This window comes from Roseivirga sp. BDSF3-8 (assembly GCF_041449215.1).
GTDB lineage: Bacteria > Bacteroidota > Bacteroidia > Cytophagales > Cyclobacteriaceae > JBGNFV01.
The window spans coordinates 5,454,285-5,569,627 of record NZ_JBGNFV010000001.1 but is presented as its reverse complement, the minus strand read 5'-3'; the positions used below and the strand labels follow the sequence as shown (position 1 = coordinate 5,569,627).

General features: G+C 46.7%; 88 protein-coding genes, 2 pseudogenes and 1 CRISPR repeat array (2 of these 91 cut by a window edge). Of the genes and pseudogenes, 45 read left to right on the top strand and 45 right to left on the bottom strand.

The annotated features are described in order from the left end of the window. The 4 genes from sufD to AB9P05_RS22580 all read right to left on the bottom strand — a co-directional run. A protein-coding gene (gene sufD / locus AB9P05_RS22595; RefSeq protein ID WP_371911110.1) for a Fe-S cluster assembly protein SufD crosses the window boundary here: on the bottom strand, positions 1-107 show its 5' portion. 1,195 nt of this gene lie to the left of the window's left edge; the window shows 107 of its 1,302 coding nt (coding positions 1-107); it begins with the start codon at positions 105-107; its stop codon lies beyond the left edge, outside the window. 40 nt (positions 108-147) lie between these two features. Further along, complete coding sequence (gene sufC / locus AB9P05_RS22590; RefSeq protein WP_371911109.1) at positions 148-909, bottom strand: Fe-S cluster assembly ATPase SufC; 762 nt, start codon at positions 907-909, stop codon at positions 148-150. A 162-nt stretch (positions 910-1,071) separates the two neighbouring features. Next, positions 1,072-2,517 carry a Fe-S cluster assembly protein SufB gene (sufB, locus tag AB9P05_RS22585; protein ID WP_371911108.1) on the bottom strand — a complete coding sequence of 482 codons (1,446 nt, stop codon included), beginning with the start codon at positions 2,515-2,517 and terminating at the stop codon, positions 1,072-1,074. Positions 2,518-2,780: 263 nt separating this feature from the next. Further along, on the bottom strand, positions 2,781-3,251 hold the full coding sequence (locus AB9P05_RS22580; RefSeq protein WP_371911107.1) for an Lrp/AsnC ligand binding domain-containing protein: 471 nt from the start codon (positions 3,249-3,251) through the stop codon (positions 2,781-2,783). A 622-nt stretch (positions 3,252-3,873) separates the two neighbouring features. On the opposite strand from AB9P05_RS22580, the gene AB9P05_RS22575 reads away from it, so the two are divergent. Continuing rightward, on the top strand, positions 3,874-5,562 hold the full coding sequence (locus tag AB9P05_RS22575) for an AMP-binding protein (RefSeq protein WP_371911106.1): 1,689 nt from the start codon (positions 3,874-3,876) through the stop codon (positions 5,560-5,562). A 219-nt stretch (positions 5,563-5,781) separates the two neighbouring features. Next, a complete protein-coding gene (locus AB9P05_RS22570; RefSeq protein ID WP_371911105.1) occupies positions 5,782-7,977 on the top strand; it encodes a GAF domain-containing protein in 2,196 nt (731 codons plus the stop codon). Here the strand turns inward: AB9P05_RS22570 and AB9P05_RS22565 are convergent. After that, entirely contained in the window at positions 7,927-8,463 is a 537-nt protein-coding gene (locus tag AB9P05_RS22565; protein WP_371911104.1) for a TspO/MBR family protein, read from the bottom strand. The genes AB9P05_RS22570 and AB9P05_RS22565 overlap by 51 nt on opposite strands. A 96-nt stretch (positions 8,464-8,559) precedes the next feature. Between AB9P05_RS22565 and AB9P05_RS22560 the strand changes: the two genes are divergently transcribed. The 5 genes from AB9P05_RS22560 to AB9P05_RS22540 all read left to right on the top strand — a co-directional run bounded on the left by AB9P05_RS22560 (position 8,560) and on the right by AB9P05_RS22540 (position 12,135). Next, the gene (locus AB9P05_RS22560; protein WP_371911103.1) at positions 8,560-9,051 is read left to right on the top strand and encodes a pyridoxamine 5'-phosphate oxidase family protein; all 492 of its coding nucleotides are present in this window, start codon (positions 8,560-8,562) and stop codon (positions 9,049-9,051) included. An 18-nt stretch (positions 9,052-9,069) separates the two neighbouring features. After that, entirely contained in the window at positions 9,070-9,285 is a 216-nt protein-coding gene (locus AB9P05_RS22555; protein WP_371911102.1) for a DUF2945 domain-containing protein, read from the top strand. A gap of 64 nt (positions 9,286-9,349) precedes the next feature. Continuing rightward, on the top strand, positions 9,350-9,547 hold the full coding sequence (locus AB9P05_RS22550) for a hypothetical protein (protein ID WP_371911101.1): 198 nt from the start codon (positions 9,350-9,352) through the stop codon (positions 9,545-9,547). Between the two features lie 55 nt (positions 9,548-9,602). Further along, positions 9,603-10,577 (top strand): ABC transporter ATP-binding protein, encoded by a 975-nt coding sequence (locus AB9P05_RS22545; RefSeq protein WP_371911100.1) that lies wholly within the window; start codon positions 9,603-9,605, stop codon positions 10,575-10,577. Then, on the top strand, positions 10,546-12,135 hold the full coding sequence (locus AB9P05_RS22540; protein ID WP_371911099.1) for an ABC transporter permease/substrate-binding protein: 1,590 nt from the start codon (positions 10,546-10,548) through the stop codon (positions 12,133-12,135). Before AB9P05_RS22545 ends, AB9P05_RS22540 begins: the two co-directional genes overlap by 32 nt. Before the next feature lie 14 nt (positions 12,136-12,149). On the opposite strand, the gene AB9P05_RS22535 is transcribed toward AB9P05_RS22540, so the two are convergent. Beyond that, positions 12,150-13,073 carry a formate/nitrite transporter family protein gene (locus AB9P05_RS22535; protein ID WP_371911098.1) on the bottom strand — a complete coding sequence of 308 codons (924 nt, stop codon included), beginning with the start codon at positions 13,071-13,073 and terminating at the stop codon, positions 12,150-12,152. Between the two features lie 509 nt (positions 13,074-13,582). Between AB9P05_RS22535 and AB9P05_RS22530 the strand changes: the two genes are divergently transcribed. Continuing rightward, positions 13,583-17,359: a transglutaminase domain-containing protein gene (locus tag AB9P05_RS22530; RefSeq protein WP_371911097.1), complete on the top strand. Its 3,777-nt coding sequence runs from the start codon at positions 13,583-13,585 to the stop codon at positions 17,357-17,359. Positions 17,360-17,593: 234 nt separating this feature from the next. Here AB9P05_RS22530 and AB9P05_RS22525 read toward each other — a convergent pair whose 3' ends face one another. Next, a complete protein-coding gene (locus tag AB9P05_RS22525) occupies positions 17,594-17,854 on the bottom strand; it encodes a hypothetical protein (protein WP_371911096.1) in 261 nt (86 codons plus the stop codon). 443 nt (positions 17,855-18,297) lie between these two features. Between AB9P05_RS22525 and AB9P05_RS22520 the strand changes: the two genes are divergently transcribed. Beyond that, a complete protein-coding gene (locus AB9P05_RS22520) occupies positions 18,298-19,236 on the top strand; it encodes a YihY/virulence factor BrkB family protein (RefSeq protein WP_371911095.1) in 939 nt (312 codons plus the stop codon). On the opposite strand, the gene AB9P05_RS22515 is transcribed toward AB9P05_RS22520, so the two are convergent. The 5 genes from AB9P05_RS22515 to AB9P05_RS22495 all read right to left on the bottom strand — a co-directional run bounded on the left by AB9P05_RS22515 (position 19,233) and on the right by AB9P05_RS22495 (position 28,053). Then, positions 19,233-19,739, bottom strand: a complete 507-nt coding sequence (locus AB9P05_RS22515; protein ID WP_371911094.1) for a hypothetical protein — start codon at positions 19,737-19,739, stop codon at positions 19,233-19,235. The genes AB9P05_RS22520 and AB9P05_RS22515 overlap by 4 nt on opposite strands. A 120-nt stretch (positions 19,740-19,859) precedes the next feature. Further along, positions 19,860-21,863, bottom strand: coding sequence for a lanthionine synthetase LanC family protein (locus AB9P05_RS22510; RefSeq protein ID WP_371911093.1), 2,004 nt, complete (start codon positions 21,861-21,863; stop codon positions 19,860-19,862). A gap of 317 nt (positions 21,864-22,180) precedes the next feature. After that, positions 22,181-23,605, bottom strand: coding sequence for a DUF2252 domain-containing protein (locus AB9P05_RS22505; protein WP_371911092.1), 1,425 nt, complete (start codon positions 23,603-23,605; stop codon positions 22,181-22,183). Positions 23,606-23,873: 268 nt separating this feature from the next. Then, on the bottom strand, positions 23,874-24,689 hold the full coding sequence (locus tag AB9P05_RS22500) for a hypothetical protein (RefSeq protein ID WP_371911091.1): 816 nt from the start codon (positions 24,687-24,689) through the stop codon (positions 23,874-23,876). A gap of 475 nt (positions 24,690-25,164) precedes the next feature. After that, positions 25,165-28,053 carry a S8 family serine peptidase gene (locus AB9P05_RS22495; protein WP_371911090.1) on the bottom strand — a complete coding sequence of 963 codons (2,889 nt, stop codon included), beginning with the start codon at positions 28,051-28,053 and terminating at the stop codon, positions 25,165-25,167. A 653-nt stretch (positions 28,054-28,706) separates the two neighbouring features. On the opposite strand from AB9P05_RS22495, the gene AB9P05_RS22490 reads away from it, so the two are divergent. From AB9P05_RS22490 to AB9P05_RS22465, 6 genes and pseudogenes are all read left to right on the top strand, one after another. Beyond that, entirely contained in the window at positions 28,707-29,510 is an 804-nt protein-coding gene (locus AB9P05_RS22490) for a M57 family metalloprotease (protein ID WP_371911089.1), read from the top strand. A 169-nt stretch (positions 29,511-29,679) separates the two neighbouring features. Beyond that, entirely contained in the window at positions 29,680-30,483 is an 804-nt protein-coding gene (locus AB9P05_RS22485) for a M57 family metalloprotease (RefSeq protein WP_371911088.1), read from the top strand. 88 nt (positions 30,484-30,571) lie between these two features. After that, entirely contained in the window at positions 30,572-31,378 is an 807-nt protein-coding gene (locus AB9P05_RS22480; RefSeq protein ID WP_371911087.1) for a M57 family metalloprotease, read from the top strand. Between the two features lie 152 nt (positions 31,379-31,530). Next, positions 31,531-32,343: pseudogene (locus AB9P05_RS22475) on the top strand (M57 family metalloprotease). Positions 32,344-32,432: 89 nt separating this feature from the next. Continuing rightward, entirely contained in the window at positions 32,433-33,239 is an 807-nt protein-coding gene (locus AB9P05_RS22470; RefSeq protein WP_371911086.1) for a M57 family metalloprotease, read from the top strand. A gap of 62 nt (positions 33,240-33,301) precedes the next feature. Then, positions 33,302-34,105, top strand: coding sequence for a M57 family metalloprotease (locus AB9P05_RS22465; protein ID WP_371911085.1), 804 nt, complete (start codon positions 33,302-33,304; stop codon positions 34,103-34,105). A 222-nt stretch (positions 34,106-34,327) separates the two neighbouring features. Here AB9P05_RS22465 and AB9P05_RS22460 read toward each other — a convergent pair whose 3' ends face one another. Next, positions 34,328-35,494 (bottom strand): lactonase family protein, encoded by a 1,167-nt coding sequence (locus AB9P05_RS22460; RefSeq protein ID WP_371911084.1) that lies wholly within the window; start codon positions 35,492-35,494, stop codon positions 34,328-34,330. 66 nt (positions 35,495-35,560) lie between these two features. On the opposite strand from AB9P05_RS22460, the gene AB9P05_RS22455 reads away from it, so the two are divergent. Then, entirely contained in the window at positions 35,561-37,801 is a 2,241-nt protein-coding gene (locus tag AB9P05_RS22455) for an FUSC family protein (RefSeq protein ID WP_371911083.1), read from the top strand. A gap of 102 nt (positions 37,802-37,903) precedes the next feature. Next, positions 37,904-38,095 carry a hypothetical protein gene (locus AB9P05_RS22450; RefSeq protein ID WP_371911082.1) on the top strand — a complete coding sequence of 64 codons (192 nt, stop codon included), beginning with the start codon at positions 37,904-37,906 and terminating at the stop codon, positions 38,093-38,095. Between the two features lie 338 nt (positions 38,096-38,433). On the opposite strand, the gene AB9P05_RS22445 is transcribed toward AB9P05_RS22450, so the two are convergent. After that, positions 38,434-40,233 (bottom strand): patatin-like phospholipase family protein, encoded by a 1,800-nt coding sequence (locus AB9P05_RS22445; protein WP_371911081.1) that lies wholly within the window; start codon positions 40,231-40,233, stop codon positions 38,434-38,436. A 207-nt stretch (positions 40,234-40,440) separates the two neighbouring features. Between AB9P05_RS22445 and AB9P05_RS22440 the strand changes: the two genes are divergently transcribed. Then, on the top strand, positions 40,441-40,956 hold the full coding sequence (locus AB9P05_RS22440) for a M23 family metallopeptidase (protein WP_371911080.1): 516 nt from the start codon (positions 40,441-40,443) through the stop codon (positions 40,954-40,956). Between the two features lie 501 nt (positions 40,957-41,457). Then, entirely contained in the window at positions 41,458-41,601 is a 144-nt protein-coding gene (locus AB9P05_RS22435; RefSeq protein WP_371911079.1) for a hypothetical protein, read from the top strand. A 79-nt stretch (positions 41,602-41,680) separates the two neighbouring features. Here AB9P05_RS22435 and AB9P05_RS22430 read toward each other — a convergent pair whose 3' ends face one another. The 3 genes from AB9P05_RS22430 to AB9P05_RS22420 all read right to left on the bottom strand — a co-directional run bounded on the left by AB9P05_RS22430 (position 41,681) and on the right by AB9P05_RS22420 (position 45,611). Continuing rightward, the gene (locus AB9P05_RS22430) at positions 41,681-43,195 is read right to left on the bottom strand and encodes a GAF domain-containing protein (protein ID WP_371911078.1); all 1,515 of its coding nucleotides are present in this window, start codon (positions 43,193-43,195) and stop codon (positions 41,681-41,683) included. Positions 43,196-43,486: 291 nt separating this feature from the next. After that, entirely contained in the window at positions 43,487-45,055 is a 1,569-nt protein-coding gene (locus tag AB9P05_RS22425; RefSeq protein WP_371911077.1) for a hypothetical protein, read from the bottom strand. Positions 45,056-45,071: 16 nt separating this feature from the next. Continuing rightward, positions 45,072-45,611, bottom strand: a complete 540-nt coding sequence (locus tag AB9P05_RS22420; protein ID WP_371911076.1) for a tetratricopeptide repeat protein — start codon at positions 45,609-45,611, stop codon at positions 45,072-45,074. A gap of 588 nt (positions 45,612-46,199) precedes the next feature. Between AB9P05_RS22420 and AB9P05_RS22415 the strand changes: the two genes are divergently transcribed. Further along, complete coding sequence (locus tag AB9P05_RS22415) at positions 46,200-48,605, top strand: aminotransferase class I/II-fold pyridoxal phosphate-dependent enzyme (protein ID WP_371911075.1); 2,406 nt, start codon at positions 46,200-46,202, stop codon at positions 48,603-48,605. A gap of 84 nt (positions 48,606-48,689) precedes the next feature. After that, a complete protein-coding gene (locus tag AB9P05_RS22410; protein ID WP_371911074.1) occupies positions 48,690-50,801 on the top strand; it encodes a DUF4157 domain-containing protein in 2,112 nt (703 codons plus the stop codon). A 222-nt stretch (positions 50,802-51,023) separates the two neighbouring features. On the opposite strand, the gene AB9P05_RS22405 is transcribed toward AB9P05_RS22410, so the two are convergent. Together AB9P05_RS22405 and AB9P05_RS22400 are read right to left on the bottom strand one after the other, a co-directional pair. Next, complete coding sequence (locus AB9P05_RS22405) at positions 51,024-52,031, bottom strand: WG repeat-containing protein (protein ID WP_371911073.1); 1,008 nt, start codon at positions 52,029-52,031, stop codon at positions 51,024-51,026. 63 nt (positions 52,032-52,094) lie between these two features. Further along, positions 52,095-54,803 (bottom strand): DUF4157 domain-containing protein, encoded by a 2,709-nt coding sequence (locus tag AB9P05_RS22400; protein WP_371911072.1) that lies wholly within the window; start codon positions 54,801-54,803, stop codon positions 52,095-52,097. 266 nt (positions 54,804-55,069) lie between these two features. Here AB9P05_RS22400 and AB9P05_RS22395 point away from each other — a divergent pair, with 266 nt between their 5' ends. Genes AB9P05_RS22395 through AB9P05_RS22385 form a run of 3 tightly spaced genes read left to right on the top strand, consistent with a single transcriptional unit; the run spans position 55,070 to position 56,872 of the window. Then, the gene (locus tag AB9P05_RS22395) at positions 55,070-55,594 is read left to right on the top strand and encodes a dihydrofolate reductase family protein (protein ID WP_371911071.1); all 525 of its coding nucleotides are present in this window, start codon (positions 55,070-55,072) and stop codon (positions 55,592-55,594) included. Between the two features lie 30 nt (positions 55,595-55,624). Then, entirely contained in the window at positions 55,625-56,065 is a 441-nt protein-coding gene (locus tag AB9P05_RS22390; RefSeq protein ID WP_371911070.1) for an SRPBCC domain-containing protein, read from the top strand. 39 nt (positions 56,066-56,104) lie between these two features. After that, complete coding sequence (locus AB9P05_RS22385; RefSeq protein WP_371911069.1) at positions 56,105-56,872, top strand: DUF6503 family protein; 768 nt, start codon at positions 56,105-56,107, stop codon at positions 56,870-56,872. 4 nt (positions 56,873-56,876) lie between these two features. On the opposite strand, the gene AB9P05_RS22380 is transcribed toward AB9P05_RS22385, so the two are convergent. Beyond that, positions 56,877-58,334, bottom strand: a complete 1,458-nt coding sequence (locus tag AB9P05_RS22380; RefSeq protein WP_371911068.1) for a pentapeptide repeat-containing protein — start codon at positions 58,332-58,334, stop codon at positions 56,877-56,879. Between the two features lie 996 nt (positions 58,335-59,330). Between AB9P05_RS22380 and AB9P05_RS22375 the strand changes: the two genes are divergently transcribed. Continuing rightward, positions 59,331-60,575 (top strand): ammonium transporter, encoded by a 1,245-nt coding sequence (locus tag AB9P05_RS22375; protein WP_371911067.1) that lies wholly within the window; start codon positions 59,331-59,333, stop codon positions 60,573-60,575. A gap of 550 nt (positions 60,576-61,125) precedes the next feature. On the opposite strand, the gene AB9P05_RS22370 is transcribed toward AB9P05_RS22375, so the two are convergent. Continuing rightward, positions 61,126-62,061, bottom strand: a complete 936-nt coding sequence (locus AB9P05_RS22370) for a hypothetical protein (RefSeq protein ID WP_371911066.1) — start codon at positions 62,059-62,061, stop codon at positions 61,126-61,128. A 322-nt stretch (positions 62,062-62,383) separates the two neighbouring features. Here AB9P05_RS22370 and AB9P05_RS22365 point away from each other — a divergent pair, with 322 nt between their 5' ends. Both AB9P05_RS22365 and AB9P05_RS22360 read left to right on the top strand, forming a co-directional pair. Further along, the gene (locus AB9P05_RS22365) at positions 62,384-62,572 is read left to right on the top strand and encodes an SH3 domain-containing protein (RefSeq protein ID WP_371911065.1); all 189 of its coding nucleotides are present in this window, start codon (positions 62,384-62,386) and stop codon (positions 62,570-62,572) included. Positions 62,573-62,574: 2 nt separating this feature from the next. Further along, entirely contained in the window at positions 62,575-63,078 is a 504-nt protein-coding gene (locus AB9P05_RS22360; RefSeq protein ID WP_371911064.1) for a TIGR02594 family protein, read from the top strand. A gap of 101 nt (positions 63,079-63,179) precedes the next feature. Here AB9P05_RS22360 and AB9P05_RS22355 read toward each other — a convergent pair whose 3' ends face one another. Further along, on the bottom strand, positions 63,180-64,355 hold the full coding sequence (locus AB9P05_RS22355; protein WP_371911063.1) for a zinc-dependent alcohol dehydrogenase: 1,176 nt from the start codon (positions 64,353-64,355) through the stop codon (positions 63,180-63,182). Positions 64,356-64,812: 457 nt separating this feature from the next. Here AB9P05_RS22355 and AB9P05_RS22350 point away from each other — a divergent pair, with 457 nt between their 5' ends. From AB9P05_RS22350 to AB9P05_RS22330, 5 genes are all read left to right on the top strand, one after another. After that, on the top strand, positions 64,813-66,066 hold the full coding sequence (locus AB9P05_RS22350; RefSeq protein WP_371911062.1) for a glycosyltransferase: 1,254 nt from the start codon (positions 64,813-64,815) through the stop codon (positions 66,064-66,066). A 356-nt stretch (positions 66,067-66,422) separates the two neighbouring features. Next, the gene (locus AB9P05_RS22345; protein ID WP_371911061.1) at positions 66,423-66,611 is read left to right on the top strand and encodes a pinensin family lanthipeptide; all 189 of its coding nucleotides are present in this window, start codon (positions 66,423-66,425) and stop codon (positions 66,609-66,611) included. Between the two features lie 118 nt (positions 66,612-66,729). After that, complete coding sequence (gene tnpA / locus AB9P05_RS22340; protein WP_371910798.1) at positions 66,730-67,176, top strand: IS200/IS605 family transposase; 447 nt, start codon at positions 66,730-66,732, stop codon at positions 67,174-67,176. A gap of 235 nt (positions 67,177-67,411) precedes the next feature. Further along, positions 67,412-69,841 carry a LodA/GoxA family CTQ-dependent oxidase gene (locus tag AB9P05_RS22335; protein WP_371911060.1) on the top strand — a complete coding sequence of 810 codons (2,430 nt, stop codon included), beginning with the start codon at positions 67,412-67,414 and terminating at the stop codon, positions 69,839-69,841. Positions 69,842-69,925: 84 nt separating this feature from the next. Beyond that, complete coding sequence (locus AB9P05_RS22330) at positions 69,926-71,011, top strand: NAD(P)/FAD-dependent oxidoreductase (protein ID WP_371911059.1); 1,086 nt, start codon at positions 69,926-69,928, stop codon at positions 71,009-71,011. A gap of 143 nt (positions 71,012-71,154) precedes the next feature. Then, positions 71,155-72,589: a CRISPR direct-repeat array (repeat unit 24 nt; unit sequence GTTTCAATCCTTGTTGTAGTGGAT). 423 nt (positions 72,590-73,012) lie between these two features. Here AB9P05_RS22330 and AB9P05_RS22325 read toward each other — a convergent pair. Beyond that, complete coding sequence (locus AB9P05_RS22325; protein ID WP_371911058.1) at positions 73,013-73,147, bottom strand: hypothetical protein; 135 nt, start codon at positions 73,145-73,147, stop codon at positions 73,013-73,015. 241 nt (positions 73,148-73,388) lie between these two features. On the opposite strand from AB9P05_RS22325, the gene AB9P05_RS22320 reads away from it, so the two are divergent. Next, positions 73,389-73,562, top strand: a complete 174-nt coding sequence (locus AB9P05_RS22320) for a hypothetical protein (RefSeq protein WP_371911057.1) — start codon at positions 73,389-73,391, stop codon at positions 73,560-73,562. A gap of 79 nt (positions 73,563-73,641) precedes the next feature. Here the strand turns inward: AB9P05_RS22320 and AB9P05_RS22315 are convergent, their stop codons facing one another. After that, positions 73,642-75,120 (bottom strand): hypothetical protein, encoded by a 1,479-nt coding sequence (locus tag AB9P05_RS22315; protein WP_371911056.1) that lies wholly within the window; start codon positions 75,118-75,120, stop codon positions 73,642-73,644. A gap of 772 nt (positions 75,121-75,892) precedes the next feature. Between AB9P05_RS22315 and AB9P05_RS22310 the strand changes: the two genes are divergently transcribed. Next, a complete protein-coding gene (locus AB9P05_RS22310; RefSeq protein WP_371911055.1) occupies positions 75,893-77,737 on the top strand; it encodes a cystathionine beta-synthase in 1,845 nt (614 codons plus the stop codon). 740 nt (positions 77,738-78,477) lie between these two features. Here AB9P05_RS22310 and AB9P05_RS22305 read toward each other — a convergent pair. After that, on the bottom strand, positions 78,478-78,867 hold the full coding sequence (locus tag AB9P05_RS22305; RefSeq protein ID WP_371911054.1) for an endonuclease domain-containing protein: 390 nt from the start codon (positions 78,865-78,867) through the stop codon (positions 78,478-78,480). A gap of 857 nt (positions 78,868-79,724) precedes the next feature. Between AB9P05_RS22305 and AB9P05_RS22300 the strand changes: the two genes are divergently transcribed. Continuing rightward, the gene (locus AB9P05_RS22300; RefSeq protein ID WP_371911053.1) at positions 79,725-79,952 is read left to right on the top strand and encodes a DUF433 domain-containing protein; all 228 of its coding nucleotides are present in this window, start codon (positions 79,725-79,727) and stop codon (positions 79,950-79,952) included. Then, positions 79,952-80,311, top strand: a pseudogene (locus tag AB9P05_RS22295) (DUF5615 family PIN-like protein). The gene AB9P05_RS22300 and the pseudogene AB9P05_RS22295 overlap by 1 nt, the downstream one beginning before the upstream one ends. A 1,496-nt stretch (positions 80,312-81,807) precedes the next feature. Here AB9P05_RS22295 and AB9P05_RS22290 read toward each other — a convergent pair. Both AB9P05_RS22290 and AB9P05_RS22285 read right to left on the bottom strand, forming a co-directional pair. Then, entirely contained in the window at positions 81,808-82,272 is a 465-nt protein-coding gene (locus AB9P05_RS22290; protein WP_371911052.1) for a hypothetical protein, read from the bottom strand. Between the two features lie 880 nt (positions 82,273-83,152). Continuing rightward, positions 83,153-84,055, bottom strand: coding sequence for a hypothetical protein (locus tag AB9P05_RS22285; protein WP_371911051.1), 903 nt, complete (start codon positions 84,053-84,055; stop codon positions 83,153-83,155). Between the two features lie 331 nt (positions 84,056-84,386). Between AB9P05_RS22285 and AB9P05_RS22280 the strand changes: the two genes are divergently transcribed. Then, positions 84,387-84,806 carry a hypothetical protein gene (locus AB9P05_RS22280; protein WP_371911050.1) on the top strand — a complete coding sequence of 140 codons (420 nt, stop codon included), beginning with the start codon at positions 84,387-84,389 and terminating at the stop codon, positions 84,804-84,806. 360 nt (positions 84,807-85,166) lie between these two features. Here the strand turns inward: AB9P05_RS22280 and AB9P05_RS22275 are convergent, their stop codons facing one another. Both AB9P05_RS22275 and AB9P05_RS22270 read right to left on the bottom strand, forming a co-directional pair. After that, complete coding sequence (locus AB9P05_RS22275; protein WP_371911049.1) at positions 85,167-86,306, bottom strand: NAD(P)/FAD-dependent oxidoreductase; 1,140 nt, start codon at positions 86,304-86,306, stop codon at positions 85,167-85,169. 1,028 nt (positions 86,307-87,334) lie between these two features. Next, positions 87,335-90,433 carry a LodA/GoxA family CTQ-dependent oxidase gene (locus AB9P05_RS22270; RefSeq protein WP_371911048.1) on the bottom strand — a complete coding sequence of 1,033 codons (3,099 nt, stop codon included), beginning with the start codon at positions 90,431-90,433 and terminating at the stop codon, positions 87,335-87,337. Positions 90,434-90,982: 549 nt separating this feature from the next. Here AB9P05_RS22270 and AB9P05_RS22265 point away from each other — a divergent pair. Continuing rightward, complete coding sequence (locus AB9P05_RS22265) at positions 90,983-91,702, top strand: hypothetical protein (RefSeq protein ID WP_371911047.1); 720 nt, start codon at positions 90,983-90,985, stop codon at positions 91,700-91,702. Positions 91,703-91,925: 223 nt separating this feature from the next. On the opposite strand, the gene AB9P05_RS22260 is transcribed toward AB9P05_RS22265, so the two are convergent. The 4 genes from AB9P05_RS22260 to AB9P05_RS22245 are packed head-to-tail and all read right to left on the bottom strand — an operon-like array spanning position 91,926 to position 96,968. After that, a complete protein-coding gene (locus AB9P05_RS22260; protein WP_371911046.1) occupies positions 91,926-92,690 on the bottom strand; it encodes a hypothetical protein in 765 nt (254 codons plus the stop codon). Further along, positions 92,687-95,515, bottom strand: a complete 2,829-nt coding sequence (locus AB9P05_RS22255) for an ATP-dependent DNA helicase (RefSeq protein ID WP_371911045.1) — start codon at positions 95,513-95,515, stop codon at positions 92,687-92,689. The genes AB9P05_RS22260 and AB9P05_RS22255 overlap by 4 nt, the downstream gene beginning before the upstream one ends. Then, entirely contained in the window at positions 95,515-96,753 is a 1,239-nt protein-coding gene (locus AB9P05_RS22250) for a hypothetical protein (RefSeq protein WP_371911044.1), read from the bottom strand. Before AB9P05_RS22250 ends, AB9P05_RS22255 begins: the two co-directional genes overlap by 1 nt. Further along, on the bottom strand, positions 96,750-96,968 hold the full coding sequence (locus tag AB9P05_RS22245) for a helix-turn-helix domain-containing protein (RefSeq protein ID WP_371911043.1): 219 nt from the start codon (positions 96,966-96,968) through the stop codon (positions 96,750-96,752). The genes AB9P05_RS22250 and AB9P05_RS22245 overlap by 4 nt, the downstream gene beginning before the upstream one ends. Before the next feature lie 207 nt (positions 96,969-97,175). On the opposite strand from AB9P05_RS22245, the gene AB9P05_RS22240 reads away from it, so the two are divergent. Then, positions 97,176-97,322, top strand: a complete 147-nt coding sequence (locus AB9P05_RS22240) for a hypothetical protein (protein ID WP_371911042.1) — start codon at positions 97,176-97,178, stop codon at positions 97,320-97,322. Between the two features lie 133 nt (positions 97,323-97,455). Here AB9P05_RS22240 and AB9P05_RS22235 read toward each other — a convergent pair whose 3' ends face one another. The 4 genes from AB9P05_RS22235 to AB9P05_RS22220 all read right to left on the bottom strand — a co-directional run bounded on the left by AB9P05_RS22235 (position 97,456) and on the right by AB9P05_RS22220 (position 99,824). Next, positions 97,456-97,791 carry a hypothetical protein gene (locus tag AB9P05_RS22235; RefSeq protein WP_371911041.1) on the bottom strand — a complete coding sequence of 112 codons (336 nt, stop codon included), beginning with the start codon at positions 97,789-97,791 and terminating at the stop codon, positions 97,456-97,458. Positions 97,792-97,933: 142 nt separating this feature from the next. Continuing rightward, complete coding sequence (locus AB9P05_RS22230) at positions 97,934-98,335, bottom strand: hypothetical protein (protein ID WP_371911040.1); 402 nt, start codon at positions 98,333-98,335, stop codon at positions 97,934-97,936. After that, positions 98,335-98,604 (bottom strand): hypothetical protein, encoded by a 270-nt coding sequence (locus AB9P05_RS22225; protein WP_371911039.1) that lies wholly within the window; start codon positions 98,602-98,604, stop codon positions 98,335-98,337. Before AB9P05_RS22225 ends, AB9P05_RS22230 begins: the two co-directional genes overlap by 1 nt. A gap of 113 nt (positions 98,605-98,717) precedes the next feature. After that, complete coding sequence (locus AB9P05_RS22220; RefSeq protein ID WP_371911038.1) at positions 98,718-99,824, bottom strand: DUF6438 domain-containing protein; 1,107 nt, start codon at positions 99,822-99,824, stop codon at positions 98,718-98,720. A gap of 147 nt (positions 99,825-99,971) precedes the next feature. Here AB9P05_RS22220 and AB9P05_RS22215 point away from each other — a divergent pair, with 147 nt between their 5' ends. Both AB9P05_RS22215 and AB9P05_RS22210 read left to right on the top strand, forming a co-directional pair. Continuing rightward, the gene (locus tag AB9P05_RS22215) at positions 99,972-100,754 is read left to right on the top strand and encodes a multiprotein-bridging factor 1 family protein (protein WP_371911037.1); all 783 of its coding nucleotides are present in this window, start codon (positions 99,972-99,974) and stop codon (positions 100,752-100,754) included. Between the two features lie 270 nt (positions 100,755-101,024). Next, positions 101,025-101,471 (top strand): hypothetical protein, encoded by a 447-nt coding sequence (locus AB9P05_RS22210; RefSeq protein WP_371911036.1) that lies wholly within the window; start codon positions 101,025-101,027, stop codon positions 101,469-101,471. 198 nt (positions 101,472-101,669) lie between these two features. Here AB9P05_RS22210 and AB9P05_RS22205 read toward each other — a convergent pair whose 3' ends face one another. Continuing rightward, a complete protein-coding gene (locus AB9P05_RS22205) occupies positions 101,670-102,185 on the bottom strand; it encodes a helix-turn-helix domain-containing protein (RefSeq protein ID WP_371911035.1) in 516 nt (171 codons plus the stop codon). A 200-nt stretch (positions 102,186-102,385) separates the two neighbouring features. Here AB9P05_RS22205 and AB9P05_RS22200 point away from each other — a divergent pair, with 200 nt between their 5' ends. Both AB9P05_RS22200 and AB9P05_RS22195 read left to right on the top strand, forming a co-directional pair. Next, positions 102,386-102,652, top strand: coding sequence for a hypothetical protein (locus AB9P05_RS22200; protein WP_371911034.1), 267 nt, complete (start codon positions 102,386-102,388; stop codon positions 102,650-102,652). A 1,075-nt stretch (positions 102,653-103,727) separates the two neighbouring features. After that, positions 103,728-104,240 (top strand): hypothetical protein, encoded by a 513-nt coding sequence (locus AB9P05_RS22195; protein ID WP_371911033.1) that lies wholly within the window; start codon positions 103,728-103,730, stop codon positions 104,238-104,240. 1,261 nt (positions 104,241-105,501) lie between these two features. On the opposite strand, the gene AB9P05_RS22190 is transcribed toward AB9P05_RS22195, so the two are convergent. From AB9P05_RS22190 to AB9P05_RS22160, 7 genes are all read right to left on the bottom strand, one after another. Beyond that, positions 105,502-106,908 carry a hypothetical protein gene (locus AB9P05_RS22190; protein WP_371911032.1) on the bottom strand — a complete coding sequence of 469 codons (1,407 nt, stop codon included), beginning with the start codon at positions 106,906-106,908 and terminating at the stop codon, positions 105,502-105,504. A 366-nt stretch (positions 106,909-107,274) separates the two neighbouring features. Next, on the bottom strand, positions 107,275-108,078 hold the full coding sequence (locus tag AB9P05_RS22185; protein WP_371911031.1) for a leishmanolysin-related zinc metalloendopeptidase: 804 nt from the start codon (positions 108,076-108,078) through the stop codon (positions 107,275-107,277). 156 nt (positions 108,079-108,234) lie between these two features. Next, positions 108,235-108,876: a hypothetical protein gene (locus tag AB9P05_RS22180; protein ID WP_371911030.1), complete on the bottom strand. Its 642-nt coding sequence runs from the start codon at positions 108,874-108,876 to the stop codon at positions 108,235-108,237. A 9-nt stretch (positions 108,877-108,885) separates the two neighbouring features. Further along, entirely contained in the window at positions 108,886-109,614 is a 729-nt protein-coding gene (locus AB9P05_RS22175) for a hypothetical protein (RefSeq protein ID WP_371911029.1), read from the bottom strand. An 18-nt stretch (positions 109,615-109,632) separates the two neighbouring features. After that, on the bottom strand, positions 109,633-109,896 hold the full coding sequence (locus tag AB9P05_RS22170) for a hypothetical protein (protein ID WP_371911028.1): 264 nt from the start codon (positions 109,894-109,896) through the stop codon (positions 109,633-109,635). Positions 109,897-110,017: 121 nt separating this feature from the next. Continuing rightward, on the bottom strand, positions 110,018-110,773 hold the full coding sequence (locus AB9P05_RS22165; protein ID WP_371911027.1) for a LytR/AlgR family response regulator transcription factor: 756 nt from the start codon (positions 110,771-110,773) through the stop codon (positions 110,018-110,020). After that, positions 110,770-111,618 (bottom strand): sensor histidine kinase, encoded by an 849-nt coding sequence (locus AB9P05_RS22160; RefSeq protein WP_371911026.1) that lies wholly within the window; start codon positions 111,616-111,618, stop codon positions 110,770-110,772. The genes AB9P05_RS22165 and AB9P05_RS22160 overlap by 4 nt, the downstream gene beginning before the upstream one ends. A gap of 555 nt (positions 111,619-112,173) precedes the next feature. Here AB9P05_RS22160 and AB9P05_RS22155 point away from each other — a divergent pair. Both AB9P05_RS22155 and AB9P05_RS22150 read left to right on the top strand, forming a co-directional pair. Beyond that, positions 112,174-114,639 (top strand): PAS domain S-box protein, encoded by a 2,466-nt coding sequence (locus AB9P05_RS22155; protein ID WP_371911025.1) that lies wholly within the window; start codon positions 112,174-112,176, stop codon positions 114,637-114,639. Positions 114,640-114,845: 206 nt separating this feature from the next. Further along, positions 114,846-115,343: the 5' end (the start) of a flavohemoglobin expression-modulating QEGLA motif protein gene (locus AB9P05_RS22150; RefSeq protein WP_371911024.1), read on the top strand. 1,350 nt of this gene lie beyond the right edge of the window; only the first 498 of its 1,848 coding nucleotides appear in the window; its start codon is at positions 114,846-114,848; the stop codon falls past the right edge of the window.

The following is a 115,343-nucleotide window of genomic DNA, read 5'->3' as shown; positions in this document are numbered from 1 at the left end:
TCAAATGCATTTTTGCGAGCCTGCAGGGAGGCTTTGCTATGATTACCGGTCAAGCTGTCAAATACTTCCTGTAATTTATGTTCTGGTGCAGAGGTTTCTGCCATCATCTTCTAATTTGGAAATCCAAAAACGTTTTTAGAATTAAGATCAGGCCTGGGCGGCATTAGCCTCCTCTTTAATCCAGTCATAGCCCTTTTCTTCAAGTTCCATTGCCAATTCCTTGCTGCCTGATTTTACGATACGGCCGTTATACAGAACGTGAACATAATCAGGAACGATGTAATCAAGCAAGCGCTGATAATGGGTCACTACTACGGTAGCATTGTCTTTACCCTTAAGCTTATTTACGCCATTTGAAACGATACGAAGGGCATCAATATCAAGACCAGAATCAGTTTCGTCAAGGATGGCAAGCTTAGGCTCCAGCATAGCCATCTGAAATATCTCATTCCGCTTCTTTTCACCACCTGAGAAGCCCTCATTTAATGAACGACTAAGCAAGGCCTGATCTATTTCCACCAGCTTCATTTTTTCTTTCATTGTCTGAAGAAAGCTAACAGCATCCATAGGATCAAGACCCCGGTGTGCTCTTACCTGGTTAACCGCTGTTTTGAGAAAGTTGGTGGTACTAACGCCAGGAATTTCGACAGGGTACTGAAAAGCAAGAAACAGGCCTTCTCTGGCACGTTCCTCAGGCCCCATATCTAACAGGTCTTTATCCAGAAACTGTACGCTTCCCTGCTCTACTTTGTAGTCTTCACGTCCGGCAAGAACTGAAGCCAGTGTACTTTTACCTGAACCGTTTGGCCCCATAATAGCGTGGACTTCTCCTGGTTTAACCTCAAGGTTAATACCTTTTAGGATGGCTTTTCCATCCACCGATGCGTGCAAATTCTTAATGCTAAGCATTCCTTGTAGCGTTTATTAATTTATTACGGACAGGCCGAAAAGGCCCCTGTAAAATTGGCGTTTTATCACTAAAACAAAGGAAGGCGCTCAATAGGCAAGTATGCCAACTTTTGATGCCTTCCAATATATTTGTAAGGTGCCGTGCACCCCTTAAAAATTCGATTACCCTACACTGCCCTCCAGTGTTAGTGCGAGAAGTTTTTGGGCTTCTACAGCAAACTCCATGGGCAGTTGGTTTAATACCTCTTTGCAGTACCCATTTACAATCAGGGCCACAGCATCTTCAGTGTCTATTCCACGCTGATTACAATAGAAGATTTGATCCTCACCAATCTTAGAGGTGGTAGCCTCATGCTCTACCTGAGCTGTCTGGTTCTTTATCTCTATATATGGGAAGGTATGCGCACCACATCTGTCACCCATCAGAAGTGAATCACACTGACTGAAGTTCCTGGCATTTTCGGCACGCTTCATTACTTCTACCAGCCCACGGTAGCTATTCTGGCTTTTACCTGCACTTACCCCTTTAGATACAATGCGGCTGCGGCTATTCTTACCAATGTGAATCATTTTGGTGCCGGTATCAGCTTGCTGCATATTATTAGTTACAGCTACAGAGTAAAACTCGCCAATTGAGTTATCTCCCTTCAGGATACAACTCGGATACTTCCAAGTTATGGCGGATCCGGTCTCTACCTGCGTCCAGGAAATTTTAGAATTATCACCGGCGCACAATCCTCGCTTAGTTACAAAGTTGTAAATGCCGCCCTTACCGTTCTTATCGCCAGGATACCAGTTTTGTACTGTAGAATATTTCACCTCTGCATCTTTGGCTGCGTATATTTCTACTACCGCTGCGTGCAACTGGTTTTCGTCCCGCTGCGGAGCGGTACACCCTTCAAGGTAACTAACGTAGCTACCTTCCTCAGCCACGATGAGTGTGCGCTCAAACTGGCCCGTGTTAGCTGCATTTATTCGGAAGTAGGTGCTTAATTCCATTGGGCACCGTACGCCTTTAGGTATGTAGCAGAAACTACCATCACTAAATACGGCAGAATTAAGGGCGGAATAGTAATTGTCGTTAACAGGTACAACGGAGCCTATATATTTTTTTACAAGCTCGGGATGTTCCTTTACTGCTTCACTGAATGAGCAGAAAATGATTCCGAGTTCGCCAAGTTTTTCTTTAAATGTGGTGGCTACGGAAACACTGTCTAATACAGCATCCACTGCCACACCAGTAAGGCGCTTCTGCTCAGTTAAACTAATGCCGAGTCTCTCAAAGGTTTTCCTTAATTCAGGATCTACTTCATCCAGGCTCTTAGGTTTGGCCTTTTGCTTAGGAGCGGAGTAGTAAATTATGTCCTGAAAGTCGATTCTTGGAAATAGCACATTGGCCCACTCCGGGGCTTTCATTTTCTGCCATTGCCTGTAAGCTTTCAGTCGCCACTCGAGTAGCCACTCAGGTTCCTCTTTCTTCGCAGAAATGAACCTGACAATCTCTTCGTTAAGGCCCTTAGGGGCTGAATCGGCATCGATTTTCGACTCCCAACCATATTTGTAATCGGAGTTAGTGAACTCCTCAAGTATTTGGGTGTCTTTGCTCATGTGACAGTATTTTATTTAGACTAATTTCAGATATCGTTACGTATACAACGTAGCTATTGCTTCAAAGGTTGCTAAACGTAACCCTTTGATAATGGGATAAAAGCGCTCAAAAAAATGGCCATTCCGGCACCTCAAAGAGGTTTAAATCCCTTCATTTCAACAGCAAATGTAAGGAAGAAATTCCAAATTGCAGAAGTGGGCCGATAGTAATTCTATATCGGGTGATAGGATCGCTCTATCCTGATGATGAATGAGTTTGTTATTTACAGGTCGGCAAGCTGGATAGGCCTATCCAGGCTCTCTTCCAGGCTGATAAAGGTTTCGGTGCGATCAATACCATTCACCTGCTGAATTTTGTCATGCAGGACTTCCCGGAGGTGCTGGGTGTCTTTACACACTACTTTGGCGAAGATACTGTAATTGCCTGTGGTGTAATGAATGTTAATGATCTCGGGCACCTTTTTCAATTCTTCAATGACATTACTATATAAGGAGCTTTTTTCAAGATAGATCCCGAGAAATGCAACGATATCGAAGCCAAGCTTACTATAGTCGATATGAAAGCCGCTGCCGGTTACGATGCCTGTTTCCTCCATCTTCTTCATTCGGACGTGCACGGTACCCCCTGAAACAAATACCTTTTTTGCTATTTCAGTGTAGGCCATTTTGGCATCCTGGGCCAATAGCGAAAGAATCTTGAGGTCGATGTTGTCAATTTCGTAATTTTTACCCATCTGCCAGATATGCTATTTAGTTATTTTTAATTAATCCCATGTAAAAATAAGAAATATCGAATAATTTTCAATAATTGTTGATACAATTTTAAATTTAGGTGTGGTTTATTACCTTTGTTATATCCGAAAGGCAAAAAAGATTGTAAATCGGATCGTTATTTAAGAATACACTGTAGGATGATGGAACTGGCAAACATGCCCTCCTGTCTCGGGGGTGGAGAGGTCAGGATAAACCATGGTTTCTAATTGTGGCTAACTACTCCTTGGAGGTTCGACTCCTCCTCCTACAGCCAATTTTTGGGTTTATGTTGTTTATTCTTAAAAGGTTATGCTTTAAGTGTAACCTTTTTTCTTTTCCCCCTTTCTAATATCCGACCTTGCTCGGAATATTGCTATTGCCCCCGACGGTTTCCATTAGGTTCCCTATATCATGATTTTGTAAAATTGGCAAGAGCCAATTCATTATTAGGGAAGTTGAAAAAATTCACTTGTTTATTTTAGTTTTCCTTTCCTGCACCCGTATATTTAGGGCCTCGGATAGCCTTTGAGGCTATATTCGATGGGCTGGAGCTTCTTGATTCCGGTGAAATTCGTGAACGCTTAAATCCAAAAAGTTTTACAAATGGAAGATTTTCCCTGGTTTAAAAACTACCCTTCAAATGTGCGGCCTACGGTGGACGTCACTCAATTCAGCAATGTTAATGCGCTGCTTGAGGATGGTTTTTCCAGGTATGGTGGCCAGGTTGCCTACGAAAACATGAATAAAACCCTTACTTACCGTGAGGTAGATGAGTTATCCAGACATTTTGCGGCTTTTTTTCAAAGTAAAGGTCTGAAGCCCGGAGACCGTATTGCTATTCAGATGCCTAATCTCCTGCAATATCCTGTAGTAATGTTCGGGGCAATACGTGCCGGACTTGTAGTGGTGAATACAAACCCTTTATACACTGCGAGAGAGATGGCCCACCAGTTTAAGGATAGTGGTGTGAAGGCAATTGTTATCCTGGCTAACTTTGCGTTTAATCTCGAAAAAATACTGACTGAGACTGATATAGAGACAGTAGTAGTTACAGAAATTGGCGACCTACTTGGAGGGCTTAAGGGTGGAATTGTGAACTTTGTTGTGAAGCACATAAAAAAAATGGTGCCTTCATATAATTTGCCCGAGGCCATTTCATTTAAATCTGCGCTTAAGCAGGGTAGCAGGGCAAAATTTACTAAGACGAACCCGGCACCGGATGATCTGGTATTTCTGCAATATACCGGCGGTACTACAGGGGTTTCTAAAGGAGCTATGCTTAGCCATAAAAATATGGTGGCTCATACCCTGCAGATTAATGAGTGGTTCCAGCCCCTTCTGGAGGTTGGTAAATCTGAATTGATGGTTACAGCTATCCCTCTTTATCATATTTTTGCCCTGGCTGTAAATGGGATTTTCATGTTCCATGTAGGTGCACACAACCTGCTTATAACTAATCCCCGTGACATGAAGGCCTTTATCAAGGAGCTTAAAGCGCATCCATTTACCCTGATCACAGGCGTGAATACCTTATTTAATGGTCTGCTCAATCAGGATGACTTCAAGTCTATTGACTTCAGTCACATGAAAGGTGCTATTGGAGGCGGTATGGCAGTGCAGCGCGCGGTGGCAGATAAGTGGGCCAAGGTGACAGGTGAGCCTCTGGTAGAGGGATATGGCTTGAGTGAGACCTCTCCGGTGCTTTGTTGTAATCCACTTGATGGTTCAGAGCGTAATGGCACCATCGGACTACCTGTACCTAACACTGAAGTGGCCATATTTGATGAGGAGGGGCAGAAATTACCCACTGGTGAGACGGGAGAAATCTGTGCACGAGGGCCACAGGTGATGAGCGGCTACTGGAACAGGCCGGAGGAGGTAGAAAAGTCATTCTTTGCTGATGGCTGGTTCCGCACTGGGGACATGGGGCTGGCTGACGAAGATGGTTTCTTCCGCATTGTGGATCGTAAAAAAGACATGATCAATGTGAGCGGATTTAATGTGTACCCCAATGAAGTGGAAGACGTCATTGCCATGCAGGAAAAGGTGCTTGAAGTAGCCGCAGTAGGTGTTTCCGATGAAAAGTCGGGTGAGGTAGTAAAGATTTTTGTGGTGCGTAAGGATGCTTCACTCACTGAGGATGAGCTACGTAGCTACTCAAAACAAAACCTGACAGGGTATAAGTGTCCCAAATATATAGAATTCAGGGATGAGCTGCCTAAGTCAAACGTAGGTAAGATTTTACGCCGGGTTTTAAAGGAAGAAGAGGAAAAGCACCTGACAAACGGGTAGTTATTTATCCAAAAAATTGATTCCAAGGCTCTCTTTTTAAAGGGGGCTTTTTTTGTTTACGCCTCACTTTTGTCAGGATTCTGATGTGGTTTTTATCTGATTATTAATTTTTATCGAATAGTATATAATGTTGAAGGTAATAAATTAACATACACAAAACCTGTCATTATCTGCAAGGCTGTATTCCTGTTTTATATTTGCAGTGAAGAAAAGGACGATATGAAGGTAGTAAGACGTAGTTTGCTCAACCAGCTGCGTATATCTTTTTTAATTCTAATAATTCTCTCCATACTGTTCGGACTGGGCTCCTACATGTTGCTAAGCAATGTAACCCTGAGACAAGAGGCAAAGTACCATTCCAGTGAGGTTGTCGGTCATCTTGCTGCGGCCCGTCAGGCTGAAAAAAGCTTTTTACTCGAGGACCGTAAATCTGAGGAGTTTTTAACCACGGGCAGAAGTTCCCTTCTTTCAGTACATGACAATCATTTAAAGCTGGCCATCCGGAACCTGAAAGAGATGGCTGAATCCTCTGTGGCTACAGATCTTAATATGGCTGACGAGCTTAGTAAGGTCGAATCTTCTTTTAAAAGGTATGAGAGTGTATTTGCAAGATTAGTAAATGCCTATCACATGAGGGGGTTCAAAGATCATGGTCTCGAAGGTGAAATGCGTGAATATGTTCATGCGCTTCAGCAGTGTGAATCCCCGGAAGAAAAGGTTTTTGCATATAGTTTACGCCGGCATGAAAAGGATTTCATGCTCCGTCGTGACGAACGGTATGTGGATAAATTACGTAGTAAGGCCGAGGAATTCAAAGACTTTTTGAGAAGCAGTGAGCTTCCGCATATGACCACCGGATACAAGGAAAAAACCATTCAGGGAATAGATAATTACCAGGCGCATTTCATGCGAATAGTTGATCTGGAGGAAGAGATCGGCAATGCAGAGGGACAAGGTATTACAGGCAGGTTGAATGAAGCAGCTATGGCGATAGCTCCTCAGCTGGACCGTATACAACTAAGGCTTGAAGAGTCCGGTAAGCGCCTCAAACAGCGGGCAGCGGCCGTAATGCTTGGAGGGCTGATAATACTGGCTGCCATTGGCGTGTGGCTGGCTCTGTGGCTGAGTAAAAAGATTAGCCGTCCTGTACTCTTGCTGGACAATGTGGCTCGTGAGGTGGTGGAAGGTCATATGGATGCGGGTAAAAAGCTGGCTGTAATAAAGCGTGAAGATGAGGTGGGACGTCTGGTAGTAAACTTTCGCCAAATGCTGGACAGTCTGAACAGTCACCTTGCTGAGGTACGAGAGCAGAAGGAGGCATTGGAAGTAGCTAAGGCAGCTGATGAGATCAGAAGCCATGCGAGTGATGGGCTTGCACTATTTTCTGATTTGCTTAAAAACCAGTACGACACAAAGGAAGCACTTGGCCATGCATTTATTTCTCAGTTAGTAACTTTTACAGGTGCTAACCAGGCAACTCTATTTATCTCTGAAGAAACGGCGGGGAAGACTTGCCTGAGGCAGGTGGCTGCTTACGCTTACAACCGGAAAAAGAAAGCTGAAAAAATATTGAAGATGGGAGAGGGTCTGGCGGGGATGGCTGTCCTGGAGCGAGATACCATCTTTATGACTGAGGTGCCTGAAGATTACGTTTCTATCGGAAGCGGCCTGGGACATGCAAAACCCAGGTGTATACTGATTGTGCCAGTGATGACGGACGAAAACGCCCTGGGTGTTATCGAGATTGCCTCTTTCCGTACGTTTAATGAGCATGATATTCAATTTGTAGAGCAGGTAGCTGGTCGATTGGCTACTACACTGGCTTCAGTTAATATGCAAAGTCAAACCAGAAAGCTACTGGAGGATAGTCAGCAGAAGGAACAAGAGCTTTATTCAGTAATCCGTGAGCTCGAAGCTAAAGTCGACAGACTTACAGTCAGGAATCGGGTGGCAGAACGTGAATATAAAATGAATCATCAAAAAGAGGCAGATTACTCACATCGGGTAAAGGTCCTTGATGCTATCATCTCTAAGCTATATCCAGGCCTCATCATCACCGATGAAAATTTTGTCATACAGTTTACCAATGATTTTGTTACCGGCCACACAGGAAGGTCAAATGCCTCGTTGGCAGGTACGGATATTCATAAAATAATTGGTGGCCCTTTAAAGGAGACACTGGAGGCGATTTATAACGATCCTTCTTTCCTTATTTCGGACATCAGTGAGCATATGGTGGTTCCATTTTATGGCATTTCAGGTGAAATGACCATCAATATGGTTATGACTATTGTAAAAACGGATAAGAAAATTTTCTATGGGTTTTTATTCAGAAGGCATGACCCTATTTACGGAAGGCAGTTATTAAAAGAAATACTCAGAAGGGAAGTGAACCGAGGTTATTGGAGCGTTTAACTCATAGATTGCATAATTGAGGGCTGTAGCGTACCCTACCCAGGCTATGTAAGGTACCATGAGCCAGCCAGATATTTTTCTGAGACTAAAAAAGTAAATAGTGGTGACGGTGATCATTACCAACAGGATCACAATATTTAAAAGACCCACGTAAGGGTTTTGTAGTCCGAAAAATGAAAAAGACCATGCGGCATTGAGTATAAGCTGGATGAGAAAGAGCACTAGTCCTATTTTCACTTTAATATTGTCCCAGCCCAATATCCATATTTTGTAAGCGGCAAAGGCCATGAGAAAGTAGAGGATGGTCCAGACAGGGCCAAATACCCAGGAGGGTGGAGTGAACTCCGGTTTATTAAGTGTTTGGTACCATGAACCTACGGAACTGGCAGTGAAAAACGCACCCGCAAGTCCTGCTGCCTGGCAAGCCAGAACAGAGACGATCAGCTTTCCCCAGTCAGTCCTCTTCAGTACATTTTTCAAACTCATACACTGTCTTTAAAAATCTGATGGTTAGAACATTTGCAATTAGCAAATGTTAGATTCCTGTGATTTTTTACCAAACTGATCTAACTACATTTTTACATGTCATTACACAAAGAACATATTGACAAAGTACGTGAACTGACGGATAAGATTGATATATGTATGATGGTAACCCGGGAGCCTGATGGTAATCTCAGAAGCCGTCCGATGAGTACTCGTACTATAGATGATTCAGGACTTTTCTGGTTTTTTACTAACGAGCTATCGGATAAAGTGCAGGAACTTGAGGCCTACCCGGTAGTAAATCTTGCCTATAGTGAGCCTGATAAAAACCGCTACGTATCTGTGACAGGAGTGGCTGGAATAGTTACAGAAAAGACTAAAATCAAGGAGCTATGGACAGACGCACTGAAAGCCTGGTTTCCTGATGGATTGGATGACCCGCGTCTGGCACTTGTAAAGGTATTACCAGATGAGGCTGAATACTGGGACGGTAGCAGCAGTAAAATGGTGAGGCTGTTCAAACTTGGTAAAGCCCTCGTAATTGGCAATCGTTACGAAGCCGGCGAGAATAATAAGGTGGATTTTTAATTTTAACAGGTATCGGTTATGGGTATTCAAAAAGGGGATAAGGTAAAATGGAAATGGGGTAATGGGTATGCCAAAGGAGAAGTGGAAAAGACCTATTCTGAAAAAGTGACCCGAACGATAGATGGCAGTGAGATTACCCGTGATGGTGATAGCGATAATAAGGCCTTATATATTAAGCAGGATGACGGCTCCTCAGTGCTTAAGCTGGAGTCTGAGGTAGAGAGGGACTCCTGATCCCGGCACACCGCAAAAATTCGTATATTGTCCGATCAAATAAGTGTTTTATACATCTGAGTCAATGAGGACAAAAAAAGTGTTAGGTATCCTGCTCATCATTATAGGGGCAGGATTAATTTTGTTTGGCGGTTATGCTGCCCTGGGTGGCCAGGTAGCATTCGGTGGCTTGTCCGTAAGCCGATTTGGCTCTATTGTTCCTTTTATCATAGGAGCCATGTTTTTCTCTTCAGGTATAAAATTATTGAACCAGGCCGAATAACGGGCCCGATAATTCCAGCTATATTTTTTCCTCTTACATTAAGGTCTGTGTTTGCATGATCTCTCTCCGGAATATCACCAAGACATACGACGGCGTCTGTGCTACAGATAATCTGAGCCTGGATATTCCTGAAGGGGAACTGCTTGTGCTGCTGGGAAAAAGTGGCAGTGGTAAAACCACCACACTTAAGATGATAAACCGGCTGATCGAGCCTGACTTCGGAGAAATACTGATCGAAGGACAGTCTGTACTGAATAGCAAACCGGAACTGCTCCGCCGTAAAGTAGGCTATGTAATACAGCACACAGGGCTTTTTCCCCATTATACTGTTTCGGAAAATATTGGTCTTGTGCCTGGGTTGCTTGGCTGGGATAAAAATAGGATCCGGCAGCGGGTTAATGAGCTGCTGAACATGACGGGACTGGATGCCGGACTTGCAGGTCGCTATCCTGATGCCCTCAGCGGTGGTCAGCAGCAGCGGGTGGGTATAGCCCGGGCGCTTGCGGCAAATCCTCCTGTGGTATTACTGGATGAACCATTCGGTGCCCTGGATCCCCTTACCCGCCGTCAGCTTCAGAAGGCACTGTATACCCTGCGGCGGCAGGAGAAGCGCACTATGGTGATGGTGACACATGATATGACGGAGGCCGTTATGCTGGCAGATCGAATTTGCCTTATGGAGCAGGGAAGGATACAGCAGGTGGCCAGCCCTTTTGATATGATTTTCCATCCTACCAACACCTTTGTCAGATCCTTTTTCGATGACTTCAGGTTCCGGCTTGAACTTATGGTGGTTAAGCCTTCCTCTCTGACGCCTTATTTGCCGGAAGCAGACGTATATCAGGCTAGAGGTCAGAAGGTACAGGAGGTAGAAAGTGTGTTTGAGGTGCTGGAGCTATTGGAAAGGTCTGAGAAGGAAGGAGCTTTACCTGTGATGATAGGTGGGGTGTCATACTCTCTGACGGCACCAGATCTAATGAAGGCATTCTACGACTGGCGTGAAAGCTACAGGAGGAAAAGTGATGGATAATAAGGGGCTTTTATCTTATTTGTGGGAACAACGTTCGGAAATCGGTGAGCAACTGGTCGAGCATATCTGGCTAACGCTTATAGCCCTTACCATAGCGGTAATTTTTGGTGTTACGCTGGGTATTTGGCTTTCCCGAAATCGCCGCGTAGCTTCTCCTGTACTAGGCGCTGTTAATGTCATTCAAACCATACCCAGTGTGGCCCTGTTGGGCTTTTTACTTCCATTTTTCGGCATTGGGATAACGCCTGCCATTATTGCGTTGTTCCTGTATGCTCTTTTACCTATCGTGCGTAATACCTTTACCGGAATAGCAGAAGTAAACCCTGCTGTGAGAGAGGCGGCCCGCGGCATGGGGCTATCTCCGGGGCAATTGCTTTCAAGGGTGGAGCTACCACTCGCATTGCCTACCATTTTTGCCGGTATACGTACTGCGGCTGTTATTAATGTGGGAATCGCTACGCTATGCGCCCTCATTGCAGCAGGTGGGCTGGGGGAGTTTATCTTTCGTGGAATATCTCTGAATAATACTTATATGATCATGGCAGGAGCTATTCCTGCTGCACTGCTTGCGCTGGCCATTGACGGGCTACTGGGTTTAGTACAGAGGCTTGTACACCGCAGGGGTAAATTATTTGCGATCATTGGCATAGGGCTTGTAGCCGTTTTGGCTGGGGTCTTTACCCTTAATATATCCGGGAGTAAATCCTTTATAGCCGGTTTTCCCAGTGAGTTCATGGAAAGGGGAGACGGTTACCCGGGCCTGCAGGATACCTATGGGTTAGACATGGAGACGGTAGAGCTGGAAATCGGTCTTATGTATCAGGCCTTAAAAAATGAAAAGGTAGATCTGATCAGCGGTTTTTCGACAGATGGGCGAATAGTGGCTTATGATCTCAGGCCTCTGGAAGATGATAAGAGCTACTTTCCTCCTTACTATGCGGCTCCGCTCGTACGCAGGGAAACCCTGGATAAATACCCTGACCTGAAAGAGGCGGTTAACTTGCTGGAGGGACGTATTTCTGATAAGGAAATGATCCGGCTCAACTACATGGCAGACCAGGAGAAATTGGATACTTACGATATAGCCAAGTCCTTTCTGGATAGCCTGGGCTTCGATACCGGCATTCGCCGGGAAGGTGAAGCTGATATTCTGATAGGTTCAAAGAACTTTACAGAAAGCTACATTCTGGCTCAGATGCTGGGTATACTGGTGGAAAATTATACTGGACTGGATGTAGATATGCGGCTGGGCTTTGGTGGAACTAAACTGGTGTTTGATGCACTGCGCACCGGTGAAATAGACATCTATCCTGAGTATACAGGTACCGGACTACTGGTGATTTTACAGGAGAACCCGGATGAGGTGAAGGATATCATGGGTGACCCTAACAGGGTATATGATTATGTAAACCAACAGTTTTCAGAGCAGTACGAACTCCAGTGGCTGGGACCGCTTGGATTTAATAACACATTTGCCATGATGATGCGAGAGCAGGACGCAGAGAGTTTAGGTATACGTAGTATTTCTGACCTCAAAAAGCACCTTGAGGGAAAATAGCCTCCTGAATTTATCTAACCCTCATTTTTCTGCTCGTGTTCTTCTTCCTTTTTTTCCACATATCGGCTGTGGCTGTATTTTAATACGGCCACAAAAAATACTCCGCCTAGTGTATTGCCCAATGTGGTAAATAATTGGAATTGTAAATAATCCAGCACGCTGATAGAGTTGCCTATCAGCATTCCGCTAAACACTTCTATAGACCCGACAATACTATGATGCAGGTTGCCAAACCCAATAACAGCGGTAACGAGCACTACCACAAAAATTCGGCTAATAGAGTCTGACGAACTTGTAACCAGCCAGCTAAGCAGACCCATAAGCCACCCGGCTAGTATGGCACTGACGAGAATGATTTCCGATGAGAAGGCCGTCATTTTTTCGGCCAGGTAGACGAAAGCATCTGGAGAAATAATGCCCAGGGCCGGCCCTACCTCAGTGAGGATAAAGGAAAATATATATCCTCCGATAAGGTTGCCACCAAAGATACAACTCCATAGTACCATCAGGCTTTTAAAGGAAACCTGCTTGTCCAGTACTGGCAGAACGGCCAGGTTGGTGTGTTCTGTAAACAGCTCTGAACGGCCAATAACCACAAAGATAAACCCAAGCGGGTAGGAGAGGGCAAGCCAAAGGTGTAGTACTTCCTCACTCAGTTCATTATGAAAAAGGGTCCAAACAATACCCATTAGAAAAATACTAAAACCTATTTCCAGCCCTGCTGTGGTGCCGGAAAGCAAAAGCCCTTTCCAGGAACGCTTATGCTCACGTATGGCTACCTGTAGTTGCTCATCAAGAATCTCGGTGTATTCCTTGGCCATGGTGACCTTGGCGGATTTCTCTTCCGCAGACCCTTCGTTTTGAGAATCAGCGTTTTTTGATTCTGATTCTTCTTTGTGCTGGTCGTCTTTAGGGTTTCGTATTAGTCGCCTGAGCATATAATAAATTGAGATACGAGATATAAAGCAATTATTTATCCGGGATGTTTAATTTTAAGTTCAGGCTAGTCATTTCTGGATACACTAAGTGTGGTTCAGGTATAAAACAAACTTGCCTGGAATCTCACCTGAAATAGACGATACACCCCAATTTTGAATTTTTTAAGGTGGGGTTTTATGATTTTTATAGCAAACATTACAGTAAAGATGTATAAATGATCTCTTGAGCTGCCTTCGCGGAACCTGATTTACCACACCCTTTGAGCAGGGTAATGTGTCTCTTTGGCGATGATTTACGCTGAATTAGTATTTGATTTTGGTAACTGTTTGAAAAACAGGTTAATGTGTTGCATTGCATGGCTCATGCAAAATGCTCTATAACCTTGCATGTACCACTGATTCAGGTGGCTTTTTCTTAGCTTTGTCCATATAGCTCTATGGAAAAGATTACTTGCTTTAGCGCTTTTTCAGTTGCTTACAAAACACTAACCAATCTATAATTTAATTAAATGAGCATTATTGACAGATCGAGAGGCCTCATACTTGCCCTGGTTTTACTTTTGTCTGCTATGGTTACATCCCCTGCATTTGCCGGAGGAGGCTCAAACCTGGATCAGGCATGGGCAGCTTTTTCTTTAAATGAGCTGGACAAAGCTGAAGAATATTTCAAAGCGGCTATAAAAGGAAAAGATAACATAGAAGAGGCTTCTCTCGGACTGGGATTTACCTACGTGGTGATGGAGAATAGCGCCAAGGCTGCGGGGGCATTTGATATCTTTTTAGAAAATGCGGATAATCCATATCCCTACCTTACGGCTTTATTTACTACTGACCTCACAGGCATACAGTATGGGGGAAAGAATAATGACCGAGCCCTGAAGCTGCTCGAGTCTCTGCTGGAAGATGAAAAAGCCCCCGGCCAACTGAAAGGCCTGGTTAGGATGACCCTGGGAAGGCACTACCGGGCTATTAATGAGTTCGATAAAGCGGAAGAGCAATTTGATAAGATCGGGGCGATTACGGAGTGGCAGCTTGCAGGCGTCTTTGAGAATATTAGTGCTAGTGGATTCGATAATAACTATGAGCCGATTACGCACCCTGAACCTACAGCAAAATTTGTCAATAAGAACGGAGCACCTGTAGAGTGGATTGATCTGCCCGGTACGCGTGACCGTTGGGTGGACCTTACCTATCATTTTATGTATGGCAACTCGGTGGTGTTTGCCCAGTCCTTTGTGAATAGCCCTGATGAAAGAGATGTACAGCTTAGGATCGGCACCAGTGGATCAGTAAAAGTATGGATAAACGATGAGCTGATTCTGAAAGAAGAAGAGGAACTGAATAATGACCTCGATAACTATGTGGTCAACACTCATTTGAGGAAAGGAAATAACCGCCTGCTTGTTCAGGTAGGTGAAAGCGAACTGAGCGCATTGAACTTCCTGGCTAGAATCACCAATGAGCAAGGCATGCCGATGAGTGATCTTACCTTTAGCAAACGCTATGCAACCTATCCAAAAGGTACTGGTACAAAGGCTGTGGTAGTAAAGAGCCCTACGGAAATCTTCTTCTATAATAAAATAGAGAAAGAACCGGCCAACCTGCTGAACTACATGATATTAGCGGAGGCCCTCAATCATAATGGCAAAGGACAGGAGTCCAGGGAAGCTTTAACAAAAGCCCTTAAGGTGGCACCACAGAACAGCTTTGTTCACCTGGGGCTGATTTCGGCTTACAATACGCTGGAAAATGAGACTGAGACCAGCATGCTTATTGAAAAACTGAAGAACCTGCCCGGTGCCACGAATTTTGCGCTTCAAATTAAGATCAACGAGGCATTTGACAATAAAGACATTGAGGAAGCAGGGAATCTTATTAATCAGCTTGAGGAGACTTACCATGAGGATATCACCCTTATAATGTATAAAATAAGGCTGGCATCATCTAACCAGAATCTGGAAGAGCTTGTAAAGCTAGCCGAAAGCGCCTATAAAAAGTATCCGGAAAACTACGCTATGGTCAACATGAAGTATGCCCTGGAAAGAGAAATGAAGGGCAATGTGACCGGAGCTGTTAAACTTTTGGATAGGTACGCTAAAGAGAATTTTAACTACCAGGCTATCACCACGCTTTCAGACCACTATTTTGAAGCAGGTAATGATAAGAAAGGCTTTGCCTACCTGGAAAAGTTATTAGAGGCAAACCCTATTGCTACCGGGTATCTTGGTAATATCTCTCAAAAGTATGCAGGTAAAGGTGAGTATGATCGTGCACTGGAGTATGCAAAAAGGTCTCTGGCAATAGCTCCCTTTGTATCAGCTACATACAGCAAAATTGGCAAGATATACGAAGAAAAAGGCGAGGATAGTGAGGCAAAAAAAGCCTACGAAAAGGCTTTGGTTTATGACCCGACTGAATATGAGGTGCGTAAGCGCCTGCGTAAGCTTAATGGGGAAAAAGAAGACATGTTTGCCAGGTTTGATGACCCTGACGTAGATGCGTTGCTAAAGAATGCGCCCTCGGGTGCCAAGTACCCTGAGGATAATAGCCTTATCCTGCTGGACGAAGTAACTAAAGTAGTATATGAAGGAGGGGCGTCTGAGGAAAGGCATAACCTGGTGGCCAAGGTGTTTAACCCCGCCGGTATCGATAGCTGGAAGGAGTACTATGTACCGTACTATGGTAATGAAAGCTTTTTGATAGAAAAGGCAGAGGTAATCAAAAAGGATGGCAGCCATGTAAAGGCTGATGTACAGGGGAACCATGTGGTGTTTACAGCTCTTGAAGAGGGTGACGGAATTTATCTGTCTTTCCGTAAGAAAATTTACTTCTTCGGAGGTATCAAGGGACACTTCTGGGACCAGCATTACTTTACCTTATTTTATCCCAGCCTGGTATCACGTTACAGATTGCTTACGCACAACTCAGTACAGTTTAACCATGAGGTTAAAAATAATAGGAGCCTGAAACCGGAAATAGCTAATGACGGTGACTATAAGCTTCATACCTGGGAAAAAACAAATAACCCAGCGGTATACTATGAAGACTACATGCCTGTGCTTATAGACGTAGGTGAAGTGTTGCATGTATCATCTCTGCCAAGCTGGGATTATATAGCCCAGTGGTATGAGCGACTAAGCCGGACTAAGGCCAAAACAAGTCCTGAGGTTAAGGAGGCAGTGGCTGGGTTGTGGGAGCAGGAGCCATCTTCTGATACTGAAAAGGCAAAGAAAATATATGATTACATCGTAAAGAACATCCGGTATAGCTCGATACCTTTCCGCCAGAGCGGCCTTATCCCTCAAAAGGCCAGCAAGGTGATCAATACTAAAATAGGTGACTGTAAGGATGTGAGTACATTGTTCGTTGCTATGTGTAAGGAAGCTGGACTGAAAGCTGACCTTGTCCTGGTAAATACTAATGACAACGGACGGTATGGCCTGTTGCTGCCATCGATCAACTTTAATCACTGCATAGCTAAGGTTAAGCTGGATGAAGAAGAGTACTTTGTAGAACTTACCAGTGATTATCTCCCCTTTAGTTCTGTGCATCATAATCTGCGTAATAGCTTTGTTCTGGAGATAGACAAGTACCGTAAAAAGGAGGAGAAGGAGCCTATGTTACTGGACCCGGCTAACAGAAAAAAGAATATCGTGAGTCGTGAAACGAAGATAGCATTTGACGGTATGGATATGAACCTAAGTGTAAGCTCAGTAAAAACGGGTGATTATGCCAGCTGGATGCGCCAGAGCTACCGTGATATTGGGAAAGATCGCCAGGAAAAACATATGCTGGAAAGCATAGGTAACAGTTTGTCAGGGGTGAAGTTGAAAAAACTGAGGTTTGATGAAAACCTGAAGACTACCAGTGATACGGTAAGTTACCTTACTGAATACAGTGCGTCTAACGGACTGAAGCAGCTTAGCAGCCTGCTACTTTTTCAGGTGCCTTACAATGAGAAGCAAATGCCGGTGGACTTCCTGTCTAACCAGGACCGTAAGTACCCTGTGGACTTCTGGCAGTACTGGGCGTATGACGAAACTACCGAGGTAATAGAGGTAGACATGCCAGAGGACAAGAATCTGCTGGAATTGCCTGAGAATAAGAAGATAAATTGTTTTATGGCTGATTATTCGCTAACATTCAATGTAAAGGGCCGAAAGCTGATCATAAAAAGGGATGTAGTAATAAAGCAGGATTACATGCCTGTTGATAAGCTCGAAGAAACCCGGGCCTTTTTCGAAGAGGTAGTGGCGGCAGATGATATGCAGATTGCCTTTAAATAAATAAGAAACTAATATCCCCGAGACAGTTAAGGCTGCCTGATCGTAGTAATTACGTGTGGCAGCCTTTTCTTATGCTATTGTTCCATGCATTAAGCTCCTTGTTCTCCAGTGGAAGTAAGTGGGAGCGAGGCATAAAAAAAGCTATCCGCATGCCAGCAGATAGCTTTTATATCTCATTCATCTACGGTCTTTACACCTGACCGTTATCAAAATCATACACCTTAACTATTTTGTTTATACCATACCCAGAGCGATCATCACAAAAAACACAGTAAGTACGGAAACACCCAGCAGTAGTTCAGCGGGGGCATTATACAGCATCCTGTGTGAGTAAGCGCGGGGTATGTATCGAAGCTCATAATTACGGCGACTGTCCGAGGTGGCCAGGGTCAGTGCCTTCTTCTCACTTCCAAACTCTTCAGTCCCTGGTTGTCCGGTATCTAATCCGTCTTTAAGCCAGCTGACTACCTGTTTTATTACCTTTATATTCGCCATGTGTATATGAAGGTCTGTTTATCTTTACTTAACTATTTGAAATATACAGGCTTTAGAGAATAAAAAAATGGCAATTGCACTATTCTAATTATCACTAGTTTATTTACGTGCTCAGGGTATGTAAGAATTGAATTTATTTGCAAAACTTCGGGCATATGCTCCTTTTTTAACAATCAATCATACCTGGCCTGTAAATCAATAAATACACGTGAGATTAACATATTCTATTGATTCACAGTTAGTAGGCAGAATCAGGTAAGGGTGTTTTTAGTACTCACATGTTTTCTTGAGTATATTTTTTAACATGTGGTAAAATGCCATTTTCTGAAATCTTTGAAAGAATAGGTTTTACCGCCCTTCTGTACGGGTTTGTATAGAAAAAGCCTGCGAGCGGCAATGGCAGCAGATTGACTGCCTGATTATTCACGAATGAACAGAATGTTGTGAAGTTTTTAAAAGTTACCGGCAAACTCCTTAAGGACACTTTTGAGGAATTCAAGAAAGATGATCCGGTGGTATACAGTGCTGCAATAGCCTTTTTTACCATCTTTTCTCTTCCATCGCTCCTGGTAGTGGTGGTGAATGTATCTAACGTGTTTCTGGGCCGTGATCAAATTACCAGTCAGCTTGAGGCACAGATCACCTCTCTGGTAGGGCCGAAAAGCGCCAATCAGGTGATAGAAATTCTGAATAACAGGGGGGTGGATGGAGATTCACTGCTGGCAAGTGTAATCAGTATTGCCATCATTCTGTTTACGAGCACGGTAGTATTCAGCTTTCTGCAAAAAGGTATCAATAACATGTGGAGGGTAGCGCCCAGGCCAAAGCGTGGCCTGGTCAAATTCGGTACAGACAGGCTGCTGTCTTTGGGGATCATTCTTATTTTTATCTTCTTCCTGTTAGTCTCCCTTGTGGTGGATGCATCCCTTTCGGCGGTGAAAAGCTATATGAACGATTGGAACCTTGGTGACTCGGGATTTTCCATTGTGCTGGTGCAAAGCCTTAATTTCGCTATTTCTCTTGCGGTGGTAACAGTGATCTTTGCCATGATCTTTAAAACATTGCCGGATGTGCGTATTAAATGGAGAGATGTATGGATGGGAGCTATTGTTACGGCTGTCCTTTTTACTATAGGTAAATATCTGATAGGCATTTTTCTCACTAATAGCAGTATTACGACGACATACGGAGCCGCAGGTTCTCTGGTTGGTATTTTACTTTGGGTCTTTTACAGTACGGTCATACTAATGATTGGTGCAGAGTTCACTAAAGTATATACCAGATATAAAGGCCGAAAGATAAGGCCTGCCAAGCATGCGGTAAATTTTGAAACGACTGTGGTGACGGAGGATTCGGATCAACCTCTGAAGGAAGAAAATTAAACGCGCTGTTGCTTACCTTCTTCTCTTTTTCTTTCCAGTGCTTCGATATACTTCTCCACCTCCACTAAGTCCTTCAGCAGCGTTTCGTGGTTTTTCATTAGTGAGGCGGGCCGGTTTGCCAGCGTGCGGAGTTGTTCATTCGCATTCTCCTGGCTTAGGTTCTCTTCCTGGTATGATTCGAGTATGTCGCGGTACTCGTCCACCAAGCTTCCGTAAGCATTTTCGAGGTTTTCCTGCTTCCTTCTCAGTACCAGTAAGGCATTTTCAATATCCTCCGTATCCTCCGCTGATGTATCAGGAGCAGTCAGTTTCAGGTTCTGAATATGCTCCAGGTGCTGCCTTATTGTATCTCCGGTGGCTACTATGGCTCCCATCTCAGATTGTATCATGGAAACCTTCTCCTCAAGGTCTTCTGAAAAAGCATCCGATTTTTTGGTGAGATTGTCGCAGGCGGTTATACCTGTGAGAAATATGCATGCGAATAACAGGTGGTAAATGCTCATAGGTGATAAAACTTGAAGTGCCAGGGCTTGTTTGTGCATTTTATCAGGCATACAAATAAAAGAAGCCTGTGGTAGCTTTGCCAACCCTGTGTTAAATTATCATTACCTGGCACGCATCGATCAGGCTTTTAGCAGAATACCCATATTAAAAAACTCCCTTGTCTTTTCCAGTAACATTTTGGTAGCCTGCATAAGTTGTTGTTCAGTTCTTATTTTAAAAGTCTCTTTGAACCGGGCCAGTGCTTCTTCAGGTGACTGAGGTGTGGCATAGGTGAGGCAGATAAAGTGCGATAATTCGCTAAGGCTGTTTTCAAGAACCGAAGTGCGGGTAGCATTGGGTCGTATCATGATATATGTTTCTTCCTGTTCAGACTGTAAAAGCTCGAGCAACTCGATTGGTCGTTTTTCTTCTGCATGCCATTGAAGGCTCCAGTCCCGCTCGGTAGCCAATACTTTCACTTCCGGATTCATTACCAATTTTTCTTTAGAAAAATCAGCATTACTGAGGTTTAGAATGGATTCGGCTTCTTTCTTTCTGGCTATTTCTGCTATGTTACGAAAGGCATAGCTGTCTGATGGGTAGCCCATATCGAAAATTTCTTTTTCTAATGTGAAGACCTCCCTGAGAGGGTTGAGCCGCTCATGACTATCTCTGGTCAAATAATCATCCACAAATTCATGGAAAAAGTTGGCTTCTGCTGAGGCGGGAGGCTGTTGCTGCAAATAATTCTTTATCAGGTCAGGCTCAAGGTGATCCATAAGGGCGAGTGTGCGTCTAAAAGAATGGCTTATCAGTTCCTTACGTAGCTTCCATGAGTACTTTTTAGGGGCGTTAGGAAGGTGTGCTTTTGCAGGTACCGGGAAAAAGTAATCGAAGGTATGTGTAGGGGCACTTCCGGCAAAAACGGTATGGAGTATCCCGCACAGTCCACCTAGTAGCCTCAGGTCTCCGGTATCGGCTGTCTGCATGGCTTCCTCAGCATAGTGACGTGTATGAACCAGTGGGCGGGCATCTCCAAGCAATACCGCTGACCGGTAGTAAGCAATGGCACGCGAAAGCTCTTCGCTAATCAGGTCCGGCTGTTGCCCTGGGGTAAGCGGTGCGCGTTCGGGAAATGCAGGCACATATTGCTCAGTAGGGGATATTTTTGCTATTCTCTGCCAAGCCAGCAAGGTGCCTGTGTCTCCATACCCCCAGCCTGAGTGAAAAGCAGGTTTTTCAAAAAAGGCCTTATCTCCGGCATGATAATGAGCGAGGTGCTCTATCTGCTGTTCGGCGGTTCGAATGCCTGTACGCCGGTCCGGCGTACGGTCCTCTTCCATAGAGGCTATTTCGTACTCCAGGGCCATTTCAGCCGGTACAAACCATGCATTTTGCTGACTAAGACGGGCTAGCTCGGCCAAGGCCCATGCAATTCCTGCGTTTCCTTCGGCCAGTCCGCAAAGCGGCCCCGCTTCAGGGTAATACGGCCTCCAGTAAAGGCCATCATGGCCCAGTTGCGCTTCTTTTATCAGGTCCTCAGCTATCTGGTATATAGGTTTCCATGCCTCGGGATCGCCTGTAGCCGCAGCCAAGTTTAAAAAAGCAATAAGGGCTCCGGCGCTACCATCTACCAGAGTGTGGGTGGTATGTGGGGAGGAAAGAAATGCTGGTACCCGCGGACTAAGTAAAGCCAGTGCCTCTCTGGCGGTTGAGGATTGGCCGGTGAGCCGTGTAAGGTGGGCGCAAAGAAGTGCCGTGCCCCCGAGACCACGGTATAACCCAAGGGAGGAGCTGTCTGTCTCACGGATATGATGAAAAAGGTAATCGAGTCCTTTTTTTCCATATTCAAGGTATTGCTCATCGCCTGTGGCGCTGTAGGCATTTAGCAGGGTGGCGACTACTCCCGCACTTCCATCAGCCAGATTAGGATTAAACCCTTCCCTTGTTTCATCCTTATTACCGGTCATATTAAACTCCCACCGAAGACCTTCCGGATGTGAGCGGGCACTTTCCAGCAGCAGGCGCATGAGATCAATTGCATTAGAGGGAACCCCCCAGGGGGATTTTATACGTGGGTCGGTCATATTGCGATTCTGTATTCTTTTACCAAGTGAATAATCAGGGTGGGTTTTCTCAGCCATTAGGCTGGGGTGTGTGCAATTGTTAAATCGACGTAGGGTTGCCGGAATATTTAATAACTGGTTGGCAGGCAAGAGCCTATCATGCCGAGATGGTTTATTTTTACCCATAGTCTACAAACCAGCAAGGCTTTCCTTTTTGTCTAGTGGAAGAGGTGTCTTATTGGAAAGTAAGCCAATTCTATTTACTGCCATTTGCTTACTATTGAAATCAATAATAGCATTACCTGATTTGCAGGAAACGAATAGCCAGATTCAGGTAATAATGCACAGTAGTAACTCGTACACAGGCCCGGCCGGTTTAAGTATGGATAAGGATATTACTGATTCCCCACAAAGTTAAACCCGCCCTTGGCATAGTCTTTTTTAAATAACTTAAAGTCTTTAAGCAGACGCTTAGCGTTCGTTCTGGCGAAGCCAACCATATCCCTGATAAAGAGCTTTTCCTGTATGCATTCAAGGATTTTCTCCTCTGCATTGCCTTTCATTATACCCGTGTCTTCGTCTGATCTCGCATGCGTTTGAGCCAGTGTTTTCCCGCATATTTCGGCATATTCATTCATTTCTCCCTTGTCCAGGTCATCCACATCAATATCATCTTTGAAGGGACTTCTCTCGCGAACAAGAAAGTCCCGACCATCATACGTTGCCTGGCCATAATAGGGGTCACCTCCTGCCAGATGTACTTCATGAGCTTTGATGATTTTTTGCGACTGTGATTTTGATGTTTTCTTTTTCTCGCCGGGAACAAGACCGGACAGGGCAGACTCGCGCGTTTCTTTAAGCTCCAGAATAACAGAATTGCCCGGATCTTCCGTACTGTTTCCTTCTATCAGTATAAAAAACCGGTCTAACCCCAAGCTCGCTGTACCGCTTCCTTTTTTTATGGCCACATCCAGCACGCGGAAAAAATTCTCGTTTTCGCTAAAGTTCTTTACTACATCTTCATTACTCTCCAGGTACTTGTCCACTACCTTTTGAAAGTCCTCTTTCTTGTCACTTAAGGGGACAATTTCCTCACCTGGAATAAATTGGCACTTTTTCAGATCGACTATTTTCTTAAGCCACTTTTCACGGGACTGAAGGCTGTTTTTAAGTAGTTTTCTGATCATTTTCGGACTATTGTCGATCCGGTATTCATGCCACTTTTCCCGGTCATCGCGTGCAAACTCCTTAAGGCCTTTGAGGTATCCCTTCACGAAGTGCTTCACCGCTTTTTTGCAGTGCTTTTTCTTTCTTCCTGCTTCATATGAAACCAGATAAAACCCTAAAGCTCCTCTTTTTACATCATAGGAGAAAGGAGCAATGTAGGCTTCATCAAAGTCATTCACACCGAAAAAAGGCGCTCCGTTTTTATTAGGCATCACACCGAAATTTTCCGGGTGCACGTCACCGATGGTGAAGACCTTAGGCAAATGGCCATCCTCACCGGCGTGATCACGGTAGAAAAGCAGTGCAGTACCTCTGAAAAAGGTAAATGGAGACTTTCCAAGCTTTTTAAATTTTGCCTGGGCACCCTCAGGCCGGTTATGAATGCGGTACTGATGGTCTTCACGCATGGTTTGCCTTACGTATAGTCTGCGTTCCTCTTTCGGAAGTAGAAATGGAGGGAAAATTTCATGCCCCTTGGCTCGATTTTGTGCGTGTTCGTAAAATGCCTTTTTACGGTCCTGCTCCGGACTGGCTTTGCCCTGTATGATCATGTATAGTGTAATGTGATGTTCACAAAGTAACCTGAATAGCATACTAAAGTTTATTGGTACACTACACCCCGAGGGAAGCCAGAACAATTAAATCACTGATACAAAAGCCCCTTGCGATTATTTCACTTCCTGATTGAAAAGCTGCTTTTTTGTGAGCTACCTATGTCACCTTCAAAGGGACAAACTTTAAGCCCTGACGTGCGAATTGGGAAGACGTTAGTTTTATTTAGGCCAATAGATGGTATAAAAAAGCCCTTCCTGGCAGGGAAGGGCTTGTACGATCCGGCAAGGGCCGGATTGTGGCGGTTGTTTATTTTAAAGCTAAGGCCAGTTCTTTCTCACCGGCAAGAATCTTAGCTGCTTTATCACAGGAGCCGGAACCAAAGTCCACGGTAAAGAATTTTCCGTCTTCAAAATCTACCTGGGCTACACCAGATAGCGGATAGAAGTTGCCTTCAGAGAAGCACCCACCTTTATATAAGGCAGGCTTAACAATCTCGCTGGTGTATTCTACTCCGGCAGCATTGATTACGCTACCCCCGCCTGTTACATAGTAGTTAATGGATCCGGGGTTATCTGCCTGCCTGAACTGCAGTGTACGGCTCACCAGGTAGCTCTTACCCTGAGGGGTACCCACCTTCGCATCTTCCAGCTTATAGGTATAGGTAAGCATCCCTTTGTCGTCACGCTTAAGACTATTTACGGATACTGTACCGCTGAGTGTGTAACCGTCAACAGCATAGTTTTCCAGCTTATAGCTCATTTCCACACCTTTATCAGTCGTACGGTTATTTTGTGTGATCTTTCCTGAGCGGGTCACGCCGAACTGGTCTTTGCAGCCCTCACCGAAACCTACTACGAACTTCATGTCACCCTTACTTTCATTGTATACTACTTCATAGCACTTAGGTTCACTGGTTTCTTCCGAGCCACTGGCATAGCTGGCTTGTTCGGTAGCATCAAAAAATAAACTCTGAGCTTTTTCCATCTCAATGATCATTTCAGCCTGCTCACCTGATATATCATCCGCTTCTCTAAGGATCTGTTCTTCATCATCGCGAGTACAACCTGTCATTACCGCCACGGCAGCTATAGAAGCGAGAAGCAATTTTTTTAATCCTGTCATAGTCATGCGTACTTCTTTAAATTCAATACCTGATTATTGATGCATGTTGAGGTGTTAATCTAATTTTGAAACTTATAGTTCCTTTAAATATTGTTTGAGGAGGTATTTGATTTGAAAAATGATATAAATTTCACGGGTATTAATTTTGTGAGATATTGGTAAAATACAATATTTAAAATGAGACTACGTCCGTTTAAAAAGAGATAGGGGGGAAATGGTAACTGCTTAGGTACTGAATGAGTGAATAGGTGGGAGATCAGCTTAAAAATTGTGCAATGTTTTGGCTGTGTATGCCATGTAAGTTTGATGTCAGTAATTAGGTTGTTTTTAAATATTTTTTCTGTTAATATCTCTTTTTCAGTTGTTTGTGATTATTTGTAGTCCGGAATGATTAGGTATTCCTCCATATGTGTTTTAAAGTAAAAAGGCTGCCTTCTTACAGGCAGCCTTTTTATTATTTCTTAACCGATGGCGGTTACTGAATTAAGACTCTTCCGGTTTTGACCGTACCAGCCACTTCTACCTTATACAGGTACAGGCCTGGAGTGAACCGTTCTGTAGGTACAATCTTCACCGTGGAAATGATGGGTTCTTTGTACATCAATTGTCCCTGGGTATTGAAGACAGATACCGAACCGTATTCGCCTTCGAACTCTTTTGTGTAAATACTAAGCTCGGCACCACGCTGGACCGGATTAGGAAACACGAGCACTTCTATATCTGAGATATAGTAGGAGAGTACCGGTCCTGCAGTAAGTGTCTCGCCATTTTGGAATCGTATAGTCGCAGTATACAGGTTCGGACCCGGGAGGGGGGCGTCGTCCAGGAATACCACCGAATCACCTTGTACACTATTTACAGTGCCTAGAGGCTCGATGTTTGCATCATAGTTCTGCTGCGAAAATGTTACCCCCTGTACACCATATGAAGTACCGAGATTTAGCGTAAGTTCTATGCCCTGCTCTGGCAAGCTTCTGGGAATAAGGTTAACCACGAAACATTCCACTCCCTGAAAAGCATAATCAAAAGCACTGGTCTTTAGTCCTCCTTTACCTCCTTCATAGATTGGCTGAATGGCAAATTTTCTGGTATCGTAGTTTGGTTTATATAGAATAATGGCTGTGTCGGCTGTGACTGTAACTGTGTCCAGAAACGTCCCTTGAGCGCTTAGTACGCGATAGGCCTCTGCTTCGGGCAGGTTTTCCCATCTGAGCATAACCGAATCGGCACAATTAAACCCTACCCGGGTATTCAGCACATCACCAATAGTAAATGTGTCTGTTGTGAAAATATCTCCGTATGCTGTGGTAAGCCGCGCTGTGGCCTTTCCGTGCCCCTCAGGTCGTTCTACCTGGTAAAACCCATCCGAAAGGTTCACGTCTGTGGCGACTGTTTCCCATGTTGCGCCATCGTCAAAGCTCATTTCTATCGTGGCTGACCCTGTCAGGTTGGTGTCCCATCGGAAGTAGGACGGGCTCTCCCCATCATAGGGAAAATTATCCTGTAAGGTAGGATTCGTCCACTGAAAACGGCCTGCTTCATCATATTGGTAGACTACTGAAAACGCCTGGGGGCCTTTCGGGACATCATATCCGCTTACACTTATTGTATAGCTACCCGCCTCAGGGGCTTCAATCGTTACCTGCTCTATTGTGTTAAGGTGGTCAGCTCCACGTGTGGCAGGTTGAGCAAGGGCGTCCGCATCAGGTGTATGATTCAGTGTCCAGGGCAACCACGTTTCGCCATCTTTTATTACCTTCAGGTCCAGGTCATTTACTATGGCTACATTGGCGTTTGGCAGGGCAGGGGGGTCATTCCAAACCAATGATATCTTCAGATTGGTAGCGCCGGCCGGAATCATGACAGTTTCTGAAACCATGCTGCCATCCGTTACACTGGCCTGCAGGTTCATAGACTTCCTATATTCCTCCACAGCCCGCAACGCATTGACATTGCCATAACCAGTGAGGTAATCTACCTGCGGGGTATGCACATCGATTGCACTATTAATCAGATAGGCACGAACCAGGTCTGATGAAGGAACTGATTGCCCCATGTCAATTGCTGTCTGCTGCACCATGGCAGCCACGCCTGATACTATAGCGGCTGAGTTAGATGAGCCAAAGGTACTGTAAGCTACCAGCTCAGGCTTTACGCGCCCGTCATAGGCGGGGCCTCTGCTCACCAGTTCCTGGGGAATGTACTCAAGGTCCACCGCTCCCACTGTCAGGATATTCTTAGCCATTTTCAGCTCGCCGGTTAGATTAGCAAACCCGGGGATACCGGCATAGGTCCCTGCTGTAACTTCTATGGTGCCGCTGTTACCAGATGAAAAAACATGAACAAGCTCTGGTGTGGCAATGACGCTGGCATCAAAAGCTTCGGCCTCAGCCCCGTAATAATGCTCTATCTCAGTACCATAGCTATGGTTCTGTATAGTAATACCCAGGGTTTCATATAAAGCCTCAGCATCCGGAAGGGTTGGCTCAAAGTTAGAGGAGGTCAGATTAGTTTGCCAGACCACGCCTTTACCTTTAATAAATGAATTGCCGGCGCCTCCTATTATAGTCGCCATTTCTGTGGCATGAGGGCTGGTTTGCGATGCCTCTACACCTGATTCAACGGACCTTCCGGTCAGGTCGATGTCTGAATCGGTGAAGGCCCTTTCTTTTACTGATATAAGTATGTCCCGGCCTGTAAGCTCAGGGTAGGCAGACCATACAGCATTTACCCGGTTAGGTATAAGATTAAGGTCAATAACAGAAGCCTCTTCCACAGGACTGACAGTTTGCTTGTCCGCAAATCTGACGCTTGGCAGTGTAAGTACTTTTTCAAGCAGGGACACGGAGGTCGTGCTAATCACTACAGTTCCAGATGGTTCATAGGTATGAAGTATACGGGCTTCCGGCACCAGGTTACTTAATGCCAATTTGAATGCCTCAATATCTGATACCCGAAGAATGTAGGAGTCTACTGAATAAGGGGCCACACTCTTATGGCTCTCGAGAAGAGAAGGCGATAGCTTCCATTCAGGGCGGGCCGGATAATAGTTTGCAATATCCCCCTGATAGATTAGTGTAGCCTGGTTAGCTCTTACTATAAAGTGTTGGTCATCCAGCTTTCTTAGAAGTTCCAGGCCTGCCTCTTTCATTTGTTGGGGGGGAATTGGGCCTCTGGTTTTTATCCACCAATCATTATTTTCCTGGCCGGCTTCTGCCTGGGTTTCCCTGTCAGCAAATTTCAGCCATTTATCTGTTAGTGACTGCCGGGCTGAAGTAGCGGAAAAAGCGAGGAGAATAATACAGGTGATTAAGACGAATGGTCTGATGAAGCTCAACATACACGTAGTGCCGGTTTTTCTCATGACATTTGGGCTGATTGAAGGCTATTAACCCCAATAACAAATTTTATAACGGGACAATTTCCGAATTATCGCCTGAAAAGGAAACTAAACCTTGCTAAATAATGGCCGCAAAAAGGATTATTCACACGATTGCATTATTTGTAGTGAGGGTTAACCCTCAATTTTAATCCTATCCTACAATGAAAGCCTCTTTTCTGACTGTACCTGACTAAGTATTTTAGTTTCCTTGTTTTCGTAATCTGGTTTGTTGTTCAAACGGTTATTTCACATTTGTATATTAAAAATAGTCCTGAGTAAGTACTCCTCCGGGGAGGCGTATTCGAACATTTTTTGGTAAACGGTAAAAGGTTATTGAGGGAAAACACCTATTTGTGCTTGTTTAAAGTCGTTTTTAAAAAGGTTGCCCAAATACTATGAGGGTTAACCCTCAATTTTAAATCACCGAATTGGGGGTGGTAAATTAACTCTTATTCAACTAATGGTCGTTAGGAGTGAGTAGGGGGCATTTTTTTTCTTATTCATTGAATGTGCTCATACTTCAGATGAGTTTTTGGTTTTGCTAAGGGTGTGTAAAATTTACTGTAGGTCTTTTGGTGTATTGTATTCTTTGTATATTGCGTCCATCAATTACTAACAAATTTATTCCAAATCTTATGAGAAAAGCGAACATCTTTTCAGCAATGACCGGCGGCCTTATGGCTGTCGCGATGATGTTTACTTCTTGCTCCGACAAAATGGACGAAGAAGTAGTATCTAGCAACCCTTCCGATCAGGTACCTTCAGAAGTTGTATCTAAGCTTGGTAAGCTTGGCTTCAACACTGACGGAATCAAGATGGATGGCCAGAACTTCCTTGTAGAAGGTGACATGGTTATTACTCCTGAAGCACTTGCCGAAATGGGAGAGGGTGTAAGCGTTCCCGGTATCGCCGGTGAAGAGCAGTACCGCACCTACAACCTTGTTAACTGTAATGGTAGCCGTACGATCCGTGTACGCTCTTATATCACTAGCGGTGTAAGAAGCACTGGTATCGACTATGCTCTTGCTAACTGGAATGCACTGAACACTTGCTTCACTTTCCAGCGTGTGTACAGCGGTTCTGCTGACATCTACATCTACTCTACTTCTGGTGGCGGTGGATCTGCCGGATTCCCTTCAGGTGGTAACCCTTACCGTTACGTATACATGGGTAGCAGCCTGAGCAACTCTCAGACTTCTGAGCACGTGGCTACTCACGAAATCGGTCACTGCTTCGGTATGCGTCACACTGACTACTTCAACCGTGCTTACTCTTGCGGTAGCGGTGGAAACGAAGGTGACGGTGGTGTAGGAGCCATTCACATCCCTAACACACCTACTAGCTATGACTCTGGTTCTATCATGAACTCTTGCTTCTCTAGCAGCACTAACGGTGAGTTCGGAACGTACGACAGAAGAGCTCTTGAGTCCCTGTACTAATCAGATATTTTCAGAAAAGCTCCGGTTCAGCCGGGGCTTTTTTACCCTACACTCTAAATATATAACAACACAATATTCCCCAAAGGAAATACTGGTTGAACATATATCTCTTATAACAATCTATAATAACTCCGTAACCAATTAATACTTAATTTTAATAAACCAAGTTATGAAGAAGTCGTTCAATCTCCTCCCTGTAGTTGGCGGAGCACTAGCTATGCTTATGAGCGTTTCATCCTGCTCTGACAAAATGGATGAGGAAGTTATTTCCAACAACCCCTCTGACCAGGTCCCTGCTGAAGTAGTGTCTAAGCTTGATAGATTCGGTTTCAATACCGATGGTATTAAGATGGACGGCCAGAACTATCTTGTAGAAGGTGACATGGTAATGACCCCTGAAGCACTTGCTGAACTTGGCGAAGGTATCAGCGTTCCCGGTATCGCCGGTGAAGAGCAGTACCGTACCTCAAACCTCGTAAATTGTAATGGCAGCCGTACAATCCGTGTACGCTCGTACATTACAAGCGGTGCCAGAAGCCAGGGTGTTGACTACGCTATTGCTAACTGGAATGCACTAAATACGTGCTTCACCTTCCAGCGTGTATTCAGCGGTTCTGCAGACATTAACATTTACTCTACTTCAGGATCAGGTGGATCTGCCGGATTCCCTTCAGGCGGAAACCCCTACGGTACTGTTTACATCGGTAGTGGCATCACTAACAACCAGGTGGCCGAGCACGTAACTACTCACGAGATGGGTCACTGCTTTGGTATGCGTCACACTGACTACATGAACCGTTCTTACTCTTGCGGTAGCGGTGGAAACGAAGGTAGCGCCGGTGTAGGTGCTATCCACATCCCTGGTACTCCTACTGGTATCGATGGTAGCTCTATCATGCTTTCATGCTACTCCAGCAATACAAATGGAGAGTTTGGCTCATATGACAGAGCAGCACTGGAATCCCTGTACTAATCAGGAATCTATTTAAAGAATTTTGTTTAAAAGGCTTCCTGTTCTGGCAGGAAGCCTTTTATTTTTTTATCCATCCTTATCACCCACTATGAAAGATTTTATTAAACTCACTTACCAGGCATTCTTTTGCCTGGCGGTAATGCTCATCTTTTCCTGCTCAGACAATGTACAGGAAGAACTAGGCTCCGATGCGCGGTCTGAAGAAGTTCCTTCTGCTGTGATCGACAAACTTCAGGATGTTGGATTTTTGCCCTGTGATATCCAGCGGCAGGGAGAAAACTATCTGGCGGAAGGTGATATTGTCATCACTCCCGCAGCCCTGGCTGAAATGGAAAACCTTGTAAGCGTGCCGGGAGTGGCGGGCGAGGAACAGTACCGCACCTGCAATCTGGTTAATTGTAATGGAGGCCGTATCATAAGGGTATACGGAAGTGGTCTGAGCGGCACTCTTAGTACCGGGTTGGACTGGGCACTCGCTAACTATAACAGTATTAACCTTTGTCTGACATTTCAGCGCGTATATAGCGGCCTGGCTGATATCACTATTTACGCTACTTCCGGTGCTGGTGGATCTGCAGGCTGGCCCTCAGGAGGAAATCCATATCCCAGAGTATATGTAAGCACCAGCCTGGCGGCTTACGGCGCTAATGTATGTGAGCATGTTATTGGTCATGAGATTGGCCACTGCCTGGGTATGCGCCACACCGATTACTTTAACAGATCCTATAGCTGTGGCAGTGGAGGCAACGAAGGTTCCGGCGGGGTATGTGCCATTCATGTACCCGGGACTCCTACATCTTATGATCCTAATTCATTATATAATAGCTGTTTTAGCTCTGGTGCTACCGGCGAATTGTCGAATTATGACATTGCGGCTCTGCAGTACCTGTACTAGGTGACTTGCCTTTAAAAGCGGTTCTATGTACCTGAATAGAGCGGTTAGGTAATAGAATTGATGGGTTCGGGTGTTTTTGTCTGACTAAAAGAGTTCCCGGTTTGCGAAGGGATATTTCAGTAATTTAATATCTCATCAAATCGCACTTAGCCATGCACAGACGCCTTGACCTTTCTATTATTTCGGCAGGACTAGTTCTTGCCGGTGTGTGCTGCCTTTCCTGCTCCCAAGAAACGGATATGGAGTTACAGTCGTTCGCTAATTCCAATGAAGTGCCCGGTGAGGTTCTGGATAAACTGACCAAAATCGGATTTTTACCCTGTGACATTAAGGTGAAAGAGGGTAATTACCTTTTAGAAGGAGATATTATCGTCACTCCGGAAGCTTTAGCCGAGATGTCTGACCCTGTCAGTGTACCTGGACCTGCCGGAGAAGAGCAATATCGTACCTGTAACCGGGTGTCTTATGACCGGGATGGAAGAGTGATAAAGATAAATGGTTCCAGACTACGGGGCTCCCTTAGTACCGGGCTGGACTGGGCTATTTATAATTACAATATCCTGGGTCTCTACCTCACCTTTCAGCGAGTATCCACGGGGCCTGCAGATATTACTGTCTATACCATGTCCGGCAATGGGGGGTTAGCGGGTTTCCCCAGTGGAGGGAATCCCTACTCATCGATTTTTATTGGTATGGGCTTGTATTACTACGATGCTAATGTCTCGGAGCATGTTTGAGGACATGAAATCGGGCACTGTATAGGCATGCGGCACACAGATTATTTCGATACCTCATTCTCCTGCGGCTCCGGCGGGAACGAGGGGGCAGGCAGTGATTGCGCGCTCTCTATTCCAGGAACACCAACGAGTTACGATGCGAGCTCCTTATTTAATGCCTGCTTTACCTTCACCACTAATGGTGAAATGTCCTATTATGACAGGATTGCTCTGGACTATTTGTATTGATTTGAACCTATACTTATACCTGATTCAAAATGCTATCCGGCCTTCCAGATCAGGGTAGCATTATATGTTAACTAATAAATAACCACGTTATGAAGAAAGCTTTTTACCTGCTGCCTATGATAGGTGGTGCTATTGCTATGATGATGAGCGTGTCATCCTGCTCAGATAAAATGGATGAAGACCTTCTTTCACAGAACCAATCCTCTGCCGCTCAGGTGCCGGAAGCAGTGGCGGCTAAGCTGGATGGGCTTGGGTTCAGCACCGAAGACCTCCGTATGCAGGGCCAGAACTATTTATTACAGGGAGATATGGTGCTTACCCCGGAGGCACTCACTGAAATGGGAGAACCTTTCACGGTATCCGGCCCTTCTGGCGAACAGTATCGAACCTATAATCTTGCAAATTGTGGTGGGGGCCGCGTAATAACCATAAGGAGTTACGTATCCGGATCCATAGACACAGGGCTTGATTATGCTATTGCTAATTACAATGCCCTTAATACATGTCTGTATTTTCAGCGTGTATATAGCGGAACGGCAGATATTAGCATATACCCTGCGTCAGGTGCTACTGTTTCCTCCGGCTTCCCCTCAGGTGGCAATCCCTATCCTTCAATCTATCTGGGAAATACGCTTTCCTATTATGGGATAAATGTCATTGAGCATCTTATTACTCATGAGATCGGGCATTGCCTGGGTATGATCCATACTGATTACTTTAACCCATCCCTTTCTTGTGGTACCTCTTCAGGCACTACCACTATCGGAGTGGTTCATATACCAGGTACCCCTACAGGCGCCGACCCTCTTTCAATATTCAATTCATGTGTCAGGAGTGGTACCAATGGTGAATTCTCCAATTTTGACAGAGTAGCCCTGGAATACCTTTATAAATGAAAAGCCTCCGTCCGGGTGTATGCCTGGCGGAGGCTTTTACGCTTATTTTAAATTATAAACCTATGAAAAAACAGTTTACATCTATTACCCTAACGGCTGGCTGCTTTGTGGCGCTGCTGTTATCCATTGCTTCATGCTCCGATAAGCCGGAAGAAGTATTGCCTTCAAATTCGAATAAAACCATACCGGCTGAGGTAATCGAAACTTTCAGGCAACTTGGATTCGATACAGAAACTATCCGGTTAGAAGGTGAAAGTTATCTCCTGGAAGGGGATATCCTTGTCACCCCTGAAGAGCTTGTGGGAATGTCAGATAATCATCATGATACCGGAGGTAGTAAAGAAGAGCAGTATCGTGTATATAACGCGGTGAGCTGTAACGGAGGCCGCACCATCACCATTTTTGGGAACCTTACCGGCACTCTTAGCTCGGGGCTTGATTGGGCCATCGCTAATTACAATGCAGTTAATACCTGCTTTACTTTTCAACGAATATACAGGGGCACAGCTGATATTACCATCACTGAGATACCCGGCGTATGGGCTTACTCCGGTTACCCTACTAGCGGAAACCCTTATCCGGGAATTTACATTGGTTCAGGAGCTGCCAGCTATGGTACCAACTATGTGGAGTGCCTGTTTACGCACAACATAGGACATTGCATGGGCATGGCACATACTGATCCGTTTGCCGGAGCTGGTGGCTGCCCTAATGATGTTGGTAGTACCCCCGGGGTAGTTCATATACCAGGTACCCCTACCGGGAGCGATAGCAATTCTATCTTCAATACATGTGCATGCGCAAATAAAGCGACTACAGGGGAACTCTCCACCTATGATAAGGCAGGATTTACCTATTTATACTAATGGTAGAATGGCTTAGTGAAATAGCCGGTATATGGAACCGGGGCATTATAGATATTCTCCGGCTACTTACTGATCCTTGAGAGGAGGGTGTTTTTGCTCTGAAAGTACTGTAAATGAGTGAGGCCCTGAGCGGCCAGGGCTTATTTACACTTGTGAATGGAAAGTACGATTAATTAATGCTGGCCGTCTGTTTCGGCCAGCTTTTCTATTTTTTACGGTATGTTACTCTTCTATCATAATAAAATGTACCGGTGAGCCACTCCGGTAGGTTTCACCGGTGGGGCTAAGTGTGCCTGTTTCTGGGTTTCTTGTAAAAACCACTATCGTATGGCTGTCCTGGTGAGCGGCAAGCAGGTATGTTCCGTTGGGTGATAGTATGAAATTACGTGGTGTGTCTCCACCGCTTGCAACTATTTCTACGGGCGTAAGTGTGCCATCTTCATTTACACTGAAGCTGCTAATGGTATCTGCTCTGCTGCGGTTAGATACATAAACATATTTGCCATCAGGGGAGATTCTTACCTCTGCGGCCTGGTTCTTTCCATTATATGATTCACCATAGAGCTTATAATTCTCACGGTGGCTCAGGTGGCCTTTCTCATCCACATCAAGTACTTCCAGTTCACCCCCCATCTCTTTCACGAGATAAGCGGTATTTCCCCTGATCAGGATGTGTCTGGGGCCGGAGCCGGGTGATGTTTTATACACCATTTTCTGATCAGTAGCTAAGGGCTCTTTCCGGCCGGGAAAGTAAGGATATGTGATCACCTCATCTGTTCCCAGGTCAGTTACATACAGCAGGTTTTTCCCGGGATGCGGGTATACCCCATGCACATGTGGCCCTTCTTGCCTGGACTTGTCCACGCTGCTGCCACTGTGCTGCACGGTTTGGAGAACTTCACCGAGGCTGCCATCTTCCCTGACTGATATTACGCTTAAGTTGCCACCGGAATAGTTGGCGACGAACAGCAGTGACCCGTCCCGTGAGAGTGAAACATAGCATGGATCGCCACCACCGGAGGGCTTGGTGTTTATATGAGTAAGGACACCCTTTTCTTTATCAAAGCGGAAGGCACTTACGGCCCCTTCTTTATCTTCATGCAGTTCATTAACGGCATACACAAAATCACCGTCAGCCGAAGAGGCCAGAAAGCTGGGGTTAGGCACCTTAAGGGTGGAAACGGTCTCCAGTGTGCCACTATCCGGGTGATAGTGGTACACGCTGATGCCGGGCCCTTCATTGTTGCCTTCGGTATAGCTGCCTGTGAGCAGGTAATATGTTGAATCTCTTTTGATGCCTTGTGCGTATAGGTGTTCTGTAGTATAAAAAAAACAAATAAACAGCCAAATGATTAGGGCTGAATAAAGGGGCGATGTATGTTGCCTCATCTCATAAAATTTTCCTTAATATAAGGTAATTTTTTTGCACAGAGCCGGCTACGGATGCTATAGTTTATGTATCGAAATCTCCTTAGCACATTTACGCATACTGATTTTTTCAAAGGGGTACTCCTCACTTTTGCCATCAGTATACCATTGCTCACGGCTTACCTGGCAGGTGATATAAGCTATGGTATCGGGGTGGCTCTGGGGGTGCTGATGTGCTCCGCCAGTGATGTGCCGGGTAGCTACCGCCACCGCACCACAGGTATATTGTCTGCTGCAACATTGGCAGGACTGATAACGCTGGTCATGGGGCTGGTAGCTGGTAGTAATATTCTGTTACTTATGGCGATCGGCGTACTGTCTTTTGCCGGTTCTTTCCTTTCCGTCTTCGGGTTTCGTGCCTCCCTGGTAGCCTTTGCAGGGTTGATGGCCGTGGTACTGAGCCTGGCGGGTTCCCGCTCAGGCGAAATGCTTTACCTGCATGCCGCTGGGGTTTTTGCCGGTGGTCTTTGGTACCTGCTTCTTTCTACCCTGTTCAATTTTGTGACGGAGAAAAGGCAGTCAAACCAGTTGCTGGCCGACTGCATGGGCCTTACCGTAGCTTACCTGGCTGCGCACAGTACTGGCAAAGATGAGGGCAAGGGTGATAACAGCGCTGCCAGAGAACGCCTCTCTTTACAGTCTTCCCTTAACGAGGTGCACGAAACGCTGAGGGAGTTTTTGCTGGAAAAAAGAAGGCACTCAGGGGCTTCAAATTATCATAATCGTCAGTTGATGCTTTTCACTGAGCTGGTGGATATCTATGAGCTAAGTCTCGGTGAGGCTGGTGCCTGGCAGACGGCCGCAGAGTCGGTACAGGAATATGATGAGAGGTTGCCGGGAGCGTTTCATGACTTTCATGAAGAAATCATAGTCAGCCTTCGCAGGCTGGAGGGGGTGCTGAGGTATGGAGACAGCCAGCCGGAGACCTTACCGTTGGAGATGCTTGCCAGAAAGGCCAGGGAAGCGATCAGGGAGTTTGTGGAACGCAGGGGACTGCCGGAGGCAAGAACAGGTGCATTAGCTATGCATAACCTGCTGGACTACCTGGTAAAGTTATCCGAAAAAACGGAAGCAATGGCCCGGGTGCTGGCGGACATTTCACAGCAGAAGAAGCTAATGCCACCAGGCCGCCGCCACCAGTTCATTACCCAGCAGGATTATGATCCCCGGCGGTTAGTAGAAAACCTGGATCTGCGTTCACCTATGTTTCGTCATTCCCTGCGGATGGCGCTTACCATGATGGCCGGCTTTGTAATAGGTCGCTTATTTGATATACAAAATGCTTACTGGATACTGCTTACTATCGTAGTGATCATGAGGCCAAACTACAGCCTGACCAAGCAGCGGGCCATTCAGCGGCTATACGGTACGCTCATAGGCTCCGGAGTGGCATTGCTGGTGATACTGATCACCAAAAACATGATCGTATATGGAGTGGCAGGCATGATAAGTATGGTCTTTGCCTTTACCTATATCCGTAAGAATTACAAGCTGTCCTCTATTTTCATTACCCTCAACATCATCTTCATATACGTACTTATTCAGCCGGATGCGCTTACAGTAGTGCAGTACCGTGTACTGGATACTCTAACGGGAGCGGCCCTGGCTTACCTGGCTAATACCTTTTTACTACCCTCGTGGGAGTATGAGAATATCCATAAAGTGGCAAAAGAAGCTGTAAAGGCTAATGGTGGCTATATGTCTGAAGTGTCAGCATACTACCGTAAGGGGGGAGAGGTGACCGATAGTTACAGACTGGCCAGGAAGAAGGCTTTTCTTGCTGTGGGGGCATTGAATGCAGCATTTCAGCGCATGTCTCAGGATCCGAAGACCAAGCAGCCGGACCTGACACTGGTATACGAAGTAACTGCGCTCAACCAGAATTTTCTCACGGCTGTAGCGTCACTGGGAGCCTATATCCGCAGTCATCCGACAGGCATAGCCAAGGAAGCGGTAGGTCTTATGACAGAAGCTATATGTGATAAGCTGGAAGAGGGGCTTGAAAGCCAGCCTGAGATAGCCACCATGCCGGATGAAGGGGGAGTCTCTAAGATAAATGAGGCAAGAGATATGTTGCACAAAAGCTACGAAGAAGTGGCCCGGGAGCGGGACAGTGAGATTGCCGGGGGGCGGAAGGAAATAAGTCTTGATATGCTTAACCGCCTTCAGGAGTTAAGAATAATCACTGACCAGCTAAACTGGCTTTATGGCATGGGACACAACCTAACAGAAAAAATGGAACGCTTGCCTATGGCCTTCAATGCTTAAACTGTCTAATAATTGGTAACTTTAAATTGATTTTGTTATATTAAAAACAATCTGTTTAAACAGATAAATTTTACCAGTTTATTAACGTTTACTTCAACAACTATGAAAAAGAGACTAAGCCTCGAAAAACTGAGCGTAAACAGCTTCAAAACCACTTATCAGAAAGCCGTAAAAGGTGGAAATCAGACCATTGATTTTTGTACTGAAGGCTACCAGTGCCCTACGTATACGTACAATGAGTGGTGCTGGACTGATGAGAATACGGTTGGTGCATTCTGCACAGCTCCTAAGTAAGCATCTATTGCAATTTGCATAAAAGCCCCGGCCTAAAGCCGGGGCTTTCTTTTTTTGTACCTATTAGAATACGCACAGGTATGATAAGGCAGGGTTTTATGCCCCTGGCAGGCGTATTTTGCATCTTTTATTTTTAGCTGACTGACTTTGGCAGCACCTTTTCTATGGAGAGGTTTGACTATTTCTCCATTCCTTTGCCACGCTTACCTTTAGGGGAACTGTGTTCACTATCAGCCTCATTATCTACTGCCTCGCCTCGGGCTTCTTTGTTGGATACCTTGTTACTTGGGTAAAGCTGCACTCTGTCCTCGAAAAGTGCCACCAATAGGGGATTCCCTCTACAAGTAAGAGGGTTCTTTTATTAGCCAGAGGGGATCTTGTAAAAACTTAGTCCGGTCTTCTTCCAGTGTCTGTCGCAGGGTAAGCAGGTTAGTCTTTTCCTGTTCGTTAATAATGGTCTTCTGCATGAGATGCTCATGCGCTGTTCCTCTTTCGAGTGCCTCGTCATCCTCTTCCTCGTTAGCCGGTGAATCGTCTATGGCTTTGTCCAGTAACTGGTCTATGTACTCAATTAATTTATAGCAAAGAGTGGCCTGACCGCTTGCAATGAGGTGATCCATCATTTGCTGATCGTTCTCCTGGGCAGTAAACCACAAGGTAGTAGGCATGAGTCGCACCAGGTTGGCCGTTTTGGCCAGGGGAGAGTCTGCAGGAATCTTTCCACTACGTACCTGCTGCTGTAAGAAGTATATTTCGCTATATACCCGCCTGTCCTTCCATTGCGGATCGCTGTAAAGGATAGTCTGATGCAGGCTGCGAATACTTTTCAAAAATATCTCTGATGTCATCAGCATAACCGAACTTATCCGGTCCTTGATAAGCCTGCGCATCAGCCCCCACTTCAGGCTGCGAAAATATTTAAGGTATTTCTGGGCAAAGGAGGGAAGGCCTTCTTCGATATTATGAATGCCACTGAAAAGGAGCCGGGACGCGCCACCCACTAAGGCAAAGAGTGTGCCCAGCACGGCCGCTGGCACTGGGTATCCGAAATAGGCTGTGCCTAAAGCACTAACAAACAGAGCAGCGATAAAAACCGTAAGCCATTTCTTAGCCGAGCGATAAGAAAACCGGGAAAGGAAGCCCTTAGAGGGAGCCTTATCAAAGGTGTAATCATCTATAAAGTAGCTGGCCACATCGCTGACGATGATAAGCTGATGGTAGGGCTTTTCCTTATGGCCCCGGTCAAGGGCCAGTACACTGCTGGTGCCCTGGTTATCATAAATACCTCCATCCATCAGGCCGGTCACCGGGTTAAAAAAGTCTGACTCCTGCTCGATATCGTATTTTACTTTCGCTTTTTCAAACTCGTTCTTCGTTTGCTTAAGCTTGTTTTCCAGCGAACCTATCTTTTCGCGGCGTTCTTTATTTATACGATGAGCGAGGGGACTATTGCGGTCGCGGATAAAATCATCCGGAAAAGCGATAGGTTCAAAGCCACCGGGAAAACAGGACGAGGCAGCCATTACATCCCCCAGTTTTATTTCCGCTATCTCTTCTGCCTTAAGGTAGCCTGTAGGCTCTCCGTATCCTTTCCTGGAAAAAACATACCCATTGCCAAAACGCATATTCTTTTCGGTGGACATAAACCGGAAGGCTGAGCCGTGGTCGAATTCCGTGGCATTAAAAAACATATTCTTCAGGTGTACAGGTTTTTCCGGACTTATAAGTGCCGACATATCCTGTTCATCGAAGAGGAGCTTTTGGTAAACCTTGGAAGCGCTATTAATGAGGTTCCTGCGTTTGAGTCCGTCTTCCCACGCATTTTTGTCATTAAGTAGCACCAGGCTCTCCTCTATTACATCCGTTTTAGGCAGTAACTCCCTTAGGAGGCGATACGTATCCTCAAAAGACCGGCCCTGATACAGGTCCAGCGCATAGCGAATACCCGGTATGGTGCCTCCTGATACAGTGCTTATGGTAATCACATTTTCCAGAAGGGACTTGCCATTATATTGTAAATGCTGAAGATAGGAGAGGGTGCCCAGGCTGTAGGAGGCGGCCCGGTAACCTCCGCCACTAAGGCAAAGGGCTATATTGCTAAAGGGATGACTAAGGGGGCTGGGGTTTTCAGAGGCCATTTTTCGTAATTTTAGCGGATTGACTTCTCTACTGGTACAGAATAATTGTTTTCATTGACAAAATGTAATATTTGTTTTACATAATAATTCTGTGGGTTTATTATACGGAACCTAAATTCGTTAAAATGGAGTAAATGCCATTAAGAGACATTGAACATTGTCAAGCTATCCTTTAGCATCTACTAACTCTTATCACCTATTACTTCTATGCGTAGAGTTCATCACTATTTATTATTGATTGTATGTTTGCTCACAGACGGATTTCTGCTGCCGGAAGACTTCAGGATGCCGGTGGTGGGGGCAAGCCGTGCGGATTATAACCAGGCATCTTTTTGGTACCATCCCTGGGGTAAGTCAGGTGTGCACAAAGGGGTGGATATTTTCGCAGCAGACAACACACCCGTACAGCCGGCCGTCAGCGGTATTGTGATCTACACCGGCAAGTTTAAACGTGGGGGTAATGTGGTCTTGGTGCTGGGACCAAAGTGGCGGGTTCATTACTATGCCCATTTGAGCCGTATAGACACGGATGCCTTTTCAATAGTAGGGGAGGGAGACAACCTGGGTAGGGTGGGCACCACCGGCAATGCTGCCGGTAAACCTCCTCACTTACACTATGCTATTTTCTCCCTGCTTCCTTATTGGTGGCTTAGCGACGACTCTCCGCAGGGGGTAAGAAAGATGTGGTATCTGGACCCTGTGGCAAGGCTCAATGAGTTGTAAGGTGAACTACGGATGTTTCTTCTGATACGTAAGTGCTCTGTTGCGAGAGTGTTTTAGTCATTAACATACCAGATTGCCCGTTGTTAGCCTCTAGCTACTGGTTTACTTCAATTTGGTAAATGGTTGTAGGTCAGTGTATTTTGTTGCTGTCATTTAATAATACTTTTCCGGATTTTATCGCCGGGTTTATTGTAATATATGAAAAGACAGGCAGGCTTTTTCTTCTTACATCATCAGTGGAGTGGTGTGCAAAAAAACCATAAAGTACAATTAGCAAGTAGTATATCAAATGCCTGACCAAGCCGAACGATGGGCGAAGGAGGAGCCTTCTCTATACGGTTTAAAGACGGTTGAGGAACGGTTCAGGACTGGGTTGGGGATTGTGAAAAATCAGGATAAAATAGAGGGGGATAGGTGTTGAAATCTAATTGTAAAAATACAATTACCAGGTAAGCAATCAAGTTTAATTTTGCGCATGCCCGATATGCTTTCATTCTTGGCATGATGCAAGATAGGGATAGGAAGTCCTATTTGGTGAATAACGGATTTGAGCAAGTATATTACCTGAATGATAAAGCCGGCACCCTGCTGGCTAAATATAAAGAATGCTCGCTGAAGGCTCCGAAGGAAGAGGTTAACATATGATTGTCAGACGATCATATTAGAAAAAGCCTGCTATTGAGCAGGTTTTTTGTTGGTTGCCACGTGGTAGCACACTTCTGATTCATAGCCTCTTGAGTTTATCTTCTACTATTTGTTCAATATCCTCACGGCTTATACCCTCGCCGTCATATAGCAGATCGCTTATCTTTTTTATGATTGCGTCAAGCTCTTCCGTACTGGAAATCAACGTTTGAATCAGGACCTTATCACTCTCCAGGTGTACTTCTCTTGCTATGAGCTGAGACAGTCCCAGCACCCTTGCCAGTGGTGCCCGTAGCAGATGTGAGTTGATGAAGGCATACTCTGTCAGCAGTTTATTTTTTTCTTTCAGCGTACGTGTACGAAGGGTCACTTTCTCCTCCAGGGTGGAGTTGGCATCCTGCAGTTTTTCATTCAGCTCATTAAGCTGACCGTTCATGGAGGCGATTGCCTGGTTTTTGGTAGCCAGGTCCAGGTTGTTCGTCTGTAGTTGATTCAGGAGGTTTTTTATCCGGCGATTTTTAAAACTCAGCGCGATAAGGTCGGCGATAGATTGCACAAAAAGTATGTCCTCAATTTCCCAGTGACGGTGTCCGAATTTATTCTCGCAGCAGATAACGCCCCACACCTTTTGGTCTACTTTGATGGGGCAGTCCAGCATACTTTTAATATTCAATGGTTTCAGGTAACTGCTGGAAAACTCGCTGGTATCGGGGTGCAACAAAGCATCACTGGCATCAATATATGCCTTATTATAAATCGCCTGGAAGTAGGCGGGGTAGTTGGCCGCAAGCAGGCTTACCGGTTCATCACTATCTTCTGCCTCGTCGTAGATATATTTTCGCACCAGGTACTCCCGCTTTTCATCCAGTATCCATACGCTGGCCCGGTTTATCTCGAGGGTAGATACGACAGTACGGCAGAGAACATGAAAGAGGTGGTTTTCACCCTGGCGGTAAATTGACTTGTCTTTAGACAGGCGGATGAGGATTTCCTGGTAGTTGGTAAGTCGCTTATTTTTAAATTCAATTTCGTTTCTTAACGTTTCCAGTTCCTGATTTTTTGTCATCACTTTAGAGTAGGCCATGCCTAATAGCTGATAAAGCAGGTAGGCACATGCTATCATCAATGAAATAAAAATAGCTCCGGTGAGCAGGTAGGAGGGCAAAGAAGCTTCTATGGTATACGTGCCGTCTGTAATGCTGTCGGTATACAGGTAGTTAAACAGATGCGTAACCAGTACCACCAGGCCCCATATGCATGCAGAACGGATATTTTGCACGATGAGTGCTACTACCGGCACCAGAGGTAACCAGTAGATAACAACATGAAAGGTTAGGGGCAGGTTAAAAAAATGCGCCTCTATGAAAAAGTATATAGACGCTATTAATATGACTCTGACTAATTCAGACGAAGGATACTGGTACACCAGGTAGGTAACTACGAGTGCTTCAGTCACAAAAGCGAGGGCCAGTGCTGGTGAAGATGCTTTGAAGTCTGAAACGAACTCCGTGAGACAGAGGAAAAGTGCCGCCGTCATGTACACCAGTACTGAGTTTTTTATAGCTGGTTCCGACCGGATTTTGTAATCAGTCAAGCGCATGAATTAACGGTTGTTTACAGTCAGAGCCTACGTACAAATTTACTGCTTTGAGGAATATGTCACGAGGGCTGGTATTAATTTAAGGAGAAAAACTTAAACTAAAATTGGCTGACCAGGTGGGTTTTGTCCTGATTATTGTGAAAATATCCCCCCCTATGGTGGCTATTAGGGCTGATAAAGAGCAATCCTTGTACCTACATGATAATTTGATGCTGTAAGAAATACCCTCATATTATCTTACTGCCGCAGTACGCCAGTTGTATTATGTGAGGCCAAAATGGCGCTTCAGGTATTAAACATCAGGTAATCCCTTACGCTATCATCAGGAGCGAGGCCCAGCTTTTTCTTCAGACGGTTTATGCTCTTCTTGACAGTAGAAAGGGCCAGGTTCGTCGCCTGAGCTATCTCCTTATTCCCCATTCCCACCTTGATATACGCGCTGATTTTAAGGTCATTCAATGTCAGGTCGGGGTGAGAGGTCTTTAGCTGGCTGAAAAAGTCGGGGTGAACTGTCTCAAATTTATGGACAAAGCTATCCCAGCTATCTTTCATGTTCAGGCTGGCGAGAACTGATTTTCGAAGCTCTTCAACCTCAGGTTTCAGGCTGCCTGCCCTGGTTTCCAGTTCGGCCAGCTTCTTTTCCAGGTTGCTGAGGATGGCATTTTTTTCATGGGTTACCATAGCTGTGGCTGCCATTTCTCTTTCCTTTACCGCCAGGCTTTCCTCCATCAGCTCTTTTTCAAACTGCTGGTGCTGTATTTCCTTCTCTCTCAGTTCGCTTAGTTCTGTATTCTTCAATTGTAGTTCACGGTTTTTCTCCGCTACTTTACCATTCATGGCCTGGAGCTCTTTATTTTTTGCGGCAATGCTTTCGTTCATAGCCAGGAGCTGACTATTGTAGCTGGCTATGGTTTCATTTTGACTGCTCAGTATCTTATTGTCTCTCTTTTTAGTCCGGTTGCTACGGTAAAAGCTGTAGGCGAGCAGCCCGATAAGCAACAGGGCACCTATAGCAGAATACAGGTACCATCTATCACGGGCGCGTTCCTGTTGATAGAGGAGGTTCTGCCGGGTACGTTCTGCTTTTTGTAAGGCTTCTTCACGAATTATCCTGTCCTCATATTCACGCCTGGCTATTTCCAGGGCCATATCCTGGCTGTACACACTGTCCTTAATTTCGGCGGCTCTTTCTTTGTTTTTCAATGCCAGCCTGAAATCACCTTGGGCCTTATACGCCTTATAGAGTATCATGGCCTGTTTATAGCGCCCACCATCCGGATACTTTTCTTCCGCATCTTCACCAAATTGTGTAGCTAATGCGATGGCATCTCCAAATTCACCCTGCTTCAGCCGCAGGTCTGCCAGTGTCAGCGTGGTGCTTAATTCTGTCACACGGTATTTCCCCCGGGCCTCGTTCATGGCGCTGTCCAAATACTTTTCACTGATCGCTATTTCGTTTTGGGTAAGGTATACGGCGCCGAGAAGCCTGTAGGAATCGGCCATTCCCTGGGAGGCTTGTATAGGTTTGTATTGCTCCAGGGCATTGCGGGCATAGGCAAGGGCGCTGTCGTACGCTGCTTCCTCCAGATGCAGGTTAGCCATATGCTTATATACTGCGCCCAGTGAGCGTGGCTTTTCCTCTGCTTTGTAATAGGCTTCTGCCTCTTTCAGGTATTGCCTGGCCTGGTTCAGGTCGCGCAGCCTTTTGTAAACCGTAGAGAGCTTAACGGTTATAAACATGCTCAGGGTCTTATTGTCAATTTCTCCTGCTACTCTCCGTGCCAGTAACAGATTATCTAAAGCCTTTAATTCCTGTCCCTGCTCTGCATATAGTGCGCCCAGGTTCAGGTGCATGTAAGCGATACCTGCGCTATCCGGCAGGTCTATGGAGGCTTCCAGACTTTTCCTGAAATATACAATTGCGCTGTCCGGCTGTTTTTTGTTGTTTAGCTATAATAGCCAGATTATTATAGTTATAGCTTATGCCCTGCAGGTCGCCATCATATAGGATGAGGCTTTGATGGTGCATTGTTCTGGCCCGCTGCATTTCTCCCAGGTGATAATAGGTTATCCCCAGGTCGTTTATAGCTTTGGCCAGTTTCAGCCTCATTTTTTCTGAGGCGTGAGCCTTCATTTTCAATAAGGGTTCATAGGCTTCCGCAGCCTGTGGGTACTGCTGCTGGTCCAGGTAGTAGTCCCCAAGTATGATCTGGTAATACAAGCGGGCGTCAGGGTCGGGAGCAAGGGTAAGTATACTGTCAGCCTGTTGCAGATGGTATTTTACTTTTTCGTACTCATCATTCCACAATAAGGTGTCGGCCAGTTCAATATGGTCCCCGGGGGATTGGGCAGTAGCCGGATTGGGTATGAGGACCATGGCCAGAAAGAATAGGACCAGAAGTTTTTTCATAGAATGGTTGTCCGCATTAGGGTCACTGATTGCTCAGGGGGATAGGTAAACTTTACATCAATTTTAAGAAAGTGGATAACAAGTTGATAAAAAAAAGAGGAACCCCCGCGCAATCTCCATCGGGGCTAAAGCATTTCAAATGCTGTCACCCAATTGTCACCCTATTTCCGGGAAAATATTTGTATAAAACCGCAAATACATATAGCTATTTGTAGTGCAGGGATTTTCTTACATGGGTTTTATGGGCTTTGCTAATTTAATTTACCCCTTCTTCAGATGCGTTTGGCCGTCCCCGAAAGTAAAGACAGATGCTTTCACGTATCGATATAGCCTATTACTGCCTGATGTTTTTTTAAGGCCAGGTTGTAAAGCCTTTCCAAAAGCTAAAGACAGACAGGTAAATTCAATCGGTACCTTACATGGATAGCCTTGAGTGATGGCCTGCCACCCTTATGCCAACCTTTCTGCAGACTTTAATTAAGTGGTTTTTAACAAGTTTGTGATATGGCTCCTCATACTTAGCCTACACAGGAGGACCTTCAATTTTGCAATGGACTTATCCTTGAATAACCAAATCATACTGACCTTATGGCCCAGGCACTAGATACGCTTAACGATATTATTAATGATGCTACGCGGCGTGGAGTCGCCCATAACTTTACTGAAGATGAGCAGCTATCAGGTGCCCGTGTTACGGTGAACGGTCAGGAGTTGGTTAATTTCGGTTCCTGTTCCTATCTCGGGCTGGAGTTTCACTCTGCATTAAAGCAGGGTGTAATTGATGCTGTAAATAAATACGGTACCCAGTTTTCTACATCGCGTACGTACCTGGCTGTGGGCCTCTATAAAGAACTGGAAGAGGAGCTGTTCAACATATTCCATAAGCCGCTGTTAGTCACCGCTACTACCACCCTGGGGCACCTGGCGGCCTTGCCTACGATCGTTGGGGATGACGATGCTGTTATCATGGACCTGCAGGTACACAGCAGTATTCAGATGACGGCACAAATGCTGAAGGCGCGTAAAATACCCTTGTACGTAGTGCCTAATAACTCGATGGAAGCCCTGGAGAATAAGGTAAAGCTCCTGCAGAATAGGCACCGTAAGATATGGTTCCTTACCGATGGGGTCTTTTCTATGTACGGTAATACGCCGCCTATGGATAAGCTTGTGAGCCTGCTGGATAGGTATAAGCAGCTACACCTGTACATAGACGATGCCCACGGTATGAGCTGGATGGGTAAGAATGGCCAGGGCTATGTACATACTGTGGTGCCTCATCATGAAAAAATGGTGGTGGTGATCTCTATGACAAAGGGCTTTGCCTGTGCAGGCGGGGTGGTCATATTCCCTAATGAAGAGATGCGCGACCGGGTAAAAAACTGCGGGGGTACACTCATATTTGCAGGCCCTGTACAGCCGCCGCTTCTCGGGGCTGCAGTAGCCTCTGCTAAACTGCACCAGACGGAGGAGTTTGCCCGCCTTCAGGCTGACCTGCAAAATAAGATCGCCTACATTAACCGCCGGCTGGTGGAGCTGAACCTGCCCCTGTATGAGGCATCAGACGCACCGGTATTTTTTGTAAGTGCAGGATTGCCGCGTATCACGTACAACATCGTCAACCGTATGAAGCGCCGTGGCTATCATATAAACAGTGCCGCCTTTCCGGCAGTGCCGATGAAAAAAAGCGGAATTCGCTTCATGGTTAACGTCATGCACAGCTATGAAGATATCGAAGGCATGTTGCTGGCTCTGCAGGAAGAATACGTGCTGGGTCTGCAGGAGGAGGGGAGCAGCTTTGAGGAAGTAGCCCGGGTTTTTCGCTTACCGGCCTTTACTATACAGGTTGAAAAGAGTATAAAAGAAGTAGTCTCACAGGAAACTACCGGGCTTAGGGAGGAAAAGTACCGCTCAGTAGCTTCTTTGCCTGTTGCCGAGTGGAATTACTATATGGCCGAAGGTGGTTGCCATACTCACAGCAACCTGCTGAATCTGGAAAGGGGCTTTTCCGGACACGGGCAAAAGGAGAATAATGCCTCCTTCTATTATCATAAAGTTACCGATGAGAAGGGAGGGATCGTTTCGCTTGCCTTCTTTACGTACAATATAGCCAAGGATGATATGTTCGCCTCTGCCGCGGTATCTGCCCGGGCAGAAGAGATACGCCGGACGGAAGACCCTTACTACCTGGTATCCGGGCAGGTGATGACGGGGACGCCCTTTTCCCTGGGGAGGTCTGTATACCTGAATAAAGAGCATCCGGCATGGAAGGAAGCCCTCCAGAGACTCCTTGACAACATGCAGCAGGTGGCAGATGCTGAGGGGGCCACCAGGCTTATGCTGCGTGACTTCTTTGAAGATGATCGCAATGGACTGAAGGAGGTACTGCTGGACCTCGGCATGATTGATTACCGCCTGCCTGGGCGTTGTGTGGTGGAGAATCTGTCATGGAACACGCAGGAAGAATACCTGGCCTCGCTAGGGGGTAAGTACCGGTATAATGTACGGAAGGAGATTTTACCCTATGCGGACCGGTTCAGGGTAAGCTACCATAAACCGGCTACGGAAGCAGAGCGACAGCACGGGTATGCCCTGTACCGCCAGGTGGCGGATAAGGCCTTGCAGATGAATGCCTTTCCACTGCCGTATGAGGTGTTTACTATGATGTATGATGACCCTGCCTATGATATTATACAGTTATACACAGATGACAGGGAGGAGGCTGTAGCCTTATTATTCAGCTACCATAACGGGGAAGATTACACAGGCCTGGCAGTGGGACTGGACTATACCTGCATACGAACCCATAACACATACAAACAGATCCTTTATCGTTCGGTCTTACGGGCACGGGAGCTAGGGTGTGTACGCAATGACCTGGCTTACACTGCTGAACTGGAGAAGAAAAAAGTAGGGGCTACGGTTAGAGCAAACTACGCCTTTGTCCAGGCTACGGAGCACCTGAGTCATGCTATTATGGAAACCCTCTCTTAGTCATACCCTCACAAACAGATGATCAATGAGATTATGCCATGCCGGGTGACAGGGGCATAGTCTGAGCACTAAAAGAACAAAGCTATGTCCACCTCAGAAAAGCAGCATAATCAATCGCAAGGGCAGCATGGTTCCCGGAGTCTGGCCAACCAGCCACAAGCCGGTATTCCTGCACAGTATGTACAGGACCAACGCCCTCAGGCGGTAGTACAGGCGAAGATGCAGTCCCTGGCGGCAAATGGCCCCAAAGGGCAGCAGGCTGCCCAGCTTCAGGCTCTGGCGGATAAGGGCCCCCGTGCCCAGCGCATGGCCCGGCTACAGGCCAAAGCGGACGCGGGCCCGGCTGGTACGGGCCTGCCTGGCGGCAAAAGCGGTAACTCTGACCTGCCTGCTCAGCTACAGCAGAATATGGAAAGCATGAGCGGGGTGAGTCTGGCCGGCACTAAGGTACATAAGAACAGTAGTGCGCCTGCCCAGCTTAATGCGCACGCCTACGCGCAGGGAAATAACATACACCTGGCGAGCGGACAGGAAAAGCACCTGCCTCATGAGGCCTGGCATGTGGTCCGGCAAAAGCAGGGACGTGTACAGCCTACAAAACAGATGAAAGGCAAAACGGCCATTAATGATGATAAAGGCCTGGAGAGAGAAGCGGATGTGATGGGGGCAAAAGCGGCAGGTATGAGTCCGGCAGGGCCTGCTCAGATGATGTCTTTCAATAATGACACGGCCCAGGGGCATGTGGCCCAGCTCGCAGAAAAAAAAGACTCTTACCGCGGTGGGGCAGAGCTTGAACTTGAAAGCCCTTATGTAAATCTCCAGCTCGAAAACGTGCCTAAATTAAAAAATGATGAAAACGAACAGGGACTGCAGGCAGCATTAGCGCTTGCATTGAAAGGCCTGGAAATAGACTCTTTTAATAACAATTCCATAAGGGGCAAAGAGTGGGCATTGACTGTAGAAACCACGTCGAAAAGTTTCCGGAGGATTGACCCCAATAATGTCGATATGGAAACAAGGGTCGAACTTATTCTTGGAGGGCCTACCGGAAGTTTACTTGTCGATCTTCCGGGTATTGCGGAAGAGGCGGCACTAGCCATGAGGGGATTGAATGAGAAGGGGCACTTTGGGTTTAAGAATTTCGGACAAAGAGTAAAGCAACATTTTAATAAGATTGCCAATAATTGGGGTATGCCTGATCCGGGTATTGACTGGGATAATATCAAGGTGAAGGGTCTATGGAATAAGCCAATTACTGATAAAAAGAAGTGGCAGGTTCAGGTAACTATGGGGGTGGCTCTTGATGATATCCGTAAGGTAAGCGGTATTATTGACAGTGGTTTTAAAGGTGGAGTAAGTGCTTCGGCTATCAATGATAATGTATCAGCTACCGATATTCTGGAGCAACTGAGCTATTTATATGGCTATGATTTATCAAGTGTAAATAATAACCTTCATAATAGCCGGTCATTGCGTAATCAGACATCCTTAATTAGTGCAGGCCTCAACCTGAAGCGGGAACAGAGCAAGAGGTATGTGGATGAGAAACAAGGAAGATATATTTTAGGTAACTCACAGGAAAAATCGAGTCAGAAGCTGGATTTATTGGAGCAACGTGAAATTGAGAATAATTATTATCAAGCATTTAATAAGCATAAGGGAACCCCTGATCTTGATATTGAGGTATTGAGAGGCCTGGCCAGAATATTGTCAGCATATATCAGAGGGGCATCGGCAGCGCCTAACTATGGTGATGGACCAAAGCACGCTATGATCATGGCAATCAAAAACCCTCTGAATAGTATCGTAGAATCTGCCTTCGGAGAAGATTCCTTGTATAACGAAAATGACGCCCATCCAAGTGTTTACCTATTGGAAGCCTGCGCTAACTTAATAAGAGAAAGAGTTGAAGGTGGTAACGCTTTTTGGGGGTGGAAGGATAGAAAAAACAATGAGGAGATAGCACTCAGCCCTACTGAGTGGAGAGAAGCATTATTAAGTAATGGGGAAGATTTGATCGGGACTTATGAAAAGAAGTACAGGTTTGGTCAGGTAGCCAGTATACCAAAGGTAAATCCAACTATTGATTCCGATAACCAAAAAGGCGGGGCTCCGGTAATCGAATACAGAAACGCGGGTGAGTTTTCGCCTTCTGATATGCCCAATTATTTCAGGGACATTTATAAGGTATTATAAATAATTCTATGGCTAGGGTAATGATGCCGCCTCCACAGATAGTAAACGTGTACGGCTATGCTTTTTAAGGGGGACATTGAGGCCTGAGTGATTACCAATGATGAAGGTAAGGTGAATAGGCAATACCTTCCGGATGCCACGTCTATTAACCTGGAAAAGAACACGTATAATAAAGAAGACTGATCTGGATGTGAAAAGGGGGGCAGTGTTAGGAGATGCTAGTTACCCCTCCGGCTCTGTGAAGTACTTTTCTTTAAAAACGTAATTGCCCAGGCGGTCAATGTAAGCGCATTTTCCTTTTTGCTCAGCGTCGTAGCCTGAACACACACGGGCCAGGCCATTGGTGAAGTCTTCCGCATCTTCATAGGGGCGGGGTGTAAACAGGAGCTGCCCCTCTTTATTTACATAGCTATACCCATTTTCCATTTGCACCAGGGCCAGTCCCTCGCTGAATTGCCTCCCGTAGACCATATTATGGAGAGTAGCTATCTGATCACCATTCTGGTCTATGATATCCTGTCTTTCTTCTGTAATGCGCAGGCTGATTCCGTCGTCAAAGTTTTTGATGTCCGCCTCCTGCATTGGAAGGAGTGGTTGGCCTTGTTTATCGATTATGGTATTCAGACCTCCCTTGCCTACTACTGCACGTCCACTATGAAAATAGTCAGCCACATCATAGATGGGCGGGATGGCGATTTCCCCGCTTGTATTAATATACCCGATGCTATCAATTACCTCATCGCCGTATTCATCCTTATAGCTGTGTGTGGCAATAGCGGCCAGCCCTTCGGAAAAGGCTTCGGCATAGGCATATTGCGGGGGTATTACATAGGTGCCGGTACTGTCTATGTATCCATAGAGCCCATCCGCATGTTGTACAGCGGCCACCCCCTCGCTAAAAGACCAGGCTTCGGCAAACTGCGGGGCTATGACCACTTTGCCGGAAGTATCTATATATCCTGCCAGCCCATCCTTGTATACTACTGCCCGCCCTCCGGCAAAGGGAAAGATCTCGTCAAATTCTGTTGAAAACACCCATTCACCCCGGCCATTGATAAAGCCCTGTTTGTCGCCTTGCCGGACGAGGGCCAAACCTTCTGAAAATGCATTGGCTTCCGAATAACGGGCAGGAATGACCACTTCACCTTTCGGATCAATATACCCGTAGAGGCCGTCTTCTGCGTAGTAGAAAAAGGGGGTGGTTGTGTGATTATCAAAGTCCGAATCCATACATCCCGAGGCTGAAAAGGTTAAGGCGGTAAACAGAGCCGTAATAATAAGACACTTCATAACTTAGAAAGAGAAATAACCCCATATCTCACGGTTTTGGGGTAGTACGCCGTCACGATCGCCGGGCCAGTCAAATTTTACGCCCTGAGTAATTTGGTAAAAGATTTTCATACCTGTAGCGGATGCTCTGCTATTTGTGGTGCGGCCTGAATTTTGGTTAAAGTACAACCGTTTGGTCACAATAGCAGGCACATTCAATACGGAAACCGAATTTGTGCCTGTGATATCCCAACCTACCAGGGTGAGGTTCACTTGTGCCCCTTTGGTATGGGCCATGGAAATGTTTGCAATGGATACTGTACCAGACTTTCCACTACCCGCTGCGCCGTCAAAAACTGCTTCAGAAGCATTTATCCTTTTATGTATGCCATCCCACTCTCTTTCATGAGCTGTTTCCTGACCATTTCCGGCCGGTCCTTTTGGCAGTTCGGCGTGTTCCTTACCACCCGAAGGGTCAGCAGGGGGAGCGCTTTTTCCATCCTCAGAGTCTGTTAGCGTCTCTTTCGTCTGATGTACAGCATACTCTAATGCTGTCAGAAGTTCTTCGGGTGTGGAGGCGCCTTTCTTTTTTATGAATGAAACTATATCTGCCACCTCCTGCTCACTAATGTTAGGAGGGATGGTGTCCAGGAATTTTTGCAGGTGGGCATCTGTAAGCGTTCCGGGGCTGCCTTCTTTAGTAAGTTCGGCCCATAGAGCCTGTACATTGGGAGGAGGAGCGGCCAGCTTATCAACCATTGTTTTTGAAATACCGACAGGCCCATTGCCAGAAGCATTTTCGCTGCCTTTTTCATGGGGTTCGGCTTGCTGCCCGGTTTCCGCGTCGCCTGTATCTCCGGTGCCGCTACTGCTGTTTTCACTGCTACTGCTGCCACTTCCACCCTGACCAGGTGGCATGTCCTTACTGTTCCAAACGTTATATATTAACGAACCGATTTCGTAGATATCCCAGGCTAACATTACGATGTTTACAAAAGGAATAAACTTGAGGGCTACCCTGGCTGCCACTTTCAGACCCAGCTTAGCGGCTACCTTTGAAGCTACCTTAGCTACGGTACGTTTTCCTGCTTTTTCGGCTGCTTCCTTTTCGAATACCTCTAAAGCTGTTTTTGAACCAATTTTGGCCAGGTCGTCAGTGATGCTGGCCGCTTTGCGCTGAAGGGCTCTTACTTCTGCGGGATCTGCCAGACTGGTGGCATTTTTAAACTGGCGTATTACCGTACTGTGCTTAATCTTCGGGACCCTGCGAAGATCATCCAGTTTTCTGAATGAATTCTTCGATTTGGAAAAATGGTCATAGATACGGGAAGCCTTTCCCTGCCCTATGCCATGCACGCGCCTGAGCATTTTTACAGCCTCATCTTTTTCACGGGTGAGGGCGTCTTTTATAAATGCTTCAACTGCTTTTTGCGAGGGCTTACGTTGCATCTCTGCCAACTGACGTGCCACTAAACGCTGCTCGGCTTCCAGAGCTTCTGTCATTGCTTTCTGCAGTGCTCTGCCTTTACGCACCTTTGGAGCATTGGCTGCCCGCTTCAGGGCTTTTTCCAATATCTCCTGTGAGACAGCGGCAGTTACTGACAGGCTGCCTTCCAGGTAGACATCTACTCTCACGCCGGGCTTATAGTCCCAACGGCCTATGCCTCGTAGTTTGGCTCCGGCCAGTTTGGTCTCTTGCTTCGTTCCGCTCAGGCTTGTAGAAGCAAAGTCGGTACCCAGGCTGAATCCAAGGTAAAAGTTGCCGAATTCATCTGAACTTGATAATTGGGTGTTGCCTGAAATGAAATTAAGGGCTCCGGCCTTAATCTTGCCAACCATCTCTTTCTTTTTGGCATTAATCTCAGTGCCGAGTCCGTCGGGGCCTTTCATTTCAGGTCCCTTAAACCCGGTTTCTGTACTGGGTGTTCTACCTGTGTCGATTGCGAGAGTTACTGCTCCCTCTAACTCGAAGTGCTGGCCTAAGGGAACCTTTTTGATAGGCCATTTAATGGTGTTTTTTCCTGAAGCCTGCTTAATGGTATCGTGCAGGCTTTCTTCTTCCGGGTCAGGTTTACGCTGTATTGTGCCCGGACTTTTACTTCCCTTCCCGGTACCCCTGCTTATCCCGGCCCCGGTACCGGCAAACTGTAGGGCTTTGGCCCCCATTACGTCGGCTTCGTGCTCCAGGCCAGCATCGTCATTCACTAGCGTCTGGCCTTTTAGCTGTTTCGTTGCCTTTACGCGACCCTGCTTTTGCTGCACTACATGCCAGGCTTCATGCGGCAGGTGCTTTTCCTGACCGGGAGCCATGTGGATGTCGTTGCCCTGGGCATAGGCATGTGCCTTTAGTTGGGCAAGTTTGGACGAATTATAGTGAACCCTTACATCATCCATGCTGTAGCCGGAAAGGTTTTCTATGCCATTTTTAAGCTGACCAGGGAGGCCGGACCCCGGAAGGCCGGACCCCGGAAGGCCGGACCCTCCCCCAGTGGTGCTTGCTGCCTGGCGCTGGGCGGGGCTGGCATCAGGGGGCAAAGGGGGCGGTCCTGTGGGGGCAAAGGCTCTGGCAATAGCCTGGAGCTGGGCGGTATTCTCAGATTCTGCCGTGGTCTTTACTTCGGTAAAGTGCGGGGCTTTAATGCTACCTGCCTGCGATGACTTGCGCTGAGCAGGTTGTATCGCTTTGGGGGCTTGGGGGTTAGCTTGTCTATTGACGTGGGAACTGTCTTTCATAGCATGCTTCAGGTTCAGAGAAATCGCTGCATAGATAAGGGCATACGATAGGTCAATCAAAAATAGGTAAGGGGTAGCGAAAATTTCACTGTAAAATGTGTGGGATTCTTGCGTGGGGAATTATAGAATAATAGAGTGACAGAATAATTTAATAACCGAGGGGTTGATTTCCGGCTGTTTTTATACAGTATGCCGGAAGGAGCCTGCCTTAGGTTTCTTATCTTAGGGTAATAATCAGGTGCCTTCTGCCCCTTACTTGCACGCTTATGTCACGTACCCTTACGCTTTACATTGCCATGAGCCTGGACGGTTATATAGCCGGGCTGGATGATGATATCCGCTTTCTGAACAGTATGGAGAGGGAGGGGGAGGATTATGGCTATGCGGCTTTCGTACAAACCATTGACACGGTGATATGGGGGCGACGTACCTTTGATAAGGTGCTCTCTTTCGGCGGTGACCTGCCCTATAAGGATAAGTCAGTCTATGTGATCTCACGCAGCCGTACCGGTAGTCATGAACATATACGCTACCATAGTGATGTGGTCTCTCTGGTAAAGGGCTTAAAAGGGCAGGAGGGAGCAGGCATCTACTGTGATGGCGGCGGACAGATCGTGACGGAATTGCAGCGGGCAGGCCTGATCGATCGCTACATTATTTCTATAGTACCGTACCTCCTGGGCGGGGGTGTCCGGCTTTTTCAGGATGCTTTTTCCCCCCGGCATCTTATTTTCAGGCGCAGTGTTTCGTTCCCCTCGGGCCTTGTGCAGTTGTGGTATGAAAGAAAATAGTATCTTCAGCCTCTAACCACTACCACTATAATGTCTTTTCAGGAAGGTGAACATTTGATACGATGGAAGCTGCACTTGGCTTCCACAGCGCAAAAAGTGTATAAAGCACTTACCACAGATGAGGGAAGGGAGAGCTACTGGGCTGAAAAATCAGTTCAGGAGGGCGATGAAATAACTTTTTCATTTTTAGATCATCCCGGCCACGTTGCCACTATACTGGACAGGGAGGCCTCCCATATGTTCAGCCTGGAGTACTTCGGGCACGAGACCACCTTCCGGCTATCGGAAACGGATGATGGGGGCACAGACCTGCTGCTGGAAGTTAAGTTAAAGGATGCTGAAGCCCGGGAAGAAATGATTGCCGGCTGGGTATCGGTACTTATGGCCATGAAGGCGGCTGTAGATCATGGGATAGATCTGAGAAACCACGATGAGGACAGGTCCTGGCAGAAGGGTTTCGCTGATAACTGATACCAGGAGGAAACTCACGCACATTACTCTATATTACCTATGCACCGCTTCATTCTTTTCCTGGCCTTGCTGATCATTTCATTTTGTCTGTTTATGCGCTGTAACGGGGCAGGGCAGGAGAGTAAGAAAGAAGCGGAGGTAGTGAATGAGCTGCTTAGTCCTGCAGGCTCCTTGCTCCAAAAGACCCTGGCTTTTCATGATCCGGGTAACAGGTGGCCGGCGTATACCGCCACGATCACACAGCAGAGCCGTAGGCTGAACCAGGCTGATACTTCTGAGGTGCGCACGCGCCAGGTTAGCCTGGATAGCAGCCTGGGCAGCTTCAGCATGGAATCGGATGCCGGTGGTTATACGTTGCGGCGGGTGGTAATGGAAGATTCGCTGTGCCTGAGCGAGTGGGACAGGCCGGGAATAAGCGCGGAAGATAGCACGGCGATGAGTCTGACCTGTGAAGGGGCTGAAAACTACCGCAACTACTTCCGCTACCTCATCGGCCTGCCGATGGTGCTGCAGGATTCGGCCACTGTACTAAGCGAAGAGACAGGCACTGAGGAGCTTTTTGGTGAAACATACCAGACGCTTAGGGTAAACTACCTGCCGGAGGGGGAGCACCCGGAGTGGACATTTTTTATAGACACAGTGGATTACCATCTGGCAGCAGCCCGTTTTGTAAAGCCCGATCGTACAGGCGAATACATTGTTTTCGGAGATATGGAGGAGCACAGGGGCATTAAGCACTTTGGCAGTTTTATGTGGCACTACCTGGACAAAAAGCCCCTGGCCCGGGAGCAATACAGCTTTCGCTAACAGATCAGGGGTTGCCAATGCAGTCCTGAAAGGTAACGTTTGTAAGGTCGGCAGGGAATTTTGCGCCGGTGAGATCACAATTGATAAAGGTGACATCATTGCGAAATTCGCACTGGCTGAAGTCTGCATATTTCATGTTCATTTTGCCTGCCTGCACCGTGTCTCCGAACACCCCGTTTTCAAAGATGGATGTTTTAAAGTCTACCTCGCTAAAGTTGCTTCCGAATCCTTCAATCACAAACCCGCCACGGAACCAGGCATCTATTTCGGACTTCCAGAAATTCGTATTCACGAAGCGGGTGTTCTCAAATACGGGATATACTAAACCGCTTTTCCCGATCTTCATGTAGGTGTAGCGGCCGGAACTTATTGTCATATTGGTGAATATGCCACCGGTGATCCTGCTTGGCTGGGCCTGTGTGTTATTAAAGACCACGCCATGCCACTTCCCGTTGTAGAAGCTGCAGTTGGTATAGTTCACATTAAAATGCCCGGAGCTGTACATGTCCACTCCTTCAAAGCGGCAGTTGAGGAAGCCGGTATTAAACTGGGCGATGTTTTTTATATATCCCTCGTCCTTATTGACAAAGCGTGCACTAAAGAAGTTTACATTACTAAACGTGACCTGTCCTGACGTTTCGGAGGAGATGATGCAGTTCGTAAACCGGGCATCGGACAGGTCTATATTTTCGAATCGTGTATCAATTATTTTCCAGTTCTCAAATCGCATGTCATTCATCTGGCACTGGATAAACCGGGTGTTTTTGAAGTCATTTTCAGCGGTGATCCTGTCTCTTACTGCCTGTGCGTGATCCAGGTTGCTGCCTTCAAACAGGGTGCCGCGGTAGGAGCCCAGCCCCAGTTCTGCATATTCAAAGCGTTTATCTTTAAAGGTGAGCCCATCGAAGTTCAGCGCGCGGTGGGCCAGTAGCTTGTCCACATCTACCTGTTCCATCAGGTCCTGGCGCTGGATTTGTATGGGCATTATCGAGATGGTAAAGGAGCCGATAGGCAGGTCGTTTGAGAGGATATTTACGCCCCCTTCGTTCCCCTCATCATTGCCGTCGTCACCTGGTTTATCATCAGTGGCATCCGTTTCGGTGCTGCTCACCAGGTATATTATGTCTGGGGAGGCATACGTATACCATCCTTCTTTTACCCGAAGTACCGGCTCGCCGGCTTCCTTGCTTATCTTTTCTGTAAGCCGTATCAGGGTCCATTGCTGCCTGCGCTCTATTATTTCTTCTGATATGATTTCACCAAAGTAAAAGGTGTCAAAGGACACTTTCTTAACCTCTGCCAGATCAGGGGATTCGGAGTCAGCTACGTAGTCAGTGATCTGGCTGTTTATGTCTTCGAGTATCCGGTTATTTTCCGATACGAGTTTTTCCACCTGGCAGGAAGCAAGGGAAGAACACATAAGCAGCCCGGAGAGGGCGAGGGGCAGGTAGTTCTTTTTCATGGGGGTTCGGTCATTTGGTTTTTCACGCGTGAAAATCCTGAGTCTTCTTGATAAAACCAAAAAGGATCATGAAAAATTACTGAATCTGTTTTTAGGGCTTAATGTCCGGGAAATGGGCTGGCTGTGACCGTTTATAATTCTATGTTTTTGAATTCAAACCAATGTTTCACTGTAATGAATTGATAAGCAGGTGGTTGGTTTGGTTATTTTGCATTTTCCCGAACAAAAATTATTGTATCATAAAACCATGTGATATGGCAGGTGGTTTAAATTGAAATTGCTGAAAAATGCAGTTTAAATCAGTTTTATGAACTATTATTTGACTTTTTCGCTTTATTTTTTATAATAAGGGTTGAACCAACTTCAATTTCATTTATGAATAAAAAGACACTAATGGACATCAGAGTAAAGAGTACGGTTACTAATCTGACGCCAGATTGGGATGAAAAGTTAATAGAGGAAGGGTACGAGTATCACGTGCCTTATGGAAATACATGTCCAGGCTCTTTTTAATCACTCATTAGAACAATGCCATAAGATTGTTTTAAAGAAGCAGGAGGTCATCAGGCCTCCTGCTTTTTTATGCGCTGTGTTAAGACTTTTCTGCTTTTGCTCCTCACCATCCTTCATTTTAGCTTCCATTTCCAGCCATTTTCATGAATCACGGGTACTTCTCCGTCGCATATACCCGTTTAGCAATGAATTTTGTGATTTCTGGTGATTTTGCCTCTTTTTTTAAGCTATCAGCTAGCCTGTTGTCGTGTTTTATGATAAATCACCCTTTCTTTTAGCCCTTATTTTTATCAAAAGCTGCACGTTTTCAAAAATGTGCTTTGCCATTCACCCAATAAATGGGGATTTCAAGGCTTTGTTTTTATCATAGGTTAATTTTTACCCCACATAAATTAAAAATACTGTAAATTTTGGTTTGTTGGATTGAATTATACCCGTTGTTTGGTCTTATTTGTAAATAAATATCTCATCTGAGGCTATAAAATGAACACATCCGAATTTCTTGTGCACAATCTCTGGCTAATGCTCGCAACCTTGCTTGTATTTGTCATGCACCTGGGCTTTGCCGGCCTGGAGGCGGGCCTTACCCGTCAGAAAAATACTGTAAACATACTTTTTAAAAACACTCTTGTTCCCGGCATTGGCCTGCTTACTTATGCCTTGGTGGGCTTTAACCTGATGTACCCCGGTGAGGGGGCTTACGCAGGGGTCTTTGGCTTCAGGGGCTTCGGGCTTATCATGCCTACGCTAAAGGCAGGTGTGCTTTATAATCAGCACTATACTTTTTTAACTGAGTTTATTTTTCAGGCCATGTTTGCCGCTACTGCTGCCACCATCGTATCAGGGGCAGTGGCAGAGCGGATCAAAATCTCATCCTTCCTGTTGTTTGCGTGCCTTTATGTGGGCTTATGCTACCCCATAGTAGGCATGTGGAAGTGGGGGGGCGGCTGGCTTAACCAGCTTTCCACACCTTTTTATGATTTTGCAGGCAGTACACTGGTGCATGCCGTAGGGGGCTGGGCGGCTCTGGCGGGTACGCTTATCCTGGGGCCTCGCATAGGCCGGTATGAAGTAGGCGCCCGCTTTGGCGGGCACAGCCTGCCGCTGGCGACTATTGGCGTATTCCTGCTCTGGTTTGGCTGGTTCGGATTCAATGGTGGCTCGGTGCTTTCTGCCGATCCTGAAAAGGTATCGCAGGTATTTGTCAATACTGCCATGGGCGGGGCTGCGGGTATGCTAGGTGCCTTTATCATGAGCTATGCACAGAGCAGGCTATATGACCTGGGCATGGTGCTCAACGGGGTACTTGCGGGCCTGGTAAGCGTGACTGCCGGGGCTGACGTATTCCACATTACCCACTCTCTGTGGGCCGGCCTTGTCGGTGGTGGTCTGGTGGTGCTCTTTACTCACCTGATGAACCGCCTGCGTATAGATGACCCTGTAGGTGCCGTACCGGTGCACCTGGTATGTGGTATCTGGGGTACGCTAGCCATAGGCATGTTTGGGCCGCTGGCAGGGTGGAGCCAGTTTCTGAGCCAGGTTACCGGCACCGTGGCGATAGGTACTGCTTGCCTCAGCTTTTCTATAGTGGTCTTTATGCTCATACGCAAGACCTTAGGCCTCCGGGTATCTCCTAAAGTAGAGATAGAAGGACTGGACAGAAGCGAGCACGGCCAGGCCGCATACGAAATGGAAGATTATCAAAGACACGATGCCGTACCGGCATAATTCTGCACACATATCGGATCATTGCACTTAGTTAAAGCCGTTCGCTTGGTAGCGAACGGCTTTCTTTTTGTATGTGCTTGGTTTGATCTGTTGTGGTTTGGCTTTCTCTTATACTTCTCCTTTTTAATGGCATTGTATTCCTTATGCCGCTCCTGCAGGTGGCCCTATGCATGTCGCCCTATGCATGTCGCCCTATGCATGTCGCCCTATGCATGTCGCCCTATGCATGTCGCCCTATGCAGGTCGCCCTATGCAGGTCGCCCTATGCAGGTCGCCCTATGCAGGTCGCCCTATGCAGGTCGCCCTATGCAGGTCGCCCTATGCAGGTCGCCCTATGCAGGTCGCCCTATGCAGGTCGCCCTATGCAGGTCGCCCCCATAGAGGGTGTGTGCTTTGTCTAATTTCGGGTGTCTGGTTTGGATTGTTATTTAAAGATAAGGAAGAGGGGGGTGATGGTAAATGGCTATTTATAGTCATATTTTGAAAGGAATAAAAAAAGCCGGCCGCTATCTCAGCGGCCGGCCCCTTAGTGGTTGGTTGGCAAAGTTAATTAGCGGATGTCTACGCCGCTGTTAGCTGCTTTGGTGCCGATACCGGATACAGAGGTTTCGAACTTGCCAATGCTGTAGTTGAACGAGATGCTGAAACTTGCACCAGGGGTGGCATAGCCATAGGCCCAGGCCAGTCTGGCCGTATTGTTCATGATGGAAAGAGGCTTAACCTGTGCATCGGCACTACCGATGTTCAGGTGAGCAGAGGTGTAACCACCATTAGACAGTACGGTGCTACCGCTCTTATTTACATCGTGGCGGATGTAAATCTGACCACGGCTTGATCCCCAGATCCAGTTAAGGCCAATGTTTACTACTGTGTAGCGGTAGATTGCCTGCGCGCGCTGGGCTTCAGCACCGTCTTTCACCATGGCTTCTTCCACAGTAAAAATGTTGGCAAGCAGGTTATCATACACAAGTCCTTCCTGGTCATACACGGCTACAGAGCTGAAAGGCCCTTCGGCACTTTCCCAGTTCAGGCGAACAAGGCCCTGGCCTTGCTGCAGGTGGTCGTTCAGGTAGCTGCGGATGCTGAGCTGGGGGTTAGCTACTGTTCCCTGGCCGTCCTTACGCTGAGAGGCTGTTGCGGCAGCTTCTCTGAAGCTTTTCAGGGTGAATGATACATCGCCATTCATCAGGTTGTCGCCCGTTACGCCCTCATAAACAGGGATAATGGCATCTTCGTCAGTGATTTCATTCTGCACTCTCGCCACATCTTCTACTGAGCCGATAAACTCATAAGAGAGCAACTTGAGGCCGAATTCATTGCCATCAGTCAAAGCAGACTGTGTGGCATTGAGCTGGTCGGTGATCATGGTGGCATCTACAGGAGCAGGAGTATTACCTGGTATTACTTCCTCTTCCTGCTGGCAGGAGGCAAAGAAGAACATACCGGCAAGACATGCCATCAGCATTCTGGTTGAAAAGAATTTCATAGGTTTTGTTTAAATGAAATAATAAAATATATGATGGGGACTAATGTATGGTGTAGAATGTAAAGGATCAATTGGTAGAGGTAAGTTTTTTATATTTTTTTCAGATCTCATGAAAATGTACAATTTGTGTATTCATTTAGTATAATTACCTGTGTAATAGTAGTATATGTACATACATTTCAGGTAAAAATGACTCTGGTTTAGTTAAATTAACCTTATTATACTTTCTCCTTTTTGAAGCTGGTTGTATGAGGTTGGGTTACAATCAATTACTAATTAAATTAAATGTGTAAACATAATATGTAGATAATATTAGATTGAAATGAAAGAAGCAATTGTTAATACATGGCGGCTGAATCATCGTGATGAACCGGACAGGCACGCAAATGTGATCGGGGTGCTGGAGAAAGGGGAGGTGCTTCAGGTAGCGGGTTTTTCTCCGGACTGCTATTGGGTAAAACTGGTCCGGAAAAACGGACAAACGGGCTGGTCTGCTTATAAGTACTGCTAGGGGTGCCGGAGCCGGAGGATATACGGGCTAATGACTACCGCTGGCTTAAGATTGCCTTTGGCGAACTGGACACGGCAGAGCTCAGCGACCCGGGAGAGAATTACCGCATCACCCAATACCTGAAATCCTGCGAGGAGTCGCTGGCCTTTATCAATGAAAACTCTGACGAAACGGCCTGGTGTTCGGCCTTTATGAACTGGTGTGTGGAGATGGCAGGCTATGCGGGCACCAACTCGGCCTGGGCGCTGAACTGGCGGCACTGGGGGCAGGAGGCAGAGGCCAGGAGAGGGGCTATTGCGGTATTCAAGCGCTTTGTTTTCAAGAACGACCAGCGTTATACTTTTGGCCATGTAGGCTTTTACCTGGGCCGGGACCCTGATAAGGATGAGCGGGTACTGATACTGGGTGGCAACCAGGGCAATAGGGTGAAGGTGAGCTCCTACCCGGTAAAGAGCCGGAGTTACGAACTACTTGGCTTCCGGCGGGCACCGGTGGCTAATAGCTGAGCATGGAAAGCTACCTTCACCTCAAATCCGGTGATAGTCAGGGTCTGAAAATATAAAAAGCCGGAGATATCCGGCTTTGATCTGTCGTCAGGTCGTTTTAATCATGGCGAAAGTACCACTTTAATGCAGCCTTCTTTCTTATCGCGGAAGGTTTTATATGCTTCGGGTGCTTCATCCAGCCTCAACCGGTGAGTGATCACAAAGGATGGGTCTATGGCTCCCTCTTCTATTTTTTGGAGTAGGGGATTAAGGTAATGCTGTACATGGGTCTGGCCCATCTTAAAGGTAAGGGCCTTGTTCATGGCTGCCCCGAAAGGGACATTATCCAGCATGCCTACATACACACCAGGTACGGATATGGTGCCTCCCTTGCGGCAATTTTTAATGACTTGCTGCAACACAAAGGGCCTGGGCGAATCCATGTTTACGAGGCTCTGAGCAGTGTGCTTTATCTGTTCTATTGCTCCTCCGCCATGGGCTTCTGCACCGACTGCATCAATACAGGCTGCCGGGCCAAAGCCTTTGGTCATTTGTTGTAGCCTTTCATACACCTCTTCATCGTCTGTGGTACGGATGGTTTCGGCCTTTCCGTACTTCTCTGCCATATCAAGCCGTTCGGGTACGTCGTCTATGGCGATAACGCGCCCGGCGCCGAGCATCCAGGCACTTTGTATGGCGAATTGCCCGACTGGCCCGCAGCCCCATACTGCCACGGTATCACCATCTTTAATACCGGCATTTTCTGCAGCCATGTAGCCTGTAGGGAATATGTCTGAGAGGAATAGTGCCTGGTCATCACGCAGGGAACCAGGAACCTTTACCGGCCCTACGTCTGCATATGGCACACGTACGTATTCGGCCTGGCCCCCGGAAAAGCCGCCGAGCATATGCGAGTAGCCGAATATGCCTGAAATAGTATGGCCCAGCGCTTCTTTGGCCTGGTCTGCATTGCGGTTCGAATTATCACAGAGAGAATAAAGGTCCTCATTACAAAAGTGGCAGTGACCACAAGCAATGGTAAATGGTACGACGACGCGGTCCCCGATGGAAAATTTGGTAACTGCAGAGCCTGTCTCTACTACTTCACCCATAAACTCGTGACCGAGTATGTCGCCTTCCTTCATGGTGGGTACCAGTCCTCCTAACAGGTGGAGGTCAGACCCGCAGATAGCGGTTGAGGTTACTTTGATAACAATATCACCGGGTTCTTCGATCTTAGGGTCAGGTACGGTTTCAATACGTACGTCATTCTTTCCATGCCATGTAAGTGCTTTCATAGTGGGGAAGTATTTGTAAGATAAAATAAAAATAAAAGTGATGTGAGGTGAAAAATGTTATCGGTTTTGCAGGTGTTTTTGAATTGTAAAATACTGACTTACAGTATTGTATGTGATTTTGGTCTATATGGACGCTTTTCCATTCAAAATATATTTTTATAAAAAACCGATGCTTTCGTGTTACCTGCCTGGGGAATAGATAAAACCACCCCTGCAGGCAGGGCTTCTCCGCTGATCATCATTTCTTCCTGTGTATAGGAACTGGTTTTCCCAGGCCGTCCTGAATGCCGGTCACACGCCTGAAGGTGATAAGTGGGTGGCTATTTTACTTGTGTCTCATTAAGCCGGGGCTCTCTGTGCAGGTGGTAAAAGAGGAAGGGCGGTTTTGTGCATAGGAGGGATTGACTACCTTGAGGTGGTAACATCAACTCTTTATTAATAGGTGACCATACTACTGATGTCCATAGGAACCCGTGGCGATATGGAGCCATTCCTGGCGGCGGGTGAGCTGCTGCATGCTGCAGGGCATCAGGTGCACTATGCTTTTCCGGAACAGTTCAGCGGGCTGGTGCCTGCGGGGAGGCCCTTTTACCCACTCAGCAGGGCTTTTATTGAGCTGCTGGACAGTGCAGAGGGCCGGATGATAATGGGAGGCGGAGGCAATGGCCTGGCTCAGGCGAGGGCGCTGTATACTTTATACAAAAAAGGCTTGAGGGTGAATGGGTTGCTGGTACAGGACCAGTACCGCATCGTGCAGGCAGTGCAGCCTGACCGGATCATACATCATGCTAAGTGCACTTACCCGGTGATATGGGGGCTGCAAACGGGACGCAAAAATGTGTTGCTAAGCCCGGTGCCTTATTTTTTACATACGGACGAGCGGCACGCTCACGTGGGGTTTAACTTTCAGTGGGGTAAACTGGTAAACCGGCTTAGCTACCGGCTGGCAAACTTCGGGCTGGTGAAAACGATATACGACAGCCAGCAGCAAGTACCTGAAGGGAAAAAGCAGAGCCGGACTAATATCCGGCAGGCTCTATTTGATACGAGACTGGCTTATACCATTTCGCCGTCACTGTATGACCGGCCGGCGCACTGGCCGGAGCATGTGCGGGTGTGCGGTTACCATGAGCGTAATAAAACGCTGAACTGGCAGCCGGATGCCGCGCTGGAGGCTTTCCTGCAATGGCATGAGGGGGTGGTGCTGCTGAGCTTTGGCAGCATGGTGAGTGCAGACCCGCTGCGCCTGTCACAGATATGCTACCAGGCAATGGATGAGTTGGGGGTGCCGGTGCTGGTGAACACCTCATCGGGTGGGCTGCTACGCCTGCGGGCCTATGAAAACCACCGGCGCTTTTACTTTGTGGACACGATTCCTTATGACTGGATCATGGGCCGTGTGGCGGCGGTGATCCACCACGGTGGCTCGGGTACGACGCACAGTGGCCTTAAGAACGGACGGCCGACACTCATCATCCCACACATAATCGATCAGTTTCTTTGGCGCGACCTGGTGCATGCGAGGGGCCTGGGGCCAAGGGGTGTTTCTGCAAAAAAGCTCACTACTGCCAGGCTGAAGCCCTTGGTTAAGGACTTGCTGGAAAATCCCGGTTATAGTGAAAAGGTTGAATCACTATCCAGGCGAATGAAAGAGGAGGGTAGCAGGGAAAAGTTTGTCCGGTTTATGACTGGCGCAAATGTGAGCTCCTAAAATTAGAGGCGGATGATTATTTCCCCAGCTGTATCTTTGTTTGCGTTAAGCTGGTTAGCCTGATTGTTTTCTGCTCAAATTTTTTCATATAAAAAATATAAGGTGCTTAAAATCACCATCTCTATAGATTGAAATAATATATACTAGTGAGTGGGTATGTTTCAAATTACTGTTGGTTTTACTGTGATATATGCTACCATAAAACTTTTTTAAAATCGGAAAATTATTTGATTGTGGGTCTATTTATTTATATTGTTATGTATTTAATTTAATTAAATGAATTGTTTAACAGTACTATTTTTATAAGTGAATCTTGCTACATATATTGAATGAATAATTAAACAATATACATGACTATGAAAAAAGACAAGTTAAAGCTTAAGGATTTAAAAGTTGATAGTTTTACAACAAGTGAAAAACAAAACGTGAAGGGCGGATTAGAAGATGGTTCCTACACATGTCCTGAATCTTATACATGCCCTGAATCTTATACCTGCCCAGAAACATACACATGTCCTACAGGGCCAGTGGAAGAAATTCAATGAATTTAAAATTTGTATTAGGCCGGATGAAATTCCGGCCTTTTTTTATTAATCGAATTAAAACCACCGTCTTAGACGGTGGTCATGTTTGAGGGCTATGCCAGTAGGGGTATATTGTGGAATGAGCAAGTATCGTAAGCTATCGCATAGCTTTTACTATTGTGTCTATCATGTAGTATGGACCCCGAAGTACCGCCACCGTATACTTCGTGATATTGTTGCAGATACGTTGGAGAATAAGATAAAGACGATATGTGAATGGAAGGAGGTCAAGGTAGAAGAGTTGAACATTCAGCCAGATCACGTTCATTTGGTATGTAGTATACCTCCGAAACTTAGTGTATCAGACTTCATGGGTATTCTCAAGGGTAAGACAGCGATCATGATGTTTAAGAACTTCAAGAGTCTTCGCAGAAAACCCTATTGGGGCAATCCTTTTTGGTCACGAGGCTATTTTGTAAGTACGGTAGGCATAGATGAAGAAAAGATAAAGCGGTATGTTAAGTATCAGGAGAAGGAGGATAAGAAAGAGGATGGGGATATAGATATCCCGCTATTCGATAACTGACTATCCCCCTTTGGGGGTAATAACCATTGAAAACCCCCTCCTTTGGTGGGGGTAATTTATTCCATAATCGCTAACTTTTTTAACAGGCTGATATACCAGCGGAAAATGCCGGGGGATGAAGCAGTAGCCGCTAAGCACTTCTTTTTTTGCTTCACTTCACTAACATTTGCCGGCACTGGTCAATAAAGGGTGGCAGCATACCTTATGCCATCAGGAATTAACATTGACCAAATCTATGAAATTCAGAATCTACCCTTCTATAGGCATTGCCCGTGTGGGTAATAGCCAGGCCAAGCAGAATGATGTGGTGTTTGCGCCCGAGGTGCCTTGGGCAAACCTGTTTGATACGGACCAGGAATATCTCAGCGATAATGGCGCCTTACGTAAGCAGGCGCAGCGGTTTTACATTTACGAATGTGATGACAACGGCAAACCTGTCCGTAAGATCGACCCTAACCAATATGATATAGAGTGGACGGCAGAGGTGGCGAACAAGAAGCCCTTCTGGTATGACTTTAATAATAGCCTGGACCTGTCTGTGCAGACGGAGAACAGGAACCTGAGCCCTAACTTTTTCAATGATAAGATCGCGCCGGGTATAGGCGCGAGCCTTAGAAATCCGAATGTGCTGAATAACAGCCTGCGGGTACCTGATAACCCTAACTTTCGTAAGGAGCTGGTGAATAACCCGCCGGCCGTGTCTGTAAGTGCGGCGGCGCCGAATGCCGGCATCAATGGCTCGTTTCCCAACCCCGGGCCGGGCAATGCCAGCCTTATCGCGGCAGAGATGAACACCACGGCCCAGCCGGTGAGCCTGGGTAGCCTGGAGTATGACGCGGGCACTCTGATCTTTTACCCTGCAGACGGTATCTCTGCTTCGCTGAACCCGAGCGACCTGAACACGGACTTTGCGGACAACTCGAACTGGTACGATGACATCTGCGATGGCCGCATCACGGCTAAGATCACGGATAAGAATAGCGGACAGAGCTATGACCTGTCTGACCCTTCTTCTGCGGCATGGGTGGCCACGGCTCCGCCGGACTATGCGCCACAGATACAGCCTATAGCCACGATGTATGACCTTATCTGCGGTGCCTCGGCTGATGAGTTTAGGCAGGATTTCAGTACGGTCTTCCCGGTATTTTACCGCCTTTACCGCATGCAGTGGGTAAATGCGGGGGATTTCCTGTCTCCATCTTTCAAGGAAGTGATAGACAAGCTCACGGCCTCGGGCAACTTCCGCTACCTGTATGACCAGAGCGAGGAGGGGAAGACTACGCGGGAGACGATCTTTAATATGTTCCGTAACCCTCAGTATGATTATACGAACGAGCCTATTATTCCAAGTAAAAGCACGACGGACCTTAAGAATCTGGGCAGTGGCACAGAGGAGCTGAAGCTGCCCTTTTATCCCGGAGACGGGATCAACTACCCCGGTAGTCCGGCCCAGTGGTTTGCGATACCTCCGCTCCTGTACGATCAGCTCATTGCCTGGCGCGACGGTAAGCTTACGGCGCCTGAGGGGACATTCAATACGATAGATGAACTGGGTGTGTACTACCAGGGCCAGTTTAGTGCGGCGGCACAGGACGAGGGCAACAGCGCGCTACTGATGACGCGTGCGGTGCTGGAAACACTGTACGGCGGGGGCTTTCACCCGGGGGTAGAGCTGACGTGGCCCATGCGGCATGCCCAGATGTACAGTCAGAATACGCAGGTGGCGACCCAGGTGGGTAACGCCGGGCTGTTTGGCTTACGCGAGATACGCATCAACGCCACCACTGCAGAGGAGCAGGAGGCGTATTTTTATAACAGCTTTGGCCTGTACATGAATGCGGATGACGTGAAGGCTTCTATGGATCCGGCTAATGAAGAAAGCTGGCTGTGGAAGATCACGCCGGGGGATATGACTAAGTGGATGGGTATACCCTGGCAGTCGGATGCAGGTAGCTGCCAGCTTGTATTTATGGACAGTCAGTACCCGGTACCGGCCTGGTGGGCGGCAAATCTGCCCACGGATGTGCTGACGGAGGAGAGCCTGGTGAAAATGCAGAATGACTCGGTGACGGAGGAAACGCGGCGGAGCATTTTTGCAAACAGGCTGCCGTGGTTGAAAACGACGGACACGGGCTTTGTGGGCTACCATGCGGAAGGGGGCTATCAGAATGGCCTTATCGCGATGGTGTATCAGTGGAAGGACATAGGGGTGGTAATGGGCCGTAAGTCTAATGTGAGCATAGACGGGGTGCCGGAGACGGTGTATGTGTCGTTTGACAGTAAAAACAAGCGGGACAGGGCGTATGTCTTTTTGGGCATGGCGATAGCGGGCGAGCCGGTGATTAATTCAGGGGATCCCTTCTATACCAACACGCGCAATACGATCTATATCCCGCAAGGCAAATCGATCATGCTGTCTTCTAAGCCGGATGGCAGCGGGGACATCTATGTGGATGACGAAGTGGAGGTGTTTGTAAATGGTAACAGCGTGTACCAGCATGACTTCAGCAATAACTGTAGCGGAGTGGTAACGCCGCTTAGTCCGCAGGACCTTACGGCGCAGTTTAGCTCCTATGCAGGAAACTATGTGACGCTGCAGATCACGTATAGTGACCGGTGTGGCGGCTCACAGGGGGCGTCTAATTTTTACCTGGTATTTAAGTAATGGTGTAGAGGTAGTGATGGCCTTCCTGTTCGCGGGAGGGGCTGTCCTACACTTCAAATGAAATAAACCCGGGGAATGGATCATATGCAGGAAACAAGTGAGTGGCAGCAGCAGACGGAAACGGATGTGGTGATAGTGGGGCAGGGGGTAGCGGGGCTGGTACTGTCTGTGCTGCTGGGCCGGGCCGGCATAAAGCATGTGGTACTGTCACGCGGCCAGGGGGCAGACCGCCCGGCGCTGGCGGAGACACTGCCTCCTTCTGCGCTAAAGCTATTGCAAAGCATGGGCCTGCGGGAACTGTTCGAATCATGCAGTACCCGTACTTTCGGTTATCATTCACTTTGGGGCACGCAGGAGGTGGCGGACACGCATTTCTTTTCGCATCATCCTTTTAACTACGGGCTTAAGCTGGACAAGCCGGCCTTGCTGCAGAGCCTGCAGGCTGAAGCACCCGGCTGTGTGGTGGCCTGTGAAGGTCTTACGGGTGTGGAAGATACGGGGCGGGGGATAAAGGTGACCTATCGTGCAGGAAAATCATGGCATGTGCTGCATGCCCGCTATGTGGTGGATGCCACCGGGCGCAGCCGGGCGGTAGTGCATAAGCTGGGTATTGCTTCTGAACATACTGACCGGCAGGTGGCGCTGAGCTGTTATGTACCACTGACAAGGCACCCGCGCTTAAAACATGGGGTCTACACGGAGGCCTTTGAAGGAGGCTGGGGCATGGTGTCGGTACTGGATGAGGTCAGTAGTGTGATGACGCTTTTTGCTGAACGGGACAGCCCGCTGCTACAGCTTATGAAGCAGTACACTCACTGGGCCCAAATCCTTTCGGAGACGCGATACCTGAAATATTTTCTGGCTAAAGAGCCATTGTGCCCGGTATGGGGGCATGAGGCTAACTCCTCCAGGGCGACACAGATGAGCGGTCCGGCGCACCTGGCTATAGGGGATGCAGCCCTTGCATTTGATCCGCTTGCCTCCCATGGTATATCCAACGCCCTGTTTACGGCAGAGGCAGCCTCCAAGGTGTTGACCAAGGCATTACGGCACGATCCCACCGCTGTCATAGAGGCGTACGATCATATGCTAAACCGGGTCTTTGCCCAATACGTGCAGCAGCGTAATCAACTACATGGAGCGGTGGCAGTTGCTGGTAGCACGCATTAGGGTGGGGCACATGGCCTGATAGGGTATAGGTGTCAAGTTAAGCACGAATGTCCCTCATAGGATAGTGGAGGCCTGATATGCAGAGGTGCTGGCAGAATATTTTTCTGAGAAGATGGCTGGTGATACCCACAGCCAGCTCCGCCCCTGGTCTCCTTGTTGTACTGGATTTGGGCTTGCGTTCAAGATGCTCGCGAAGCCTGGCTTATGACCCGGCCAGAAACTACAATGACCGTTTCAATCCTTGTTGTAGTGGATTCGGACTTGCGTTCAAGATGCTCGCGAAGCTAGAACTGGAAAAGGAACTAGCTAAGGAGAGGGCGTTTCAATCCTTGTTGTAGTGGATTCGGACTTGCGTTCAAGATGCTCGCGAATGGTCTTCCAGTCTCCTATTTCAGAATACGATAGTGCGTTTCAATCCTTGTTTTAGTGGATTCGGACTTGCGTTCAAGATGCTCGCGAAGCCAGCACCATTACACCTACTGTTTGCAGCACATCCGGTTTCAATCCTTGTTGTAGTGGATCATGCTCGCGAAGGGGCCAGCTTCCTAGGAGTGAAAAATGGCTGGGTTATAGGTTTCAATCCTTGTTGTAGTGGATCATGCTCGCGAAGGGTCAAGCTCTGCTTTTTCTTTACCCTCTTTATTATGTTTCAATCCTTGTTGTAGTGGATCATGCTCGCGAAGACCCAACCGGGTGGCCAGGTACCTGTCCACTCGAAAGTTTCAATCCTTGTTGTAGTGGATCATGCTCGCGAAGCAAAACATGGTCTAAAACGGAACATGGCAAGGAGAGTTTCAATCCTTGTTGTAGTGGATCATGCTCGCGAAGCTACAGGAACATCATCCTGCAAAGCCAAAACGAAAAGTTTCAATCCTTGTTGTAGTGGATTCGGACTTGCGTTCAAGATGCTCGCGAAGTTGGAACGAATACAAAACCCGTATAAGGCATATTGCCATAGTAGGTTTCAATCCTTGTTGTAGTGGATCATGCTCGCGAAGGCCTTCCGGGTACAGTCTGTCCAAGCTCGACGAACTGTTTCAATCCTTGTTGTAGTGGATCATGCTCGCGAAGTTTCGTTCACTTGTTGCAGCCAGTGGCAAAAGCTGGAGTTTCAATCCTTGTTGTAGTGGATCATGCTCGCGAAGTTAGAATAGACGGCACACTTGGAACACGGTTAAAAAGTTTCAATCCTTGTTGTAGTGGATCATGCTCGCGAAGAGAAGATTTGCCAGGGGCAACGCAAGCGATAAGCAGAGTTTCAATCCTTGTTGTAGTGGATCATGCTCGCGAAGCATAGGCCTGGATTACCAACGGTTCCCCAGGCTCCGGTTTCAATCCTTGTTGTAGTGGATCATGCTCGCGAAGTAGTACCACCAATGAATAATAGCAAAGAAAAGAAGCGTTTCAATCCTTGTTGTAGTGGATCATGCTCGCGAAGTAATGGCTTTGCAGGAGCTGACCATACGATATTCCATGTTTCAATCCTTGTTGTAGTGGATCATGCTCGCGAAGAGATGAAACCTTTTTGCTTAGGCCCTCAATTTTATCGAGTTTCAATCCTTGTTGTAGTGGATCATGCTCGCGAAGTTGATTTTTCGGGTAATCAAAAGAAAATCAAATAGATACATCGATTTTACTTTCGGTCTTTTTCTCCTTTTTATCATGTCAAAGAGCTATTATCAGGGTATTTTAGCGTGATTTGCGCACGTGTAACCTATTGATAATCATTTTTTTATGGTCTGTTTTTCGGGGTGCTCAAATAAATTGCCACCCGGAAGCATCCGTTTGCCTGCTTAATGGCAAAATAAGGATTCTGTGGTAGAAAGCCTAGGGCGGCAAATTCTAACCTGTCCGATTAGGTTGACTTTATCAGGGCGGGGCCCAGCAGGAGGGGAATGGCTGATAAGCCATTTACAAAGTTACCTGGCGGGGTCAGGGTGGCTGTGGTAGGGGCATACATAAGGGAGGCTGACGGCATGGCCGCCAGCCTGGCTATGATTTTTAGTTTTTGTTAGGGTTCTTCTGGTTAGCTTTATTATCCTCGGCTTTTTGGCGCTGCTCATTTTTTCCAGGGGTACCTTTGTTTGGGTTTAACTGGTTGGCATGGTTGTCTTCGGGTTTGATCTTTTTACTCATTATTTTTATAGTTGTTTATAACAGAAGGTTTTATATATATATTCTTATTTACGGTTAAAAAACTCTATAGGTTTTAATTAATGCTTGTATCGAATCTTAAAGGATAACCTGTTTTTATTGTCTTAAATTTAACTTTCTGTATGGTAGCGTATTGTGCAAACTACATTTAGGATAAAAGTGAATGCTCTTTGATTTGGTCATGTAAATTCATATTATGAAAAAGACCAAATTATGTGACACTATGAAGAAAAAGAAACTGACGGAGCTCAGGGTTACCAGTCTGGTGACTGATATGAGATCTGCGGAGCGCATGACGGTGATGGGAGGAGGCAAGACCCGCCTGAACCAATGCGATAGCTACTATGGTGGTTCTAACTGCTATGAGTACTGTGAGGAGCCTCCGCCGGATCAATAATTTCCGTATTTAAATCTCGTAACATATTAAATAGGCCACAGCAATGTGGCCTATTTTTGTTTGCGGATCATGTATAGTCTTAGTAGTAAGTATAGGTGGTGGTTTCACCTGTAGTAGACCGCTGTACGGGTTTGCCGGCGCTATTATATGTGTAAGAAAAGTTGTAGATCAGGTCCACGCCTTCTTTTTCGAGCCGGTAAGAAGCGGGTAGCTTATGCTGTGTCACTATGCCGGGTATGATCTCTATTTCGGAAAATGGATTATCTGTGGTAAGGTATGAATTATAGGTCCGTGTTTCGATAAGCGCATAATCATCTTGGGCATCTATGGGCACAAATACCATTTGGTTAAAGAGATTGCCATCGGTAAAATATAGGTTTATAAAAACGAAGTTGAGCTTAAATGATCCATTTGATTGCCTGTGATACAGGGCTTTGGCGCCAACATTACCTGCTTCGTCATAGTCGTATTCAGCATAGGATTTTACGATACTGTTTGCTTTTATCTCAGACTTTACGATGCGCCCGTTCTCCTGGTAGAAGTATTCGTCTTCCTGCTCTAATGAATAATTTATGCGTTCTATCAGGCCGTTTGCTGCATAGTAGTAGGTGTTGGTGCCCTGCTTCAGCGCGGGGGTCTCGGTCTTCCAGTGGACTTTAAACAGCCTGCCGTCTTCTGCATACTCATAGGTTTTGCTGCTTTTCCATCCGCCGGCGGAGGTTTCATATGATTTAGCTTTACCGCTAAGTCCGCTGTTGTTATTAGTGGCCAGTATCTTCACCTGGAAAGAGGGCTTATGGCCAATGGTCAGCGAACCGCTGGTACCTATGATGTCGAATCGGATGTCCATGTCGCTGCCGATATTATCGGCAATAGGTATGATCTTAAAGCCCAGGGCACTGAAACCATGTGATGCCTCGAGTTCGATCTGCCCGTTACCATCATAAGCGGGCACGGTAGTAAACTTACTTTCATCGAAGCCCTCCAATTGGATGGTGGCGGTACCATTGCCACGGGCAGGGCCTGATAGGGGCATGACGATATCCACTCCTCCGGATTCATTTTCCGATATTTCCATATTATTCCGGGGGAAGCTTACCATTACCTGGGCTTCATTATCTGATATGGAAAAAATGGCAGACTTATTTTCTCCGTAGGTGAAGCCATTGCTCAGGTGGGTAATCTCAAGGAAAAACACCCTGTCGATGTCATTGATGACGTCATCGTCTGTCCAGGTGAGGGTAAAGGAGGCATTTTCGTCGCCTTTGCTTACGGGTATTAACACGACTCCGTTGGTGTGGGCGGGTGTGGTCTGTATGTCCTCCAGAAATGCGGAAATGATCTCTAACTCAATCTCTCCTGACAGTGGAGCTGCTTTGTCAAATATCAATTCAATCGTATGTAATTGAGCGTTCTCGGTCTCGCTTTCGTCTGGACCAAACTGAACGGTACTAGCTGTAATCTGAGCGGGGGGGTTAGACACATCGTCGTCCTCGCTACATCCTGCGATAGCCAGCACCATCATGATACCCGCTATCAATTTCCATGTTGATTTCATTAGTGGTTTAACCGGACTATTACCCGGTATACTCCATTTTGAACGGAGGTTTAAGGGCTAAGTTTCTCGCTGACAGGCAATTATTTCAGAGGGTGGAAATCTGATTTGTATGGCTACCGGTTTATTTGAAAAATGAGTTGGCTCCTGCAAACAGGGGAGGCTTCATCAGCTCACAGGGATTTGAATACAGGAGGGTTAAAGGGGCCTGCCTTCTTACTATAGTTCAATAAAGGGGTACTATAGGTTATCCACGATCTGACTATGGGTTGACTATAGAATCGCTATGGGATAGATACAGGGAAGTAAATGGGAATAATACCATAAGCTTTGATGGTGGTTAATGCTTAATTGATAGTTGATAATGGATAACATGTGTCAATCCCTGAATAGTATTGGCTGGCGTGGGACTTTATGGTTTTGGTTGGGGTTTTGATTGAGGTAATGAGCTTCAGGATTATTGATTTATAAAACGCATCACCTCAGAAGCTAAGGAACGAAACGCATCACTTTTGTCTGTGAAATTAAAAACGCATCACTTTGGTAAGCCTTGCAGGCTAGCGCAGCCCGGGGTGAGGGGCAGGGGATGGGGGAAACTTGGAGGGAGTCGCTGCCGTACTTTTTACTGGAAAAGGAATTTGTTAGATTTGCGCGCCAAAATGAAGGGGCAAAATGGTTGTGGCCCCGGCAGACTGGATGTAGCAAACGGGCATGTAGTACAGTGTCAGCCACTATATGGTAGCGTATTACCTGCCCCCTTCGAAAGCTGAAGATTATGACAGAGAATAAGGTACTGGAGTATATTGAGGATGTTTTAGCCAATATGCCAGCGGACTGGCTGAGTCTTACGACGCACCGGCTGGATATTTACGATGAACGATTAGCCAAAACGCAATTCCTGGAGCAGTTTGAGGCCTTGTATAAGGCGGGGAATGCAGATGCACAGGCACTTAGTGAACTGCCTACTGCCTTCGATTACATCCGGCTGGGGCATCCGCTATCTTGTGTGCTGGAGTGGGCCATTGGCAAGCTACACCAGCTAAAGGCTGATAGTGTCATCAGCTTTTCGTCCAAGACCATTCCTGTTCTGGCTATTCTAAGGAGGAACCTGTTCGAGCAGAAGAATACGCAAATTGTGTATACTGGTGAGCTGCCGGATGTTTTTGACTTCGACGCGCTGCGGGAGGTGTATGGCTATACCTTTGAGCTGAAGCAGGTAGAGAAGCCGGAAGACATCCCCCCATACGAGGGCAGTACGGTGTTCATTGCCCCTCAAGCCGAGGTGGGCCAGGCTGATCTGAGCCTGCCGGTTGACTTTTACATTAGCCTGCATGGGCACCTGGGAAGCCTGCTGCTGGTAAATGGCGAGCAGAATGAGAATTATATCCCGGATATACAGCACGTCCGCAGAAGGGAGACCATTGCGATAACCCCGGCGAACTGCCTTACCGCTTTGCAGCTTCTGACGGGTAAGCCTGTCACTGAGACGACAAAAGGCAATGCAGCGGCGGATAAAGCGCGTGTGATCGAGCTGGTCCAGGACATAACGAGTACGAAGGCCAAGGCGCTGGTTGGCTCCAGCGGCTTGTCTGTGCAGTATGCCATTATGATGGGTCTTATCGATTACGCACAGAAAAACTATGAGGGAAAGGACATAAAATTCATCGTACCCCCGAACTGCTATGGAGGCACAAATGACCAGGCGAGGCGCGTGGCGGCTTGCCTGGATCATGTAGAGGTGGTGGACCTGCCGGTGGATGGGGACCATAATATGGTGGACAGCATCGATAAGATCTTAGGCAAAGTGGCTGCCGATGATGCGGTGCCGTATATCATTGCCGAAATCCCCACGAACCCACGGGTAGAGGTGCCGGACCTGGAGCGCTTAAAAGCGGTGCTGAGCGAGCCCCGCAAAACAGCGGCCGGTGAGGTGGCTATCGATCCGGTGTTTATTCTGGATCAGACCTTTTGCCCTAACGTGCAGTTCCTGGGTGAAGACGGGATACTGTCTACGGTGAGGACGATCTCCTACGTAAGCGGATCGAAATTCCCCAGCGGAGGGAAATGTACGGCGGGCTACTGCGTGGCAAATGAAGAAGCGAAGGACCTGCTGCCCAAAATAGAAAAGCATATGATCCTCTGCGATAATGAGGCCACTGACCTGCAAATGGAGATACTGGCGGAGCAACTGCCCTCTATGAATCAAAGGATACATGATGCGTATAAGAACACGCGTGAGTTTGTAAACTTTATAAAGGAGGTGCTGCCCGCCGCGAAGATCAACTTTGTGTCGGAAGAAATAGCCAGTCAAGGATTTACGCCTTCGGTATTCTCATTAGACCTGCCCACCAAAGGTAGCACGGATGAAGAAAGAGAAGCGTATAAAAGGGAGCTGAACCTGAAGCTGATCACCATGATGATCCGGGAGATACCCAATGAAAGTAAATATTGCGTGAGCTACGGCCAGCTAAAGGGCTGCTACTGGACGATACCGGCTACCTCCACGCAGGGCACCACTAAAGAAGGGGACAAAGACTACATCGCGCGCGTAGCCCTGTCTCCCGACATGGACCTGGAGCGCCATAAGAAGACCTTTTTGGAGTTTGTTGAGACGATGTAAGGGAAGGGGATAGCACAAGTCCCCGCTGAATAGCGGGGCCCCCATCGTCTGGCAGTAGGGATAATGTAAGAGCCCCCATCGGATAGCAGTAGGGTAGCGGTAAGAACCCCCTGCATCTGGCAGTATAGCCTATCATGCTTGCTCTCCACCTTTCTGCCAGACGACGCAACCCACCCCCTGCATCGTTTTCAGTGTTTCATGGCTACTTTCCTGCGCTTACCCCTCCAGGGAGGGGATTTACCCTGTGCGTTCAATTTAGCGGACAGATTGGGTTTTGCAGTAAAGCTGCGTTTAGCAGACTGTAAAATCCTTTCTTGGGTAAGCTGGGCCTGCATTCAGGTGGGCGGCAGCCCGCTGGGCTCGTACTTAAGCTATATTTTCTAGACGACACAACCCGCCCCGACGTCACCCTTACTGCCTTTCTCCAACTTCCTGCGTCGCCCGTCGTGTGCGACCCCAGTCCCAGGCGGGGATTTACAGTATGCGTTCAATTTAGTGTGCTGTTGAGTTTATTGAGTGTGCTGTTGAGTTTATTGTAAAATGAGGCGTTTAGCACAGACTAAATCTTTTCCTGGGGAAGTTGGGCGGCATCCCGCTGGGCCTGCATTCAGGTGGCTGCGAGAGCAAAGCCTTCTTATGCTCAATGGTCTATTTGAAAACCTAATATTGAGTTAACTCTGAAGATAGTCTCGCAGACGGAAAGGGTCGCCTCGTCTAGCACTCTCTACCGCTACCAAACACTACACCATTCCCTCCTCCACATTTGTCTCTATCCAATGGTGGATAGTCGCTACCACGGTGTCTATATGCTGTTTTACGTCTGTATCATCGAAGCGGAGGAAGCGGACGCCCAGGTCTTCAAGGGCTGCTTGTCGTACCGCGTCTTTCTCCGGGGCATCGTCGTGGTAGTGGCTTTCGCCGTCTACCTCTATGGCTAGCATCAGGTCCTTGCAGTAAAAGTCTACGATATACCTGCCGATAGGTCGTTGTCGGTCGAAGTCGTAGCCCAGCATCTGCCCGCGCTTGAGCTCCTGCCAGAGCAGCACTTCGCCCAGGGTCATATTCTTCCGTAGCTTCTTCGCAATAGGCTTCAGCCACGGCTCATAAGGCAGTACTGTTCTCCGTTTCATAGCTGGTGATTTTTCGGGGGGCTAAAATAGGGGGTGTTGGTGAAATTTGGAGGGTTTTCGGGTGTTTTTCTGCTAGATGGTGGAACCCACCCCGGAGTGAACATTTCCTTTTCATATTTACAGTATTCGCCTGCCCCTCCGAGGAGGGGATTTTCCTTGTGCTTTCAATTTAGCGGGCTGGTGAGGTTTTAGGATAATGATGCGTTTAGCACTGACTAAATCCTTTCCTGGGTAAGCTGGGCCTGCATTCAGGTGGCTGCCTGTAATATGATGTGGAAAGTAGAAAGCTTATTAAGGGCATCATTCTTAGATAACAATTACAGTTGATAGGCAGACGAAAAGGGTTGTCTCATCTAGTCTGTAGCTATTTTCTGCTAGACGACAGGACCCACCCCGGAGTTGACCCTCGCTTTCCATAGTGACTTTATCGGCCGCCCGTCGTGTGCGACCCCAGTCCAATGGAGGGGATTTTCTGTGTGCTTTCAATTTAGCGGGCTGGTGAGGTTTTAGGATAATGATGCGTTTAGCACTGACTAAATCCTTTCCTGGGTAAGCTGGGCCTGCATTCAGGTGGGCGGCATCCCGCTGGGCCTGCATTCAGGTGGCTGCGAGAGCAAAGCCTTCTTATGCTCAATGGTCTATTTGTAAAGCGAATCTTAAACTACCGCTGAAGATAGCCTCGCAGACGGAAAGGGTTTTGTACCGCCGCCCCAGCCACTACCCATCTTCCTGCTATTAGCTACAGTTTGTGTTTTTTAGGCTGAGGGTAAAGATTAACGAAGTGGGGACGAATATGTCAATCCTAACCATCTTCAAAACAATTTCGTACATTTATAAAGCGAAACCAACCTTGGAAAATGAGCCTTTTAAGTAGAATTTCCATCAATAGTGAAGTTTGTCACGGTAAACCGTGTATCAGGGGAATGCGGTGGCCCGTCGAAACCATTATTGACTTACTTGGCTCCGGAATGAGCCAGGATGAGATATTGGAAGATCACCCCGAACTGGAAAAAGACGACATACTGGCCTCTCTTCAATATGCTAAGCTTTCCCTTTCAGGTCACGATATTAAAGAAGTAGCTTAGTGAAGTTTCTTTGTGATGTACATATTTCCCATAAAGTGGTGAAGTATTTGAAAGAGGAGGGCTATGAGGCCATTCATGTCAATGATATTTTAGACAGTTATTAAAGTACTGATAAGAGTATCTGTGCATACGCTGATCAACATGACTTCATAGTACTTACTAAGGACGCTGATTTTAAAAACAGCTTTTTGATCAGCCATACACCCAAAAAGCTTATCAAGGTAAACCTCGGCAATATTTCTACACAAAGACTAATTGATCGCCTTAGTGACATCTTTTCTGCAATTGAAAGCCTGAGTAGCACTAAAGAATATATGATTTCCCTGGATATTGGTTCTGCAAATATCATTCAACGGTAGGGTTTAGAGTAGACTCGTATTCTACAGTAGAAAGACACTAATTTATGCAGTAAGGAAAATGTCCCTTTGAAGCTGGGCGGCACCCCGCTGGGCGGCATCCCGCTGGGCGGCACTCCGCTGGGCTCGCATTCGACTGGGCGGCACCCCGCTGGGCTCGCATTCGACTGGGCGGCACCCCGCTGGGCTCGCATTCGACTGGGCGGCACCCCGCTGGGCTCGCATTCGAGGACAGGGCCCGCTAATGTACAGGTAGGAGCAAATGACCACTGCCAGGGACATGTGCGACTACTGGCGTATGTCCAGTAGGTAGTTGGCAATAGCACCACATTACTGCCCTCCACTTAAGTCTGCCATTTTTAGCTCAGGATTTTGATGATGAATGAGATAGTCAGGATCAGGTAAGCACCAGTCCCCGTCGTATGACGGGCGCCATGCAATGGGGCCCCCATCGTTTGGCAGTAGGGCTGATGTAAGAACCTCCATCGGATAGCAGTAGGGTCAATTCAACGCACCTCATTAGATAATGGCAAAGCGACTTCGGTTCGGACATCCCCCGGGGTCAACTAGAGCGTTTCAGCCATATTCTACGCCTGCCCCCTTCGAGTTGACATAGCCATTCCATAGCCACATTGCCGGCCAAAGGGGGAATTACAGTGTGCGTGACCACTAAAAAAACGCCGCTCTACCACAGCTCATAGTGTCCCTTCGGCAGGGTTGGACTCGCAATCGAGCAGGCCGCACAATGTTAAGGTAAGAGTTAATGACCACTGCCAGGGACATGTGCGACTACTGGCGTATGTCCAGTAGGTAGTTGGCAATAGCACCACATTACTGCCCTCCGCTTACGTCTGCCATTTTTAGCTCAGGATTTTGATGATGAATGAGATAGTCAGGATTTCAGTCTGCCTATTATCGACTCCACTGTGTAACTTGAAAACGCATCACTTTTTTCTATGAATTTCAAAACGCATCACTCGTTAATGCTACTTCCGGCTCAGGGTTTGGTTGCTCTTTAGTTGACTTTCGCTAGTCGATAGGACCCACCCCGGACGGAGCTTTTGCTTTTCATGGCGGCCTCACTGGCCGCCCCCTCCGAGGAGGGGATTTTCATTGTGCGTTCAATTTAGCGGGCTGGTGAGGTTTTAGGATAATGATGCGTTTAGCACTGACTAAATCCTTTCCTGGGTAAGCTGGGCCTGCATTCAGGTGGGCGGCATCCCGCTGGGCCTGCATTCAGGTGGCTGCGAGAGCAAAGCCTTCTTATGCTCAATGGTCTATTTGTAAAGCGAATCTTAAACTACCGCTGAAGATAGCCTCGTAGACGGAAAGGGTTTTGCACCACCGCCTACGCCACCACCCATCTTCCTGCTAAAGTCTACTTGTTCTAGTCCAATCCATTCCGCACGAGCAAGACGCCTGAACTAAGTGGGATTATATACTTGCGCCAAAGGAGCGCAATGGGATGATCAGGATTATGACTTGTCAAAAATGAACCACTACTGCAAAAAATCTTCTCCTTGCTGTTCTTTTGATTTATTATAGTCGCTTACAGATTTGAGGAACAATAAAAGAAGACTCGTTTCCCATATATAAAATCCCATACCTATACTAACAGGGGTGGTAGAGCTACCTTCATGCACGGGTAATTCAGTCACAAACAATGCGCATAATCCGCATAATGCCCCAATACCACTCAATAATCGTTTGATTCTAGGGCTATAATTTTTTTTAAATAAAACTAAAAAGAACAGGACATTGGCCGACCATGCGATAACGGCCGGTCCCAGCCATAGAAAAGACAGCCCACCAAAGATTAGCGCGAAAAATCCAGGAGTATGTGTATATGCCGGGAGCAATAATGATACTATATAAAGTATAATAATTGCTTTAGATACGACCTTACTCAAGCCGTTGCTAATGGTGAAGCTTTTTATTCCATTTCCAAAAGATTTTCCTGTCATGTTACTTTTTTAGCTATTATAAAGTCAATATAAAAAATTTTAGCACAGAAGAAGCCCCAAATTAGTTTAAGCGTCTGATTAGACTAAACTGCAGATTGATGGTAGTTCCCGCTGATGGTGGAGGTATTTGATACAGCCTGCCGGATGCACTCTAATGCGTGCTTAGCACAAGGGCGATCATTGCGCTAAAGGAGGGTAACAGTCTGCCATTTTTAGCTCAGGATTATGATGATGAATGAGATAGTCAGGATCAGGTAAGCACCAGTCCCCGCTGAATAGCGGGGCCCCCATCGTTTGGCAGTAGGGCTGATGTAAGAACCTCCATCGGATAGCAGTAGGGGCAATTCAACGCATCCTATCGGATAATAGCGAGGCTACCTTCGGCGCAGATACCCACGTATATGAGGTCAACCCTATCAAAGGGGACTCACAGTGTGCAAGACCACTAAAAAACGCCGCTCTACCCACAAAGCTAAGTGTCCCTTTGAAGCTGGGCGGCACCCCGCTGGGGCCGCATACGGGTTTCGCACTACCTCCAGCCCCCACCCACATTCCTGCTACAGTCTACTTGTTTTAGTCCAGGCGAGACGCCTGAATTAAGTGGGATTGTATACTTGCGCCAAATGGGGCTACAGTTAGCATGTTTCAGTTCAAACTCTGATACTATCTATAAGCGTAATTTATGGCCAGAAAAACTATTATGTAACCTATCTTTTCTAAATTGTTTAATTATGTCGACCAACTTATAACAGCCATAAATTAATGGATAGAATAAAATTACAGTAAAAAAACCAAAGAATAAGATGCCGTCAGGAAATCTCATGCTTAATGTAGAGAACGGATTTATATCAATAATGAAAAATAGACATAAACCAATTAATCAAATTAATAAAATTATTCCAAAGTATATTCGGAGAGGTATCGGGGGAGGAGTCCAATGTATATTGTTATTCTCGAATACAGGTTTGAGCGCTATTCTAAGGCTTGGAAAGAGAAGCTTAGCAGGGTTTGTTCTAATATAAGCATCTTGTAGAGGAGTGTAAATAAGTTCTAAATCTCGATAATAGAGTATGGAATTAATTGAGCAATTTTCTTCTTTATATAAATTGAAATCAGGTATTTTAATATTGTAATTTTTTTCAAAAAAATTTTGAGACTTATTATATAAAGATTGGTTATTTGGGAGTAAGAATACTATTTTATTGTGGTCCACATTTTTTAATACATAATCTATCTCCCATTTCAATGCTTCAGAAACCCCTGATCGTATTATGATTAACTTCGCGTTACTTATTAGCTTAATGATTTCTTGTTTCCAGACATTCTCTTGAAAAGCAGGAAGTGTTACTAGGCCAGAAATAGGATCGCCTGTTGGCTTACCAATTGCAATTGTTTCCCCTATTGGTTTTAATGCTAACTGAATGTTTTCTAACTCATGGTCAAAGTTTGGGAATAAAAGACCATTATAAGTTACGTAGCCGGTAGCTGTACTGATTTCATCCGTATCAAAGGATCTCAGGTATAGCGAGTAACTAGTCAGGCGTTCTATATTATAATATTCAGGATTATATGTCCTCTTTTTGGATTTTATAACAAAGTCATGACTTTTAAAAAGTAAGTAATAAGTAATTATTAGTCCTCCTAGAACAAACAGGGTAAAAATAACTATGTCCTCCCAATCTGCTCTATAAATATGTCGAGTTGCAAGTTTTCTTCCTGATTTTAGAATTACTATTATCAAGATGGCGAAGATAAAATAAAAAATCTTGGCTACGATTTTCATAGTGCTCGGAAATATTGAGGTCGCATTTTAATAAGGAATTTTACATTTCGCATCCTCTAAATAGGGTATAAACCTTCCTATAAGCAGTGGATATTTCATTATCTTTTGGTTATTTGCGTGAGGGATAGAACGGAATGTCTTAGCCTCGGCAAGTCGTCCGTCGAAAGCTGGATGAATTTTAGGCGGATCCGCTAGGCAGCCTTTCACCCCCAAATGGCAAATCAACTTTCAGAACCAATCAGCCTTTTTCCTTCTCTACTAGAACTTCCTATTTTGCGGACTGGGACTAATCTATTTTAGGCTGTACGTTAACTATTGAATTGGCTGAAGCATGGAAGTAAAGCTTAAGTACGTAACCATTGTAATGAATTACCTGCTGGCTGGGTTTTCTCTGGCCATGCCGTTTTTGTTTGCCGAAGGAACGGCGATTGATTTTCAAACTCAATGGTTGTGGTACTCGTTTTTCATGGGGCTTTTTGTGTTTACAATCGTATTTCTGTGGAAGAGGGTATTGTTTGATATCAATACTATCAGGGTTAATGAGCAAGAAGTCGTTATACGCAACATAGTGACCAGGAGGGAAAAGATCATATTAAGAAAAGACCTTGCTGGGTTTACTTATAACCCTTGGCTTAAGAGGGTAAGGCTGGTGAGTAAGGGTGGAAAGCCTGTTGCAACAATCTGGGACTACTACTATGATAACCTGGAGGATTTAATCTCATTATTGGAGCTTGAGAGACTGCATAAGTAATCGGTAGTTTTCCCGCGTGAGGGATAGAACGGCATGTTTGAGCCACGGGGAGGCCTTAGCCGACCCGGGGCGAGTAGTGATAGCCCGGCTCGTAGGGACACGCCCAAATGACCCATCAGCACTTTTTCCATCCTAAACTAGCTAGGGAAAAATCTTGCCATTCACCCGCATTTCTGCTAAACGGAAGTGGCTCTTCATACCAATCCTACTGCATTCCATTGGGGGCTCTTCGCTCAATCCCTACTGCCAGGCGCTGCGGGCCCCGCTATTCAGCGGGGACTGGTGCAATTAATCATCCAAACCACCTAAGAAAAAATCCTGACTATCAAAACATCCTTTTAAATCCTGCTCCAAATCTACTCACCCAAACCACCCCTTCCAATACGCTTCCTGTGTGTATCTCAGTTCGCTGGTGTAGAGCATCTTGAGGGACTTTCTGTTGGCTTCGTAGACTTGGGAAACTTTGTCGTGGTATGCCTGCATGGCCTGGTGGGTGCCTTGGGCAATGGCTTCGGCGGCGCGGATGCCGCTGTAGAGGGCGAAGAAGATGCCCTGGGAGGAGAGGGGGTCAAAGGAGAGGGCGGCGTCTCCGGTGGCAAGCCAGCGATGGAGGGGCTCTTGGTCGGCTACCTCACTGGTATTAGGTGGCAGGCAGAGGCGGCCGAAGGAGGCGCCGGTGGCAATGGGGCCGGGGTTGCTGGGGCTGCTGACGAAATCGGCGGTGCTGATGGGGTAGGGGAGCATGCGGGAGGCATTGACCTGTTCGGCCATGGCTTGGGGGTCGCGGACGAGGCGGGCGACGTGGTGGGGCAGGCCGTGGAAGGCAAAGACGCGGAGGCCCTGCGCCTGGCTGCCACGGGGCAGCAGTGCGGTGTAGTACCAGCCGGTAGGGGCGGACTTGACGAGGGTGCGGCGGTCGGTATCGGTGTGGGGGCTGTGGAACCAGCAGACGGCGGCCATTTGCTCGCAGAGGCTCTGGCGGGTGGCGCCAAACTGCCGGGCGATGGCGATGGCGCGGCCGGTGGCGTCTATGAGCCAGCGGGAGCGGATGTGCTTAGGCGGCTGGCCGGGGTTTTCGATGGTGAGGGTGTGTACGTCGTGGCCGGGGCTGAGCTTGCCGGCTTTGCCGGGGATGATGGGGATGCCGCGGGAGAGGACTATTTTCCGGAGGCCATTGTCGAACTCGTGCCGGAGTATGTGCCAGCCGCCGCCTTCGGGGTTGCGGATGGCGTCGTTTTGGGTGTAGTGGTCGCTGCCCCAGGCGGCGGCATTGGCGGTGCTGGCCTCGTAGGTGCCGGGGTACATGAGGGCCTCAAGGGCGGGTATGCCGAGGGTCTGGAGCAGGCGCAGCACGGCACCGGGCAGTGACTCGCCGGGCTTGAGCCTGGTGGGGGCGGGGGTGTCTACGATGCAGACGTCGCGCCCAAGGGAGTGAAGGCGGAGGGCGGCGGCGCATCCTGCGGGGCCGCTTCCGGCGATTAGTACATCATAGTCTGGCATTTGAAATGGGGTTTAAAATCAAGAGAAAGCGCTACTGTATATTACTCTCCTGAAAGAATCGCTCTATTCTTTGGCCTAAAGCTTTCTCCCTTGCTTTCTTTTACTTTTTGCTTGATCAAAAAGTAACCAAAAATCAAGACGGGGTCACCAAGACTGGGTGCCCTTCAGCTAAAACCTGCCTCCATTCGCTAAAAGAAAAAACTCACTTTCCTCGTACCTCCGAAAGCTCAAACAGTTTTCTTTTTTAACGCTTCATTATGGCAGCTTTCTTAACGCTTCATGGCACAAGATCGGTTTTAATTTGATACCATAACCGTGGGGTTAAGCACTTTCATTTCCCAAAAACCTGGCAAATCAATCATTATTTATGTGATAGAATGCAAGCTCTCTTACTCTTTTAATGGCACTGTCTTTAATCAAAGCACAAAAATTCCCCTCCTGCGCTAGTAGGAGGGGCGAAATAAAAACGCGAAGGCGTGTTTTAATTCGGGGAGGTACTAGCAGAATGTTCTTTCAAGCAGTTTTTTTAAAAAAGCGATGCTTACCCATCCTTTATGCTATTCCCGCCGGAATGCCGGTCCAACCCTGGTTCAAAAAGTGCTGTTGCCTTTTTGAACCGTCCCCTCCCGTTAATTGACGGATGGGGAATTACTGCTTGGCTGTGGCATGGTAAATCAATCATTATCTATTCTACATTATATCAAAGCAATAAAGTTTAACTACCGCGGGGTTGTATCGGGTCACGACTGACCGGGGCGCGCCTGACCGGGTCGCGCCTGACCGGGTCGCGCCTGACCGGGTTGCGTCCGATTTCGCATGCACGAAGGTTGATTTATGCTCTCAGGTATCGAACAGCCTGGATTAGCAGCTCTGCTATTAGCCCCTCCAGGGGGCTGTTCAGTTACAAACTGAACTTAAATGATAGGTCCGATCCACTCCGGACGAGATTACGCTTCGCTAATCTCGAACTAGTAGTGAATATAGGAGGGGAGCAAAACCGATCCCTGCACTCATCACATTTTAACCCCTCACCCCTCATTATTCTGGGTGGTGTCGAAGGCGTTGCGTTGCTCTTCGCTGAACCAGCCGGCCTCGCGGAGCATCTGGTCGTAGAAGCCGAGCTGCTTGTATTCCTTGCGGAACAGCTTTTGGGCCTCTTTGAGCTCCTCCTGCCGTATTTTGGTCAGGTTCTCTACGAACATTGTTTCCGGCAGCCAGTCCATGTCTTTGGGGCGGGGGCGGGCTTCCAGTACGCCCATCTCGCCGAAGTGGTCGATCATGTACTGCATGTTTTGCGGCGGCGTGGCGCCCTGTGGTAGCTGACGCAGCCAGGCGGGGCGATTGTGGAAGGCGGCAATGCGCTCTTCCATCGGGCGCTTGGTATTGCAGAGCGTGTCGTAGTCGTCCTCCGTGAGCACCTGGTTCGGCACGCGTGCGGGCCAGTAGGTGGGCAGGTAGGGGTCGTACTCCATGTCGTAGCCCGAGCGGCAGTAGGCCGTGTCGCCCTGCCAGGGGAGGGCCATCCACTTGGTGAGGTCGCCGGGTCCCTGCTCGTAGAGGGGGCCGCCCACCTGCAGCACCGTGTGCTGGTCCAGCGTGGGGCCGTAGCTGGCCTCGTCCTTGCCCTCTTCGCGCATGCGGATGCGGTAGGGGGCGCGGTACATGCTGGCGTGGCGCATGGGCCAGGTCAGCTCACAGCCGGGGTGGAAGGCATCGGCCAGGCAAAAGTGCATGGCGGACTGGTCCAGCATGTCGGGCTGCTGCTGCAGGGGCACCTGCTCAAAGGCCTGCCGCGCGGGCGCCTGCGGCTCGTAGTCGTTCACGAAGTTGCCCTTGACCCACTCGGAGAGGATGTAGTCATAGTATGGCGGCAGTTGCAGCAGGTTATTGCTGTAGGGCTGCGGCGTGGCGTTGTCCACCCCGTAGGCATCGCCGTATATCCACGGCCAGGCACCCTGGGTGTAGGTGGTGCTTTTCGCCGGGCGGAAGCTGTTGTACACCGTGCGGCGCAGCTCCATGTAGGGGTCGGGGTAGGTCTGGCTCTCCGGACAGTGCGAGAGCTTTTTCATCAGCGCCACATCCGAGAAGTTCATGGGGGCACCGGCGCCAAACATGCTCAGGAAGCCTTTATTCACCCACTGCAATTCATTCAGGCGCTCCAGTATGGGCCGCACGTCGCGCTGGAAGTAGATCCGCTTCGGCAGCTCCATCATGCCCGCCTGTATGTACACACTCTGCATCAGGTCGTTCATCGTGCGCCAGCCCACGAGGTCCGGCCCGTAGTTAGGCGGGGCGGAGATCACCCAGGCCGGGTCCGCGTCGTAGTCCATGTCGTCTATAGACACCTGCGCGCGCACGGGGCCATCGGCAATGTCGTCGTACCAGCCCGAGGCATTGTTAAAGCTGCTCGGCTTGGCGGGGTTATACACGGGCTGGTTAGAGGGACTGGCAGAAATGCCATGGCCCGGCAGCACCAGCAGACGGCCGACCTCATCCGTGCGCAGTTCGCCCAGCATGACGGAGGTACCCTGGAAGGTGCCGCTCATCTGGTAGCTGCTGTCTTTGCTGCCCGTACCGCTTATGATCTTCTCGCCCGCATCGATCACCAGGGCATTGCGGCCGCCGCCCTTCACGTCGGGGTTGCGCAGCGGCACCGTCATGTCTTTCGTTTCCGGCAGATCCATCGCGGCGTTAAACTCGTACCAGGCCGCTTTGCGACTCGCCAGGTGCACATTCCACTTGATTTGTACGCCCTTCGTCTGCTGCACTTCCGCTACCACATTGCCGTCCTTGTCATAGCCATATACGCGGAAGCGCGCTGCCTGTCGCTTGATCGAGCCCCCCTCGTCACGCGTGGCGCCAAACTCCGTCAGTGGCGGGTTCTTCGTCTCCGGGCCTATGTAGTACTCCGTCGCGCTGTCGCCCACCCGCATCACGCCGATGCCCGGGTGGATACGCAGGTACGCAATCCGCTCCTTCTGCTCCGCCGTCAGTGCCACCGGCTCCTCCGAAGGCTGCTCCGGCTTATGACCGGGAAAGGGGCACTTCGGGTTCTTGATCTCGGGCTTGCCCGGCTCCTTCGGTTCCTTCACCGGCTGGCCGTTCTCCTTGCGACGGTAGTTTGCACTCGTCTGGTACACACTCACCCGCGCTTCCGCCACGCTGCCCACCGGCGCATTGGCCTCCGGCACCCGGCCGATGTTAAACGACAGCCAGTCGCCGTATATCTCCTGTTGCTCCTTCTCTATCTTCTGCTTAGGCAGCTTGATGGTCGCCACCCGTACCGGCTTCGCCTCCTTTTCGTCCCAGGTCACCGTGGCGCGGTCCAGCGGAAAGTGCTTCTCTATGTAGCTCTCGCTAAAGCGGTCCGTGCCCGGCCGCTGCTGTATATAAATGTCCAGCGTCGCCGCGCCCTTTTCCATACGCGCGGCCAGGTCCTTACCCAGAAAGTCCGGGTCGTTTATGTCCGGCTCCCCCGCAAAGGTGCTCGTGCCGGGCCGCAGGATGTATTTGCAGTAGCTGTCGCCCAGCTTAAAGGGCACCACACTCCACAGGCTCGTCTCAAACACGCTGCGGATCGGCTTCGCCAGCTTGTCCAGCAGCTCCTGCGTCTTCGGCGCATTTTCCTGTATCCACTCATCGCCCCAGCCCTCCAGGCTCGCCTTTGTAAAGCCGCACATGTCCTTGGCCGTATCCACAAAGAAGAAAGGCACATTCTGCATCAGCAGGTCCGCCGTGCCCGCCCCGTCGTCATCCACCACCTTCTTGCCCGGCACGTTAAATACCTTTATGCCAATGCCTATCGTGCTCATCCAGTCCGGCCGGCCATCCGCCAGGTCAGAGCTGTAGCGCACATACACGGGGTGCTCGCCACCTTCGGCCCACATGCCCTGCCGCAGCTCCGCCGGTATGTCGTTCAGCACATTCATGGTGCCTTTTATGATGCCGTGCGTCCGCAAAAACACCGGCCTGCGCACGGGACACTGGCCCAGCGCCACGCGCTTCTTCTGCACCATGTCCACAAACATATGCCGCAGACAGTCGATAGGGTCATCGCAGCTACAGCTCTCATCAATGGGTAGATCCCGTGATTTCCGGTCGTTCTGGTCTTCGTAGAGACTTCTCATAGGTAGGTAGTATGGTTGAAATATTTCCTGATAATACACAGATGCAGCGTATTTTCCTGCACTCTCCAGGCTTTATTGTACGAGGGCTCTAAATGTTAATGGGCAATGGTTAATTGTTAATGAATTGCATTAGTCCCCGCTGAATAGCGGGCGCCATGCAATGGGGCCCCCATCGCCTGGCACTTATCCCCGTCGCATGACGGGCGCCATGCAATGGGGTCCCCTACGGCAAGCAGTAGAGATGATAAAAGAGCCCCAAGCATATCTCACATTGGTACCTCTGGCAGCAAAGCCAATTCAACGCCCCCCACCATACAGCAGAAAAGAAGATTCAGGATTTTTTGGGCGTGTCCCTGCGGGCCGGGCTTTCGCCAGTCGCCTCTCCTGCGTCGCGGCTCCAACAATGGCTCTACCGAGAGTCGGACCACCTCTCACGCGGATCGGGCGTAATTTATTCGGCTTTCGACACCACTCGGACCACCTCTCACGCAAATACCTGCCTTGAAATAGTTTTCCTATTCATTATCTTTATGATATACCACAAGTGAAATGGAAGAATTACTAACGGATTACAAGAATTTACCTGTTGCAGACCTGGTTAGAATAGCAGAATATCCGAAAATCCATAAACCCGGGGCCGTACTGGCTGCAAAGCGTGAGATACAGAGGCGGCAGATTTCTCAGAAAGAGATCGATGAGATCAGAAACTACCTTAACGAAGGCTGGGCAGCCGTAGAGCCGGAAAGCATAAGTACCTATCATAAAATCGAACGGCTTCTCAACAAAAAGTTAAATCCCGGCGCGGCCAAGTTGACTTATCCTGAAAAAGTCGTCAGGTGGGTCACTATCATACTATCAGTCTTTGCTGGTTCACATATATTACTATTGGTTATGGTGCTAGGTTTAAATGGTGAACCTTTCAATTTGAGTACTGGCATTTTCACAAGCTTACTTTTACTCATCACCATCACCGTATTGTGGCATAGCAAGAGTAAAATTGGCTGGGCAATGGTGGTGATGTATTTAAGCTGTCATGTTTATGGACAAATTTCAATGCTTGCCCTGAGTAGTAGCTCTCAATACAGTGATGCATCGAGCTCAGTTGTACTCAGAATCATTTTTATTTTACCTTATTTGGCTGTCATTTATACGCTCAATACCCGGCAGCTCAGGCACTTCTTCAATGTAAGTAAGATAGAATTAGCCGGGATTCATGTCACGGCCTTCACCCTGTTTCTGTTAATAACGCAATTTTTGACCTGGCTGTAGCCTATGGAGATGTATTAACGCCTTTCGTTTGATTGGCCATTCATATTAAGAATTTTCGGTAAGTAAGTTACTAAAAGGTATAAGCGAAAATCTATCCGGCTTTCGACGGACTACTCGCCCCGCCGTGCCGCGCTTTGGGCGCGTGCCGCCGTGGCTCAGACATGCCGTTCTATCCTTCAAGCGGGTCGATCAACAGTTTTGAAAAAAAATTATTATTTAGAGGCTAAAAGAAAGCAACAATCAAACTTATAACGGTACATAACCAAGCAATACCAATCATTATAGGGTGACTGAAAAATTTTCCTATACGATAAATAAGGTTTTTATTTCTTACGGAGAGGTTTTTGTCAACTGCTTTTCGAATGACTTCAATGAGAAAATCAGCTTTGCTTTTAATAGATTGGAGTATTCCAGAAAAATCAGCATTTTTAAATGCTCTGGCTTCGTCCTGAATTGAGAGAACATCACTTTTTAGCTGGCCATCATTATTGGATTTCATTAGATTATCTAATTGTGGTATACTCTCATAATTAACCCCATATATTTCCTTAAGGCATGAATTTAAATTAACTCGTTTATGAACTGGTATTTCTACTAAGTTTTGATCTTCCTTATTAACTAAAACCTGGTATCTGTGATTTGTCGCTTCAAAGCCAGAATGTGGATCATCCGAATCCCAGTATACCCATTCACAGTTATTATATTCTCTTACAAATTCGTTGAAATCTTTTAAAATTTGTTCTTCAAGTTGATCATAGTAGGTTTCTATGTCTTCAGGAATCAATCCTATTTTTTCGGCCTCTAAATGTATTGCAAAGTACCTATTAGTAGATTCATCTAACGATTGGACAAAAATTGCAGTTATTCGAGGCGTAAATCCACCAGAATTATCCTTAAGATTTTGACGAGCCCAGTGAACAACTAAAACATTTTCTGGATTGTCAAAAAGCTTTTTCAGCCGTTTATATTGTTTGTCTGAAAAATTCATTTTTTGGACTGGAGATTAAGATCGATACGCGCCTTGCAAAGCCGATTTTGAAAACACACCCGACATATTTCAGCATTCTGTACTTTTGGTAAATCCTGACTCCGGATTTTTTTTGCGGCCTTCTTTATTTTATTTTCAGTGTCTAAAAGAAGTCTTTCCTCTATAGGTGATCTATGCTCTGGAGCATTTTTTTCTACATCATAAATTTGTATATAATCGGCGTTCTTACCAACTAATTCTTTATAACCCAATGCATACAGATTTAATTGATCTATAGTAATTGTATCGGATTGTACTGAATCATTAGATTTAAACTCCATGATAGTAGTTTCAGGCTCTCCTTCATAGGATTGCGTTTTTATTAAATCAATACGCCCGCTAACAAATACATTTTCATCTAAACTTAGTTTTATATCCTGCTCAACAAATTCAATATTTTGTAACCCTTCTTCATTCCTCTTAAAATATTCAATTGATTTATTAACAACATCTCCTTTCATTTTTTCCAATTCAGATGATCTGCCGATATAAGGAAAATGTGATTGATTTTTAGCCAAATATTCAATAGACTCGTTATCAATATTCTTACCTTCTGTAAGTCGTTTGTGAATGGCCATTAATGTGTCATGTAAAGATTTACCTAATCCCATTCTTTGATTCAATGGAAAGCAAAACCCATACATTGTAATAAGCTTAAATCTGTAGTTGCAATCGAAGAAGTCTTTTAATACACTGAAATTTAATGATATAGTAATATCTTCAGATTTTTGTTGTGGAGCAAGCCTATCTCTATCTTCAAAACTTACTGGCTTAAGGGGGCGACTGATATAATCAGAAACCAATTCATTAGAGAAGCTGGACTTTTCTCTATAAAGTCGGTTATTCTCAGGTGCTCTGCTTATAAATAGGAATTTTTGGGAACGTGTGATTGCAACATATAGTAGTCTGCGTTCATCCTCTAATCTATCATCATCCTCCGGTTCATACCTGTCATGATCTTTTATTAATGAAGGATCAAGGAAGTGCCAAACTTTTAATCCCCCCATTTTTTTGATTGGAAAGTAGTTTTTGTTCAGTCCTGGAATAAATACCACTGGGAATTCAAGGCCTTTCGATTGATGTATAGTCATCAATTGAACAGCATTTGGTGTTTTATAGGGGTTATTCATCCAGCCCTCAGGATAGTAACCTACAGCCGCATACTTGATAAAGTTTAAAAAATTGAAGAGATAAAAACTTGGCGGGGCACTAGCTAAATATATAGTCTCGTAATCATTAATTACCTGGCTAAATTTACCTAAATTATAAAATATAATTTCAGACTGAGTTATGCTTTCATTTGTGCCTTCAGTGATAAATGTTTCTTCTACAATTTCAGCGTCCTTTAAAAACTCCCAAAAAATTTCTTGAATTCTAAAATCTCCCCATCCTACACTTTTTCTGTGCTTTTGAAAATTATCAGGCTTCCATTTTTCTAAATTTTTAATTGCGGACTCTAATTTCTGCAAATCGATATGGTTGTCAGGAATGTCTAACCATAGTTGAGTTAATTGCTCATAAGTTTTCTTATCATTTAAATATTGAAAAATTCCAGCAGATGCGATAACTTCCTTAGTGTCAAATAATTCGTTTACTCCTGCTGTAATATAAGGTATGCTATGCTTCTCCAAAATACTTACGATTTCAGCAGATTTTTTCCATGTCCTTAGAAGTATGCAGAAATCAGAATAATCAATTCCACGTTTTTCACCATCCTTTTCGAAAGCTACCCCCTTTAAAGCTTTTATTTTCTTTACTATTTCCTCGTTCTCCTCATCAGGTGAAGAATATTCATTGTAAAGAATGTCTTTATCCCGAATAAATTCCTGCTTTTCAGCTGAAATCATTCGCTTTTCTATCCTTTTCTGATTTTTCTCAATGAAAGCAGAAGCAAGTCCGGTAATACCTTTTGAACTTCTGTAGTTTTTATCAAGAGTAAAAAGTTTAACAGGGCGTATTTTAGCATACCGATTAGGAAAATCTTTAAGAAACTTATTGTTACTACCTCTCCAATGAAAAATATTTTGATCATCATCACCTACTACGGTAATATTGCACTCTGTACTTTCATGCAAATGGCGTATAATATCATTTTGAATTGGATTGATATCCTGAAATTCGTCAACGATTAGGAATTTTAAGTCTCTTTTTAGTTGAGTTTGGAGATCGCTACCATCAACTCTTAGCCTCTCCAAAGCTTCTTGCATTATCATTGTGAAGTCGAAATATGAATTATCGCGAAGGAGAGTTTCATACTGTATCTTTGCTTCTTGTATATCCGGCGGCAATGACTCTGTCAAATCCGATTCTCGGATAATGTTCATTAGTTGAATAAACCTTTCTGTATCAGTAAATATTTTCATATTCACGTTGGGATTGTTCAACTTGGTGATATTGGACATCCCTATTTTTTTGTAATTTTTATCTACAAAAAGACGTAGTTTAATGTCATCTAGGACACTATATTTTTGATATCCAATTTCATTATCCATCAACGCCTTTAGGCACCAGCCATGTATTGTTCCAATAAACATGTCGGCAAACCCATTAAGTACATCAAATATCCCTTTATCTTTTAGCTCTGCTACAATTTTATTATTTAACTCTGCAGCAGCACGCTCTGTGTATGTAAAAGCTATTATATTCTTAGGTTCATACCCTGATTCGAGTAGATAAGAAACTCTCTTAGCTACAAAAGTTGTCTTACCTGAACCAGCACAAGCAATTATCCTTAGATTTTCATCTATAGTTCTTACAGTATTGTTATATTTTTCTTGTTCTGCCATTACTTTTTCTTTTGCATTACTACAATTAGCTCTTTATTCATAAGTGGTGTTTTTACTCCTTTAATTCCAGAAGAACTGTTTTTCTTTGGCATTCTCTTGTTAGAAATATTTCTACTGAATGTTTCTACATGACCAAATCCAAAAGTTTCAAAAAAGTCTTTGGTGATCTCCCCAGTAGCTAATTGCACACCACGTACAGTGCGATTACTTACAACATAACATGCATACCCTCCGGATCGAATTTTAGCAGATATATTTCTTATTGATGAATAATAATCCCGATAGAAGGATGCCACGTCGAGAGCTCTGGATCTATCAGTTCTTTCAATTTCTCTAATTTGATCATTTAGTAATGATGAATTGAACTTCTGTATTCTTGCTGCTTTCTTACCTCCCATCAGCTCACCATCTAATACGCGCCCTCTTTCCATAAAACCCAACCATTGATTTGCCAATGCGGAAAATTGCCCATATGCAACTGTTGTGGAAGAGTCGCCATAGGGAGGAGACGTCAATACCATATCGACACTATTATCAGCGATTATTTTTCTTGAAATATATTTTGAACTGTTTAAACTATTGATCGAAATATCGACTTCATTGTTAGTCTCATCCATAAAGCTTTTAAGACCGTTTCTATTCTTTCCCAAGATTTTTTCAAAAGTTGAAAATGTATCAGGCTTAAAAATTTTAATTCGATCGGCACTCATCTTATAGAGTTTAAACTCATTCTTCCGCGTCCAGGAGCATTCACGGATAGTTTGACTTAATGCAACCTGAAAAAATTCTTTTATGTATATGTTTTCTATGTTGTATATGAAATTGGTTATAATTGATAAATCTTTTTTTACTGTTCTAGAAAACCAAAAATCTATATTTTTAAACGTAGGGGTTATAATTGAACTTTCATTTTTTTCGAAGCCAAATCTGAATTGAAATAGGTAGTTGTAAAATTCTTTTAAGTGTAAATCTAGAGTTTGTAATTCAATGGGAGTAGTTTTAACTTTTGCAATAAGCCTCGCCAGCGGATTAAGGTCAGAGCCTATTCCATTAATACTATGTAATTTAGCTTCTACTAAAGATGTCCCAGAGCCACAATATGGGTCGTACAATGATTTTATGCCTTGTCCATATTCATCTAAAAGTGCTTTGGCAACCTGTGGAATCATTTTAGCAGGATAGGTATGAAACCCATGTGTTGAGTATGTAGTATGAGAGTTCTTAAAATCTAAATTCATTTACTCTCTAATTTAATATCAATACAAACTTCCATTAATATTTCACAGGGGCTTACATCAATTGCCAATGCAATTAGGTAAAGTTCTTTCACTCGGAGCTGGGTTGATTCGTTTGAACTCAATTGGCTTAATCTGGATTCGCTAATACCCGTCCTTCTCGAAACCAAAGCCTTATTTACTGATTTCTTCGTGAGATATTGCCCTAATTCAGTCACTATTTATGTTTTTATTTTCTGTATAAAATTGCGGATTTTACTGGAAAAAGTTTAGAATTTCGAAATATTTATTTTGTAACCACCCCTCTACCTTTTCTTATTCCTACTTCTCTTCTCCTGCCAAAAGCCAGAATAGGCCGAACCACCTGCTCAGCTTCAGTACGATATCACGCACCACAGCCAGGAAACCGAGGACAGATTGCGGGTGTGGCACGGGAGATAAAGTTGGATAGGCGGCGCCCTGCGGATGTGGACACGGTAGTGGTATTAGATAGCTGTATGTTTCTCAGGAAGCAGTTAATGACGGTAGGGGTTGAGGACAGCCAGCAGATCCCTACCACGGACCCCGGCTGACTATCAACCTTACCTCACCTACCTGCACAGCCTCAGCAATCCGGATGATGAGGCATGTTAGGTGCTTTGGCGCGAAAGTAAGCTGAGGAAGACATTTATAGCGCTAATCTGAAGATTCAACCGTAAAATACGACTACCGCTTATCAACCGCTAAATTTGCCAGCCTACCGCCAACCAAAAAAGCAATAACCGTAGGAATAATTAAGCTGATGGTATATAGGTCCATTTTGCTTATAAAATCTCCGCTCATTATGTCAGGTACCCTTACCAGGAAGTAGGCTACTATAGAAAGGACCGTTGCCAGTAAAAGATTATAGAGGACGCTTTCTTTTCTGAGCCATACATATAGCATGGCGAAAAGAAGGTGGAAAAGGCCTGCATACATTACTAAAATCAATAATGCCGAACCTATTGCTGCTAAAACACCCCCTTGACTTTCTATTCTTTCAGCACTGGTATTGACCATCATAAAAGTGAATATGTACAAGCCCTGAGATATCAAAAGGGACAAAGCGATAATAAGGACTTTAATGACAAATTTCATTAGGCTAATGTATTAGGAGATAAAGCAACGAGAATTTTTCCTTGCTTGATATGCTTTTCCAATCCGGTCAATCAATTGTCTCATACCATTTTACCCGGTACAGATGACATTTATCATTTCTGTTTTCTACTAAATATAATACCGGGAACATCTTCTCTCTTGAAGGTATTAGAAGAGAGCCTGTGTCAGCCGCTTTTTCTATTGCCTGTTTGTGCGTATCTATTTCTATTTTCCGCAGTCTTTCAACAGATATGAGCTCAAGCGTATCCAGGTTTTTTGAGGGGATTTGACCGTAATCCTCTAAAATTTCAAAAATTTCTTCTCTGCCCTCATGGCTATAATATAAGTTTACCATGTGGTCATTGACGCGTTTTTGCGTAAGGGATTCACTTTCGGCACTAATGGCATAAACAGGCGTAATCTGCGTGTCTAATAAAAAGAAGAGGTAGATTATTACGGTTTTTACCATTATTTACAGTTTGAAGGTGCCGAACTACGATAATTTTCAATTTCTTTTAAAATACTTTGTTGTTGTGCTTCAGTCAAGGACTTCCACGCTTCACTATAAATAAAGTCATTTGGGTCTTCAGTATTCCGATCATGAATTTTGAATAATCCAGTCCACGCCAAAGCCTCATAAGTTTCTCTACTATGCATGTTTTCATCGAAGACCTGTAGATAATCGGCTATCACACTGGTATAATGTTGAGCCATCTGCTGATGTTGCCAGTTTTTCACATGTCGACGATAATAATCGTATATGCCGGGAAAATCATCCATACTAACCTGCCCACCTACAGATTTAACTTTTCTAAATAACTCAGCATGAATAAGTTCATGAAAAAATACTTTTATTCCTCAAAATCAGACCTATCAAAATGCCTCTTCACAAAATTATACCCCAGATCATAGGTGATTGGCTGTTTGCCTTGCACTTGGATTCTGAAGTATTGCCCGTCTGATTCTATTTGTTGGATCATATCATCTTTTACCTTAGTCGACTGCCCAAAATTAACTTCATAGTCTGAAGGGAAGTCTGTATCTGTGATGGTCGATTGCCTGAGTTCACCCCATAATAAAAAGCTTTCAGATTGCTCAAGCTGTAACTTTACCGAATCATTGCTGAAGGAGTAGAAGGTAATGGTTGGAAACCAACTTTCAATTGTTCTTTCTGCTATCAGGGAGTCAAGCAGGTACTCCATAGATACGTATGTCCATACTAATTCCTTTGGTCCCACTCTTCCATAGTCACTGATGGTCTTCACGATCTCACCATTTTTAAGGAATGTTGTAGAGACGGCCTCATCATCTGTGTGGTCGGCAACATAGTCACCGGAAAGCTGCGTGATGTCTACACGGTTGAATTTAGAAAATATGGTCCGGGTCTGTTTATGGTCTAAGTTGGCTTTATATATTCCTATCTTAGATACGAAATTGCTGCCTCGATAAAGAACTTCATTGGTACTTTTAATTGATATATCATAGTTCGGACAAGGCCCGAAACATCCCGACCGGGAAAAGATGATCTGATCGTACCCAAAGTTTTCGTGTTGCTTGAATTGTATCCTTTGCAGCTTGATTAGGTTAGCATTTTTATCAGTAAGTATCAAGGTGTCCGAATGTAGTTTCTCTATTCGCCATGGGCCTGCCAGCGAATCCGCTATTAGAATGCTATCAGCTTCTATTTTATAAGGAAATACATTGTTTAAATAGTAAAATTGATGCTTCCCGGTAGTTGGGTTCTTTTTTGAATTGGTAAATCCGCTCAGGAACTCGATGGAATCTTCCGAAATAGTCAGGCCAAATGGGCCGCTATATTCCATGGGAATGTAGAAACTCTCTCCCGGGTACTCAACCACACTCCAGGTTCCTACAATGCTGACTTTTTCAGGCTTCTTGTTTCCCGAACAGCTTATCAATAGTGATATAATTAAGAGAGCCAGTGGTATTACTTTCATACATGTATCTGATCTGAGACCGAATTTACACGAACAGTCTTTAGGGTTCAATTTATTCTTCTATCAAAAACGCATCCCCTCATCACAAAAAATACAAAACGCATCGCTTTTTGCGTTATATTGATAGCGAACTTAAATGATGAAAACATGGAAGCAGTGACGGCGGAAGCCAGACTATTTGTATATGCCCGGAGGCAATGGGGGATGAGTCAGCGTAGGATGGCTGCGAAGCTCGGTATTAACCAAAGCAGTATCAGTAAGATAGAGAGCGGCACGCACCGCCCGCGGGTGAGTACCATAAGGAAGCTGGAACGCCTGATGGGGCAGCCGGCGGAGCACCTGGCCTGCCTGGCGATGGGCAAACCCGTTCCTTCACCAGAGCCTCGGAAGCCTGCGCCTGCCAGCGAGGCGAAAGTGATCAGGCTGAATCCCCGCTACCGAAAGATGGAGACGAGCGACCTGGAGTACCTCAGGGCCAGGTTCTTTACCCATGCCTATGAGCTGGAGCGTAAGGCCATGCAGGCGGCCCATTTCCTAAGCCAGAAGACCTTGAAGCACAAGCTGCACCGCCTGAACATGGAGCACCTGGAGCAGCAATACCAAAGCGCTGCGGCCATTCATGCCCACCTGGAGCGCACCCATGCACCGGCGACCCTGCAGGACCAGACCAAAACAGCCCTTGACCGGGCGGCCTCGCGGCTAAAAACGCAGCGCTACTACGGCACTAACATCCCCAACGCCACAGCGCTGGCCCGCGAACAAATGAAAATAGAGGAGATGGGGCTGAAGGTAGATCTGCTCAGAACCCACCTTTCGCAGATAGAGAACACCCTCACACGCAGAAAGCAGCCACAAGCCACCGGCAAGGGCAGGGTAGTGGCCCTTGGGGCAAATAGCTTCACCCGTCGACAGGTCTCACAGCAGGTGTAACCAAGGGACCAGGGGAGTTTCTTTATTTTGCGGTGCTGCACGATTGTGTGGGAGCCGGGCAGGTGTACCCGTAGCAGGCGGTCGCCAAAAGGTCACAGGTAACAGGCGGCTTTCCCTGTATCTGAAACCTGAAATACCGGCCATCTGAGCATACGAACCCCGCAAAGGGAAGGGTAGTGGAGGTGGGGTAATCCAATGGAGGGTCAGGCTTCCGGGGTTGCAATTATATGGGTAAATGCATTACTTTAGAGAGGACCTAAAAAAATCCCTATGGAGTTTTCTTATACTGAGGAGCAAAAACGCTCAGCCTTAAGCAAAATAAAGAAGCTTATTATATTCAATATGCTGATTGCCGGTATATTAAGTAGTGCCATGCTGTACGCCAAGAGAGATGAGCTGGGAGTAGCATTGTATGTTATTGCGGCTATATTCATTTTCCTGGCTATTTTTATGTATAAATTTTCAAATAAAAGTAACCGTGTTACCTATAATACCAGCTATGTGCTGGAAGAAGAGGCCTTACTGGTGAAGGAATATGATGCCGTAAAACATGAGATACCCTATAGTGATATCAGAAGGATAAAAATGAAGGGCCATGGTTACGTTATAGAATATACAGACTGGTATAAGTCTATTCCTGTTATGGCAGGCATTCAAAACCATGATCAGCTAATAGAAGCGCTTAAATCCCGCTCCCGCAATCTCGTTTACAAGTAATAAGGCATTCCTCACCCATAAACACACGTCGCTTTGCAGTCCCGAAAGCGCCACCTTCGCACGGATACCCCTCCACCCGTATGCCCCATGGAAGGCTCTGGCCTTTCGGATAACGAGAGGCTGCATACCCTTTGGAATGAGGAGGATTCAGAAAAACCAATACGCTATTGGTATCGGATGGCGGTTCGTTTGTGCAGCCTACGTCTCCAGATCTATTCTGGCTTCAAGTTCGGCAATCTTTAGTTTGAGGTTCATTTGCCTTTCCGGACTGTTGACTTTTAGCTTATTCAGGGTCTTTTGCTCCTGGAGACCTGTAAGTACAGAGGCGGCGGGATTCTTTTGGCCCTTCAGCAGGTCCGGCAGGTGGGAGAGGAGCTTCAGCAGGTGTACTGCCTCCTTGTAGTTCGCCTCCGTTTCTGCCAGCAGCTCACGCGTAAGCTTCAGCTCTATAGCCGCTTCTTTCTTCCACCTCGCCAGGGCTTCACTTGCTGCGTGGTCCAGTTCATTGAGTAGTTCGGCTACTTTTTCATCCACCTTCTCTGTCTCAGTTTCCAGTAAACGGCTCAGTTGCGAAGCCCTCACCAGGGCAGCGGAGGGTAATTCCCGTTGGCCTATCTCTGCCATTGAGACTAGGCCGCGCTTTACGCCCAGGTATGTAGCCAGGTCTGTCTGGGTCCAGCCCATTTGCTTTCTTATGGAGAGTAGCAATTTCATTGGTTATTTTTTGGTGGCAAATATTATTTTCCTTCAAAAATATGCCACAAAGATTTGTTGCAAAACATTTGTTGCAAAAAATAATGCAACAAAACATTTGCCACGCATCCTCATAGTAAATACCTGCACAGCTCCTTCCATCACACGGCGCGGCCACCTCCCAGGCAAAAAGCGAGCCGGGCCAGCAGGTAGGCACGGAGTTGACGAAAGGATTTAGCCAGGCTTCGGCAGACGCGGCCGGCATAGCAGGCGAGGCCTTCCAAATGGCCAATAAGCGCTACAAAGCGTCGGCAAACTCAGCCGACTTCCTGTTTATGCTTACCGTGGCCGACAAGAAGCAGCATTACCTGGCCATCGTGAGTAAAGATACGGGCGAAACGCTGCAGACCATCGATCTGGGTAGAGACAAAAAGCCCAGCTACGAGGTGGATGTGGTGACGAACCAGGGGTATTGGCCCATTGTGTAAAAGGTCCCTTTGGCCTTGATATGTCGTCCCGATGGGACTTGGTTTGCATTGTGCTTTAATTTCTACAAACATGTCGCCCCGATGGGGCTTTGATCTGGCTGCTTTTCTTTGGCCTACAGACATAGTATCTCGATGGGATTTAATGCTTCTCCGAATGATCGGCACCCAGATGAGACTATGGTTTATTTTGTTCTAAAATACCTATAGGCATGTCGTTCCGAGGAGGCTTGGTTTGCTTTGTGCTTAATTTTCTAAATTTTATGCATTGCTGTAAAGGAAAAAAAAGCTACCCCTAAAGGTAGCTATAAGCTCTGATGGCACATTAATTCCAGCCCTCAAGGACATTCTCTATATGGAGTGACCGTTTGGGTTTTGCATCTTTGATAGGTTACATTATTACTACCGATTACAGTCACGCATATAAGGTACTCCCTTTCGTAAAAGTAGTCTCTATTCGTGACTACAGTGGCTGTATTTCCTGAGACTGAATAGGATTTATACCCGGCTCCATACAGACTCCACTGGTAGCTATTTGCGGTTACACCATCACTAGAAGATAGCTTGCTCACCCATACGTCAGCCATGCAGTAATAACTACTAACAATAGTTTGGTTTAAGCTCAAACCAGTAAGAAAACGACGCTCGGCAACGTTGGAGGCAGAGGTCATGATTAATATCAGGCCTATTGATAATAAAGGTAATAGAATTGCTTTTTTCATAATTAAAGGCTGTAGTTTAGTTATATGTATTATAGCATTAATTTATGATAAATACTATTGATTTTATTTGCCCTTATTTTGATGAGTTTTTGTTTAGATGAATTGCATTATTATTTCTGATTATTATGATGAAGAAAAGGGTGTTTCTTAGTGTAATGTATAATTAAGTTTTATTTTTTGTTTTTTGAGTTGAGGGTAATTTTTTTTCCAGTATAATACTGGTATATGTTGCGGGACACTGCCTCGCAGTATTCTTAGCCGGGCCGGACTTAAAAAAATCAGGCACTTTGTCAGAACCTTTTCGCCCTCAGTTATTTCTCTATCTTAATGCGAGAACAAAAAAATTGAATCACTATATGGCAACGAAAGTAATAATATCAGACCTCTATAAATTTAACCGTACGTGGAAGAAGAAAAAGGCCCGCCGCGTGGTGGCGCTGATGAATACGGTAATCAACTCAGAGGAATTCAAAGAAAAGGTGCTGGCCTACGACTTCCAGGACACGCGCTACCGGCGCTCGTCCAAAGAGGCCTACGAAAGACTATCGGACAACCAGCAGATATATGACATCCTGATGAAGGGCAACGAGCAGGAGAGCCCCGAAGGCGATGACCATACCTGGCAACTGCGGATCAAACTCGGACGCTTCCTCTTCCAGGTGGGCCGCCGCGAGGGGGATCTTATCATCACGCAAAACTGGTTTTTCCGCAAAGATGGCAATGAGGCAGCCGTAGCAGGCCACTGGGCACACGAGTACGCGCACATGCTGGGCTTTAACCACGACTACGAACCCACCGAGCGCCGCGACCAGTCCGTCCCCTACGCCATAGGCCACATCATAGAGGAGATATTGGAGAAAGGGAAGTAATTGAATTACAGAATAATAGAGTAACTGAGTTATAGGGTAATAGAATTATTGATTTAAAGAGTTACTGAATTCCTTAAAGGAAGCCTTGCAGCCATTCCCCGGTTATCGTGCGATACTGAAGGGTGGTTACAGGGCTTTTTTAATACCCTCAGACAGCACGTAGCCACGCCACCCTAATGCAGAACCCATTCCCCCAAAATGCTACCCAAGGGACCGAACGCGGCCCGATTTACCCCCGCGGTAGTTGTTTTTTGTAAGGATGAAATGGCACCAAGTCCGGCTACCCTAATGCAGAAACAATTCCCCCTTCCGGCGCACCGAAGTACGTTTGGCGTGCTTCAATCTCCGGCAAAGGGGGCAGGGGTAGGGTGCCGGGGAGTGCACCACATTTCCGTCCGGGGGATGTAACGATGCACTGAAATAAGGCACTAATCCCCGGTTTCGACGCAGGAGAATACTGTGGGCGCCATGCAATGGGTCCCCGTCCTATGGCAGAAAAGCCAACCGAAAGTCGGGCCACCGAAAGTCGGCCCAGCGAAAGTCGGACCTCCGGAATGCCGGCCCAGCGAAAGTCGGCCCAGCGAAAGTCGGACCCCGAGAGTCGGACCACCGGAATGCCGGCCCAGCGAAAGTCGGCCCACCCGGATGCGGGCCACCCGGATGCGGGCCACCCAGGTGCGGGTCACCCGGGTGCGGGCCACCCCGAAATAAAACAGGCCTTCGCGTTTTTATTTCCCCCCTCCTACGCATAGCCATCAAGTTAAGGCTGTAAAGGGTTTAAAAATAGCACATTATTAATTCCTCATCAGTCAGCTAACTGACGGGGACGGCTCAAAAAAGCTACAGCATTTTAGCCATGCTGGGCCCGCAGACGGGTTGGCCGTAACTGGCTGCTTTAAATAGCATTCTGCCAGTACCTCCCCTGATTAGAAATACGCATTCGCGTTTTCTAATCGGTCCCCTTGCCTGATAGGAGGGGAATTGTTGCTTCGCTTGACGGCTATGCCTACAGGAGGGGAATAGGTGCTTATAAATACGGCTGTGCCTTTCCGCTATGCAAAAAGCACCAACTTAGTCCCCCTTCCGGCCCACCAAAGTACTTTAGGCGTGCCCAATCCACGGCGAAGGGGGCAGGGGTAGGGAGTTGGGAAGTGCACCACATTTCCGTCCGGGGGATGTAACGGTGCAGCAAGGCGCTAAAAACAAAAATAGAGACGCCTGTGCGACGTCTCTACTTACAGCCGAAAAGAGAGTAAACGATTTACTTTAGACCCATCTGTAGCCCCAGGTAAAATTTAGGACCCGTAAATGTGTAGGAAAGGTCTTTTTCCAGAGCAGCTGTACCGTCTACCGGATCGCCTACCTGTAATTCATTTAGCTCCTTGACCCAGGTAAATACGGCACCTGTGCTGATTCTGAACCGGTCATTGATCCTAAGCCCTATACCTGTAAATAGCATGGGGTAGTCTTTGGATGGCCCCGCGCCGATCTGAACAAAAGGCATGGTTTCGTGCCATGAGGGGATAACAAAATTGGCATTCAGCATGACATTGACATTCACTTGCTTGATATGCTCCTTTCCCGCCTCTGCGACAGTGGAGGCACCGTCAGCGTCTGTGGAGATGCCATAGGTATCATAAATGACATTCGTGAAGGCCACTCCGGGTGTTACCTCCCATAGCAGGCCACGGTAGTGAGTAAACGTCATGGTTTTGCTTACCTTTTTATCCTCGCCGTCCTCTTTATAGGTTACCTCGTAGTTGATATCATGCACTTTTCCTCTTTTCAGCGTTAATTCAGCTATTCTTTCAAAACTATGTCCATTAATATTCTCCAGCTTACCTGCATATTCACTAACTGTTTTTTCCATTTCTTTTAATACGCTGATTGCTTTTTCTCTTTCATCTATAATTAGATACGTGTTGTGAAAGTAGGTAGTAAATAGCATTGCAATCATAAATGATTTATCGTCATTAGTACAAGCTTTAATTTTAGGCATCAGAATTTTTTTTGCCTGCTCGTATAAGCTGTCAATTATTACTTGCTCTTTATGAACATCTTTTATTGATGACTTTATTGCGTTTAATTTTTCGCTTGGCTTGTTAGTGAAGTCTAATGAGGATAGCTCCTTTTTAGCGTTGATTATTTTTTTTGAAAAAACAGGCGTATAGACTAATGAGTCAAGGGTTTTAATCTTTAATATTTCATCTTCAGTAAGATCTATGCATTCACCAAAAATATTTTTGAAATATTTATTAGCAAGTGGAATTCTCTCTTTTGTGTTGTCTCCTTTAGTAATAGTCCCCCCTACCTCCAAAGATGATTGTTGAGTTAATTTGCTTAGAGCGTTATTCAAATCACTAATCAACTTGTCATCCCTTATTTCTGATTTTGTCTTAACATTATAAACAAGTGGATTCAATGGAGTAGCAAAAACCAGGGTACTACCTTGTCCTGTAAACAGAAAAAGGCTGGAGTCTGATAATTCTTCGTAAACATCCTCATTACCAAGGTTTATCTTATATCTAATCTTATTCTCTTCCGGACTGAAGTTTAGATATACATGCTTTTTGATTTTGATACCATCCAGTCGTTTCTCTATCTCTCCCTGGGCTAGGAGTGGGTAAGCGGACAGTATTAGAAAGAAGGATAATAGTAATTTCCTCATGGCTGTAGTGGTTAATTCATTAATTTAAATGGGGGCGTTCCCTTGTTAATATGAAGGTAGGGGATAAGCGAGACTGAAAACAGCGGGCTTTAGCGGGCGGAGGGGCGGCATTAGAATCCGGTGGAGGCGGCTTCGAATTCGGTTTTGGTAACACGGGGGTTCTTGCTATCTCCCTGCGGGACTACTGATTCCTTATCGTTAGGGTATCTGTCATCGCGATAGACAAAGAGCCACTTTAATATTATAAATTCCCCTCCTGGCTTATGAGGAGGGGACCGGATAAAAATCGCTCCGGCGGGTTTTTATTCAGGGGAGGTTACGCGCGCCGTTGGTTCAGCGCTTAGCAGTGCAATCATTTAGCTTTAATCAGATCAATACCGCCCTTTCCTCATAAGCAGCAGGCAGCGATTCGGGTGATAAAATGGTGATGTCAGGATGGTAAGAGGCATGCTGACAGGTACGGCATATGCTGTTCAGGTCCAGTTGCCGGGTGGCAGCTTGCTGAGGGTGGGGTAGGGCATAGGCCTCGGCGGCGGCATAGTCTACGGTGTAGCCCATGTCCTCCAAAGCAGCGAGCGTGAGGCGGCTCAAGGGGCTGCTGACGGCATCCATGTGCCCCGACATCAGCTCATTGCCAAAGATATGCTCGCGCCAGTGGAAGTCGCGGTTACCGCGCCCGCCGGTATTCTCCACCGGTACGCCCGGCTGCGCGCAGCCTGTTAGCTCACTGTAGAGCTGCGTGGCTTTAGGGCCGGTAAAGAGGGGGGCGTATCCCCCCTCATCAGCTACCAGGTTGAGGTAAGCGGATGACCAGAGCAGGCCAAAGCCAAGCACATGGGCCATTTGGTGCAGCAAGGCAGGATATAGGATGCCCTGGGCCTCCAGTCGGTGCAGGGCAGCCGGGTCGGCTTGCAAAATGCCGGCTGCGGGGAGCAAACTGTCCGGGCGCAAATATGTAGGGCCTGCCTTTCCGCGAATGCCATGGGTGTGGGGCAGGTTTATTCCCTGCACATCTACCCGGATGCCTGAGACCCACGCGCCGTGGGGCAGTTGCACGGGCGGCAGGTCGTGTTTGATGATATCCGACCACCTGTCTGCTGCCCTGGCGAAGGTGTCTTTATTCTTCGCATCTATTTCATCTGAGAAGGTTAGCTCGATCTTCAGTCCCATATCGCCTCTGTCTTTAGGTACGAAATCTCTTTTCGGATTGGATTTACTATCCGTTGATTATGAATAATTTATATAGGTAAGATGGGCGATGAAACGATGAAGTAGAGGGTGGCAGGAAGTAAATAGCCAGTGGCAGGGAACAGCGGGTAGATGGAACTAGCGATGCGTTTGCACGGCCCCTGTTTTTATCTGCAGGGCGAAGCCGACTGTATAGACGACGTAGGTGAGGATGTTCACGGCATTGTGCAGGAACCATAGCTGATCGGCGAGCGGCGTTTTGGCTAACAGCACGATGACAAAGGTGGACAGGGTGTAGAAGAAGATACCAGCCAGCAGAATGAAATGAGGCTGCCGGAGCGGCTGGGGCTCTCTCTCAATGTATTGCAGCAGCACACCGGCGGACAGAAAGGCAACAAGTACCTGGTATGTGGCATCGAATAGCCCGCGAAAGGGGCTGAATACGCCGATGACCAGCCACACGGGCACAGTAAGCCACAGGGCGTAGCGTGCGGCCTTATGCAACCAGCCGGGGCTGGCTACGGCGGAAATGAACCAGAAGAAAAAAGCGGCCTCTAGGGCGGAATAGAGCTGGTAAAGGCCGTCTATAAACAGCCCCTGCTCCGTGGTGACGCCCGGCGCCACGTTCTTATACCAGCTCAGGCAGTCCGTCACAAAACCCGCGAGCAGGAAAAGCACAAAAAGCCGGAAGGTCATTCCGGCTCTTTTTACGGTGCCCAGCCCTGTGAGCAGGGGCACCAGTATAAACAGGGTGGATATTATAGCTAGGGTTAGGTGCAAACTATGATGCTACTTTTTGAGGTTAGAACTATCCGGCGGCCAGGATTTTTGAAGGATATATACTTCCCCACCACTACTACTCACTCTTTTTTTCTGCCCGGGATCAGGAACGAGATTATTACCTTTTGCAGCTACGGGCACCAAGATTAGCCTCATTTTATTATTTCCATAACTTTGATCGTCACTATACCCAAAATAGTAGCGAAAATATTTAATATCCTCATTCTCCATCAACACACTCAATTCCGTGTTGTTCTTATTCTCAAAAAAGCAGTATGGGTGCTCTTTGCTATATTTTTTATTTTCTTTTTCCTGCTTCTTGAATTCATTTTTGAGGTCTATTACAGTAGGTTTATCAATTATATTATCACTAGTTGGTATTGGTGTCATATGATCTTTAAGGAGAGGCCAGGCATCACTTGATGAGATGAACGTAATTGTTGGCGCCACCAGTACGCTACTCTGAGGCTCTTCGATTTCCTGATCAGCTGTATAATTACTATTCCTTTCGAAGGCTAGAAAGAGTTTAGGGTAATTACTGTGACTTTTATTTACGTTATCACAGAGCCACCCCATGTTACCAGTGTATATTGCACTTGAACTACCATCAATAGATTCTTTATGAATTATACCACCTAAAGCTTCCTTTGTAGCTATATTCTTCTTTTTAGCTATAAATTGAGCAATCATTCTATCCGCCTCTTCGGCTGTTATTATATAACTCATCTCTTTTATCATTTAAAATTCAACATTCATTTACATTTCAAATTCAAATTCACTTGCATCTTCGCCGGATTTGCCGATGGTTTTGGTTAGCTGCATCTCCGCCTCGCGGGGGCTGGATATGCTGAGGGTGTAGGCGCTGCCGGGTTTTCCCTGTACTTGCCAGGCCACTTTATAAGTGGTGCCCGGCTGTAGTTCCTTCCGGCACTGGCCTCTGCCTCTGAGTATTACTTTTCCGTTTAGCGAGAGCTGCAGGGTGCCATCCTCTACAAATATACTGGCGATAAATGCGGTCATGTGCTGTGTTTCATATCATATAGTGTGATCAAGGTATTACATGATTCTGTTTATCACTATTCGTATTAAGAGACCGGCAGGGCGCGGGCAGTCCGTGGCGGCTGTGGGTTAGGGGCTGGTATTACAACTTCACCTTCTGAAACAGCCGCAGAAATTCATCTTTGCGGCGGCGGCTCACGTTTACCTCAGCGCCATTGATCATTACCACATAGCCCCCTTCGCCCTTAACATATTCACGGATGTAATTCAGGTTTACCAGCGCCGAGTTGTGCACCCGGTAAAAGGCATGGTCGGCCAGCAGCTTCTCGCAGGCCTTCAGCGTGCGCGACACCAGTATGTCCTTGCCCTCGCGGAGGTAAAAGGTGGTGTAGGTATTATCCGACTCGCACCAGACGATGTCTTCTATGGCCACCATGGTAAAGCCCGTAAGGGTGGGCAGGGCGATGCGTGGCTGCTCCTTCCGGGTTTCCTTTTGCATATTGCCCAGCAGCAGCCGTATATGGTCGAAGGCCTGCCTGTCTGCCTGCTTCTCCTTCAGCTTGGCTATGGCGGCCGCCAGCTCGTCCTGCGCTACCGGTTTCAGCAGGTAATCTACTGCGGCCAGGCGAAAGGCCTTCACGGCATACTCCTGGTGTGAGGTGGTAAAGATGATCTCGAAGGGCCGCTCCGGCAGTTGCGCCAGCAGGTCGAAGCAGGTGCCGTCTGCCAGCATCACATCCATAAACACCAGGTCCGGCCTCATACGGGTGATCAGGTCCAGGCCCCCCTGTACACCGGTTGCAGCCCCCATGCAGCATACCTCCGGGTGATGGCGGCTCAGCAGGCCTTCCAGCAGTTCACGCTGGTGGGGTTCATCCTCTATTATGATTGCGTTCATTCGTCTTTTTCGTGTGGTATTGTGAGTTCGATTTGTTTGCCCTGCCCCTCTAGGTCACTCATAGTAAAGTGATACGCTCTGTCATGCAGTTTCTTATATAGTTCCAGTCGCCGGGTGATCAGGGCCGTGCCCATGGACTTATTCTTTGCGGCGTGCTCAGGGGCGGGCCCTTCTCCCGGCTTTCCGTCATCTGCAATGAAGCAGCTAAGGGTGGGCCCATCCAGGCGGAAGCTTATGCGTATGTGTCCGGCTTCAGTGTGCGCCAGTCCGTGCCAGATGGCATTTTCCACAAAGGGCTGTATTAGCAGCGGCGGTATGTAAAGCAGTTCCGTATCCAGCCCGTCGGTGTCTATGGTATAAGTAAAGGAGTTATTCAGCCGTAGTTGCTCCATCTGAATATACAGGTCTAGCGCCTCCAGGTCATCCTCCATGGGTACCATGGCCTGGGTGCTGTTTTCCAGTACCAGCCGTATCAGGCGGCTGAACTTGACCAGGTAGCCCTCGGCCAGGTCGGATTCGTGCCTGTGGATGTAGTGCTGAATAGAAGCGAGGCAGTTAAATATAAAGTGTGGATTTACCTGCGCCCGCAGCGCCTGCATTTCCAGGTCGGCCCGCTCCAGTTCTGTTTGCAATTGCACCTGCCGGAAGTGCGCCTCGCGTTTTTGCCTGTATAAGAGAAATACAATAAAGAAGGAAGCTACCACGATGGGCACTGAGGCCAGCAGGCCATACCACAGCAGGGGACTTTCTGCCAGGACAGGAGGGGTGTTTTGCCATAAAAGGAGACCTGCACTGCCTGTGCACCTTCTAAGGCGGCTGGTGGGCAAGTAGTTACGGCTGGTCATAGTGGTTTTTTTGAGCTTACTTTGTCATTTAAGTTATAGACTTTCTGTGAAATTTCATCTTATTTGAAAGTAAATACCCTGCACAGGGCCGGTACTTTAGCGCTTTTCCACTCAGAATTAATCTATTCCGGGGTCTGATTTGGGGTGGGGGGAAAGGTCTTTTTTAAAGAAAATAATTTAAATTTTACAGTACAAAATCAAAATTTACCTATACGGCAATGTAATATTTAAAGCGCCTGTATCCTCGGGTTTGTTAAAGGATAGTTATACAAACTAAGGGTTAATTGCACTAAGCGATGAAAAGCAAGGTGTTTGCAAGGGGTTAAATAAACAATTGATCTGAATTTTTGCTCCCTAAGTTCTGAGAATATCACTTCAGTAATGGATGTATCATGTGCTTTTTGACCGCATTTAGATTGTGCTGGTATTAGGTGGTTGAACTATTTAGGTATAATTTTATTGTATAACCCTCTATACGCAAATGGTTTCTGGTTAAAATACAATGGGTATTAAACCGGATACTCTTAGACAGTGGTTACTTTTTAAACATACTACATGCCAACACTACCTTTCAGAATCATTAAAAAAACCAGCTATAATGAATTGCTGAATGACCATACTCTATTAAAGAACCAGATTGAAGTTGCTGGCGATTTCATCAAAGAAATAGAGAAAGGTAACCTGGATGTAGCTTTCGGCAACGAGGATGAGGGGGGTAATGAATCCCGCAACTACCTCGCCGAAGCTCTCTTAAGTTTGCGTAAAAGAATGGTGGACGTTTCTGTAGAAGAGAAACAGCGCACCTGGGTGTCTGAACACCGCTCCAAATTTATAGACATACTTCGCTCCCGTAATGTAGATCTTGACGAGCTGGCCGATGACATCATCGGAAGCCTGGTCAAATACCTCTCTGCTAACCAGGGCGCCCTTTACGTTGTCAATGATGACAACAAGAATGACACCTACATAGAAATGCTGGCCTGCTACGCCTATAACCGTAAAAAATACCTGAACCTGCGTATTGAGAACGGAAGTGGACTTGTCGGACAGGCAATTCTGGAAAAGGAGACTACTTACCTGTCCGAGATACCTGATAACTACATCAACATTACCTCCGGGCTGGGAGCAGCGCCTCCTAAGTACCTGCTTATTGTGCCCCTTAAGCTGGATGACACGGTTTTCGGGGCGCTTGAGATTGCTTCTTTTACCGCCTTTAAGCCCTATCAGATAGAGTTTACCGAGCAATTGGGTGAGAGTATTGCTTCCACCATTGCCAATACCAAAAACAATCAGCGCACACGTACGCTGCTGGAACACACCCAGCAACAGACCGAAGAGCTGAGAGCGCAGGAGGAAGAGGTACGGCAAAACATGGAAGAGCTGCAGGCCACGCAGGAGGAGATGCAGCGGAAATCCATAGAACTGGAAAGCCGCATGGTAGCCATTGACGAAAGCGGAATTGCCAGTATTGAGTTTGACCTGGAAGGATACATTAAGTCAGCCAATCAGAACTTTTTGAAGCTGATGGGCTACACCATGGAGGAGCTGAAAGGGAAGCACCACCGCATTTTTGTATCTCCACAATACGCCGTTAGTGAGGAGTACCGGCTGTTCTGGCATAGCCTGGGAGGGGGTGAATCTCAAATAGGAGAATACGAACGGTTTAATAAGGCCGGAGAAAGTGTATTCATTCAGGGTAGTTACTCCATACTGAAAGATAATGCCGGGCGACCAGAAGGCGTGCTGAAGCTGGCGGCTGATATAACCAGCTCCAAAGTGGTGCAGCGCGAACTGACACTCAAAGCGCGTGAAATTGAGAGCCGGCTAAAGGCGATTGACGAGAGCGGCATAGCTTCCATAGAGTTCGACCTGAAAGGTAATATCCGCAACGCCAACCAGAACTTCCTGAAGCTGATGGGCTATGAGCTGGAAGAGATCCGTGGACGGCACCACGCCCTGTTTGTAACCGAGGAATATGCTGCTTCTGACGAATACAGGCAATTCTGGGCCGACCTGGCGAGCGGTAGAGCGCAGACAGGTGAATACCAGCGGTATGGTAGAGGCGGAAAGCCCGTGTATATACAAGGTAGCTATTCTATACTATATGATAGCGAGGGCAATCCCAACGGGATACTAAAACTGGCGGCTGATATCACCTCTACTAAAAAGGCAGAGGAAGAAGTGTCGCGACAGGCTAATGAAGCCACCAGCCGGCTGAAGGCGATAGACGAGAGCGGTATCGCTTCCATAGAGTTCGATCTGGAAGGTAATATCCGCAACGCCAACCAGAACTTTCTGAAGCTGATGGGCTATGAGCTGGAAGAGATTCGTGGCCACCATCATGCCATCTTTGTAGGTAAGGAATATGCAGCTACCGAAGAGTACAGGCAGTTCTGGGCGGATCTGGGCTCAGGTAAAGCACAAATGGGTGAGTATGAGCGATATGACAAAAAAGGAAACTCTGTATACATACAGGGCAGCTACTCGATGCTGTATAACAGTGACGGTAAGCCCGGCGGGGTGCTGAAACTGGCGGCTGATATCACTGCCGTAAAGATGGCTCAGGCTAAGATGGAAGAGCAGGCCGAAATCATGGCCGGACAGGAGCAGTCCATGCGTAAAAACATGGAAGAAATATCTGAAAACCAGGAAAAGCAAACCGTGGAAGTGAAGAAGGCCAGGCAGCAGATACAGCACCTCACTGGCATGCTTGACGCTTGCCCTGATACCATTTTTGTGGTCAATGCGGAAAATGAGATAACAGAAGGTAATAAGGCCTGCAGAGCGCTGTGTGAAAAGGTGTCAGACGAGCCGGTAAAAGATCCTGCGGCACTTTATCCGGGGCTAAAGGCCCCTTTGACAAAAGGCATAGAAAATGCCCGGGCCGGAAAAGAGACCGAAAAGACCTGTACAGCAAATGGTGAGAACTACCTGCTGAGCTTCAGTACACTGGAAAATGAAGCAGTAGCTGTATGTGTGAGGCAGCTTAATGCTTCTGTACTTAATGACACTGCTGGCTGATAACCAGACGTATTTATTGATGAATGAGTCCCGGGGCCACCTGCATTGTGCAGGTGGCCCCTCTTTTTTTGCTGGCCATGCAGCCAAAAGCCGATAGGGTTTTGCGGTCTGGTGTGCCAATTTCCCTTTTTTTAAACCATATGGGCGGTATGGGGTTCGTAATACATAGCACGTAACTCGATTTTTTAGTACCAAAAAGTATTGGTTTGATAGAGCTTGATGAGCATTCAACCGAACTGGAAGATATTATACATAGCATAACCACTGAAGACAGTACGGTTAAAAGCTTGAAGGGTAACGGGTTTCTTTATCTCGAGCACGAGGTGCCCTTTTTAATTGTATATAACCGCAGTACAGACGACCCTAGCATGCTGAGGCTGGTAAGAAGCAAAGCCAGCTACATGTTCATAACCGACGAAGAACCGGAATACTTCCAGGCCCTTGTGCATCAGATTACCAGATGTATGACCGACAAGTTTGGGTCCTTTCTGGTAATGGAGATATTCATCGGCCCGGAAGGTAGCCGCGAGTTTATACTGACGGGCCACGAAAAGAAACTGCCCGCCACCCTCAGTGTACTGCAGGAGGAACTTGGCGAAATAGATAGCCGCCGCCTGAACCTGGAACTGGACGCTCAACTGCGCGAACCTCACGAACGAAAAAAAGAAGACCATTACTCCATCCTGAATATCAAAGAACTGGAA

What these genes read in the sequence shown, in the direction of transcription:
- sufC (WP_371911109.1), bottom strand. Translation starts at nt 909, where the DNA reads ATGCTTAGCATTAAGAATTTGCACGCATCGGTGGATGGAAAAGCCATC.
- sufB (WP_371911108.1), bottom strand. Translation starts at nt 2,517, where the DNA reads ATGAGCAAAGACACCCAAATACTTGAGGAGTTCACTAACTCCGATTAC.
- AB9P05_RS22580 (WP_371911107.1), bottom strand. Translation starts at nt 3,251, where the DNA reads ATGGGTAAAAATTACGAAATTGACAACATCGACCTCAAGATTCTTTCG.
- AB9P05_RS22575 (WP_371911106.1), top strand. Translation starts at nt 3,874, where the DNA reads ATGGAAGATTTTCCCTGGTTTAAAAACTACCCTTCAAATGTGCGGCCT.
- AB9P05_RS22570 (WP_371911105.1), top strand. Translation starts at nt 5,782, where the DNA reads ATGAAGGTAGTAAGACGTAGTTTGCTCAACCAGCTGCGTATATCTTTT.
- AB9P05_RS22565 (WP_371911104.1), bottom strand. Translation starts at nt 8,463, where the DNA reads ATGAGTTTGAAAAATGTACTGAAGAGGACTGACTGGGGAAAGCTGATC.
- AB9P05_RS22560 (WP_371911103.1), top strand. Translation starts at nt 8,560, where the DNA reads ATGTCATTACACAAAGAACATATTGACAAAGTACGTGAACTGACGGAT.
- AB9P05_RS22555 (WP_371911102.1), top strand. Translation starts at nt 9,070, where the DNA reads ATGGGTATTCAAAAAGGGGATAAGGTAAAATGGAAATGGGGTAATGGG.
- AB9P05_RS22550 (WP_371911101.1), top strand. Translation starts at nt 9,350, where the DNA reads ATGAGGACAAAAAAAGTGTTAGGTATCCTGCTCATCATTATAGGGGCA.
- AB9P05_RS22545 (WP_371911100.1), top strand. Translation starts at nt 9,603, where the DNA reads ATGATCTCTCTCCGGAATATCACCAAGACATACGACGGCGTCTGTGCT.
- AB9P05_RS22535 (WP_371911098.1), bottom strand. Translation starts at nt 13,073, where the DNA reads ATGCTCAGGCGACTAATACGAAACCCTAAAGACGACCAGCACAAAGAA.
- AB9P05_RS22530 (WP_371911097.1), top strand. Translation starts at nt 13,583, where the DNA reads ATGAGCATTATTGACAGATCGAGAGGCCTCATACTTGCCCTGGTTTTA.
- AB9P05_RS22525 (WP_371911096.1), bottom strand. Translation starts at nt 17,854, where the DNA reads ATGGCGAATATAAAGGTAATAAAACAGGTAGTCAGCTGGCTTAAAGAC.
- AB9P05_RS22515 (WP_371911094.1), bottom strand. Translation starts at nt 19,739, where the DNA reads ATGAGCATTTACCACCTGTTATTCGCATGCATATTTCTCACAGGTATA.
- AB9P05_RS22510 (WP_371911093.1), bottom strand. Translation starts at nt 21,863, where the DNA reads ATGGCTGAGAAAACCCACCCTGATTATTCACTTGGTAAAAGAATACAG.
- AB9P05_RS22505 (WP_371911092.1), bottom strand. Translation starts at nt 23,605, where the DNA reads ATGCTATTCAGGTTACTTTGTGAACATCACATTACACTATACATGATC.
- AB9P05_RS22500 (WP_371911091.1), bottom strand. Translation starts at nt 24,689, where the DNA reads ATGACAGGATTAAAAAAATTGCTTCTCGCTTCTATAGCTGCCGTGGCG.
- AB9P05_RS22495 (WP_371911090.1), bottom strand. Translation starts at nt 28,053, where the DNA reads ATGAGAAAAACCGGCACTACGTGTATGTTGAGCTTCATCAGACCATTC.
- AB9P05_RS22490 (WP_371911089.1), top strand. Translation starts at nt 28,707, where the DNA reads ATGAGAAAAGCGAACATCTTTTCAGCAATGACCGGCGGCCTTATGGCT.
- AB9P05_RS22485 (WP_371911088.1), top strand. Translation starts at nt 29,680, where the DNA reads ATGAAGAAGTCGTTCAATCTCCTCCCTGTAGTTGGCGGAGCACTAGCT.
- AB9P05_RS22480 (WP_371911087.1), top strand. Translation starts at nt 30,572, where the DNA reads ATGAAAGATTTTATTAAACTCACTTACCAGGCATTCTTTTGCCTGGCG.
- AB9P05_RS22470 (WP_371911086.1), top strand. Translation starts at nt 32,433, where the DNA reads ATGAAGAAAGCTTTTTACCTGCTGCCTATGATAGGTGGTGCTATTGCT.
- AB9P05_RS22465 (WP_371911085.1), top strand. Translation starts at nt 33,302, where the DNA reads ATGAAAAAACAGTTTACATCTATTACCCTAACGGCTGGCTGCTTTGTG.
- AB9P05_RS22460 (WP_371911084.1), bottom strand. Translation starts at nt 35,494, where the DNA reads ATGAGGCAACATACATCGCCCCTTTATTCAGCCCTAATCATTTGGCTG.
- AB9P05_RS22455 (WP_371911083.1), top strand. Translation starts at nt 35,561, where the DNA reads ATGTATCGAAATCTCCTTAGCACATTTACGCATACTGATTTTTTCAAA.
- AB9P05_RS22450 (WP_371911082.1), top strand. Translation starts at nt 37,904, where the DNA reads ATGAAAAAGAGACTAAGCCTCGAAAAACTGAGCGTAAACAGCTTCAAA.
- AB9P05_RS22445 (WP_371911081.1), bottom strand. Translation starts at nt 40,233, where the DNA reads ATGGCCTCTGAAAACCCCAGCCCCCTTAGTCATCCCTTTAGCAATATA.
- AB9P05_RS22440 (WP_371911080.1), top strand. Translation starts at nt 40,441, where the DNA reads ATGCGTAGAGTTCATCACTATTTATTATTGATTGTATGTTTGCTCACA.
- AB9P05_RS22435 (WP_371911079.1), top strand. Translation starts at nt 41,458, where the DNA reads ATGATGCAAGATAGGGATAGGAAGTCCTATTTGGTGAATAACGGATTT.
- AB9P05_RS22425 (WP_371911077.1), bottom strand. Translation starts at nt 45,055, where the DNA reads ATGCACCTGAACCTGGGCGCACTATATGCAGAGCAGGGACAGGAATTA.
- AB9P05_RS22420 (WP_371911076.1), bottom strand. Translation starts at nt 45,611, where the DNA reads ATGAAAAAACTTCTGGTCCTATTCTTTCTGGCCATGGTCCTCATACCC.
- AB9P05_RS22415 (WP_371911075.1), top strand. Translation starts at nt 46,200, where the DNA reads ATGGCCCAGGCACTAGATACGCTTAACGATATTATTAATGATGCTACG.
- AB9P05_RS22410 (WP_371911074.1), top strand. Translation starts at nt 48,690, where the DNA reads ATGTCCACCTCAGAAAAGCAGCATAATCAATCGCAAGGGCAGCATGGT.
- AB9P05_RS22405 (WP_371911073.1), bottom strand. Translation starts at nt 52,031, where the DNA reads ATGGATTCGGACTTTGATAATCACACAACCACCCCCTTTTTCTACTAC.
- AB9P05_RS22400 (WP_371911072.1), bottom strand. Translation starts at nt 54,803, where the DNA reads ATGAAAGACAGTTCCCACGTCAATAGACAAGCTAACCCCCAAGCCCCC.
- AB9P05_RS22395 (WP_371911071.1), top strand. Translation starts at nt 55,070, where the DNA reads ATGTCACGTACCCTTACGCTTTACATTGCCATGAGCCTGGACGGTTAT.
- AB9P05_RS22390 (WP_371911070.1), top strand. Translation starts at nt 55,625, where the DNA reads ATGTCTTTTCAGGAAGGTGAACATTTGATACGATGGAAGCTGCACTTG.
- AB9P05_RS22385 (WP_371911069.1), top strand. Translation starts at nt 56,105, where the DNA reads ATGCACCGCTTCATTCTTTTCCTGGCCTTGCTGATCATTTCATTTTGT.
- AB9P05_RS22380 (WP_371911068.1), bottom strand. Translation starts at nt 58,334, where the DNA reads ATGAAAAAGAACTACCTGCCCCTCGCCCTCTCCGGGCTGCTTATGTGT.
- AB9P05_RS22375 (WP_371911067.1), top strand. Translation starts at nt 59,331, where the DNA reads ATGAACACATCCGAATTTCTTGTGCACAATCTCTGGCTAATGCTCGCA.
- AB9P05_RS22370 (WP_371911066.1), bottom strand. Translation starts at nt 62,061, where the DNA reads ATGAAATTCTTTTCAACCAGAATGCTGATGGCATGTCTTGCCGGTATG.
- AB9P05_RS22365 (WP_371911065.1), top strand. Translation starts at nt 62,384, where the DNA reads ATGAAAGAAGCAATTGTTAATACATGGCGGCTGAATCATCGTGATGAA.
- AB9P05_RS22355 (WP_371911063.1), bottom strand. Translation starts at nt 64,355, where the DNA reads ATGAAAGCACTTACATGGCATGGAAAGAATGACGTACGTATTGAAACC.
- AB9P05_RS22350 (WP_371911062.1), top strand. Translation starts at nt 64,813, where the DNA reads ATGTCCATAGGAACCCGTGGCGATATGGAGCCATTCCTGGCGGCGGGT.
- AB9P05_RS22345 (WP_371911061.1), top strand. Translation starts at nt 66,423, where the DNA reads ATGAAAAAAGACAAGTTAAAGCTTAAGGATTTAAAAGTTGATAGTTTT.
- tnpA (WP_371910798.1), top strand. Translation starts at nt 66,730, where the DNA reads ATGAGCAAGTATCGTAAGCTATCGCATAGCTTTTACTATTGTGTCTAT.
- AB9P05_RS22335 (WP_371911060.1), top strand. Translation starts at nt 67,412, where the DNA reads ATGAAATTCAGAATCTACCCTTCTATAGGCATTGCCCGTGTGGGTAAT.
- AB9P05_RS22330 (WP_371911059.1), top strand. Translation starts at nt 69,926, where the DNA reads ATGCAGGAAACAAGTGAGTGGCAGCAGCAGACGGAAACGGATGTGGTG.
- AB9P05_RS22325 (WP_371911058.1), bottom strand. Translation starts at nt 73,147, where the DNA reads ATGAGTAAAAAGATCAAACCCGAAGACAACCATGCCAACCAGTTAAAC.
- AB9P05_RS22320 (WP_371911057.1), top strand. Translation starts at nt 73,389, where the DNA reads ATGAAGAAAAAGAAACTGACGGAGCTCAGGGTTACCAGTCTGGTGACT.
- AB9P05_RS22315 (WP_371911056.1), bottom strand. Translation starts at nt 75,120, where the DNA reads ATGAAATCAACATGGAAATTGATAGCGGGTATCATGATGGTGCTGGCT.
- AB9P05_RS22310 (WP_371911055.1), top strand. Translation starts at nt 75,893, where the DNA reads ATGACAGAGAATAAGGTACTGGAGTATATTGAGGATGTTTTAGCCAAT.
- AB9P05_RS22305 (WP_371911054.1), bottom strand. Translation starts at nt 78,867, where the DNA reads ATGAAACGGAGAACAGTACTGCCTTATGAGCCGTGGCTGAAGCCTATT.
- AB9P05_RS22300 (WP_371911053.1), top strand. Translation starts at nt 79,725, where the DNA reads ATGAGCCTTTTAAGTAGAATTTCCATCAATAGTGAAGTTTGTCACGGT.
- AB9P05_RS22290 (WP_371911052.1), bottom strand. Translation starts at nt 82,272, where the DNA reads ATGACAGGAAAATCTTTTGGAAATGGAATAAAAAGCTTCACCATTAGC.
- AB9P05_RS22285 (WP_371911051.1), bottom strand. Translation starts at nt 84,055, where the DNA reads ATGAAAATCGTAGCCAAGATTTTTTATTTTATCTTCGCCATCTTGATA.
- AB9P05_RS22280 (WP_371911050.1), top strand. Translation starts at nt 84,387, where the DNA reads ATGGAAGTAAAGCTTAAGTACGTAACCATTGTAATGAATTACCTGCTG.
- AB9P05_RS22275 (WP_371911049.1), bottom strand. Translation starts at nt 86,306, where the DNA reads ATGCCAGACTATGATGTACTAATCGCCGGAAGCGGCCCCGCAGGATGC.
- AB9P05_RS22270 (WP_371911048.1), bottom strand. Translation starts at nt 90,433, where the DNA reads ATGAGAAGTCTCTACGAAGACCAGAACGACCGGAAATCACGGGATCTA.
- AB9P05_RS22265 (WP_371911047.1), top strand. Translation starts at nt 90,983, where the DNA reads ATGGAAGAATTACTAACGGATTACAAGAATTTACCTGTTGCAGACCTG.
- AB9P05_RS22260 (WP_371911046.1), bottom strand. Translation starts at nt 92,690, where the DNA reads ATGAATTTTTCAGACAAACAATATAAACGGCTGAAAAAGCTTTTTGAC.
- AB9P05_RS22255 (WP_371911045.1), bottom strand. Translation starts at nt 95,515, where the DNA reads ATGGCAGAACAAGAAAAATATAACAATACTGTAAGAACTATAGATGAA.
- AB9P05_RS22250 (WP_371911044.1), bottom strand. Translation starts at nt 96,753, where the DNA reads ATGAATTTAGATTTTAAGAACTCTCATACTACATACTCAACACATGGG.
- AB9P05_RS22235 (WP_371911041.1), bottom strand. Translation starts at nt 97,791, where the DNA reads ATGATGGTCAATACCAGTGCTGAAAGAATAGAAAGTCAAGGGGGTGTT.
- AB9P05_RS22230 (WP_371911040.1), bottom strand. Translation starts at nt 98,335, where the DNA reads ATGGTAAAAACCGTAATAATCTACCTCTTCTTTTTATTAGACACGCAG.
- AB9P05_RS22220 (WP_371911038.1), bottom strand. Translation starts at nt 99,824, where the DNA reads ATGAAAGTAATACCACTGGCTCTCTTAATTATATCACTATTGATAAGC.
- AB9P05_RS22215 (WP_371911037.1), top strand. Translation starts at nt 99,972, where the DNA reads ATGGAAGCAGTGACGGCGGAAGCCAGACTATTTGTATATGCCCGGAGG.
- AB9P05_RS22210 (WP_371911036.1), top strand. Translation starts at nt 101,025, where the DNA reads ATGGAGTTTTCTTATACTGAGGAGCAAAAACGCTCAGCCTTAAGCAAA.
- AB9P05_RS22205 (WP_371911035.1), bottom strand. Translation starts at nt 102,185, where the DNA reads ATGAAATTGCTACTCTCCATAAGAAAGCAAATGGGCTGGACCCAGACA.
- AB9P05_RS22195 (WP_371911033.1), top strand. Translation starts at nt 103,728, where the DNA reads ATGGCAACGAAAGTAATAATATCAGACCTCTATAAATTTAACCGTACG.
- AB9P05_RS22190 (WP_371911032.1), bottom strand. Translation starts at nt 106,908, where the DNA reads ATGAGGAAATTACTATTATCCTTCTTTCTAATACTGTCCGCTTACCCA.
- AB9P05_RS22185 (WP_371911031.1), bottom strand. Translation starts at nt 108,078, where the DNA reads ATGGGACTGAAGATCGAGCTAACCTTCTCAGATGAAATAGATGCGAAG.
- AB9P05_RS22175 (WP_371911029.1), bottom strand. Translation starts at nt 109,614, where the DNA reads ATGATAAAAGAGATGAGTTATATAATAACAGCCGAAGAGGCGGATAGA.
- AB9P05_RS22170 (WP_371911028.1), bottom strand. Translation starts at nt 109,896, where the DNA reads ATGACCGCATTTATCGCCAGTATATTTGTAGAGGATGGCACCCTGCAG.
- AB9P05_RS22165 (WP_371911027.1), bottom strand. Translation starts at nt 110,773, where the DNA reads ATGAACGCAATCATAATAGAGGATGAACCCCACCAGCGTGAACTGCTG.
- AB9P05_RS22160 (WP_371911026.1), bottom strand. Translation starts at nt 111,618, where the DNA reads ATGACCAGCCGTAACTACTTGCCCACCAGCCGCCTTAGAAGGTGCACA.
- AB9P05_RS22155 (WP_371911025.1), top strand. Translation starts at nt 112,174, where the DNA reads ATGCCAACACTACCTTTCAGAATCATTAAAAAAACCAGCTATAATGAA.